General features: G+C 38.0%; 98 protein-coding genes and 1 riboswitch (1 of these 99 running past the window's edge). Of the genes, 42 read left to right on the top strand and 56 right to left on the bottom strand.

The window, feature by feature from the left end:
• The 4 genes from BUB45_RS07505 to BUB45_RS07490 all read right to left on the bottom strand — a co-directional run.
• On the bottom strand, positions 1-637 hold the start of the coding sequence (locus BUB45_RS07505) for an alanine/glycine:cation symporter family protein (RefSeq protein ID WP_425303961.1). The gene continues 776 nt to the left of window position 1, outside the view; 637 of the gene's 1,413 nt are visible here — the first part of the coding sequence; it begins with the start codon at positions 635-637; the stop codon falls past the left edge of the window.
• Between the two features lie 373 nt (positions 638-1,010).
• A complete protein-coding gene (locus BUB45_RS07500) occupies positions 1,011-1,535 on the bottom strand; it encodes an acyl-CoA thioesterase (RefSeq protein WP_170861727.1) in 525 nt (174 codons plus the stop codon).
• 189 nt (positions 1,536-1,724) lie between these two features.
• Complete coding sequence (gene cls / locus BUB45_RS07495) at positions 1,725-3,173, bottom strand: cardiolipin synthase (RefSeq protein ID WP_139300109.1); 1,449 nt, start codon at positions 3,171-3,173, stop codon at positions 1,725-1,727.
• Between the two features lie 278 nt (positions 3,174-3,451).
• Positions 3,452-3,631, bottom strand: a complete 180-nt coding sequence (locus BUB45_RS07490; RefSeq protein ID WP_073006896.1) for a hypothetical protein — start codon at positions 3,629-3,631, stop codon at positions 3,452-3,454.
• A 299-nt stretch (positions 3,632-3,930) separates the two neighbouring features.
• On the opposite strand from BUB45_RS07490, the gene rarD reads away from it, so the two are divergent.
• The 4 genes from rarD (at position 3,931) to BUB45_RS07470 (ending at position 9,236) form a co-directional block, all read left to right on the top strand.
• Entirely contained in the window at positions 3,931-4,842 is a 912-nt protein-coding gene (gene rarD / locus BUB45_RS07485) for an EamA family transporter RarD (protein WP_073006894.1), read from the top strand.
• A gap of 95 nt (positions 4,843-4,937) precedes the next feature.
• A riboswitch (SAM riboswitch) is annotated at positions 4,938-5,057 on the top strand.
• Between the two features lie 190 nt (positions 5,058-5,247).
• Positions 5,248-6,999 carry an O-acetylhomoserine aminocarboxypropyltransferase/cysteine synthase family protein gene (locus BUB45_RS07480; RefSeq protein WP_073006893.1) on the top strand — a complete coding sequence of 584 codons (1,752 nt, stop codon included), beginning with the start codon at positions 5,248-5,250 and terminating at the stop codon, positions 6,997-6,999.
• 759 nt (positions 7,000-7,758) lie between these two features.
• Positions 7,759-8,610 (top strand): SGNH/GDSL hydrolase family protein, encoded by an 852-nt coding sequence (locus BUB45_RS07475; RefSeq protein ID WP_073006891.1) that lies wholly within the window; start codon positions 7,759-7,761, stop codon positions 8,608-8,610.
• A gap of 5 nt (positions 8,611-8,615) precedes the next feature.
• Entirely contained in the window at positions 8,616-9,236 is a 621-nt protein-coding gene (locus tag BUB45_RS07470) for a YpmS family protein (RefSeq protein WP_073006889.1), read from the top strand.
• A gap of 107 nt (positions 9,237-9,343) precedes the next feature.
• Here the strand turns inward: BUB45_RS07470 and BUB45_RS07465 are convergent, their stop codons facing one another.
• A complete protein-coding gene (locus tag BUB45_RS07465; RefSeq protein ID WP_073006887.1) occupies positions 9,344-9,952 on the bottom strand; it encodes a hypothetical protein in 609 nt (202 codons plus the stop codon).
• 586 nt (positions 9,953-10,538) lie between these two features.
• On the opposite strand from BUB45_RS07465, the gene BUB45_RS07460 reads away from it, so the two are divergent.
• Positions 10,539-12,161 (top strand): ABC-F family ATP-binding cassette domain-containing protein, encoded by a 1,623-nt coding sequence (locus tag BUB45_RS07460; RefSeq protein WP_073006886.1) that lies wholly within the window; start codon positions 10,539-10,541, stop codon positions 12,159-12,161.
• A gap of 90 nt (positions 12,162-12,251) precedes the next feature.
• Here BUB45_RS07460 and BUB45_RS07455 read toward each other — a convergent pair whose 3' ends face one another.
• On the bottom strand, positions 12,252-13,199 hold the full coding sequence (locus BUB45_RS07455) for an L-threonine 3-dehydrogenase (RefSeq protein ID WP_073006884.1): 948 nt from the start codon (positions 13,197-13,199) through the stop codon (positions 12,252-12,254).
• 103 nt (positions 13,200-13,302) lie between these two features.
• Entirely contained in the window at positions 13,303-14,493 is a 1,191-nt protein-coding gene (locus BUB45_RS07450) for a glycine C-acetyltransferase (RefSeq protein WP_073006882.1), read from the bottom strand.
• Between the two features lie 485 nt (positions 14,494-14,978).
• On the opposite strand from BUB45_RS07450, the gene BUB45_RS20600 reads away from it, so the two are divergent.
• Positions 14,979-15,113, top strand: a complete 135-nt coding sequence (locus BUB45_RS20600; RefSeq protein WP_256359875.1) for a hypothetical protein — start codon at positions 14,979-14,981, stop codon at positions 15,111-15,113.
• Between the two features lie 121 nt (positions 15,114-15,234).
• Here BUB45_RS20600 and BUB45_RS07445 read toward each other — a convergent pair whose 3' ends face one another.
• From BUB45_RS07445 to BUB45_RS07410, 8 genes are all read right to left on the bottom strand, one after another.
• Positions 15,235-15,837 (bottom strand): response regulator transcription factor, encoded by a 603-nt coding sequence (locus BUB45_RS07445; protein ID WP_073006881.1) that lies wholly within the window; start codon positions 15,835-15,837, stop codon positions 15,235-15,237.
• Complete coding sequence (locus BUB45_RS07440; protein WP_244527684.1) at positions 15,830-16,978, bottom strand: sensor histidine kinase; 1,149 nt, start codon at positions 16,976-16,978, stop codon at positions 15,830-15,832. Before BUB45_RS07440 ends, BUB45_RS07445 begins: the two co-directional genes overlap by 8 nt.
• Positions 16,978-17,721, bottom strand: a complete 744-nt coding sequence (locus BUB45_RS07435; protein WP_073006879.1) for an ABC transporter permease — start codon at positions 17,719-17,721, stop codon at positions 16,978-16,980. Before BUB45_RS07435 ends, BUB45_RS07440 begins: the two co-directional genes overlap by 1 nt.
• Positions 17,718-18,617, bottom strand: coding sequence for an ABC transporter ATP-binding protein (locus BUB45_RS07430; protein WP_073006878.1), 900 nt, complete (start codon positions 18,615-18,617; stop codon positions 17,718-17,720). The genes BUB45_RS07435 and BUB45_RS07430 overlap by 4 nt, the downstream gene beginning before the upstream one ends.
• Positions 18,618-18,925: 308 nt before the next feature.
• A complete protein-coding gene (locus BUB45_RS07425) occupies positions 18,926-19,855 on the bottom strand; it encodes an ABC transporter permease (RefSeq protein ID WP_073006876.1) in 930 nt (309 codons plus the stop codon).
• On the bottom strand, positions 19,845-20,738 hold the full coding sequence (locus tag BUB45_RS07420) for an ABC transporter ATP-binding protein (RefSeq protein ID WP_073006874.1): 894 nt from the start codon (positions 20,736-20,738) through the stop codon (positions 19,845-19,847). Before BUB45_RS07420 ends, BUB45_RS07425 begins: the two co-directional genes overlap by 11 nt.
• Positions 20,739-22,056: 1,318 nt before the next feature.
• Positions 22,057-22,890, bottom strand: a complete 834-nt coding sequence (locus tag BUB45_RS07415; RefSeq protein WP_073006872.1) for a 3D domain-containing protein — start codon at positions 22,888-22,890, stop codon at positions 22,057-22,059.
• Between the two features lie 562 nt (positions 22,891-23,452).
• Complete coding sequence (locus BUB45_RS07410; protein ID WP_073006870.1) at positions 23,453-24,379, bottom strand: DUF1002 domain-containing protein; 927 nt, start codon at positions 24,377-24,379, stop codon at positions 23,453-23,455.
• Between the two features lie 287 nt (positions 24,380-24,666).
• Here BUB45_RS07410 and BUB45_RS07405 point away from each other — a divergent pair, with 287 nt between their 5' ends.
• The 3 genes from BUB45_RS07405 (at position 24,667) to BUB45_RS07395 (ending at position 27,832) form a co-directional block, all read left to right on the top strand.
• Positions 24,667-25,878 (top strand): MFS transporter, encoded by a 1,212-nt coding sequence (locus tag BUB45_RS07405; protein WP_116277604.1) that lies wholly within the window; start codon positions 24,667-24,669, stop codon positions 25,876-25,878.
• A gap of 269 nt (positions 25,879-26,147) precedes the next feature.
• Positions 26,148-27,509: an MATE family efflux transporter gene (locus BUB45_RS07400; RefSeq protein ID WP_073006867.1), complete on the top strand. Its 1,362-nt coding sequence runs from the start codon at positions 26,148-26,150 to the stop codon at positions 27,507-27,509.
• Between the two features lie 77 nt (positions 27,510-27,586).
• Complete coding sequence (locus BUB45_RS07395; RefSeq protein WP_073006865.1) at positions 27,587-27,832, top strand: YuzB family protein; 246 nt, start codon at positions 27,587-27,589, stop codon at positions 27,830-27,832.
• Between the two features lie 154 nt (positions 27,833-27,986).
• Here the strand turns inward: BUB45_RS07395 and BUB45_RS07390 are convergent, their stop codons facing one another.
• The 8 genes from BUB45_RS07390 to BUB45_RS07360 form a co-directional block, all read right to left on the bottom strand.
• Positions 27,987-28,367 carry a RidA family protein gene (locus BUB45_RS07390; protein ID WP_073006863.1) on the bottom strand — a complete coding sequence of 127 codons (381 nt, stop codon included), beginning with the start codon at positions 28,365-28,367 and terminating at the stop codon, positions 27,987-27,989.
• 39 nt (positions 28,368-28,406) lie between these two features.
• On the bottom strand, positions 28,407-29,015 hold the full coding sequence (locus tag BUB45_RS07385; RefSeq protein ID WP_244527683.1) for a lysozyme family protein: 609 nt from the start codon (positions 29,013-29,015) through the stop codon (positions 28,407-28,409).
• Between the two features lie 21 nt (positions 29,016-29,036).
• Entirely contained in the window at positions 29,037-29,459 is a 423-nt protein-coding gene (locus tag BUB45_RS07380) for a hypothetical protein (RefSeq protein ID WP_073006861.1), read from the bottom strand.
• 177 nt (positions 29,460-29,636) lie between these two features.
• Positions 29,637-29,795 (bottom strand): hypothetical protein, encoded by a 159-nt coding sequence (locus BUB45_RS19805; protein ID WP_170861726.1) that lies wholly within the window; start codon positions 29,793-29,795, stop codon positions 29,637-29,639.
• Between the two features lie 120 nt (positions 29,796-29,915).
• The gene (locus tag BUB45_RS07375; RefSeq protein WP_073006859.1) at positions 29,916-31,916 is read right to left on the bottom strand and encodes a TRAP transporter permease; all 2,001 of its coding nucleotides are present in this window, start codon (positions 31,914-31,916) and stop codon (positions 29,916-29,918) included.
• Complete coding sequence (locus BUB45_RS07370) at positions 31,909-32,445, bottom strand: DUF1850 domain-containing protein (protein ID WP_073006857.1); 537 nt, start codon at positions 32,443-32,445, stop codon at positions 31,909-31,911. Before BUB45_RS07370 ends, BUB45_RS07375 begins: the two co-directional genes overlap by 8 nt.
• Positions 32,446-32,651: 206 nt before the next feature.
• Positions 32,652-33,653: a TAXI family TRAP transporter solute-binding subunit gene (locus BUB45_RS07365; protein ID WP_073006855.1), complete on the bottom strand. Its 1,002-nt coding sequence runs from the start codon at positions 33,651-33,653 to the stop codon at positions 32,652-32,654.
• Between the two features lie 289 nt (positions 33,654-33,942).
• The gene (locus BUB45_RS07360; RefSeq protein ID WP_073006853.1) at positions 33,943-34,977 is read right to left on the bottom strand and encodes an NAD(P)H-dependent flavin oxidoreductase; all 1,035 of its coding nucleotides are present in this window, start codon (positions 34,975-34,977) and stop codon (positions 33,943-33,945) included.
• Positions 34,978-35,698: 721 nt separating this feature from the next.
• Between BUB45_RS07360 and BUB45_RS07355 the strand changes: the two genes are divergently transcribed.
• Positions 35,699-36,979, top strand: a complete 1,281-nt coding sequence (locus BUB45_RS07355) for a hypothetical protein (RefSeq protein ID WP_073006852.1) — start codon at positions 35,699-35,701, stop codon at positions 36,977-36,979.
• Positions 36,980-37,446: 467 nt separating this feature from the next.
• Here BUB45_RS07355 and BUB45_RS07350 read toward each other — a convergent pair whose 3' ends face one another.
• A complete protein-coding gene (locus BUB45_RS07350) occupies positions 37,447-40,611 on the bottom strand; it encodes a DEAD/DEAH box helicase (RefSeq protein ID WP_073006850.1) in 3,165 nt (1,054 codons plus the stop codon).
• Positions 40,612-40,894: 283 nt separating this feature from the next.
• On the opposite strand from BUB45_RS07350, the gene BUB45_RS07345 reads away from it, so the two are divergent.
• Positions 40,895-41,659: an ABC transporter ATP-binding protein gene (locus tag BUB45_RS07345; RefSeq protein ID WP_073006849.1), complete on the top strand. Its 765-nt coding sequence runs from the start codon at positions 40,895-40,897 to the stop codon at positions 41,657-41,659.
• 18 nt (positions 41,660-41,677) lie between these two features.
• Positions 41,678-43,546: an FtsX-like permease family protein gene (locus tag BUB45_RS07340; RefSeq protein WP_073006847.1), complete on the top strand. Its 1,869-nt coding sequence runs from the start codon at positions 41,678-41,680 to the stop codon at positions 43,544-43,546.
• Between the two features lie 430 nt (positions 43,547-43,976).
• Here BUB45_RS07340 and BUB45_RS07335 read toward each other — a convergent pair whose 3' ends face one another.
• Together BUB45_RS07335 and BUB45_RS07330 are read right to left on the bottom strand one after the other, a co-directional pair.
• Positions 43,977-45,170, bottom strand: a complete 1,194-nt coding sequence (locus tag BUB45_RS07335) for an MFS transporter (protein WP_073006845.1) — start codon at positions 45,168-45,170, stop codon at positions 43,977-43,979.
• A 442-nt stretch (positions 45,171-45,612) separates the two neighbouring features.
• Entirely contained in the window at positions 45,613-46,467 is an 855-nt protein-coding gene (locus tag BUB45_RS07330; protein ID WP_073006835.1) for a MurR/RpiR family transcriptional regulator, read from the bottom strand.
• Positions 46,468-46,844: 377 nt separating this feature from the next.
• Here BUB45_RS07330 and gnd point away from each other — a divergent pair, with 377 nt between their 5' ends.
• Both gnd and gntK read left to right on the top strand, forming a co-directional pair.
• Positions 46,845-47,744, top strand: a complete 900-nt coding sequence (gnd, locus tag BUB45_RS07325) for a phosphogluconate dehydrogenase (NAD(+)-dependent, decarboxylating) (RefSeq protein ID WP_073006833.1) — start codon at positions 46,845-46,847, stop codon at positions 47,742-47,744.
• Between the two features lie 139 nt (positions 47,745-47,883).
• Positions 47,884-49,437 carry a gluconokinase gene (gntK, locus tag BUB45_RS07320; protein WP_073006831.1) on the top strand — a complete coding sequence of 518 codons (1,554 nt, stop codon included), beginning with the start codon at positions 47,884-47,886 and terminating at the stop codon, positions 49,435-49,437.
• 293 nt (positions 49,438-49,730) lie between these two features.
• On the opposite strand, the gene BUB45_RS07315 is transcribed toward gntK, so the two are convergent.
• Positions 49,731-50,333, bottom strand: a complete 603-nt coding sequence (locus BUB45_RS07315) for a superoxide dismutase family protein (protein ID WP_073006820.1) — start codon at positions 50,331-50,333, stop codon at positions 49,731-49,733.
• Between the two features lie 216 nt (positions 50,334-50,549).
• On the opposite strand from BUB45_RS07315, the gene BUB45_RS07310 reads away from it, so the two are divergent.
• Positions 50,550-50,927 (top strand): PH domain-containing protein, encoded by a 378-nt coding sequence (locus tag BUB45_RS07310; RefSeq protein WP_073006819.1) that lies wholly within the window; start codon positions 50,550-50,552, stop codon positions 50,925-50,927.
• A gap of 268 nt (positions 50,928-51,195) precedes the next feature.
• Here BUB45_RS07310 and BUB45_RS07305 read toward each other — a convergent pair whose 3' ends face one another.
• The gene (locus tag BUB45_RS07305) at positions 51,196-51,441 is read right to left on the bottom strand and encodes a nucleoside triphosphate pyrophosphohydrolase (RefSeq protein ID WP_342068343.1); all 246 of its coding nucleotides are present in this window, start codon (positions 51,439-51,441) and stop codon (positions 51,196-51,198) included.
• Positions 51,442-51,629: 188 nt separating this feature from the next.
• Here BUB45_RS07305 and BUB45_RS20140 point away from each other — a divergent pair, with 188 nt between their 5' ends.
• A complete protein-coding gene (locus BUB45_RS20140) occupies positions 51,630-51,779 on the top strand; it encodes a hypothetical protein (RefSeq protein ID WP_176087306.1) in 150 nt (49 codons plus the stop codon).
• On the opposite strand, the gene BUB45_RS19800 is transcribed toward BUB45_RS20140, so the two are convergent.
• Positions 51,755-51,892 (bottom strand): nucleoside triphosphate pyrophosphohydrolase family protein, encoded by a 138-nt coding sequence (locus BUB45_RS19800; protein WP_170861725.1) that lies wholly within the window; start codon positions 51,890-51,892, stop codon positions 51,755-51,757. The two genes, BUB45_RS20140 and BUB45_RS19800, sit on opposite strands and share 25 nt — an antisense overlap.
• 228 nt (positions 51,893-52,120) lie before the next feature.
• Positions 52,121-52,627, bottom strand: coding sequence for a DoxX family protein (locus BUB45_RS07300; RefSeq protein WP_073006817.1), 507 nt, complete (start codon positions 52,625-52,627; stop codon positions 52,121-52,123).
• 549 nt (positions 52,628-53,176) lie between these two features.
• Here BUB45_RS07300 and BUB45_RS07295 point away from each other — a divergent pair.
• From BUB45_RS07295 to BUB45_RS07275, 5 genes are all read left to right on the top strand, one after another.
• The gene (locus tag BUB45_RS07295; RefSeq protein WP_073006816.1) at positions 53,177-53,881 is read left to right on the top strand and encodes a hypothetical protein; all 705 of its coding nucleotides are present in this window, start codon (positions 53,177-53,179) and stop codon (positions 53,879-53,881) included.
• Between the two features lie 61 nt (positions 53,882-53,942).
• A complete protein-coding gene (locus tag BUB45_RS07290) occupies positions 53,943-54,338 on the top strand; it encodes a GntR family transcriptional regulator (RefSeq protein WP_073006814.1) in 396 nt (131 codons plus the stop codon).
• Complete coding sequence (locus BUB45_RS07285; protein ID WP_073006813.1) at positions 54,335-55,189, top strand: ATP-binding cassette domain-containing protein; 855 nt, start codon at positions 54,335-54,337, stop codon at positions 55,187-55,189. Before BUB45_RS07290 ends, BUB45_RS07285 begins: the two co-directional genes overlap by 4 nt.
• A 274-nt stretch (positions 55,190-55,463) precedes the next feature.
• Positions 55,464-56,387: an ABC transporter ATP-binding protein gene (locus BUB45_RS07280; protein ID WP_073006811.1), complete on the top strand. Its 924-nt coding sequence runs from the start codon at positions 55,464-55,466 to the stop codon at positions 56,385-56,387.
• Positions 56,380-57,621 carry an ABC transporter permease gene (locus tag BUB45_RS07275; protein ID WP_073006801.1) on the top strand — a complete coding sequence of 414 codons (1,242 nt, stop codon included), beginning with the start codon at positions 56,380-56,382 and terminating at the stop codon, positions 57,619-57,621. Before BUB45_RS07280 ends, BUB45_RS07275 begins: the two co-directional genes overlap by 8 nt.
• 434 nt (positions 57,622-58,055) lie before the next feature.
• On the opposite strand, the gene BUB45_RS19795 is transcribed toward BUB45_RS07275, so the two are convergent.
• Complete coding sequence (locus BUB45_RS19795; protein ID WP_170861724.1) at positions 58,056-58,214, bottom strand: hypothetical protein; 159 nt, start codon at positions 58,212-58,214, stop codon at positions 58,056-58,058.
• Between the two features lie 22 nt (positions 58,215-58,236).
• Positions 58,237-58,542, bottom strand: coding sequence for a DUF4306 domain-containing protein (locus BUB45_RS07270; RefSeq protein ID WP_073006799.1), 306 nt, complete (start codon positions 58,540-58,542; stop codon positions 58,237-58,239).
• 310 nt (positions 58,543-58,852) lie between these two features.
• Between BUB45_RS07270 and BUB45_RS07265 the strand changes: the two genes are divergently transcribed.
• Both BUB45_RS07265 and BUB45_RS07260 read left to right on the top strand, forming a co-directional pair.
• Positions 58,853-59,383, top strand: coding sequence for a flavodoxin family protein (locus tag BUB45_RS07265; RefSeq protein WP_073006797.1), 531 nt, complete (start codon positions 58,853-58,855; stop codon positions 59,381-59,383).
• A gap of 834 nt (positions 59,384-60,217) precedes the next feature.
• Complete coding sequence (locus BUB45_RS07260) at positions 60,218-61,132, top strand: N-acetylmuramoyl-L-alanine amidase family protein (protein ID WP_073006795.1); 915 nt, start codon at positions 60,218-60,220, stop codon at positions 61,130-61,132.
• A gap of 122 nt (positions 61,133-61,254) precedes the next feature.
• Here BUB45_RS07260 and BUB45_RS07255 read toward each other — a convergent pair whose 3' ends face one another.
• The 5 genes from BUB45_RS07255 to BUB45_RS07235 all read right to left on the bottom strand — a co-directional run bounded on the left by BUB45_RS07255 (position 61,255) and on the right by BUB45_RS07235 (position 67,819).
• Entirely contained in the window at positions 61,255-62,289 is a 1,035-nt protein-coding gene (locus tag BUB45_RS07255; RefSeq protein ID WP_073006793.1) for a MerR family transcriptional regulator, read from the bottom strand.
• 253 nt (positions 62,290-62,542) lie between these two features.
• The gene (locus BUB45_RS07250) at positions 62,543-63,586 is read right to left on the bottom strand and encodes a ribonucleotide-diphosphate reductase subunit beta (RefSeq protein WP_073006792.1); all 1,044 of its coding nucleotides are present in this window, start codon (positions 63,584-63,586) and stop codon (positions 62,543-62,545) included.
• Positions 63,531-64,013 (bottom strand): flavodoxin, encoded by a 483-nt coding sequence (locus BUB45_RS07245; RefSeq protein ID WP_073006790.1) that lies wholly within the window; start codon positions 64,011-64,013, stop codon positions 63,531-63,533. The genes BUB45_RS07250 and BUB45_RS07245 overlap by 56 nt, the downstream gene beginning before the upstream one ends.
• Positions 63,998-66,229 (bottom strand): ribonucleoside-diphosphate reductase subunit alpha, encoded by a 2,232-nt coding sequence (locus BUB45_RS07240; protein WP_073006788.1) that lies wholly within the window; start codon positions 66,227-66,229, stop codon positions 63,998-64,000. The genes BUB45_RS07245 and BUB45_RS07240 overlap by 16 nt, the downstream gene beginning before the upstream one ends.
• 957 nt (positions 66,230-67,186) lie before the next feature.
• Positions 67,187-67,819, bottom strand: a complete 633-nt coding sequence (locus tag BUB45_RS07235) for a DUF421 domain-containing protein (protein WP_073006786.1) — start codon at positions 67,817-67,819, stop codon at positions 67,187-67,189.
• A gap of 170 nt (positions 67,820-67,989) precedes the next feature.
• On the opposite strand from BUB45_RS07235, the gene BUB45_RS07230 reads away from it, so the two are divergent.
• Both BUB45_RS07230 and fdhD read left to right on the top strand, forming a co-directional pair.
• A complete protein-coding gene (locus tag BUB45_RS07230) occupies positions 67,990-70,341 on the top strand; it encodes an FdhF/YdeP family oxidoreductase (RefSeq protein WP_073006785.1) in 2,352 nt (783 codons plus the stop codon).
• A gap of 184 nt (positions 70,342-70,525) precedes the next feature.
• Positions 70,526-71,329, top strand: coding sequence for a formate dehydrogenase accessory sulfurtransferase FdhD (gene fdhD, locus BUB45_RS07225; protein ID WP_073006783.1), 804 nt, complete (start codon positions 70,526-70,528; stop codon positions 71,327-71,329).
• 395 nt (positions 71,330-71,724) lie between these two features.
• Here the strand turns inward: fdhD and BUB45_RS07220 are convergent, their stop codons facing one another.
• A complete protein-coding gene (locus BUB45_RS07220; protein WP_073006781.1) occupies positions 71,725-73,770 on the bottom strand; it encodes a catalase in 2,046 nt (681 codons plus the stop codon).
• Positions 73,771-74,075: 305 nt separating this feature from the next.
• Here BUB45_RS07220 and BUB45_RS07215 point away from each other — a divergent pair, with 305 nt between their 5' ends.
• From BUB45_RS07215 to BUB45_RS07205, 3 genes are all read left to right on the top strand, one after another.
• Positions 74,076-74,468: a thiol-disulfide oxidoreductase DCC family protein gene (locus tag BUB45_RS07215; RefSeq protein ID WP_073006779.1), complete on the top strand. Its 393-nt coding sequence runs from the start codon at positions 74,076-74,078 to the stop codon at positions 74,466-74,468.
• Between the two features lie 237 nt (positions 74,469-74,705).
• Complete coding sequence (locus BUB45_RS07210; protein WP_073006778.1) at positions 74,706-75,731, top strand: serine hydrolase domain-containing protein; 1,026 nt, start codon at positions 74,706-74,708, stop codon at positions 75,729-75,731.
• 84 nt (positions 75,732-75,815) lie between these two features.
• The gene (locus BUB45_RS07205) at positions 75,816-77,621 is read left to right on the top strand and encodes a M3 family oligoendopeptidase (RefSeq protein WP_073006776.1); all 1,806 of its coding nucleotides are present in this window, start codon (positions 75,816-75,818) and stop codon (positions 77,619-77,621) included.
• A gap of 404 nt (positions 77,622-78,025) precedes the next feature.
• Here BUB45_RS07205 and rlmN read toward each other — a convergent pair whose 3' ends face one another.
• The 3 genes from rlmN to gltB all read right to left on the bottom strand — a co-directional run bounded on the left by rlmN (position 78,026) and on the right by gltB (position 85,741).
• Entirely contained in the window at positions 78,026-79,093 is a 1,068-nt protein-coding gene (gene rlmN / locus BUB45_RS07200; protein ID WP_073006774.1) for a dual-specificity RNA methyltransferase RlmN, read from the bottom strand.
• Between the two features lie 237 nt (positions 79,094-79,330).
• Complete coding sequence (locus BUB45_RS07195) at positions 79,331-80,818, bottom strand: glutamate synthase subunit beta (protein ID WP_073006772.1); 1,488 nt, start codon at positions 80,816-80,818, stop codon at positions 79,331-79,333.
• Positions 80,819-81,139: 321 nt separating this feature from the next.
• Positions 81,140-85,741, bottom strand: coding sequence for a glutamate synthase large subunit (gltB, locus tag BUB45_RS07190; protein ID WP_073006770.1), 4,602 nt, complete (start codon positions 85,739-85,741; stop codon positions 81,140-81,142).
• Positions 85,742-86,301: 560 nt separating this feature from the next.
• Between gltB and BUB45_RS07185 the strand changes: the two genes are divergently transcribed.
• Positions 86,302-87,333: an LLM class flavin-dependent oxidoreductase gene (locus tag BUB45_RS07185; RefSeq protein ID WP_073006769.1), complete on the top strand. Its 1,032-nt coding sequence runs from the start codon at positions 86,302-86,304 to the stop codon at positions 87,331-87,333.
• 362 nt (positions 87,334-87,695) lie between these two features.
• Here BUB45_RS07185 and BUB45_RS07180 read toward each other — a convergent pair whose 3' ends face one another.
• Entirely contained in the window at positions 87,696-88,184 is a 489-nt protein-coding gene (locus BUB45_RS07180; RefSeq protein ID WP_073006767.1) for a hypothetical protein, read from the bottom strand.
• A gap of 219 nt (positions 88,185-88,403) precedes the next feature.
• Positions 88,404-89,189, bottom strand: a complete 786-nt coding sequence (locus tag BUB45_RS07175) for an ion transporter (protein WP_073006766.1) — start codon at positions 89,187-89,189, stop codon at positions 88,404-88,406.
• Positions 89,190-89,912: 723 nt separating this feature from the next.
• On the opposite strand from BUB45_RS07175, the gene BUB45_RS07165 reads away from it, so the two are divergent.
• A complete protein-coding gene (locus tag BUB45_RS07165; RefSeq protein ID WP_073006762.1) occupies positions 89,913-90,443 on the top strand; it encodes a transposase in 531 nt (176 codons plus the stop codon).
• A gap of 276 nt (positions 90,444-90,719) precedes the next feature.
• Here BUB45_RS07165 and BUB45_RS07160 read toward each other — a convergent pair whose 3' ends face one another.
• Entirely contained in the window at positions 90,720-91,274 is a 555-nt protein-coding gene (locus BUB45_RS07160) for a transposase (protein WP_073006761.1), read from the bottom strand.
• Positions 91,275-91,459: 185 nt separating this feature from the next.
• Here BUB45_RS07160 and BUB45_RS07155 point away from each other — a divergent pair, with 185 nt between their 5' ends.
• From BUB45_RS07155 to BUB45_RS07145, 3 genes are all read left to right on the top strand, one after another.
• Complete coding sequence (locus BUB45_RS07155; RefSeq protein WP_073006759.1) at positions 91,460-91,777, top strand: hypothetical protein; 318 nt, start codon at positions 91,460-91,462, stop codon at positions 91,775-91,777.
• Between the two features lie 415 nt (positions 91,778-92,192).
• Entirely contained in the window at positions 92,193-92,441 is a 249-nt protein-coding gene (locus tag BUB45_RS07150) for a hypothetical protein (RefSeq protein WP_073006756.1), read from the top strand.
• A 51-nt stretch (positions 92,442-92,492) separates the two neighbouring features.
• On the top strand, positions 92,493-92,708 hold the full coding sequence (locus tag BUB45_RS07145; protein WP_244527680.1) for a protein rep: 216 nt from the start codon (positions 92,493-92,495) through the stop codon (positions 92,706-92,708).
• A 302-nt stretch (positions 92,709-93,010) separates the two neighbouring features.
• Here the strand turns inward: BUB45_RS07145 and wrbA are convergent, their stop codons facing one another.
• Entirely contained in the window at positions 93,011-93,613 is a 603-nt protein-coding gene (gene wrbA / locus BUB45_RS07140) for an NAD(P)H:quinone oxidoreductase (protein WP_073006754.1), read from the bottom strand.
• Between the two features lie 538 nt (positions 93,614-94,151).
• On the opposite strand from wrbA, the gene htpX reads away from it, so the two are divergent.
• Positions 94,152-95,027: a protease HtpX gene (htpX, locus tag BUB45_RS07135; protein ID WP_073006752.1), complete on the top strand. Its 876-nt coding sequence runs from the start codon at positions 94,152-94,154 to the stop codon at positions 95,025-95,027.
• Positions 95,028-95,164: 137 nt separating this feature from the next.
• On the opposite strand, the gene BUB45_RS07130 is transcribed toward htpX, so the two are convergent.
• From BUB45_RS07130 to BUB45_RS07115, 4 genes are all read right to left on the bottom strand, one after another.
• A complete protein-coding gene (locus BUB45_RS07130) occupies positions 95,165-95,749 on the bottom strand; it encodes a D-glycero-alpha-D-manno-heptose-1,7-bisphosphate 7-phosphatase (protein ID WP_073007180.1) in 585 nt (194 codons plus the stop codon).
• 287 nt (positions 95,750-96,036) lie between these two features.
• On the bottom strand, positions 96,037-97,551 hold the full coding sequence (locus tag BUB45_RS07125) for a succinyl-CoA:acetate CoA-transferase ScpC (protein ID WP_073006751.1): 1,515 nt from the start codon (positions 97,549-97,551) through the stop codon (positions 96,037-96,039).
• Positions 97,552-97,682: 131 nt separating this feature from the next.
• A complete protein-coding gene (locus tag BUB45_RS07120) occupies positions 97,683-98,327 on the bottom strand; it encodes a LytTR family DNA-binding domain-containing protein (RefSeq protein ID WP_073006749.1) in 645 nt (214 codons plus the stop codon).
• Positions 98,328-98,481: 154 nt separating this feature from the next.
• Entirely contained in the window at positions 98,482-98,949 is a 468-nt protein-coding gene (locus tag BUB45_RS07115) for a PaaI family thioesterase (protein WP_073006747.1), read from the bottom strand.
• A 246-nt stretch (positions 98,950-99,195) separates the two neighbouring features.
• Here BUB45_RS07115 and BUB45_RS07110 point away from each other — a divergent pair, with 246 nt between their 5' ends.
• A complete protein-coding gene (locus BUB45_RS07110; RefSeq protein ID WP_073006745.1) occupies positions 99,196-100,257 on the top strand; it encodes an NAD(P)/FAD-dependent oxidoreductase in 1,062 nt (353 codons plus the stop codon).
• A gap of 390 nt (positions 100,258-100,647) precedes the next feature.
• On the opposite strand, the gene BUB45_RS07105 is transcribed toward BUB45_RS07110, so the two are convergent.
• The 3 genes from BUB45_RS07105 to BUB45_RS07095 all read right to left on the bottom strand — a co-directional run bounded on the left by BUB45_RS07105 (position 100,648) and on the right by BUB45_RS07095 (position 103,501).
• Complete coding sequence (locus BUB45_RS07105) at positions 100,648-101,337, bottom strand: LrgB family protein (RefSeq protein ID WP_073006743.1); 690 nt, start codon at positions 101,335-101,337, stop codon at positions 100,648-100,650.
• A complete protein-coding gene (locus tag BUB45_RS07100) occupies positions 101,330-101,701 on the bottom strand; it encodes a CidA/LrgA family protein (protein WP_240458716.1) in 372 nt (123 codons plus the stop codon). The genes BUB45_RS07105 and BUB45_RS07100 overlap by 8 nt, the downstream gene beginning before the upstream one ends.
• Positions 101,702-102,235: 534 nt before the next feature.
• Positions 102,236-103,501: an argininosuccinate synthase gene (locus tag BUB45_RS07095; RefSeq protein WP_073006742.1), complete on the bottom strand. Its 1,266-nt coding sequence runs from the start codon at positions 103,499-103,501 to the stop codon at positions 102,236-102,238.
• Between the two features lie 590 nt (positions 103,502-104,091).
• Between BUB45_RS07095 and BUB45_RS07090 the strand changes: the two genes are divergently transcribed.
• The 3 genes from BUB45_RS07090 to BUB45_RS07080 are packed head-to-tail and all read left to right on the top strand — an operon-like array spanning position 104,092 to position 106,236.
• On the top strand, positions 104,092-104,784 hold the full coding sequence (locus BUB45_RS07090; RefSeq protein ID WP_073006740.1) for a DUF1538 domain-containing protein: 693 nt from the start codon (positions 104,092-104,094) through the stop codon (positions 104,782-104,784).
• On the top strand, positions 104,781-105,551 hold the full coding sequence (locus BUB45_RS07085; protein ID WP_073006738.1) for a DUF1538 domain-containing protein: 771 nt from the start codon (positions 104,781-104,783) through the stop codon (positions 105,549-105,551). Before BUB45_RS07090 ends, BUB45_RS07085 begins: the two co-directional genes overlap by 4 nt.
• The gene (locus BUB45_RS07080) at positions 105,511-106,236 is read left to right on the top strand and encodes a P-II family nitrogen regulator (protein WP_244527679.1); all 726 of its coding nucleotides are present in this window, start codon (positions 105,511-105,513) and stop codon (positions 106,234-106,236) included. The genes BUB45_RS07085 and BUB45_RS07080 overlap by 41 nt, the downstream gene beginning before the upstream one ends.
• 162 nt (positions 106,237-106,398) lie before the next feature.
• On the opposite strand, the gene BUB45_RS07075 is transcribed toward BUB45_RS07080, so the two are convergent.
• On the bottom strand, positions 106,399-107,085 hold the full coding sequence (locus BUB45_RS07075; RefSeq protein WP_244527678.1) for an endonuclease III domain-containing protein: 687 nt from the start codon (positions 107,083-107,085) through the stop codon (positions 106,399-106,401).
• A 266-nt stretch (positions 107,086-107,351) separates the two neighbouring features.
• Between BUB45_RS07075 and BUB45_RS07070 the strand changes: the two genes are divergently transcribed.
• From BUB45_RS07070 to pstB, 4 genes are all read left to right on the top strand, one after another.
• Positions 107,352-108,347, top strand: a complete 996-nt coding sequence (locus BUB45_RS07070) for a PstS family phosphate ABC transporter substrate-binding protein (protein ID WP_073006733.1) — start codon at positions 107,352-107,354, stop codon at positions 108,345-108,347.
• A 227-nt stretch (positions 108,348-108,574) separates the two neighbouring features.
• On the top strand, positions 108,575-109,480 hold the full coding sequence (pstC, locus tag BUB45_RS07065) for a phosphate ABC transporter permease subunit PstC (protein WP_399457255.1): 906 nt from the start codon (positions 108,575-108,577) through the stop codon (positions 109,478-109,480).
• Positions 109,481-110,365, top strand: coding sequence for a phosphate ABC transporter permease PstA (gene pstA / locus BUB45_RS07060; protein WP_073006730.1), 885 nt, complete (start codon positions 109,481-109,483; stop codon positions 110,363-110,365). It abuts the gene before it with no gap.
• 142 nt (positions 110,366-110,507) lie between these two features.
• Complete coding sequence (pstB, locus tag BUB45_RS07055; RefSeq protein WP_073006728.1) at positions 110,508-111,365, top strand: phosphate ABC transporter ATP-binding protein PstB; 858 nt, start codon at positions 110,508-110,510, stop codon at positions 111,363-111,365.
• A 154-nt stretch (positions 111,366-111,519) separates the two neighbouring features.
• Here pstB and BUB45_RS07050 read toward each other — a convergent pair whose 3' ends face one another.
• The 3 genes from BUB45_RS07050 to BUB45_RS20135 all read right to left on the bottom strand — a co-directional run bounded on the left by BUB45_RS07050 (position 111,520) and on the right by BUB45_RS20135 (position 115,185).
• The gene (locus BUB45_RS07050; RefSeq protein ID WP_084723568.1) at positions 111,520-113,238 is read right to left on the bottom strand and encodes a methyl-accepting chemotaxis protein; all 1,719 of its coding nucleotides are present in this window, start codon (positions 113,236-113,238) and stop codon (positions 111,520-111,522) included.
• A 586-nt stretch (positions 113,239-113,824) separates the two neighbouring features.
• A complete protein-coding gene (locus BUB45_RS07045) occupies positions 113,825-114,865 on the bottom strand; it encodes a zinc-dependent alcohol dehydrogenase family protein (RefSeq protein WP_073006727.1) in 1,041 nt (346 codons plus the stop codon).
• Between the two features lie 170 nt (positions 114,866-115,035).
• Positions 115,036-115,185, bottom strand: a complete 150-nt coding sequence (locus BUB45_RS20135; protein WP_212590750.1) for a hypothetical protein — start codon at positions 115,183-115,185, stop codon at positions 115,036-115,038.
• Positions 115,186-115,343 lie beyond the last annotated feature (158 nt).

Below are 115,343 nucleotides of genomic sequence, written 5' to 3'. Positions count from 1 at the left end.
TTACAGGTACGATGATTTGTGTTACATTCGCAATGCTCTTTAATCCACCAAAAATAACTATTGCAGTAAAAACAAATAAAATAATAGCAATAACTTCACTATCAATGGCAAATTGATTTTCAAACGCCAAACTAATAGTATTTGATTGAACAGAGTTAAACACCAATCCGTACGTAAACGTAATTGTAATCGCAAATAACACTGCAAGCCAACGACTTTTTAGTCCTTTTTCCATATAATATGCAGGTCCACCGCGATATTGATCTTCATGAGGAACTTTATATACTTGCGCTAATGTACTTTCTACAAAACCAGAGGCTGAACCAAGTAAAGCGATGATCCACATCCATAAAACCGCTCCCGGGCCTCCAGCTGCTATAGCTGCAGCTACGCCAGCCATGTTCCCAGTCCCCACTCTCGATGCTGCACTAATGGCAAAAGCTTGAAATGAAGAAGTCCCTTTTTTACCTGCAGCACTAATGGTTCGTTTATCTGCAATAACTCGAAACATCTCAGGTAAGTATCTGAATTGCACAAAACCTGTTTTAATCGTAAACCATAAGCCTAATCCAAGTAATACAGCAATTAACACGTAAGTCCATAAAACGTCGTTTACATCACTAATCAAGTTTTCCAAAAATAACACGATTAATTATTCCTCCTCTTGTTTATGATGTCATTTAACACATCATAAAACAACAAACTTTTTAAATAAATTGAAATATTCCCCTATGCATCTCCCCTTTAGAAAAACTTTGCTTATCGCCAACTCTTTTTGACAATATAGCTAATCTCCCCTTATTATTGGTTACTGCGCAAATTAAAACAGCCTGACTTAGCAGGCGGACGTCTTTGAAAAAGATTTCCTTTTACATATAAGGTTGTACATCGCATTACAGTCACCAAAAACAAATCTTTCATGAAATACTTCCGCCTAACCAAGCCAAAGAGTTGTAAAAAACCTTTTCCACCCAAAGGGTCTTCCATTTGCGTTATTGTATTATTTTACATTAATTTCTCGTTCGATTCCATGGGTAATCTGTGCCAAAAATTTCAGCAAATTCCTTTGCCTGCTTTCTCCGCTCTTTTCTATGTTTGGCCCGATCTGCTGCTGATGCATGCAATTTCTGTTCATGTTCCGACTCTGGAACAACACTTGGCACAGGTTTAGGTTTTCCTGTTTCGTCTATCGCTACAAATGTTAAAAAAGCAGTTGAACAAACCTGCCGCTGTCCCGTTCGTAAATCTTCCGTTACTGCTTTCACAAACACTTCCATCGACGTGTTGTGCGTCCAGGTAACGAAAGCTTCCACACAGATAGAATGTCCTTCTTTTACTGGCGCTAAAAAGTCAACCGAATCGGTAGAAGCTGTAACAACGGGCATACGGGCATGTCGTGATGCAGCTATAGCAGCAACATCATCCATATAAGCCATGAGCTTACCGCCAAATAACGTACCATACGTATTCGTATCTGGTGGCAACACATACGATGTTTTGACTGCCAAAGAATGTGTACAAGTTCTTTTTTCCACTTTACCCCTCCTTCTTATCATTTATCCGATACTTAGGGTGCTGTAAGACTCGCTTCAAAAATTGAAATATGGAGCTGGACAAGACTTCGTACAAGATAACAGCACGAAATCCTTTTTTCGTAAAAGACCTTTGGGTTCCGTATCATTGGGCTACAAACAATTAGCGATTCTACAGATGAAAGGCCTGCTTTATAATACTGGCGAAAGAAGTCGTGAAACAGACTCTTTAAATCGAATTCCTAACGACCGTTGACGGTATAAACCTTCTGTCATTTGTGTCGATAGCAACATGTCTTCTTCAAATTTCGATACTAATTGTTGCGTCAAATCATGATCATATAAAAAAGCGTTCACTTCAAAATTTAAGCGGAAGCTACGAACATCAATGTTCGCTGTGCCAACTGAAGCGATTTTACCATCTACTACGATGGTTTTCGCATGTAGAAAGCCATTTTGATAAATAAATATTTCTGCACCTGCTTCTAAAAGGTCTCCTATATGTGATAATGTTGCCCAATATACGAAAGGATGATCTGGTTTATTAGGAATCATAATTCGAACATTGACCCCAGACAATGAAGCAATTCGCAGTGCATCACGTAAGCTTTCATCAGGAATAAAATACGGCGTTTGAATATAAACATAGTCTTTTGCAGTCATGATCATTTTAATGTAGCCATTTTTTATTTGCTCCCAATCCGAATCAGGCCCACTGGAGACAATTTGTACACCAACATTACCGACTGGGTTAGCACTATAATAACGGTCTTCATATAAAATGTCGTTACGAGAAGCTTGGTTCCAATCTAATATAAAACGTGTTTGCATTTGGCGTACAGCATCTCCGAAAATACACAAATGCGTGTCACGCCAGTACCCAAATTTTTTATTCATCCCTAAATATTCATCACCAATATTAAAGCCACCAATATATCCTATTTTCCCGTCAATAATGGCCAATTTACGATGATTTCGATAATTTATTTTAAAATTAATTTTAGGTATCTTAGGAGGAAAAAATGCTTCTACTTCTACACCGGCATTAAGAAGTTTCTTTATATACTTTCGGCTTAAAGATCGTGACCCCATATCATCAAACAACATACGTACTTCTAGACCTTCTTTTGCTTTTTTTATTAACACATCAGCGATTCTTTGACCGAGCTGGTCACTACGAACAATATAATACAACAAATGAATATGATCTGTAGCCTGTTCTAAATCATTGATTAAGGCTTCAAATTTCTCCTTACCATCTGTAAAAATCTTCACTTCATTATTATGGGTAAAAATTGCATCGTCGTTGCGTAAGTGTAAATAATAGAGGTCTTCATATTGAGCAATGTCTTTGTTTTTAAATTCAAAAGTTCCTTCTTCAAGCGCACGCAACTGCGATTGCACCGCCGCTTTTACGCCTAATCTACTTTTTGTATCCCAAGTAAAAATACGTCTTCTGCTAATTGGTTTTCCAAAAATTAAATACAGGATGAACCCTACAATTGGGATAAACAATAGCACCATTAGCCAAGCCCAAGTTGAGGTTGGATCTTTTCGTTCAAGAAAGATAATAGAAATTCCTAAGGCAATATTTAATATTAAAATAAAGCTTAGCAAATAAGAAAATAGATCTATTTGCATTGCTTTCCCCCTTTCTCGAACCTTACTTCATTTTTTTGTACTCTCCCATAATACTATAGCATACCATGTTATTCATTTTTTATCTATTGTATTTAAAAATCCCCTTTTCATGTATAAGCAAAACATAGATTTACAAAAATTTACGACCAAAGCCCTTGTTTTACTTATAACCTTCATTTTAATGTTTTTCTACGGAAGACTTGGCTTGTCGCTAATTCCTATGGCGAAAAGACGCTATCGTTTTTTTATAAAGTAAAACAAAGGCTTGGGGCGCCCGGTTAGCAACGTAGCGAGTGGAACGAAGCAACGAAAGTTTTAGGAATCATGCTCTGCAACAGGAGTATGCCGGCGCCATCTGGCAAGCCCGTCTTCAGTCGCCTTCCTAATAAATACAAGCCCCCTGCTTCATAACCTGCATGAATGACTTCTGTTTCCAGTTTATGATTTCGTTTATTCATCTAATTACCTCCTTGTTTTATAGTACAAGTTTATCTAATGAAACTTTTTGCCCATCTTATATTCTAGTGGAATACGGACCATAATGAAATCGTTCTCTTTTGTTTTCACTTACTATTCTTGCTTTTCTTACAAAAGAGATTTAGAATAACTATATTATATTGACATCCATCTGGAGGGGCAGCATGCATTCTTTGTAATAAAGAAGCTTAACTTCACAGTGATCTCATCAGTATGTAAACGTGAATTTTCTTTTTTTATCTCTTACCTCCATATTATTTTACATGAAAGAAGGGAGAACATGTCCGTTACACAAGAGAAAACGGGTATCATACATACTTTAGGAGCTTATGCTTTATGGGGAGTTCTACCCATTTATTGGAAGTTACTAGAGACCGTTTCACCTGGCGAAACGCTGGCACATCGAATTATATGGTCGGCTATTTTTATGATTATTATTGTACTCAGTGTTGGGAAATGGCATGAATTGCTTCGCGAATGGAAGGCATTAATGCAAAACAGACGAAAATTCATAGGCGTTTTTATGGCAACTACTGTTATTAGTCTCAATTGGCTGACATTTATTTGGGCGGTGCACAATGATCATGTTATTCAAGCAAGTCTAGGATATTATATTAACCCTTTAATCAGTATTTTGCTCGGTATCCTTGTGCTGAAGGAATCTTTCACCTTTAGACAGACCATTTCCTTTATCATGGCAGCTATTGGCGTCCTTTATTTGACAATAAGTTATGGCGTATTTCCTTGGATATCTTTATTGCTAGCAACGAGCTTTGGATTGTACGGTTTGTTAAAGAAAAAGATAGATATTGGTCCTATGATTGGACTGACAATCGAAACAATGTTAATCTCTCCAATTGCTCTTCTATTCTTATGCTTTCTTCCTCAAAGCACTTTTCAATGGGGCACCATTCTGTCAACGACGAACATGCTACTAATAGGTGCTGGCGTAGTTACAGCAATACCCTTATTACTATTTGCAAGCGGAGCAAAACGAATTTCTTTATCCTTAGTCGGCTTTTTGCAATACCTTGCACCAACACTTATGTTGTTAATAGGAGTGTTTTTATATAATGAACCATTCACTTCTGCTCACTTCATCGCATTTTTATTCATATGGTTAGCACTGATTAACTATCTGTTAGCTAGTTACCAAAAGCCTACAAAAAAGCAATTTCAAAAAGCGAACTAACGCTTGATTAAAAACAATCAGTTAATCCGTTTAATAAAATGACCGTTGACAAATTCGTTCGAACCTTATATAATATTCAGTAATTTAAATAACATCTCTTATTATGAGTGGCGGAGGGAATAGGCCCTGTGAAGCCCGGCAACCTAAAAGCAAACATTTTTGCTTTTTACGGTGCTAAATCCTACAAACCTATTATAAGGTTTGGAAGATAAGAGGAGGACGGAATGCATATTTGAACCCTCTTCTTAGGAAGAGGGTTCTTTATTTTTGTTTTCATTTCTTCCTTGCCATCTACTTACTTCTAAATTTTTACCAAACAAAATACACACTATTTATTCTTGTACGCTTGTTTCTTTTAACGGAACAGAAGGCCCATTTCCACATTTAATTAAAGGAGGAAAAACAATGAGTCATTTTTTTACGCAAGATCCAGAAACTGCATTACTTCACGGTGGGCAAATACCCGATTCAGCAACAGGAGCTAGAGCAGTACCTATTTACCAAACAACTTCTTATGTATTTAACGATACAGAACACGCACAGAACTTATTCGGATTAAAAGAACCTGGAAATATATACTCCCGAATTGGTAATCCAACTGTAGATACGTTTGAACAACGTATTGCCCAACTAGAAGATGGTGTCGCTGCAGTAGCTACATCTTCTGGAATGGCCGCAATCACTTTCGCTATTTTAAATGTAGCAAGTGCTGGGGACGACATTATTACCGATAGCAATCTTTACGGTGGAACATACAATTTATTTGCTAATATACTTCCTCGTTATGGAATTCATGTAAAATTCGTAGATGGATCAAACCCAATTGAAGTAGAGGCTGCAATTACTGAGAAAACCAAAGCTATTTTTGGGGAAACAATCACAAATCCGAGCCTGCAAGTTTTTGATATTGAAACGATTGCAGCAATTGCACATGCACACCATATCCCTTTAATTATAGATAATACATTTGCCCCTTACCTCGTTAAACCATTCGCATGGGGAGCGGATATTATTGTCCATTCTGCAACGAAATGGATTGGTGGTCACGGAACAACGATTGGTGGGGTAGTTGTAGACGGAGGAAGGTTTGATTGGAATCACGATAAATTCCCAGGTTTCACCCAACCTGATGCAAGTTACAACGGCTTGCGCTTTACTGATGTTGGGCCTGCCGCTTTTGCTACAAAACTACGTGTACAATTAATTCGTGATATTGGAGCTTGTTTAAGCCCTCATAGCGCATTTTTGTTGCTTCAAGGGTTAGAAACGTTACATTTACGCATGCAACAACATACGAACAACGCACAAAAAATTGCTGCTTTTTTAACAGATCATCCAGCAATTGAATGGGTTAATTATCCTGGTTTGTCCAATCATCCTTCCTATCCATTAACAAAAAAATACTTTCGTGACGGTACTGCTGGGTCCATTATTACGTTCGGTATTCAAGGTGGAAGGGAAGCTGGAAGACAATTAATTGATCAAATTGAATTATGGTCGCATGTAGCAAATGTAGGTGATGCTAAATCGCTCATTATTCACCCTGCATCTACCACACATCAACAGCTGACAACGGAAGAATTAGCCGCAAGTGGGACAACAGAAGAAACCATTCGCTTATCGGTTGGCTTAGAGTCTGTTCATGACCTGCTCATTACTTTGGACAACGCAATAGCAAAGGCTACAGGGGAACAAGCAACCATCGCTATAGATGAAAAACAGGCTATCCATTGGCTACTTCATTCTCCTTTTTTAAGAGACGGTGGAAACGCGCGTAAAAAATGCCTTGCCGTTTACGGTTTAGAAACAGCAAATGAAACAGACCGAAATAAAGTCTTCCAATTACAAGCGTTCGGATTCGATATAGCTGTTGTGGGAAGTACGAACCTAACCTTCCCCTTACCACAGTATAAAGAATTATCGAACATTCCAGTAGTGGACGCTACTTGGTCTCTACAAGCTACACTACCAGCTACCCTGTTAGAACAGCTCGTAAATAAAGACTGTAAGCTCTTATGGGTGGCAAAAACAAAGGAAACAGCTGCTACAATAGACCATGCCAATGCAGCTGGCATTACTGTTATTACACAAAAGAACCCTTATGAAGAAGCGTTATTGCTTCGAAACAACGCTACGGAGGCACCTGTATTTGCATAACAACCATTATCTTTTTTATGGTCTAGGAAATTATAAAATTTTGCAGTTGTGGATAAACTTATTAAGTTATTTAACCACTTCCGGCTACAGCGCCCAGCAACTAGGCGACTTCACTCCATTGCCCTAAGATAAGTCATCATCGGTTCGTTCTAAATAGGAAGGCCGACTAAAGACGGGCTTGCCGGAGGGCGCCGGCATACTCCTGTTGCAGGAGCATGATTCCTAAAACTTTCGTTGATTCGCTCCACTCGCGACGTTGCTAACCGGGCGCCCAGAGCCTTTGTTCTAATAGGTTTAATTATTTGTAAACTTGGAAAAATTATAACTAACCTTCCCTTTCAGATCGCCTTGCAATTGAAGGCGATCTTTTTTACTATTAGATTTTTTTGGTTTATAGTATAAGAAAAACAAAGGCTTTCGCCATATGGCAAGCCAAGTTTTTCTAATGATAAAATGAATGGACGGTGTCCAAAATCGGCAAGCTAAGAAAGTAGGCAGTAGAAATAGATCCTTTAATGGATGCTGTTAGCTAACAACAGCGCGTGTTTTACAGCATTTTATAATCAGGATAAAATTCAAAATATTATCTTTCCTATCGTGTAAGCAAATGCTTGTAGTATACATATGCTGTATACTACAAACAACCAATATTTCATACACGTAATCATACAAACAAAGTCTTCATTAAGTTAGTATGGTTACCATAAAACTTTTAACAAGCCCAATATTTAAAACTAATCCACTTAGGTGTTGATAACGATGCAAATAAAGAAATTAATAACCGGAGTAACCCTCCTATTACTCATCGTAGGAGTCCCACTCTATATTTTTAACCATGAAACAGATCAAACAAATCTTGCTGAGGATGCAGTAACAACAGAAAAAACGCCCAGCATCAAAAAGCATGAGCAAAAACCATCGCCAAAGCTATTTATTCATAAAGAGCAACAGGTTACGAAGCATTTTTATCAATCAAGACATATTACGGCAATTGGTGATTCGTTGACACAAGGTGTTGGCGATGAAACAAAACAAGGAGGCTATGTCGGAGCCCTTGAACAAATAATGACCCAAGCAAACACAGAAGCTTCTTTTGATAATTTTGGTGTACGAGGCAATCGCTCAGACCAACTACTTAAAAGACTGCAGCAAGACGATATGATTGCTTCCATAAAGCAAGCGGACATTGTATTTATAACCATTGGCGCGAATGATGTGATGCGCGTGTTAAAAGAAAATATTACGAATCTCCAAATGGAGGCATTTGAAAAAGCCCGAGTAGACTATGAAAAACGACTTCATAAAATCTTAACCAACATCCGAACGGTAAATGCAGATACGAAAATTTACTTGCTCGGTTTTTACAACCCCTTTGGGCAGTATTTTAAGGACATCAAAGAACTGAAGCTCATTGCGGACAATTGGAATAAAACTGGTAAAGAGATAGTAACTACGTATGAAAACAGCTCCTTTATACCAATTAGTGATTTATTTTCAAACACAGATGAAAACTTGTTTGCAGAAGATAATTTTCATCCAAATCAGGTAGGCTATGAGCGGATTGCTGAACGTATATTTGAGGTGTTAAAGAATGAACAAGAAAGAGGATGAACTGCATGGGGAATAGAACGGAACATACCAAAAGTAAAAAGTGGAAAAGACTATTTATCGGGTTACTTTCCTTTAATATGATCTTGCTTTTTGTATTGCTCACACTTATTTTTTGGCCGGTTCCACAAGCCGAATACCCAGAAAAAGCTACGGAACAAATAGATGCAAATTCAGAATTTATTGTTCGTACGACTAAAAAGAATTTAAACGATTTGGCCAATACGTATATTGACCAATTACTTGCAGGCACCGATCATGAATATCATATTGAACTAGGAGATGACGTACACTTAATTGGTGAGTTACCTGTTTTTTCCTCAACCGTTCCATTATCTGTTCATTTAGAGCCTTTTGTACAAGAAAATGGAGATATTATTTTGAAACAGAAGTCCATTTCTATTGGCTTATTAAAACTACCGAACCAAAAAATTATGGAATATATGGATAAATACCTCCCGATGCCAGAATGGGTTACTGTTAATCCCAAAGAAGAAGAAATATACGTCGCCGTGACGGATATTGAGTTAAAAAGTAATTTTCAAATTGCCGTCGAACATATTGACTTGCAGGCAAATAATTTATCGTTTAAATTTCGTATACCATATCAAACATTAGGTATTAATTAAGCGAAGCTAGAATGGTCTAGCTTCGCTTATATCAGCTTGTGAAAATAGTATTAAAAAACTCGTAGGATGGGGAATAACCTCAATAAGAGTTCCCTCCTCGCTACGAGTTATTGTTCGTTCATATGAGAATAAATAATATATGATGACATAGCCTGCGCTTCTTCTTTTGAATCACACATTGCTGTTTTATTACGGTATGGATAGTCGCCGAGCCTTCCTTTGTAAATTAACTGCATCCCCTCATGACTTCTTATATCTTCAGGTGTCACAAAGCAAGTAGGCTTTTTAAGTTGAAAATGTTCGACATCTTTTAATACAGTTGCTACGAATTGCGAGCAGAAGAATGCACACTTTCGATTAATTTCTATTTGTAACAAGATGCCAATTAAACCGATAAAATTGTAACGGTAGCGATCTTTGTCACATTCGATTCGCTTAATATGCTGCAAGATTTGCTCACACTCTTCTTCAGATACGGTAAAACGATAGACTGCACAAGCTGCATTCTTTAAAAAATCACTATGAATATCTTCTTGAACAAACCCCCCAATAAAAGGATTTTTCGGTCGCTTCCGCCCAAAGCTATACAGTCTCTGCAAATCCTCATCAAACCCAATGGAAACGTGATTCAAGGACTGTTTTGTAAAGAAATGAATAGCTTTCGCTAAATTCGTTCCCGTATCTGTGAAGAGAAGATAAATGAATTTTCCCCCCAATACACATATCCCCTTCCATCTATGCTGTAAAAAGAGCTAAATTAAATAGGTTAGCATGTCTGTTTGTTAAGCACCCTATGTATTGACAAATTACTCCTGTCCTATAGATGATGTAACTTTCTTACATAGGGATTGCACTACTAATTACTCATTAAGGTTTTGGTATGATGCCCTAAAGGAAACAGCATGTAAGATTGTTAGTAAACCTTTTCAAATAGAATACAAACACCGTAAAAACGTATCCTTTTTAAAAGGCCCTTTTAAAGAACAATTCATCCCCCACCTTTCTTATACTATTACAAAAAAAACGTATTTGCACAAGTATGTTTTTAGGCAATAGAACACATAAGCTTGCCAATCTCATTAGAAAAGACGCAATTATGTATTCAGAAGAAGTTGATACATAAGTGTCAGGATGAAACAAAGGTCGCTCAACTTTATTTCATTTTTCAATTAAATACCCTGTTAAATTCTACCTTATATGTTATAAATTAATGTTATTCGTGAAACCAAACATTGACGAATTGCTTGAAATAACGTAAGCTAACGTTGATTACTTTTATTTTATTGGAGGAAATTAAACCGAATGATTAATGTATCGAATGTGAGTTTACGATATGGCGATAAAAAATTATTTGAAGATGTGAACTTAAAGTTTACTCCAGGTAATTGTTATGGATTAATTGGTGCAAATGGAGCTGGTAAGTCCACTTTCCTTAAGATATTGTCTGGTGAAATAGAGCCACAAACGGGCCATGTCTCCTTATCTCCAGGCGAACGCCTTGCTGTTCTAAAGCAGGATCATTTCGCTTACGAGGACTATAACGTTATCGACACGGTGCTTATGGGGCATGAAAAGCTGTACGCTGTGAAACAGGAAAAAGACGCTATTTATATGAAAGGCGATTTTACGGAAGAAGACGGCATGCGTGCTGCTGAACTAGAAGGCGAATTCGCTGAAATGAATGGCTGGGAAGCTGAATCGGATGCAGCTGTTCTATTAAAAGGACTTGGCATCGATGAGTCACACCATGATAAACAAATGGCTGAGCTACATGCAGACGAAAAAGTGAAAGTGTTACTTGCCCAAGCGCTATTTGGCAACCCGGATATTTTATTATTAGACGAGCCGACAAACGGGTTAGACATTCATGCCATTCAATGGCTAGAAGAATTTCTCATTCATTTTGAGAATACCGTCATTGTCGTTTCCCATGATCGCCACTTCTTAAATAAAGTATGTACACATATTGCAGATGTTGATTATGGAAAAATTGAAATTTATATCGGTAACTATGACTTTTGGTATGAATCTAGTCAGCTAGCAACGAAAATGGCACAGGAAGCAAACAAAAAGAAAGAAGAAAAGATTAAAGAGTTACAATCATTTATTGCACGCTTTAGCGCTAACGCTTCCAAATCCAAACAAGCAACATCAAGAAAGAAATTGTTAGACAGCATTACGCTGGATGATATAAAACCATCTTCAAGAAAATACCCATATATTGCCTTTACCCCAGAACGGGAAATTGGAAATGATTTACTAACTGTTCAAGGATTAACAAAAACCATTAATGGTGAAAAAGTATTAAATAATGTTAGTTTTACGATGAATAAAGATGACAAAATCGCGCTTGTTGGTGGCGATGATGTAGCAAAAACAACACTATTTAAGATTTTGGTGGGAGAAATGGAACCAGATGCAGGAACGTATAAATGGGGTGTCACTACTTCCCAATCTTACTTCCCAAAAGATAATAGTGCTTACTTCGAAAATAGTGACTTACCTTTAGTAGACTGGTTAAGACAATATTCACCAGAAGATGAAACAGAAACTTTCTTACGTGGCTTTTTAGGGAGAATGCTATTTTCCGGAGAACAAGCGTTGAAAAAAGCAAATGTTTTATCTGGAGGAGAAAAAGTACGCTGTATGCTATCCAAAATGATGTTGAGCAACGCCAACGTACTTCTTTTGGATGAGCCGACAAACCATCTTGATTTAGAATCCATTACTGCTTTAAATAATGGACTTATCAAATTTAAAGGTTCCATTTTATTTACATCTCATGACCATCAATTCATTCAAAGTATTGCCAATCGCCTCATTGAAATTACACCGAATGGTTTAATTGATAAAGAGATGAGCTATGATGAGTACGTACAAGATAAAGAATTGCAAGCGAAAATTGCTACTATGTACAACAAGTAGCCAAAGGAAAGAAATATTGTAGATAGAATGTAGTACGATAAGACGGTTAGAAAAACTTGGCTTGTCGCATAGCGATAAGCCAAGTTTTTTCTAATGTGCTTGTTTCTGTTTAATTTTACTTAACATATCCGTTGTCAGCTTGTCTAAATCATATTCTACTTTAAAGCCCCATTCGTCAATCGCACAGGTGGAATCTAAATTATTTGGCCAACTGTCTGCAATTGCTTGTCGAAACGGGTCCACATCGTATTTTAATGAGAAAGAAGGAATATGCTTTTGGATCGATGTAGCAAAGTCCTCCGGTGCTGCGGAGAAAGCTGAAATATTAAAGGCATTACGATGTTGTAGTTTATTTGTATCACATTCCATCAATTGGATAATGGCATGGATCGCATCTGGCATATACATCATATCCATATACGTACCCTTGCCTATATAGGACGTATAACTCCCCTTCTCTACAGCTTCATAATACATTTCAACAGCATAATCCGTCGTTCCACCGCCTGGTAATGTAACATGAGAAATTAAACCAGGGAAACGTACACCACGAGTATCCACTCCAAAACGAGTGTGGTAATAATCAGCTAACAGCTCGCCAGATACTTTATTCACTCCATACATTGTCGTCGGGCGTTGTAATGTGTCCTGTGGTGTGTTATCTTTCGGTGTTGTTGGACCAAAAGCTCCAATGGAACTTGGGGTGAAAAATTGCAAATCTAATTCCCGAGCTATTTCAAGCGCATTAACTAAACCGCCCATATTAATATCCCAAGCTAGCTTCGGATTTTCTTCCGCTTTAGCTGATAATAAAGCTGCCAAATGCATCATCGTATCTACTTGGTACTTTTTTGTAACGTCAGAAAGCTGCTTTGCATTTGTTACATCAACGACTTCAAACGGGCCTTCTGCAACACGTCCTTCCGCCTTGCGAATATCAGTCGCTATTACTTGATCCGTACCGTAAATGTCTCTTAACTTGATAACAAGCTCTGACCCTATTTGACCCAAAGCTCCGGTTACTAATATTTTTTTCATCCGTGAAATCCTCTCTAGTGCTATTCTTTCTTCTTAAAAAAACTTGGACTTACCGCCAAAATTTCATGGCGGTAGCCTTCGTTTTCTTATCTTTCCTATATTGTTAAATAACGCCAAGTTCCTTACCTACTTTTTCATATATCGCAATAGCCTTATCTAGCATTTCTTTCGTATGCGCGGCTGTTGGCATATTGCGTACACGACCTGTTCCTCGTGGTACAGTTGGGAAAACAATAGACTTCGCGTAGACGCCTTCTTCATTTAAGCGTCTGCTAAATGTTTGTGTCGCATTCTCATCACCAATAATACAAGGGGTAATTGGAGTTTCGCTATTACCAATATCAAAGCCTAGTTGCCTTAAGCCAGCTTTTAAATAATTTCCATTTTCCCATAACTTTTCATTTAGCTCCGTGCTTTCCATAAGGATTTCAACAGCTTTCGTACTTGCTGCCGCATCCGCAGGTGAAACAGCTGTGGAGAACAAGAACGGACGAGAACGAACTTTTAACCAATCAATAAGATTTGCTTTGCCTGCTACATACCCACCAATCACGCCGATTGCTTTCGACAATGTACCCATTTGGAAGTCTACTTTATCCTGCAATCCAAAATGTTTAACTGTGCCTGCTCCTTTACCAAGAACACCAGAACCGTGAGCATCATCCACATACGTAATCAGGTCGAATTCCTCGGCAATGTCAACAATTTCTGGAAGTTTTGCAATATCCCCATCCATCGAAAACACACCATCGGTAATGACCATGATTTTATTGTATTGACCAGATTCGACAGCTTCTTTCGCCTTTTTTCGCAAATCATCCATATCGGAATGATTAAAACGAATAATTTTCGCTCTAGACAAACGACATCCATCAATGATGGAAGCATGATTTAATTCATCCGATAAAATGGCATCATGTTTATCCATTACCGCAGATATAGCTGCCATATTACAGTTAAACCCAGATTGATAGGAAATAACCGCTTCCGTGCCTTTAAATGCTGCAAGCTTTTTCTCTAATTCAAGATGAAGATCGAGTGTTCCATTGATCGTACGTACAGCACCTGCACCAACACCATGTGAATCAACCGCTTGCTTGGCAACTTGCTTCAATCTATCATCTGTCGCTAATCCTAAATAGTTGTTTGACGAAAGGTTAATTAACGTCCTGCCACCAATTTTTATCTCTGGACCATTAGGACCTTGAACAGGATCAATTTCATTATACAAGCCCCGTTCTTTCAAATCAGCAATATTGTCATTTAAAAAAGAATTTAACGCTTTACTCGTCATCTTTTTGTCCTCCTTTTATGTAAGTTTGTGTTCGTTTATACTTCCTTAAACCCATCATCCACACTTTACCATTTCCTACGCATATGAATGCTTATTCCGCTACAGCAACATCGTCTAAACCTTGTTTTAAAAAAACTAGGCTATCGCCAAATCTGTATGGCGATGAAATTTTGCTTATACGATAAACCAATAGTTGAACAAATGGAGTAAAATGTTGCTACTATCGTTCCTATAAAGCAGAATCTTAGGGCAATTTATGCGCACGATAATCTTACTATTCCCTTTTCAGTTTAACATAAGTACAACAAAATGTTTAATCGTAAAAGGACTGTAAAAACTGGTCTTAGGATACAAAAATGTGGGATAAAACTTGCAACTTTGTAAGATTCACTTGTTAAAATGTCACCAAAAACAATGGCTACACAGTAGTAGGTTATTTATACTGAGTGTAGAAGTCATAGAAAGCATACGAGGAGGGAAGGATTATGAAGAAGTTATTGGTTGTTCTATGCGCCGTTCTTATTATTACTTTTGGAATAGTTGGATATATAGAAATAAACAGTAATTCGAATGAGATCATGAACGAAAACCCTAACAGCATAACAGTTCAAGAGAGCTGATCCAATTTCTTTCCGCGAGAAATGAATAATTAAAGTAAATGGTTCAGCCTACGACCCTTTAAAAATATCTTTTTTAAAAAGAAAAACGTCGTTTATTATGTTTAAGCTGGAAATACGCCGCTCAAATCCACCCCTTATTTCGAGCGATATCAACCGCTTCCAAACGATTTTTCGCTCCTAATTTTTGCATGATTTCAGACAAATAGTTACGAATCGTACCATAAGACAAATATAAAATATGTGTTAACTCTTTGGTCGTTTTTCCTTCCGCTACTAGTCGCAAAATTTCTTGTTCTCGATCACTTAAAGGGTTAGGATCGCACATGTAGTCGACCATGAGTTCTTGACTATACACTTTTTCACCATGCACTACTTTACGAATAGCTGCTGTTAGTTCTTCAATAGAACGATCCTTTAATAAATAACCATCTACGCCAGCTTTGACCGCTTTTTCAAAATAACCTGGTTTTGCAAATGTTGTTAAGACAATGATCCGTGGGCGTTGCTTTAGTTTATTTAACAACCTCGCTACCTCTAAACCACTTTTCCCTGGCATTTCAATATCCAACAAACAAACATCTGGTTGCTTTTCTTGGATAAGTGTCCATACCTCATCGCCATTCACTGCTTGGCCGATTACCTCCATATCCGCTTCTAAATTCAATAAAGAACCGATTGCACCTAACAACATTTTTTGATCTTCTGCTATTACAATTTTAAGCATGGATTTCCCCTTCTTTCTCTGGTTTTTCCACCTTGGGAACTTTCATTTCTACCGTTGTTCCGCTATTCTTACTTACAGATAGCGAGCCATCTACTAAGGCTAGTCTTTCTTTCATCCCTACAAGCCCATTCCCTTCCACGCTCTGATTATCTATACCAATGCCATTATCTTTCACTTGTATAATGATCGCTTGCTCTTCTTCTCGATAGAGCAACCAACATTTACTCGCTCGACTATGCTTAACAACGTTTGTTACTGCTTCTTTCAAACAAAGACTAAGCATATGCTCTGTGAGGGATGAATCAACATGCATTTGAAATGGAAAATTTATCTTTACGTTCATATTTGCTGCTTTTAATAGCTGTTCCGCTTGCACTACTTCTTCGGCTAACGTTTTCGTTTTCATATCCGTTACCAATTCTCGAACTTGATCGAGCGCTGATCTAGATGTGGTTTCAATTTCGCTCACTTCCTCTATGGCACGTTTAGCATCCTTCGTAATTAATCGTTCCACTAATTGGCTTTTTAATGTGATCAGTGACAGCGTATGGCCAAGCGTATCATGAAGGTCTTGCGCAATTCGTGTTCTTTCTTCTCGTTTAACCAACTCCTTGATTTTTGCATTTGCTTCATCTAACTCTTTTTCCAATTCCATATTTTTATTCATAGACCGAATTCCAAAAGGAGAAACTAGAATAACAATTAAAAATGGAATCATATAAAACTGCTCCTTCGAAAAGTCACCTGTAAATATCACGTGATACAAAATAGGAAGTGACAACGTTCCCATTAAAGCAAACCAAGCTGCTTGAAATTGTTTTTTATCCGCATACCAACCAATAAAATTAGCCGTGAAAAACCCAAGATATAGGAAATTATAATCGTAAACCATGCTCTGGTAACCAATGATGATCATTTGCAGACCAAGCCAAAAAGCAAATCGGCCCGTCCCTTCTTCATGATAAAGTTGACGGTAACTAATTAAAAACAGCAGTAAAAGCAAGTAACCAACTACTTGCTTTATTCCGTCTTCTTTCATAAGTAACGTTGCAGGTATGAATAAATAAATGAGAAATATATAAGGGAAAAATCCATACCTTTTTGGAAATAGTTCCCATTTGGTTTGTGCCGTCATATACATTACAGCCCTTCTTGCTTCCGTCTTATATAAACTGATAATACCATAAACAAACATAAAAACACGATAAGCATAAATATATTATTCCACGCTGGACTATTTCCACGAATAATTTCCCATGGTCCATTCGCATAATGATAAGAAGGTAACCATGTAGCAATATCTTGGAGAAGCGTAGGCATTGCATTTAGGGGCATCCACATGCCACCCAGTAATGCCAGTCCTAAAAATAAAATATTGCTTACGCCACTTGCTGTTTCCACTTTATTCATTGTCCCAACAAGTGTACCTAAAGCTAAAAAAACGAGTGAACCGAATAAAATCCATACACCACTAAGCACCCATTGCATAGCCATTAGCGACACATCGTTAAGGAGGGCACCTGCAAAAAATATAACCACGATGGATAAAATATGAATAACACTTTGCCCTACCATTTGGCTAATGATATAGACATATTCGGGTAATGGGGTTACTTTTAGAAACGTGATAAACCCTTGCTGTTTATCTTGCACAAGACGAATGCCTACGGTCATTACACTAGAGCCCATCACACTAAAAGCAGCCATCGACATTAAATAATGCGCTTCCCATAATGCTTGATCTGCAGCATTGTCATTAAATGTAAACACCTTCGTAAAAATAATATAAAAACAAACTGGTATAAGGAGCGACCAAAGTACATAATATGGGTTGCGAATGGCACGTTTTACTTCCGCAATACATGAATATAGGATTTTATTCATTTTTCTCTACTCCCTTGTACTAAAGTTTCAAATACATCATCCATACTGCCTTTATCTATTCGCAGATCATAGGCATTTGAAAAATGCTGCATAATATAGGAAATTAACGCATCGGTATTTTTTGTTTCTAAATAAATCCGTTCTTCACGTTCTTCTATTGCTAACACATCTGGCATATCAAGCTTTGCTCGATTTAATTTTCCATTTAAACGAAAAGAGACATATTGCCTCGATAATTGATGCTTTATCTCTTCGGTAGCTCTATCAGCAATTTTCTGTCCTTGATGTAGCAAAATAATTCGCTTTGCCGTATCGTCTGCTTCCTGAAGATAATGTGTAGAGAATAGGATTGTTTTTCCTCTTTCCGCCAGATGATGAATCGTTTTCCAAAATTTCGCTCTCGAAGTCGTATCCATCCCTGCTGTCGGTTCATCTAAAACGATGAAGTCTGGATCTCCTGCTAAACAAACAGCAAAGTTCACTCTTCTTCGTTGCCCTCCAGAAAGCTTTTCTACTTTTTTCGTCAAATCTGCATCAGCTAACCCAGTTAGCGCAATCATCTCAGAAAGGGCTAAAGGGTTTGGATAATAGGAGCGAAATAATTGCAACATTTCTTTCGTTTTTAAGCCATCCATCATTCTTACTTCTTGTAACATCACACCAATTCGCTCCCGAACGTGCATACTTTGTGGAGGTTGCTGAAAAACTTGCACCTTTCCTTTTGTCGGCTTTAATAAACCTAAAACAAGCGAAAGTGTTGTCGTCTTCCCCGCACCGTTTGGGCCTAGCATAGCAACGACTTCCCCTTTAGCGATAGAAAACGATACATTGCGTACCGCTTCTTTCTGCTTAAATGTTTTACTTAACTTGTGTGCATAAACAATCGTGTCTTCCATGAAATACCTCCTCGTATAGTATGTTTAGGCATTACTTTTTCGCCTTCTCAATCTGACTGATTCATCAGAATTGTATCTGCTAGCGCATCCGTTACTTTCCACTGGAGGCGGACGCCTTCCTCAGGGCTGCTTGAGCCTCCTGCCCCCAAAAAACGCTCGTTGCGGTATCAAAAGACTCCATGCTATTCCCGCTGGAGTCACCGCCCTCCGTTCCAAGTAACTTGTTTGAAAATCATGAATGAGTAAAGACCTTCAATAAAAGGTCAAATATCTTGGACGTTCCGTGATGTTCTTAAATGTTTTTTAGGTTAATGTCCATACCTTGAATGCTTGTTCCTAAACAGACGAACTAATTCGAATAACGATAATTTCTCTCTAACGTAAAAAGCATAACGATATATATTTACAACTCCTTTAAACAAAACCAGGAAATAACCAATCGAAACAAGTATTGCTATATAGGCAAATGGTGAAAATCCGTTTAACAGTACATAAAGTAAAATAAATATAGGCGATGCAATAGGTATAAAACTCATCCATGAAGCGATCGTTTGCCAAAGTTCCATGTTGTCTTTAGGGAGAAAAACAAACAAACCAAACAACAAAAAGTAAGGCGTCAATACCATTAAGGAAACCGGAAATGCATCGACCGCCTGTTTTGCTTTAATGGAAATGCCAAGCGCTAATAAACTGGAAGTAAATAGCATAACTAAAACAACGAAGATACAACCTACAATAAAACCGACTACTTCCCAATCAAGTATCGCTATGATAGGTTGAATCAAAGCTTCATAAACACTTATTGCGTATGGATTAAAAACAGAAAAAATACCAATGGCGATACATATAGCAGTGAAAGCACTTAACATCGTAACAAACATTAATGTAAAAGAAGTGAGCAACTTACCTACTAGATAATGGGATTCACTAACACTTGTGTTAATAATTTCTGTTACTTTACTATCGCGGTCATCAATGACGCTTTGCATCATAATGGACACGGTAGAAAACAAGAAGAAGATGACGATGAGAATAATAACATGAACCGCACCTAATGCCTTCGTGGCGTTCGCTATGCTTGTGACATCGATAGTAGGGAAATCGGGCTTAAAAATGACAATATACAATGCAGCAATACAAGCTATAATAAGATAAAACAAAAATCCAAATACGAGCGACTTATTAATAATTAGGGTCTTTATTGACAAATACGTGTAAGCTACATACTTATTGTTCAACCTTTTGCACCTCTCTGTTCACCCGTTTAAAAATAGCTTCCAGGCTCATCGGTTCTATAGTAAACCATTCGTTTTGTTCTAGCGGTATTTGATTAACAATCGCATTTACATCGCTTTTCTGCTTCAATTCAATAACATAGGTGCCGTTATCTGCTGAAAATGGATAACCGAGTTCTATAAGCATGTCTTTTTGCAAGCATGGGTTTTTAATCGTGCACAGATATCCGTAGCGACTGCGAATCGCTTCTATACATTCTTGGAAAACTACCTCCCCTTGCTTTAACAATAAAATGCGATCTGTCAATTGCTCCATACCTTTTATTAAATGGCTTGAGTACAACATCGTACTCCCTTGCTGTTTCATATACGTCATTGCATCGGTGAAGCGCTCTACATGCAGGGGATCTAATCCACTAAACGGTTCATCCAAAATAAGTAACTTCGGTTGATGAAGCACTGCAGTAATAAATTGCACTTTTTGCTGGTTGCCTTTTGATAAATTCGCTACAAGTTGGTGCTTATCATGTTGTAATTCAAAGTAATCGAGCCAAAAATGAATTTGAGGAACGAGCACTTGCTTCTTTTTCCCTTTTAGATACCCAAAAGCGAGTAACTGGGAATATACATCTGTTTTAGCATAGAGACCCCTTTCTTCTGGCAAATAGCCAACATCATTTTTTAAATGGAAGGGCGATTCGTGAACGACGATTTCTCCTTCATTTGGTTGATACATAGATAGTAATAATTTAAACAAGGTTGTTTTACCAGCTCCGTTATGACCAATTACGCCAAGCACTTCATTTTCCTTGATATTCATCGTGACGTCTTGCAATGCTCGTTTGTCTCCAAATGATTTAGAGATCGATTTTGCTTCTAGAAACATATTCCTCTCCCCTTGCATACACTTATTTTTAGAAAAACGTAACTTATCGCTAAGCTTTTATGGAAAAATGTGACCATCTTTTGTTTAAAGAACCATAGATATGGGAATGGGTTTACAAACGACTTGTTCTTTTTTTAGTCTACGGTATCCATAGAAAAATAAGTAGTATGCGTTGTCATTAATGCAACATGACAATTGTCACAACGATCATTTACCGTTAAAAATCTGCATCATGCATTGTCTCTTTAAATCAAAAATAAAACTACCACAGTCACAAACACTGCTGTAGAACAAAAGTAAAAAGCATTGAAATTAAGCTAAGTACGAAGACTATAACGGTGGAAATATATCAACGCTAAATAAAGCCAGCGCCTTTAGACGCTGACCGATAATTTACAATTATAAAAGTTGTTTAAATCACCCGTTGGACGGGAGTCATCCTTTATTTTTTTGCTATAATTATAACAATTATTATCAATAGCAACCCCATTAATGGATATATAAAGTATGATATAGACTGACCTTGATTAAAAAAATTGTGTTGATACTCAATATAATAACTGATAAGGAGATAACTACTACTAACATCTTTAAAAACTTCATCATTTTTCATCCCATTCTAATGAAATCATTGTGATTTTATCCAATAAGGATACATTTTTTTGGAAAATGGATTTCTTAAAACTTTAATTTTCACTCCTTTTCCTTTTGCATTATTATAACTTAAAACGGAGGTTACTTTACATCCGTACACTCGACATAATATGTCAAAGTTACTTTATCATATACAAATAACTAATAAAGGGCTAGTAAGACTATTTAATATCACCATTATTTATGAATATCTAACAATTACAACTTTTCTTTTACAACCTCTTTATTAAATAATCTTAAACCCATACAGTAATAAGTTAAACAGTATACACAGCATTCTTTATGTTTAATTGGAAAACAACAGGTAAAATAGGAGTTTGCGTTATTTGTTGATGAAGTGTTTCAAAAAATTCAACTTATCACTTATAGCCGATTTTTACGCAGATATGAACAAAGGCTCGGGGCGCCCAGTTAGCAACGTAGCGAGTGGAGCGAATTAACTGAGAAAAAGAAATCACGGTGAGGAACGAACCGATGATGACTTAGCTTAGGACAATGGAGTGAAGTGGCCTAGTTGCTGGGCGCTGGAGCCGGACATGGTTAAATAACTTAGTAAGTTTATCCAGCTAAAAAATTTTGTAAATTTCCTAGACCACGATAAAAATCGAGCAAGATGAACATCTCACTCGATTTAGCATTGGAATATTTATGTGTTAGAAATCTATTATTCTACAACTGTTACATTAACTGTTCTGACGCCCCAATTCATAGCATCGCCTTTATTTGGGACATGTACGTCAATTTTATTTCCTTTAATAGCACCACCAGTATCAGCAGCAGTTGCATAGCCATAGCCTTCTACATACACTTTGGAGCCTAATGGAATGACATTAGGATCAACCGCAATGACTTTTGCATTCGGATTATTATTTAAATTAACACCTGTTGCTGTTACACCAGAGCATCCATCACAACTTGCTGTATAAGCAGTTGCTGTTACAGAAAATGATTGACCTTGAGGCCTTTCCTGCTTTGTTTGCTCAGGCGCCTTTTGGCTCGTTGCTGGTTTGGAGGAAGCTGGTGTTGCTTGCTCCTCTTTTGCAGGTGCTTTCGTTTTTGTAACTGGTTGCTGTTCTTTTTGTGTTTGTTTTGGTTGTGCTTGTGTTTCTTCTTTTGCTGGCTTGTCATTGGAAACTGTTACGCCTTCTAACGTTAAATTCTGACCAACGACAATTAAATCGGAATCAAGATTATTCCATTCCTTAATATCTTCTACAGATACACCGTACTTATGACCGATCCCGCTTAGTGTATCTCCTTGTTGAATTTTATATTTCATTTTTGCTTGTTTATTTATAATAAGTGTTTGTTTTGGTTGAATGGTAGTCGTTTTTAATTCATTTACATCAACTAACTGTTCTACAGTTGTGTTGTATTCATTTGCAATATTCCAAAGGTTATCTCCTTGTTTCACGTCGTACTCTTCTGCTGATACTGTAGTAGCAGCAGTGCCAGCAATAATCATACCAGTAGCGAATGAAGCCACAATCTTTTTCATTCGTTTTCCCTCCTTAAATATCTGACATAGCCTATCCTAACACATGGGCTATAGCCGTGCAGTTACAGTACGTTTAAAAGTCCATTACAAGGATTACCGAAATAGGGTTGTTTTATTACAGTTGTAATGAATTTGATATAAAAGTACTATCAATCTACTATATTGTATTACGATAGTCATAGAAGCACACCTATGTAATATAACTTTTACAGCGTGAAGATAGTCAAAATCTATGAATGCCATAAACAATATGTCATTTTTTTGTACTTAAAACCACAAGCAAAACACACGCAGATAGGCAAATATCAGGGTCCGGGCTATACTTTAATGAATGAGAAAAAACCAGTTCCTCACCAGTCCATATGGGTGAAAACCATGTCGTTTCCCATATACTATAAGCTTAAAATTTTATCGTATTAGAAATACTTGGCTTAGCGCATATTCTTCGCAAATGCCTTTATTTTTCTTATACTATAAACCAAAAAAATCTTGTACTTTCTTATAGCACAAAAAAGCATACCCTTATGCATAAAGGTATGCTTGCCAATCTAATATATTCCTACTAACTAAATAACCCTTTAAAGAAGTTACTAATTGCTTCGAAAAGTTCACGGAAGAAGTTCCCGACCTTTTCCCAAAAACCTTCATCTAACCCAAGTTCATCTGCTTTATCTTTAATGGCAGATGTAATATCGTCTAATTGGTTTTTTACTTGGTCAAAATTAATGTTTAGGTCACGCATCTTATCAATTAAATCAATTAATAATTGACGGTCTTTATCACTTAACGTTATTTCCAATTTATCCATTTGCTCTTGAACAATTTGCTCCACTTCTTCTTTCGTTGCCGGGTTTTGTTCAGCAATTGTTTTTTTAATATCTGTAAGTAATTGACTAACTTTTTCCTGATTCATGCCTTCCTTATTCGCTAACTGTGTGGCTACGTCAAGCTCATCATTCGCTAACTCCATACGTTCTTTATCAAGCTGTTCTCCTTCAACGTCATACGCTTTGTAAATTCCTGTCAAAGCAGAGTGCCCACTCACCTTTACAGGAGAAGCAACGTCCACTGTCGCATTCTCGACGCCTGCAGTTAACAATGCATTTGCATACATTTCTTTGGTTACTTCTGTAATATTATCAGGAGTGACAATATTAATGGTTAGACCGTTTCCAGCTTCCTGACGCGTAATTTTTGCACTAGAATACATATTTGAATTTGGACTGCCATTAATATATTTTACTGCGTCTTGTCCAGACACATCATATTCATCCACTTGATCTTGGTCTTTAACATTTAATAAATTCTTCACTTCTGCTCGCTGGTTGTCAGAGAGTTGCGCTCCATATACGACGATAGGTGGACCTAATTTTTCATTAATACTACTCGTATCACTTGCTCCACTGTCAGCAGAAACAGATAGGTTCGTCCCAAGCATGAACACTGCGATTAGTGTAATGATGAGAAGTTTACTTATTTTTTTGGTCATCATTTCATTTCTCCCTTTATTTGTTCTTGCTATAGTTTATGTCTTCTATGAACTAAATATTATTATACCTGTTTTGCAAAAGAATGAATATCTTTTTACTACATTTACTACCACAGACCTATATACCTTCAACATCTACAATGGAACATATCACCATTCTATAGTGAGCAGATTCCTTTTCTTTTCTCTGTATTTGCGATAATATTTAGGGTGACGAAATATTTAACGGAAAGAAGGGTATTGCCATCATTGACAATCATCCTATAATAAAACGGAACTTAGCAATCATGTGGTTTGCTAATTTTTTTGTGGCTGGAAGTATGACAATGGTAATCCCATTTATTTCTTTGTACATTGACTCCATGGGAAACTTCTCTGACGCTTATGTCCAGAATTGGTCAGGCTGGACTTTTGCGATCACCTTTGTCACCGCGTTTATCTTTTCGCCAATTTGGGGAAGGATTGGTGATAAATACGGACGGAAAAAGTTGCTTATCTTCTCTGCAACAGGAATGGGGCTATCTATATTTTTAATGGGTTTCGCTACTTCCGTATGGCAACTATTCTTACTCCGCCTATTGATGGGTGTCGCTACAGGTTTTATTCCTATGTCCCAAGCATTTATTTCCACGCAGACGCCAAAGCACATCGCTGGAAAAGTACTTGGAACACTACAAACTGGTAGCATTACAGGAACATTAATGGGCCCCCTTTTAGGAGGAACACTTGCTGATGCATTTGGCTATGCTAATACATTTAAATGGGTATCCATCACTATTTTCTTTTCGGCCGTCATTGTGTTCTTTGGCGTGAAAGAAATAAAAGCAAATCTCGCTGATGGGGAAAGAGACGAAAAATCATATACAAGAAAGCAAGTCCTTCAGCATATCGTTTCTCGCCCAGTCTTACTCATTGTCATGCTAATCTCAGCTTTAGTTCAAATCGCTCACTTTAGCGTACAACCAATCCTTTCCTTGTTTGTTCAAGAAATTCACGGACCAGCAAGTATTGCTTTTTTCTCTGGAGTAGCATTCTCTGCGGCTGGACTTGGTAACCTACTCATGTCAAGAAGGCTTGGCAGACTAGGGGACAAAATTGGTTATATTAAAGTGCTCATCGCATTATTATTTATGGCCGGAATTGTTTATCTACCTGGAGCTTGGGTAACCAATATATGGCAACTCGTAATTTTACGCTTTTTACTTGGTATTGCCATAGGTGGAATTATCCCTGTACGTATCGCCTATATTAGACAAACTGCCCCGCTATCCATGCAAGGAGAAGTGCTCGGCTACAATACGAGCCTACGCTTTTTAGGCAATATTATCGGTCCAGCGTTAGGCGGCGTAATTGCTGGATTTTTCGGGTTTTCTGCAGTATTTCTGTTCACGAGCATACTGCTATTAGTTAGCGGAGCTATCATGCTCTATTTTTGGTATAAACACGAATACGCTTCTAAACATCCACAAGCTCACTCCTTATTTGCGAAAAGAGGGTAACCGAGAACAATGAGTTCTCGGTTTTTTACTCTATAAAAAAGGATAAAATCTTAGGGCTTATCGTAAAAGACATCGTCCTTCGCCATAAAGATTGGACGATTAAGCTAAATTTTTCTACTAGTAGAAAATGGTTTTTTTCCATCAAAAGTCTTACCATTCCTTTTAAGCAGGAGTTCTTGACAATCATGCAAACAAGGCTTCTTCTTGCTTCCATTTCCTCCTAAAAGGAGATAAACTAACTCTATGATTGATTAGAAAGTTGGGATCCCATGGCTTCAGAAAAAGTGAAAAGGCTCACATTGTTTGGGTTAACATGGCCGATATTTATTGAAATTTTCCTACATATGTTAATGGGAAATGCGGATACATTAATGTTAAGTCAGTATTCCGACAAGGCTGTTGCAGCTGTTGGTGTCTCTAACCAAGTGCTGTCGGTAGTCATTGTCATGTTTGGCTTTGTAGCACAAGGAGCAGCCATTCTAATTGCGCAAAACCTCGGTGCTAGAAACAACCAACAGGCTGGAGAGATTTCTGTTTTATCTATTAATCTAAACCTGTTATTCTCTCTATTTTTAAGCGTCGTGTTATTTTTCGGTGCACAATATATTCTTCACTTCATGGATCTCCCTCAAGAAATCATGAGCGAGGCATCCGGATACATGCAAATTGTGGGCGGGCTTATCTTTATACAAGCATTAATTATGACGCTAGGTGCTATTTTACGTAGCTACGGATATACGAAAGATACGATGAATGTCACCATCGGCATGAATATATTGAATGTCATTGGAAATTATTTTGTCATTTTTGGACCATTCGGATTTCCTGTTTTAGGAGTAGAAGGGGTTGCCTACTCTACTGCGATTAGCCGTTTTTTAGGTGTTATTGTCCTATTTTACTTATTTCTAAAACGAAACCAAGGGGAAATTCAAGTAGCATACTTTTTCCGTTTTCCGAAAAGCTATGTAAAACGGTTATTGCAAATTGGCATTCCATCTGCAGGTGAACAAATCTCTTATAACGCCAGCCAAATGGTAATTACTTATTTTGTAGCCCAGCTTGGCACAATTGCAATAACGACGAAGGTTTATGCGCAAAATATTATGATGTTTATTTTCTTATTTTCCATCGCTATTGGTCAAGGCACACAAATTTTAGTTGGACATTTAGTTGGCGCAGGAGACATAGAAGCAGCATATAAGCGTGTCATGAAAAGCCTAAAAATATCCATTGTTATTTCCTTATCAATGGCTACGGTTGTATATTTTTACTCCAGTCCGTTACTAGGGATTTTTACAGATGATACGACGATATTGGAAACAGGGGCAGGATTATTGCTAATGACAGTTGTACTGGAACCTGGAAGAGCATTTAATTTAATCATGATCAGCTCTTTACGAGCAGCTGGCGATGTAAAGTTTCCAGTTTATATTGGCGTTGCTGTGATGTGGGGCATTGGTGTTACTTTTGCATGGTTCTTCGCTATTTATTTAAATTTGGGTCTTATTGGTATTTGGATTTCCTTTATTGCTGATGAATGGATGCGAGGACTATTTATGTTAAGACGTTGGCGAAACCGTAATTGGGTATCCATGAGTTTTGTAAAATCTGAAACGAAATCACATCATTGATTTCTTCGTGAATCTATGCTACAACTAACAAAGCACCTCCTTATGAGGAAATTAAAATAAGAAAGAAAGTGATAGCAATGGGTATTGTCGTAGTCGAAGTCTGTGACGGAAATGCAATCACTTCTATCCATATAGAGGAAATCTTAGAAAAAGAATTTCCTGAAGTAGCTGTACTCATGAATGATTGTCTATCTTTTTGCGGATTATGCAGAGTAAAACCATATGCACTTGTTAACAATCGACGCATTTTCGGAAACACGCCAGAAGAATGCTTAGAGAAAATAAGAACGGCCATTAAAGAAGAGCTAGCTGTATATGAATAACAGCTAGCTCTTCTTTATTCTGCAAAGCTAAACTCCATATAAACATGGTTTATCGCCAAAACTTTATGGCAAGGTCCATCGTCTTGCTAACACTCCCCGTCCTAAAAGTTTTAAAGAAGTCAAATTGTTATATGTATGTTTTCAGCGTTCACTTTTACGCTTTTAGATGGATAATAACATCCATTTCAACGAGCGCGTCTTTTGGTAATTTGCCCACTTCCATTGTTGATCTTGCCGGATATGGCTCTTGTAAATAGCCTCCATATATTTCATTGACGGTAGCAAAATTTTGCATTGATTGTAAATAAATGCAAAATTTAACTGCTTTAGCTAAATCTGTTCCCGCCTCTTGTAAAATAGCTTGAATATTTTCTAAAACTTGTTTTGTCTGCTCATGGATCCCTTCTGCCATCTCCCCTGTTTCTGGATTAATCCCAATTTGCCCAGATACATAAAGGAAATCACCTGCTACAATAGCCTGTGAGTATGGACCTAACGCAGCGGGTGCCTTTTCTGTATGAATTGCTTTATTCATTTGAATCTCCTCCTTCATTTCATCATACCATAGAAAAATTTACTCTTGCTTTAATTTATCTTTATATGCCATCACAGATTTAACATAATAAATATCGCCATAGCAAGCATCAAGTTCTTGCGCCCCGTCACGTAAACAGCGGTATTTCTCTTTGTCAGGATCTGCTGCATACATTTTTTGCGAAAATTGAATGGCTGCTTCTTGCGAAAAGTCATCCCCTTGCTCGCGAATATAATCGACGAATCCTTTTCCAAAATTGTACGATTGGATAGCCGTTAATACATCGCCACCTGCTGCTTTCAATGTTTGTGAAAAATAATAGACTCCTTGCTTAATAGATACTTCCGGATCTTGAATACATCCACGTTCTCCGCAATAACTTTCTGATGATTGCATTGGGTCATCCCCTTGCCCGCTAGACTCTTGCATCATCATAGCGAGAAGCGTATCAACATGCTCTTCCACTTCATATTTTTTAGCATACTTTACTACTAAAGGGCGGTAATCTAAAACTTGTTCACTAATTATCGGACCTACCTGTGAATCAGGTTGTGTTAACATAAAACGTTGAAAGAACAATGATATACCGATAAATAAAAGGAATAAGCCGACTCCTACAAACACCGTTCGTTTAACTGCTTTTGACAATCTCCTGTTGTTCATCATCATCTAGTCCTTTACTATCTTTGTTATTAGGAAGCCTGTCACCCATCCAAATACTACGTGCCCGATAACCCAAAGCAAAAACGAGGTTCCGTCAAGTAAGTCTGGTGTACGTTCAGAAAAGCTTGTCGTTACATAAATCACAGCACCTATGAAACTACTAAGCAACATATAGGTGAACAGGTTTTGTTGGTGCCCAATCTGTGTTAAGGCTACATAAATCACTGGTACTAGAATTACCGAAACAATCATATGCAGCATAAATTCACCAAATTCATTTAACGGCAAGTCTTTTAGTATTGGGATATAATCGACGTTGAGTAATAAAGTGTACACACGTTTGGATGTCATCTGCTCCGTTAGCTTTAAAAAAACACCTAGAACGACACCAGAGATACACCCAATCCATATTAATTTTATTTGTCTCATTGCTTAAACCCCTTGGAAATTATGTTCCACCCTTATTTTTCATTTGTTTTGCTGGCCAATTTTAATTGCGCTAGATAAATATCTATCTATTATTCTAAAACAAAAATCTATGATGTGAAAGTCACACTGTTTTGCAGCCTCTTCACATTACCTTTATTACTTATTGCAAACAACGTTTCAAAGCTTTAACACAGGGATAGAACGAATAGACTTCGTGGCAATTCGTATCGTCTTGTCATTTGCCTGTCGTGCAATAGCGTTACAATTATGGTCAAACTGGTCTAAATGAAGAACTAATCTCAGCTGTGATTTTAAATGAGAACCTTGCTTGTGCAATTTACTCCCCCGCTTTCATTATCCTCACTACAATAAACGAGCACCATGTCACCTTTACAACAAAAGAGCAACTCGTCGTTCCACAACCCTATTTAATCGTCTTTATAGTAACAACTTCCCTTACCCACTTGCCGTTTTTTCCATCTTCTCTCCCAATCCTTTGGAACGATTCATATACAACTGGATAGCTAACATAACGATAAAGGCAGCCAACCCATATACATCCGTATTTCCTTCTGGATAAATTAATAACAGCCCGATTGCTATTGTTAAAATACGTACAGACCAGTGAAGCTTTACATACCAAAAACCAATCAAACCGGCGCCAATTGCGATCATACCCGTAATGGCTGTAAATAATATCCAACCGACCTCACCAATCGATGTATCAATCATTAAGAGTTCTGGCTGTAATACAAACATATAAGGAATAATAAAAGCAGCAATAGCCAGTTTAGCAGCATTTATCCCCGTGCGAATTGGTTCACCACCTGAGATACCCGTAGCTGCAAAAGCAGCGAGCGCAACTGGTGGGGTAATATCAGCTACAATACCGAAATAAAACACAAACATATGCCCCGCAAGTAGTGGAATAGCTACATCTAAATGATCATTTAAGGCTAAAATAGCTGGTAGAGCTATCGTGGATGTAATAATATAATTCGCTGTCGTAGGCGAACCCATCCCTAGAATGATCGACGTAATCATGGTGAAAAATAACGTTAACAATAATTGCATATCCGCCGATGTAGCTATTGCACCAGCAATATCTACCAAACTATTTCCTAATTTTAATCCTAGGCCTGTCTTTGTCACAACACCTACAATAATCCCGGCGCACGCTGTAGCTGCAGCTACACCTAAAGCGGTACGAGCACCTGACGTTAGAGCGGTAATGAATTTACGTGGTGTTATACGCGTTTCCTTCATAAATAAACTAACAACGATCGTAATCCCAACGCCATAGAGCGCTGTTCGCTCAATGCTAACTCCTTCAAATAGTAGCCAAACAATCGCTATGATCGGTAGAAGTAAGTGAATTTTTTTAAGCACTTCTTTCTTAGGTGGGATTTGATCTTTTGGTAACCCGTACAAACCCATTCGTTTTGCTTCTAAATGAGTCATAATCCAAATTCCCGAAAAATATAAAATAGCTGGAATTAACGCTGCTTGGGCAATTTGCCAATAGCCTACCCCAGCAAATTCAATCATTAAAAACGCTGCGGCGCCCATAATTGGAGGCATAATTTGTCCACCTGTGGACGAAGCAGCTTCAACAGCACCAGCAAAATTTGGTTTATACCCTAGTCTTTTCATCATTGGTATAGTATATGAACCCGTCGTAACCGTATTTGCTACAGAACTTCCCGATATCGTTCCATTTAAGGCACTGGAAAAAATGGCTACCTTCGCTGGTCCTCCAGTCCGTTTTCCGGCAAGCGAGATAGCTAAATCGTTAAAATAATTACCAACCCCTGTTTGGACTAAAAAAGCCCCAAACAATAAAAAGAGGAAAATATAAGTAGAGGAAACTTGCAATGGTGTACCTAAAATCCCTTCTGTTGTAAAAAACATAGTGTCGATAAGCTGTTCCAAACTTAACCCCTGATGCGCCAACATACCAGGCATTTGCCTACCAAATAGCGCATAAATTAAAAACAGACTAGCTATAACAGTAATGGGTAGCCCTACTGCCCTTCTTGTTGCTTCCATTACGAGTAAAATCGCAGCTCCCCCAACAATCATTTGTACTTCTGTAATACCGCCAATTTGCTGTACAAGTGTTTCATAATATACAGGCCAGTATCCACAAACAATAATAGATAATACGACCAAAATATAATCATACCAAGCAACCCGAGACTTGATTCCTGTTCTTCTAGCTGGAAATAATAGAAATATTAAGGAGAGTGCAAACCCTAAGTGAACAGTTCGTTGAATGTAGGCTGTTTTTTGCCCAAATGCCCCTGTGTATAATTGAAAAATGGAAAACGCCAGCAAGCCAAAAAAAACAATTCCTGCAGCTACACCTGCAAGCTTACGCGTATTCGCCTCTGTATCGTATTTTTTCAGTAATGCTTCTTGTTCTTGTTTCGTTAGCTGATCTTTTTTATCACTCATGTACTCTCACTCCTTTCAAGTATTGCCATAGCGTGACTTTATCCATTTTCACTGTAAACCAGGCTCCTGGTTGCACATAATCATTTAAATAAACTTGATATTGTGCGTTGTTTCCCCAAACGAGTCTATTTTCAGACACAACCTTTCCATTCCGAAGTTTAATTTGATCAAACGTTTGATTTATGTTTTTTATATGATATTTGCCATCTTCATACGTAAATGCTTCCCCTTCCTGCGCATTAGCTGGCATACCAATAGCGAATTCTTCATAGATTATTTCCGTTTGCTGTATGGTGTTCTTATGTGTAACTTCATATTTTTCTACGACATCCGTTAAATGAATAGAATGCGTAAAAATATGTTGAAAGGTATCTCCCTCATCCAAAGGAAGAAACATGGCTATTTGCTCTGTATTTTCTTTATAAAAAATAAGTGCCGTTTTAAAAGGGAAAAAAAAGGCAATTAAGTAGGACAAACTAAGAATTATAATGGTTATAAAACACCATTGTTTTCGGTTTAAAGCACTCATATGATATTCACCTAATTTTTATTTAAATTGCTACGAGGCTTTATTATTACATTTTTCCTATAGCAATAGAAAAATCAATTGACTATTCTCAACGCATTCACAGCGAAAAAGTGCTGTCTTGTTCCTTTTCTATCATCTAGAAACCAGAAGAACCGGCAGCAAAATTCGGCAAACGCATTTTACTGCCGGTGCTATCTCACACAAACCTATTCAGAAGCAGATATTCCTGCTTCATCAAAGTATTTTTTAGCTCCTGGATGTAAATCAATTCCAATACCATCAAGCGCTGATTCTTTAGTTATAAACTCACCCTTGTCATGAGCGATTTTGTCTGTATTTTCATAAATGGCTTTTGTAACATCGTAAACCACATCTTCAGAAAGACTATCTGTTACAGCAAGCATTGCTAAAACGGCTACCGTCTGAACATCTTCTTCTAAGCCATATGTTCCTGCTTTGACCGTGTCACTTGCATAGTATGGATATTTTTCTACTAAGGCATCTATTTTATCTTGAGCTACTGGAACAATGTTCACATCTACTTGAGCTTTTAACCCTTCAACAGCCCCAGTCGGCGTTCCTGCTGTTATAAAAGCTGCATCAATATTTCCATCTTGAATGCCACCTGTAGACTCTCCAAAATCAAGATTTTGTTCTTCAATATCATCCATTGACATACCATGAACTTCTAAAATCTGCTCCGCATTGACAAATGTTCCGGATCCAGGTGCACCAACAGATACTGCTTTTCCGGCTAAGTCCTCGACAGAATTAATCCCTGAATCCTTGGTCGTTACAATTTGAATAGTTTCTGGATAAAGAGAGCCGATTGCTTGCACGTTATCAACAGGCTCGCCTTCAAATGAATTAATCCCTTCAATAGCATTTGAAATTACATCTGTCTGAACAAATGCTAGTTGAGCATCGCCGTCTCTTAAAGCAGCTACATTATCCGCAGAAGCATTGGATGATTGAGGATCTGTTTGAATTCCCGTCTCATCCTTTATCATTGTTGCCATTTCTCCACCTAAAGGATAATATGTGCCACTTGTGCCTCCAGTAAGCAAGCTTAAAAATTCTGGTTTTTCTCCACCTCCGTTATCCCCTTCATTTGCATCATTTTTGTCACTTTCCCCTCCACATGCAGTTAGTAATAATGCAAAGATAAATAAGGTAACCGTTAACAAAATCCACTTTGTACGTTTCACACATACTCCCCCTTATAAACTTTTGTATAAAATATATTTTAACTTTTTATACAATTTATTGTCAAACTATTAGCAATAGAACTAATAAAAGTAAAATTAACTTTTAAGTTTCGTTATAAAAAATAGATGGGAACGATAAAAACTCCCGACATTTTAAAAATGCGGGAGCAAGAAACAATCTATTCTGTTCTATCTTCACTAGTTCGGTTGAATAAACAACACGGATTTTCCAAACTTTTAGGACAAAAGCCAGAGTTTCTCTTATACAATGAACCGTAAATGTTTTACTTTAGAGCAAAGAAACTAAAATATCTTTTACGGTTTCTTCTTGGTTCAATTGACCAACGCCTTGCCCAGCCCATAATGACTGATAAGCGGCATTATTTTGTTCTTTAGCCGCTTTTCGTATATCCTTTGTACACGCATTTTGAATCGGAAACGGCAATGCTTTCATTTGTTTTTTCTTTAACTCTCTAGTAAATGTGTTGGCAACTCCTCTTGCTGGTCTACCAGAGAAAAAGGTAGTAATCACCGTGTCCTCTCCACTAGCAGCAAGAAGAGCTGCTTTATAGGAAGGCGCTGTCCCAGCTTCTTTCGCTAGAAGAAAACGGGTGCCAATCTGCACTGCTTCCGCTCCCATTTTAAATAGTCCCTCTACTTGTTCTTTACTAACAATTCCACCAGTAGCAACAACCGGGAGTTTTACGTGTTGTTTTATAGAGCTTAGCAAAGCAACTAAGCCAATATTACACCCCTCTGGATAGTCGGTAATTTGAAATGTGCCTCGATGTCCACCAGCTTCACTTCCTTGGGCAACAATAATATCGTATCCAGCCTCTTCTAACTGTTTTGCTTCTTTCACATTTGTTGCCATTCCCAATAACGTAACTCGATTCGTTTTCAATTTCATAACTTGTTCGTCTGAAAGCATACCAAATGCAGTACTTATCATGGGAATTTTTTCTTCAAGCAAAACCTCCATATGTTCCTCTAAGTAATCATCTACTTGAACTTGACTGCTTCCAGATTCTATTCCTAAACGTTTTCGAAACACATCTAAAGCTGATTGCATTGGCTCTAAGTCATTTGATGTAGCTTGTAAATTCGTTGCAAATAAATTGACAGCAAACGGTTGCTTCGTTAATTGTTTAACTTGCTGAATCGCCCTTTGCAATGCCACTGGAGTCATATAGCCTGCCCCTATCGTCCCCAGTCCACCTTCGTTAGCCACGGTTGCAACAAGCTCAGGGGTGGTAATTCCGCCAGCCATTCCTGCTTGTATGATCGGCAACTTTACTTTCGTCTTTTCTAAAAAACGATTCACACCTATCTCTCTCCCTTAGAATACCTTTTTATTCGAAAACTTGGCTTGCACTATATCAAGCATACTATAGTGCTCCAATTCTTGCACCATAGTTATGGACAACAAAGTCTCGGGGCGCCCGGTTAGCAACGAGCGAGTGAAACGAATCAACGAAAGGTTTAGGAATCATGCTCCTGCAACAGGAGTATGCCGGCTCCCTCCGGCAAGCCCGTCTTTAGTCCTTCCTATTTAGAACGAACCGATGATGACTTAGCTTAGGGCAATGGAGTGAAGTCGCCTAGTTGCTGGACGCTGGAGTCGGACGTGGCCTTTATAATTTCCTAGACAATTAGAAAAACTTTGCTTGTAGCCAAGTCTTATGGCGAATACTATAAACCATTACATTTTTATACTTTTCTATCTTGTAAGAAAAACTGATCTCCACCAAGCCTCCATTGCAATAGCCTTTGCTTTGCTTAGCTTTTACGCTAAACATAGATATATCAGCTAATCCCCTACACGAAATATGGTAATTCCAAAAATATTCCATTTTATTTAGGGAATTTTCTTGACAATTATTAGAAAATTCAATACCATATGACTATTACCTATTATTTTTACAACACACATCCATCTTTGACTAGCTCATAAGAACTCCTCACCCATTCACTTTAATACACTAGCGTAAATTAGTTCCACACCTATGATTAGGATGATTATAACGGAAACAGGAGCGATAAGAATGAAGATGAAAATAGCGGTATTTAGCCCAAGAGCAATGCTAGACCGAGTTAAAAAGGTAGTACCTGTCGATAAAGAACTTGATTTTATGTTCTTTCCTTATGTCAGTTTGAAAGAAATGATCCACTTAGTTGAAAAGGCGTATGTTTGTGATATTTTCTTTTTCACGGAACAAGTTTCCTATTTGTATGTAAAAAGTAAAGTTGAAAAGAAGGAACCTCCTTGTATCCATCTTCCTCTAGATGAATACATGCTCTTAACAACATTATGTTTGTTGAAAAAGAATAACGAACAAGTTTGGAAGCGCATTTCTATAGATGTTTGCAATGATAAACCCGTCTATAAAGTGTTTTCAGAATTACATTTGCAAGACAATGATATCTATTTATTACAAACGAAGGAATCCATGTTACATCATTTGCAACCCATTATTGATTATCACGAGAAGCTATGGGAAGAGGGAAAAATAGATTATGTCGTGACATCATTTGAAGAAGTAAAAGATACGTTAAAACAAAAAAATATCCCTGTTCAAAAGATGCACACACCTACATTAAATATGGAAATGGCTATGGAGGAAGTAAAACAAGTAGTAAAACTTCAAGATTATCAAGCGAATACGACCCAAGTTGTCATAGGGTATATTCAGTTAAAGTCAAAAGAAGCCAAAGTACAATCCTTTGACAGTAACGAACAATTAAAAAAAATTATTCATGAATTTGCCCAAGAAAATCATGCATGTGTCATTACAAATAAACATAATCATATGATGTTATTCGGAACAAATGCTTTGCTAGCGTACATAAGACAGCATTACCGTGACTTTCCTTTACTCCATGTCATTGAACGACGGTCACAACTCCCTGTCGCTATTGCGTTTGGTATCGGGCTGACAGCAAACACCGCAAAGGAGAATGCAAAAGCAGCTTTAGAAGCTTGTTTGGATACACAGGAGAGTAAATGTTTTTTAGTAAATGAAAACAAAGTGATGATTGGCCCTATAGGTGAGACGAAAACATTTGATACATCAAAACTATATCAAGCACTGATTCATAAAGCGCGATTAAACAATGAAATTTCTTATAATTTCATCCAATTCATAACATTACGCAATAACGAACCGTTCTCTTCCAATGATTTCGCTTCGCATTATCAAGTTACGAAACGAAGTGCTGAGCGTACAATTAATAAACTTTTATCAGGCAAAGTGATCAAAGTAGCTGGAGAGGAAAAACCGTATGTAAGAGGGAGACCAAGAAAACTTTTCAATTTGAACATATAAACGAATAAGGAATGCACCCAAAAATTGATGCATCTAGCGCTTCCTTTTGGGTGCGTGATAATGGGAAAGTTTAAACAAACGACATCCACCGATAGTAAAAATGCTCTTATGTGATGTGCCATTTTTGACATGATGATCTACCCTAAAACAAACGCTCGGGGCGCCCATTTAGCAACGTAGCGAGTGGAACGAATTAACGAAAACTTTAGGGAGCATACTCCTGCAACAGGAGTATGCCGGCGCCCTCCGGCAAGCCCGTCTTTAGTCGGCCTTTCTATTTCGTACGAACCGATGATGACTTAGCTTAGGGCAATGGAGTCAAGTCGCCTAATTGCTGGGCGCTGGAGCCGGACGGATCCCAAGCATCAAGTTTTATGCTTTCTTATTCATTTAAGAAAAACTTGGCTCTGCAAACAAGCCAAGTTTTTCTAACCTTTCTTTCTAGAGAGATTATCTTCTCTACCAGATTATATATTTAAAAGATCACGAACATCATCTTCATTTAAGCTAGAGAACATGGCATCACCTGGCTGAATGACTTGATCAATTAATTCGCGTTTTTTCTGCTGTAACTCATATATTTTCTCTTCAATGGTTCCTTCCGTAATTAAACGAATCACCTGCACGACATTTTTTTGCCCAAAACGATGCGCCCGACCAGTAGCCTGATCCTCTACTGCCGGATTCCACCATAAATCATACAAAATAACCGTATCTGCACCGGTTAAATTCAAACCAGTACCGCCAGCTTTTAAGGAAATTAAAAACACATCGTTTTCCCCATTATTAAACCGTTCACTCATTTCTACTCTTTCCTGTGACGGTGTTTGTCCATGTAAATAAAAATAGCCAATTTGCTCTTTCTCTAACTCATCCTTAATAATCTCATGCATGGATGTAAACTGAGAGAAGATCAACATCCGTTTGCCGCTTTCCTTTGCATTCCGGACCGTTTCCATTAACTGCTCTAGCTTGCCTGAGTCTCCTTCATAATTTTCAATAAACAACGATGGATGACAGCAAATCTGTCGTAAGCGCGTAAGACCAGCTAAAATTTTCATCCGACTTTTTTGAAAGCCATTTTCACTCATGGATTGCACCGCTTCTTGTTGCAACTGACGATGGTAGCCAATATATAAATCCTTTTGCTGCTTTGTCAATTCCGAGCTATGCACTGTTTCAATTTTTTCCGGGAGTTCATGCAGAACATCCCCCTTCAACCGTCGTAAAATAAACGGTCTTGTCATTAGCGCGATTTTCTCATAAGGGAGCTGTTTAAACGTTTTATGATTTGGCATTAAGCCCGGTAGAATCACTTGAAATATAGCCCATAATTCATCAATAGAATTTTCAATTGGTGTACCACTTAACGCAAAACGACGTCCTGCTTGCAGGCTGCGAATTGCCTTGGATGTTTTTGTTGCGTAGTTTTTAATATATTGTGCTTCATCAAGAATGAGTGTTTGAAAACGGATTTCTTTATACAGCTCTACATCCTGCCGAGCTGTAGCATAAGACGTAATCCAAACGTCCATCTGCTTTGAATCAGCAAACTTCTGTTTCCGTTCTTGTGGTGTACCTGTTAAAATAGCCACCTGCAAGTCAGGAGCAAATTTAGCAAATTCATTTTTCCAGTTATATACGACAGAAGATGGAGCAATAATTAGATGCGGCTGTTTGCTTGGCTCTGATGCAATGTATGCAATACTTTGTAGCGTCTTTCCCAGTCCCATATCATCTGCTAAGATTCCCCCTAGATGATATTCACTTAACGACTTAAACCATTGGTAACCAGCCTCTTGATAATTTCTCAGCTCTGCTTGAAGCTTATCGGGAAGTGGATACACTTGCTCTTCCGGTGATTTTAAATGATGCAACAGCTTGCGGAATGAGCGATCATAATTTTTATCGGTTTGTAAAAGCTCATCAATTTGTACGCCACGATAGACGGGTACTTGCATATTTCCATCTTTGATAGCAGCTTTATCGATATCCATATCCTCAAAAAACTGTTGCACAGATAAAAATGTATCATTCTCCAAAGAGACCAATGCTCCACTATCTAGACGGTAATACCGTTTCTTTTCGACAACAGCGGATAGAATCTGCTTAATTTCCGACTCTTCAACACCTTCAATATCAAACCCAATATCTAATAAGTTGGAAGCATGATCTACTTCTACATTCGCATAGGCTGTAGGCTCCTGTTCTACGATCAAGTTACGAATATCCGATGTTAAAAACAATTCTACATACTCATCTAACTTTGGAATGGTATAATAAATGAAATCATACATCGCTTCTTCATCATTTATAGGAATATAAAGTTCTTTACCGTTATAGTGAAAATCTGCATATTCAATGAGTTGCATAATTTGCTGTTCTTTTTCCACATCACGAATAATAATAACTTCATTCGCTTCCCGTTTGCCAAAGGGATCTATTTGTTCAGACCCATAATGGTATTCCAATTTCCCGGCTATAAAAGCTTCCTTCACTTCTAAATAGAGCTTTGCTTCCAGTGGATATTGTACAATGTCTTTAGCAACATTCTCCGCTATCGAAACGTTACCTACCTTTTGCAACGATGGAATAACCGTAGACACAAATTCATCCGCTTGATTTTTGGCAACAGGTAACCGCCAATGATGATTTTGAAAGCGCTGAAGCTGATTCATGATAGGGGCTTGATATTCACTAGGGATATAAAATACGCCATCGGCAAACAACAGATCATAGTAAGGAAGAAAGAATACATCATGTAGTGGGTCCATTTTCAATAATAATTCATCTCGATTATGCGCTGACAAAGAAAAGTCAAACGGCATGACCTCTTTTTCCACAGTTACAGTGGAGTACGTTTCCTTCATCGTCTCTACAAAGAAAGATCGTGATACGAGTTTCTCCAGCAACATTTTCGCCTCTAGTGGAGGGATAATGATATACCGTTTGCTATCTTTATAGAAAAAACGATCATCCGTACGGTAAATACGCTCATTCTGCAAAATAGCATGTAACTGAACAAGAATATCCATATCTGCTTGGGCAAAACAATGCAGTTCCGGAACATAAGAAAAACGCTTCGTTAGTGGGTATTCCCTTTTTTCCATAATATGTTCTAACATAGAAGCAGCATCTTTGATGATATAACACCGTTTTTCACCAATTTTCAATTCCAATTGCAATTGGTCCTGATTATCTAATTTGCAAATATACTCCACTTTGAGTTCAACTTGACTCGGTGCGGGTGCTTTCATTTGCTCTGTTGGCGGAAGACTATTTAATGCAGCCATAAAGTTTTGCGTTAAACGATAGTTATAGGCTGAAAATTGATCTGCAGGATCATGCTTTTGATTAACAATTTTAATTAATACCGCAGCGATATGCTTACACGTACCATACGTATCAAATGCGGGACAATTACAATACGTACCTATTGAGCCGTTGGCAAAATTTTTCGCGTGAATTTCAACGGCATATTTCTCCGTGCCTTCTACGATCGCTGACCATTCTTGATGATTCCTATCAAATAATGGATCACTGACACGGCCTAGCTTGTAATATTTCAAACCTCGTTTATATATGGCGGATGGAAATAAGCTTTCCACATTAATATCACGAATTGTTTTCAAAATAAAGATACCTTCCTTTGCCAATTCTTATGTTTCTATTGTTAGAAAAACTTGGCTTGCTGCCAAGTTTCCTAACGGAAGCCTTCGTTTTTCTTATCCTATAATCCACAAAACCTTATACTTTCCTATAGTATAAACAAATTCACCCTGTTTTTAAAATAATCTTCCTTCTTTATGAAGCTTTACTTACAAAAATGTAAGCTGGTTGAAAGGAAGTTCGATACCTATATTTTCCATTCAACGGTAAGCTAATGATAGAAAATATATTGTTGGAGGTAGAACGATGGCACAATCTGTCTTACAAGTAAACCATTTAAATAAAGTATATGGAAAAAGGAAAGAAACACAATATCACGCCTTAAAGAATATTTCATTTGCCATGAAACAGGGTGAATTTGTTGGTATTATGGGGGCTTCTGGCGCCGGAAAAACGACACTGTTAAACGTAATCTCTACTTTGGATCAAGCATCTAGTGGCTCTGTAAAAATTGCCGGAACAGATATTACGAATATGAAACAGAATCAATTAGCCGATTTTCGTTCGCAACAGCTTGGCTTTATTTTTCAGGATTTTAATCTATTAGAAAATCTGACTGTTTATGAAAATATTGCTTTACCTTTATCTTTACAAGGAGTTGCGGTGAAAAACATTAAACCAAGCGTACTAAAAGTGGCAAAAAATCTCGGGATTGAGGAAATTCTCCCGAAATATCCTGTAACCATATCCGGAGGGCAAAAGCAAAGGGTCGCGGCAGCTCGCGCGCTTGTACATGAACCTGCCCTCATTCTTGCAGACGAGCCTACGGGCGCATTGGATTCGAAAAACGCAAAAAGCTTAATGGAAACATTCGTTCATATGAATGAAAATCTCGGTACATCCATTATGCTCGTAACGCATGATCCTTTAAGCGCAAGTTATTGTCAGCGTATCTTATTCATTCAAGATGGTCAGCTATATAAAGAAATACATCGTACTCATAAACGGAATGAATTCCATCAAGCTATTCTTGATGTCCTTTCTGAAATTAACAAACCAAATGAATGGTAATAGAAAGAAGATGATCTCATGTTAGTTAAATTATCTCTATCCAGTATGCGAAAAATGTTTAAAGACTATTTAGTATTATTATTTGGATTAACGATTTCCATTGCGATTTTTTATATGTTTCAAACATTAGCTCAAAATGAAGCTTTTGTGGAAGCAAATAAAATGATTAGTGCAACCATGTTTGTATTCCATGTTGGAACATTTATTCTTGGGTTTATTACGATTTTTTATATTTTTTATGCCACCTCGTTTATTCAAACATTGCGACAAAAGGAAATGGCGATGTATCTAACATTAGGGGCAAAGAAAAGTAAAATTACGCAACTCATGTTTATGGAGACGCTGTTTATCGGAATCGTTTCGTTAGTCATTGGTATCATCATCGGCATGGGGTTAACAGCAGTTATTGCTGATGTACTTATGGATATGCTTGATTTCTCAGCAGAAGCCACGGGGTTTAAAGCGATTTATACTTCTTCGATCATTACAACTGTTATCTTTTATATCATTTTGTTTTTATTAACATCCATTGTCAATGCTTGGCAAATTGGCAAGAAAAAGGTGCTTGATTTATTACAAGCGAACAAACAAGAAGACGTTATTAAAACAAGCGGTTTGAAAACTTTTTTTGGTGTGTTAGTTTCGATTATTTTAATGGTGATTGGCTACTACACCATGATTCATATTGCTAAATTTCAACATTTCGGAGTTATCCTAGCTACCATCACGATCGTGCCAGGGACATACTTCATCTTTATTTCGTTTTTGCCATACTTTGTGAAAAAATTAAAACAAAACCGCATGTTAAATGAAACAGGCATTAACTCATTTACACTAGGGCAATTACGATTTCGAATGCTTAACTTAACCAAAGTGTTAGGAACAGTAGCCATGTTAATTGCACTTGGTTTAGGTGCGATGACAGCTGGACTTTCGTTCTATCATAATATAGAACTTCAAGCCTCTAGCTTTCAAGCAAATGATGCAGCAATCTATGAACCAACCAAGGAAGATATAGACACCATCGAGGCCATGGACGTCAGTGAAAAAAATACGTACGAGTATAAATTGACGAATGACGGGGTGTTCTTTCTTAAAGACAGTCTGTTAGAGAAACCACCTCTAGTTCCTCATTTCGATAGATCAATGGAAGCTATATCTGATATTCAAATAAAACGCGTGGAAGAAAAACTACCTGCTTCTCTGTATACAATGGATGGCACAGAAGGGGAAGAACTTCCAGATAAATGGTTGAACGCTATCTCTCTAGAATTAAATGCAAGCTATACGATGTTTGGCGAGAGAACGGTTTATGTCGTTGATCAAAGTCATTATGAGAACGTAGATGCAAAAGAAAAACAGGTCATAGTAACGAAAACAGACGACTTTTCCAAGCATGTGTCTTCATTCAAGCAACTGGAAGAAAGACAACAAGAAGTAGCAGAAAGTTACGTAGGTAAACCTGTGGATAATGTGGGTGGAAAATATAATAATTACGTTAGTTTAAAAAGTTTTTCCAGCGGCACCGTCTTTATGGGAATTTTCCTCGGAATTGCCTTTTTAATGATGATGGCGAGTGTGCTTATGTTTAAACTGCTATCAAGTGCCGGAGCAGATATCGAGCGCTATCACATGTTACGTAAAATTGGTGTACGTCAGTCATTATTACAACGATCCATTTATCGAGAATTATTTCTACTATTTTTGTTCCCAGCCATTATTGGGCTTGTTCATGTCTTAATCGGTATGCAAATGTTCTCTTTTATCTTAGTAGAGCCATATACAAAAGTATGGCTACCAATTAGTATTTTCTTAGTTATCTATGGTTTATATTACGTGATTACAGTCCAATTATATAAACGGATTGTTTTACCAAAACATCATTAAATGAAGAACAAAGGCTCGGGGCGCCCGGGTAGCAACGCAGCGAGTGGAACGAATCTACTGAAGTTTTAGGAATCATGCTCCTGCAATAGGAGTATGCCGGCGCCCTTCGGCAAGTCCGTCTGTAGCCGTCCCTCCTATTTAGCACGAACCGATGATGACTTAGCGTAGGGCAATGGAATGAAGTCGCCTAGTTGCTGGCGCTTGGGCCGGACGTGGTTAAATAACTTAGTAAGTTTATGCACAGCTGCTAAATTTTATAATTTCCTAGACCAATTTAATAAGGAACCCAGCCTCAAACCAGCTTGGTTCCTTTTTGAGATAGGATGATGAAGTTGAAAAAAATCCATCCGTGGGAATTTAGTCCAAACAAATCGTTTCATACACGAAAGGTATGAGCTAAAGGTCCTGATCGTATGGGGATTAGATTTGCCTAACGCACATCTTCCTTACGACGTACAGCAATGAATACGAGATACAAATACAATAACATGGATAGTAATACCGATCCTGCAGCTACAACATAAATAACACCATAGTTAAATAAGAAGGCGATTTGCCCGAAGATAATGGCTCCCATACCAACACCTAAATCAAAAAAGGAGAAAAACGTGGCATTCGCCATTCCTTTTCGATTTCCGGGAGCTTTTTCAACCGCCCATGCTTGTAAGGCAGGTTGAATCATTCCGAAGCCAAGCCCATATAAACTAGCTGCAATAAGCATCATCGTTGTATTAGGAAGCCAAGCCAATAATAGCATAGCACCAAAAATAAGCACTGTCCCAGGGAGAAAAACAAATAAATGCCCTTTCTGATCATAAATTTTCCCGGCAAATGTACGGGAAATCATGAGGAAAACAGCATACATTAAAAAATAGCCTTCAATCCCAGCAACTTCCTGTTCTGCAGCATGTAAAGGAAGGAAGGTTGCAATTCCTCCAAACGTAAATGTTACAAAAAACAGTAATAACGACGGATGAATAGCCGTTTTCTCAAAAATATCAAACTTCAAAGCTACTGTTTTATGGTGGGATTGCTCTACTTTTTTATATTTAATTTTACTAGATAGAACTAATGCAACAAGTCCAGCGGAAGCACATATGAGAAAAAAGCTAGAAAAGCTAATTTGACCAACAAGCGCTAGACCTAAAGATGGGCCAAAAGCTAATGCTAAATTACCAGCTAATCCGAAATAGCCCATCCCTTCTCCACGACGCGAGGGAGGTATTAGATCTGTTGCAATGGTTCCAGTAGCTGTCGTTGAAAAGCCCCATCCTACCCCTTGTACGATGCGGAGTAATAGTAGTAGGGCAATACTGGAAACGAGCGCAAACGAACCAACAGATACAACAAAGATAAGTAATCCGAACATATATACAAATTGTCTACCTTTTGACTCCAATGCATGCCCTGCATAGGGTCGCATTACCAATGCTGAAAATGTAAATATTCCAACAATAATACCGATCAATTGATCACTACCACCAAGTTCTTTTACAAATAAAGGTAACGTAGGTAGCGTCATCTGAAATCCTAAAAATATACAAAAATTAGCGAGACAGATAAGGATAAAGTCACGTGTCCATATTTTTTCTTGTTTTTTCTCTGCCATAGGTTGTGCTGGCATACATCGCTCTCCTTTCTAAGCTGTCCGACCTTTTTCTTCGATACTCGAAATATATTATACAGAAGTAAAGAAAGAAAGCAATCTATTCCGCTTAGAAAGTTTTTATCCAGTTACTTTTCACCTAGAACTGATCGCTTTTGTATCAATGCATCTCGCTTATATACGCCATAAAATCAGCAATAGAGTGACATTGTGCTGGTGGTTTCGCTCATTCTCCTTGGAAATTCGCTCACCCTCTTCCAAATTCCGCTCATACCTACTATAATTTCGCGCGCTTTCTTCCGAAGATCCCTCATCTTACTCGAAAAGTCGCTCACTCTCCTCCGAAATTCGCTCGCCTCTACCTGAATTTCGCTCCATCTTGTCAAATTCCCGCTTATACCTGCTAAAAATTCGCCTGCTATCTTCCTAAAGTCACTCACATCAGGAAACGCACATCATCTTATAAACGTTTTAAAGCAATTGCCTTTCGCATATCTTGTAGTGCCTGTTGAGCGGATTCTCCTTTGGCAAGCATTACATTTGTATATAATGCGTCAATTATTGTCAGCTCTGCGATTCGTGACGATAATGCTTCAGGTCGAAATTCTGTCTCATCTGAGACGGTATAAAGTAAAATATCTGCTTGCTTGCTCAATGTGGATTTAGCAAAGTTTGTTATTGCAATAATCGTGACATTTTTATCCCTTAAAACATGTAGTATATCCATAATATCTTTGGTAGAACCAGAGTGGGAAATAATAACAGCCACATCTTTAGCACTTAATTGTGATGCTGCCATTAGCTGCATATGCGCATCCAAATTTGCGTGCACTTGCATGCCGCTACGAAGAAATTTATGATAAGCGTCGATGGATACAATGGCTGACCCACCTATCCCAAAAAACTCTACTTTTTCAGCTACAATTAATGCTGCAACAGCATCATATAAGGCTTTTTGATCCATTACTTTTAACGTATCCTCTAGTGTATTCATATTTGAACGAAAAACTTTTTCACTAACCGTTCCTACGTCATCGCCAGCTCGGATTTTTTCGTGAATATCTGTGACGGGTGTCGCCATTTCAGCAGCAAGTGCAATTTTTAAAGCTTGGTACCCTTTAAAACCCACGCGCTGACAAAAACGAAACACCGTTGAATCCGCAACCTCCAATTCATCTGCAATTTGATTAATAGTATGATGAATAATTGCTTTCGGATGTTGCAAAATATAATCAGCTATTTTCTTCTCTTTCTCACTTAACCGGCTATAATTGCTACGAATACGCGCTAAACCGTGTTGATTGACTTGATCCATATTTTGTTCTCCTTTTATTATTTCACAGCAAGATTTTTATACTATTTCGTTTTCTTAAACTATTATACACGAAAAAAAATTCCGCGATAATTGTTGTATACGAAAAAAAATTTGATATAATGAATGCAAGTCGATGAATTATTTACTGCTAAAAAACTTGGTTTATCGGCAAATCTTATGGGAGAACGTTGTCTTCATAGCAAAAACGTGCTTGCAAATTTGTATATGGACTCCCTCATGCAAGCCGTGGTGGCCTTTTATACTATAAAGACGAACGTGCATATTTTATCGTGTGATTTTTATACTTTCCCATCAAGCAATAATTATTATGTTCAAAATTTAACAAAATGATATTAATTCAACTCGAGGTGACGGAAATGAATATTGGTATGATTGGCTTAGGAAAAATGGGATATAATTTAGCACTTAATTTACTCGACCATCAACATAATGTACTTGGCTTTGACACGAACGAAGCACAAAGAACTTCCATCACACATGCAAATTACGAAGCTACATCCTCCATCGAACATCTTGTAGAACAATTACCTAGTCCGCGTATTATATGGTTAATGGTTCCAGCTGGAGAAGTGACAGAAAATGTCGTACAAAAAATGACAACATTACTTGATACGGGTGATATTTTAATTGATGGCGGTAACTCCAACTATAAAGATACATGTAAACGCAAAGAAATGTTAGACGATAAAGGTATCTTCTTCTTTGATTGCGGTACGAGTGGAGGAACAGATGGCGCTAGAAACGGCGCTTGTACGATGATAGGTGGAGATGCTGAAGCATTTAAACAAATTGAACCACTATTTAAAGATATTTCCACAGAAAACGGCTACTTATACACTGGGGAAGCAGGCAGTGGTCATTTCTTAAAAATGGTTCACAATGGAATGGAATATGGTATGATGCAAGCCATCGCAGAAGGATTTGATATTCTTCATAAAAGTGAATTTGACTATGACTACGAAAAAGTGGCTAAGGTATTTAACCATGGTTCGGTCATTCGTTCTTGGTTAATGGAACTAACACAACAAGCATTCTCCAAAGATGCTCAATTGGATCAAATACGTGGTATTATGCAATCTTCCGGTGAAGGAAAATGGACGGTGGAAACAGCTCTAGATTACCAAGTAGCGGCACCAGTTATTGCGCTTTCCTTAATGATGCGTTATCGATCTCTTGAAGATGATACGTTTACAGGCAAAGTGGTAGCAGCACTACGGAATGAATTTGGCGGTCACGATGTGATTAAAAACGACTAGTTTACGTAGGGAAGCATAAACCGTAAAACCAAGCTTCCCTTTTTTGCATATACAATAAACGAGTAAGATCTTACAAATACATGATTTCCACCATACATCTGGTAAAATAAAGGTATACGTAGTGCAAGGAGGAATAAGGATGACTGCATCAGCTTATTATTTAGGCGTCGATATTGGAACTACAAGTACAAAAGCGGTTTTGTTTACAAAGAATGGAAAAGCAATTAGCAAAAGTGCCGTACATTACCCGTTACATACACCAAATCCTTTAGTAGCCGAACAAGACCCTAACGAGATTTTCCAAGCTGTGGTAACAACAATTAAAGAAGCCATGCAAACAAGTAAGATTCACCCAAAAGCTTTAAAATTTGTCGCTTTTAGTTCTGCCATGCATAGTTTGATAGCTGTAGATGAGGTAGGAAATTTATTAACAAATAGCATTACTTGGGCGGACACAAGAAGTGCTCCATATGCTAAAGAGATAAACGATAAGAAAAACGGGCATGAAATCTATTTAAGAACAGGAACGCCGGTACATCCCATGTCGCCGTTAGCCAAACTATTATGGTTACGAACAGAAGAACCAGCACTGTTCCAACGAGCGCATAAATTCATCTCGATTAAAGAATATATATTTTCTCGTTTATTCCATTCCTATGTAATTGACTACTCCATTGCTTCGGCAACCGGTTTATTGAACCTAGAAGCATTAGATTGGGATGAGGAAGCATTACAAGTAGCAGGGATAACCCCAGAAAACCTGTCCACCCTCGTGCCTACTACCAAGACATTTACTGGTGTAGACGAAGTTATTTGTAAAGAAATGGGAATAGACGTAAACACGCCGTTTCTCATCGGAGCAAGTGATGGTGTGCTTTCCAATCTCGGTGTCAACGCAATTGAATCTGGCGTTACTGCGGTTACGATTGGAACAAGCGGTGCGATACGTACAGTCACCGACAAACCAAAAACAGATCCATTGGGTAGAACTTTTTGCTATGCATTAACAGAAAAGCATTGGGTTGTTGGCGGACCCGTTAATAATGGCGGAATGATTCTACGTTGGGTACGAGATGAACTTGCAGCTTCTGAAGTAGAAACAGCCAAACGATTAGGTATGGACCCCTATGATGTACTAACGAAAATGGCAGAAGGTGTAGCACCAGGTTCTGACGGGCTTTTATTTCACCCATTTATGACGGGAGAACGTGCACCACTTTGGGATGCTAATGCACGTGCTTCTTTCTTCGGGTTAAGCATTCATCATCAAAAGCAACATATGGTACGCGCCGTACTAGAGGGTGTTATGTTTAACTTACGTACCGTTTTACTTGCAGTCACTGCATTGACAGGAGAGCCAAAACAAATCCAAGCGACGGGTGGCTTTGCTCGATCAGCCATGTGGCGTCAACTAATGGCCGATGTCTTCCATAAACCTGTTGTCGTACCAGAAAGCTATGAAAGTTCTTGCCTCGGCGCAATCGTATTAGGCATGTACGCTACAGGTGAGATTAATGACTTTTCAGTTGTTTCCGAAATGATTGGCGCTACACATACCCATCAACCAAATGAAGCTGCAAGTGCTGTTTACGAAGAGCTACTTCCGCTTTTCACCCGTCTACCTCAAGTTTTGAAAGCAGAGTATGAAAATATTGCGAATTTCCAACGCAAGCATGTAAACAATGCAGAATAAAGACTTGTATTGTCCACGGTTAGCAACGTGACGACTGGAACGAAGCAACGAAAGTTTTAGGAACCATGCCCCTTGCCGGCGCCCTCCGGCAAGCCCGTCTTTAGTCGGCCTTCCTATATTTAGAGCGAACCGATGGTGACTAATCGTAGGGCAATGGAGTGAAGTCGCCTAGTTGCTGGGCGCTTGCGCCGGACGTGGCTAAATAACTTAGTTAGATTATCCACAGCTGCAAAATCTTTTTATAATTTCCTAGACCATAAAATAATCGCGCTATAATCGCTCGCCTGTCCTTTTCATTCCCCTTCTTGAATCACACCACAAGCAATGCGTTCTCCTGCATTCCCTGCAGGCTGTGACTTGTAATCATCTTCATCCGAATGAATGACAAGGGCTGTTCCATCCTCTTTTAGTAATGAATTTGGCTTTCCTTTTTCAAGCGTAACCATTTCAGCTAATGTGTCAGCTTGCACAGTACCATCTTCCTTCACTTCAACGTTAGGCAAATCACCTGCATGCGGACCATCCTCAACATTTCCATGACTCACGTTTGTGGGATTGAAATGCCCACCAGCAGAACTAAAATCAGGTCCTTCGCATGCACCTGTCTCATGGATATGAAAACCATGCTTTCCAGGTATGAAATTTTGTCCTGATAATTGAATACGTACGCCATCTTCTTCCTGCATTAATGTTGCTGTAGCTACTTCCCGTTGTTTGCGATCCTTTAATGAAACAAAAATTTGCTTTGAAGTATCTTCCTCCATATCGCCAGCTGTTTCTACTGATTCGTTGGACTGTTGTTTTTCTTTTGTTTGGTCTTCATCTGTTGTATTACAAGCTGATAAACTGATAATACATATCATGGTAAACAAAATCAAAATGGTCTTTTTATTCATCTTTCTACCCCTTTCCATTTTTTATCAGCTTGCTCGATTCTGGAAATCTTTAAACGTGTGTTTCCTTCCATTATAGGAAATACTCATGTACAATGTAGATATATGTTCAATTTGAATGCAAACACCTTTTGAATAATGCATATATTTTGTTGTCATTGGATTAAACATACGCTTTAATATCTGATTTTTTAATTTATTCACAAGGAGGAATATTAAATGGGATTGTTTGATGGTATGATGGGTAATGCATCGGAAATGGACACAAAAAAAGCAGAGGAAGAAATAAGTGATCTATTATCTACAGGAGAGAATGTGGAGCACGCATATAAACTAATCCGCGACATGATGTTATTTACCAATAAACGACTAATTCTTCTTGATAAGCAAGGCGTTACTGGAAAGAAAATGGAATACCATTCTATTCCTTACAAAAACATTACGCACTTCTCCATTGAAACAGCTGGAACATTTGATTTAGATGCAGAACTTAAGCTATGGGTTTCTGGTAGCTCTGAACCGATTCAAAAAACATTCAATAAGCAACTCAATATTTATAACGTACAGTCCGTTTTAGCTAATTATGTATGTAACTAAAGCAAATCTAGTAAAATCGTAAAACTCCCATCTGTATGAATGTTTCCTACAGATAAATAAATTTATGCTGAGATTGTCGGCTAAATGTATACGAGTTGACGAATCACACAATGCGTTCTTTAAGTCGGGAAGTTCCTATCACGCAAACATTTCCAGCGTGGGGGACTCTCCCCCCACTTACTATTGTGAAATAAAAGATGCTTTGAGAAACTTAGCCTGTCGCCACATTCCTGATCGGTTCGTTATGATTATTCTTAAACTAAAAATTTTAAATATCATCTTTTCTACAGTGTAAAAACACGCGCCTATCAAAACCTCCCCTCTCTTCACACTTCTCCTTACGTAAAGTTTCAACTGTTTGTAACGATGCTCCATGCGTTTTTGCTAATGCGTGAATGACTTCTAACAGATCAGCTAATTCCTCTAGCGCTGAAGCATCATCGGCAGCCTGTAAATATTCATCCCATTCTTCTAGCATTTTTTTCTTTAACGTTTTTAGCCAAGAAGTCTCCATCTTCAAGCGTGTGAAGGGTGAAATCCCAGCGGTAAGGTGGAGATGAATTGGCTTTCGGTCAAGTACGTCTTTAGACGTGCTAATTGACCGAACGCATGTTACCATAAGAGCATGAAGTGTTCTTTGAAAACTGGATATATGAGGTTGCATGGAGAAACTAATAATGCGAAAACCAAGCGAATCCTTCCATGCGTAAAATATCCAAGGTACGAAAGAAACTCCGATTCGTCGGACATCTAGGGCAGGAACTTCCCGAAGTAACGCTCATGGAGACGAAAGGTTGCTTTCGTCGTGGAAATGAGAAGCTCCCACTTCAAGCGAAGCTAAGTGGTGAGTAGTTCACTTCAACCAGGTATTCTTCCGTATGAAGTGTTGTTGTAATTGCCTTTTGCCCCTTACTTTCAATTATTTCTGGAATTTTATCACGAACAAGTTTATGAAATTTTGGCATACTTACCCCTCCGTACTTTGTGTAGAAAAGCTTTATATATAGAATAGCACGGTAAAATATTTCCTTCTACGATTTTGGCGACCCCTTTAACAATAACTTTAGAAAACTTGCTGATTTATGGCTAAGCCATTCGTTTAACTCTTACTATCAACCGTGTTTTATCGTGCAAAAAACACCATCTTACAGCTATCGTCTAGCTGTAAGATGGTGTTATGATTTGTTGTACCATTAAGCAACCTTTAGAGTTTCTCTTTCTTTTTTAGTAAAAAAACCTTTTACATATGGAATAACCCATCTATCTAAACCAAATCTGCCAGCATTGTAACCAGCAACTAACAAGAATACCGTAAGTAATACCATTTGCGCATTCGTACTAACTGTGCCGCTAAACAAGAAAGCAAAGTTCATTGTAATACCCATCAATGCGGAAAAGTTGGTGAATATGCCTAATATAAGTGCGATACCTACTAACAATTCCCCCCACATAACGAGGAAAGTAAATATGTCTGCATTTGGCAAGGCTACTTTTTCTAAAAATACTGCCCACCAGCCTTGTACTGCTGGATGCTCTCCTCCAGCACTTGCAATTGCCCCTTGCAAATATCCTGAAGCGTCAAATTGACCGCCCGTAATTTTACCATAGCCAGCAACAAGCCATTCATAACCAATATAAATACGAATAAGTGCTAAAATACCTGCGGCTATACTACTTCTTCGGATAAAATTCATGATCATGTGTACCATCTCCCTTTTTGTTCATCATTTCACAATTTGTTGTAGTATTTCTTTACTACATTTAGAGTATACCATACATGCTTTTATTTACGGGTTTATTGTTCAATATTTCACAATATAGTCATATTTTAGTTTATACGAAACATTATTACTTGACTTTTTTTCGTCACATTCTATCAAACGATGTGTACCAAGTTTTTGATACCTTCGCCAATCGTAGTTGTATATTACCTGCACACCTTCTATGTTCTGACCGCTTTGCTATTAACAGTATTATCTTCATGGGTTTTATTCGCTCCATGAATGTATACTTCCATTTATAATTAATGCATATTGACAATATTTGCTCGTTTTTTCATTTCCTAAACTTGCCTCTCTACAGTTTCCGTTCAAGCTAAAGTTTCTATCTTACCTATTTATCCCACATCCACAATCACGTATATTTTGCACCTTCCTTTCACGCAGTCCCTTGACATCCTCTTATGACCTGCAGTACTGTTTATATTAACATATACAGTATAACAGTTTAGTTTTTAGGGGGTTGTTTATATGCAAAAATGGAAGCAAGCTTGGCAAATTGCTAAGTTGGAATTAAGTGTTTCTACGAAGAAGATTGCATTTGGTTGTTTAATCATACTTGGTTTCTTCCCTTATGCCATATCCTATTTTCAGCATTATCTCGAAAATAGCGTTATAATTTATGACTTATTTTTTATTCTTTTCTTTATTTTAGGTATTAATGTTGGAAATCCAAATTATTGGCATTCAAAACAAGCCAATGTCCATTCTCTTTTGATGATGCAATTACCATTACCAATTAAACAGGAAATCTTCATTAAAAGTCGCTTCATTATTCATTTTTGTTTCTCTTTTCCAGTACAAATTGCGTTTCTAATTATCTTTTATGTTGCATCACCTATTGCTCAATTATTATCCATTCCTGCTTACATCGCGTTTGCAATCATTTGGTTATCTGTCAATCTTTATATAGGGACACTTACACCAATCAATGAAGTATATCCAGCAAATTGGTTGTTCACAGCAGCTATGACTTTTATTTTGCTTTTCATTTTCCTATTTATATTATCTGTATCTCACCTCATCTTTGACTATGGTGTTGTGGAATTATCCATCATTATTGCTGAAAACTGGCCGGTACTCAGTTCCGTGGTGTCACTCATTATTGGCTTTACAGCTGTTAAAGCGCATCAGCTATATATGAAACAAATTATGAATAAGCGGGATTATTTCTAATAGAGGTCTTCACAAGATCTATACGATGTATCCCTAATGCTAGCAGAAAGGAGCTGGTTTTGTGGAATTACCTATTTATCTTTCCAAAACATCTCGAGAACCAATTTATCATCAAATCGAAAACCAAATGAAAACGCTCATTGCTAGCGGACAACTTACAAAAGGAATGCCACTTCCATCCATTCGCGCGCTGGCAAAGGACTTAGAAACGAGCGTTATTACAATTCGTCGTGCGTATCAAAATTTAGAATATCAAGGCTTTATTCAAACAACGCAAGGGAAAGGGACGTTTGTTGCTGACATAGACCATGATATGAAGCAGCAAATGAAAGTTGCTGAAGTATACCAAGCAATGGAAGCAGCTGTTGAAATTGCCTTTAAATATGATTATACAGCCGAACAACTAAAAAAAATGTGCTTAGAAGTCATTCATAAAAAAGGAGGAAACCAAACATGACATCGCTTCTCAAGATAATGGATGTAGAAAAAAACGTAGACACCTTACACCTAGGACCGATTCACTTAACGATAGAACCTGGAACGATAACAACAATGGTCGGAGCGAACGGGGCTGGAAAAAGCACACTGTTTAAACTCATTATGAATTTAGTGAAACGCGATACAGGTAGCATTCAACTATTGGATATAGAAACAAACGGTTCGGATGAAAGCTGGAAACAACATATTACGTACCAAGCACAAACTGTCATTGGATGGGAACCTTTTACTGGAACCAAATTAAAAGACTTTATTTCCTCTCTATATCCGCATTGGAATGAAGCGCTATTTCAGAAGATAGTAGACTTATTGCAAATTCCATTAGATGAACGATTTGCAAAACTATCCCAAGGAAACCAACAAAAACTCCAGCTAGCACTTGCTTTACCAAGAAATACACCATTGTTGCTTCTCGATGAACCCACTTCTTTCTTGGATATTCCGGCAAAGCAGAAGCTAATGAATTTACTAGTAGAATGGATGGAGCAAGGAGACCGCGCTATCTTCATGACCAGTCATCAATCCGCTGACATTATGAAACTTTCTGATTATATAGTCGTATTAAGGAATGGAAAGCTGATGAACAAATTTGAAAAAGAATCATTGATTCATAGACACCGCCGATATTGGATTAGCGAACAGCTTCCAGAGGAAGGTATTCCAGGGGAGATCGGTCGCTCAACACGCTATCTTGTCTCAAACGCTCCAGAACAAACGGAATCTTTCTTACAACAAGAGCAAATTACTTGGACACAACAGGAATCTCTAGATTTGGAAGAAATTCTTACACAGCTTATAGAAAGGAGATAAAACACCTACGAAGACTTTCTATTTTTTGTGCTTGCCTATAAGTTTACGTCATAAGTTAAACTATAATTGCCAGATGATGTAGGATTGAAACAGCTTGTAAATCAAATTCACCCTAGAGCACAAACTGACATAAAAAATTTCGTCACACTATATGACCTAAGCACCCTTATGAAACAGGCTTAGATGCTATTATCTCCGTCGTAAAACCTACAATAGTTGTAGCAGGAGCCTTACAGAATGGATTAAATAATGAAGAAAAAGGAAGGAGACAACAATTTTAACCGTTGAAAATTTAAACAAAGCTTTTAAAGACAAACAAGTCATTGACAATATTTCTTTTGACGTACACCAAGGTGAAATTATGGCAATTCTCGGCCCGAATGGTGCTGGAAAATCAACTACCATTCGTAACATTATGGGTATTTTATATCCTGATGCAGGAAAGATTACCTTTTCCAATTATACAGATAACTCGATACCACGACATAAAATCGGTTACTTACCAGAGGAGCGTGGGTTATATAAAAATGTCAAGGTAATGGATATTCTACTCTATTTAGCTGAATTAAAAGACTACCCGCTAGATCAAGCAAAACAACGAGCTTTAGATTATTTAAAGAAGTTTGACTTAGAAGGGAAGGAAAAAGTGAATGTCGATGAGCTATCGAAAGGGATGGGACAAAAGGTGCAATTTATTGCATCCATTCTTCACGAGCCCGAATTACTCATTCTTGATGAACCATTTTCTGGGTTAGATCCTGTAAGTCAAGAATTATTTAAACAGGAAATTCGCCAGCTTGCCGATAACGGCACAGCTATCCTACTATCCTCTCATCAAATGAATCTTGTCGAAGAAATGGCAGATCGCCTATTTTTGATACATCGGGGGAAAAAAGTAATTTACGGACATATGGATGAAGTAAAAAAAGAGTTTGCCAACTTTAAATGCACGATTCATGGTACAAATAAAAAAGAAGAACTTGAACAGTTACCACGTGTACAACGCGTAGAACAAGAAAATGCGCATAGTATTGTCTACTTATATAAAGATATTGATCCAGTGCAATGGCTCAAGCAGCTTCCTGATACATTAGATGTGCAAGAGCTACGGTTAGATCGCATTTCACTACATGAAATTTTTATCGATATTGCAACAGGTAAACAGCTCATGCAGGAAGTCGGTGAAGCATATGCGTAATTCATTGAAAGTGGCTAAATGGGAGATCAAACGAAACCTCCGCAACAAGACTTTTATTATTGGAATGTTTTTAACGCCCCTCTTCATTATTGGATTTATGTTCTTAGGTGAACTGATTGGCGGTGACGATGAAGAAACAGAGATGACGACCGTATTTATTCATGATGAACTAGGAGTTTTTTCCGAAATAGAGCAGACGGTTGCAGCAAGTAATTTATCGTGGCAAGTCATGCAAACGGATGTAACGGAAGAAGAAGCCAATAAGGAAGTTAAAAATACAGAACAGACAGCCTACTTATTTATCGACGAGGAAAGTTTAACAAAAGGAACTATCCCTGCTTACACTTCGGAGGAAATGGATGCTTCTTTTATGAATCAAGCCCAAATATTATCCTCCCCTATTCAAGCGTGGCAACTAAAGGAACTTGGCTTGTCCAATGATCAATTAGCGGTTGTCTCCCGTGGTATTCAGATAGCAGACGTTTCAGCTAATGATGAAACCGATACAAAAGATGCCAAGGAAACAGCTGAAGAATCTGAAATAGCTTCATTAGAGCGCATTGTACCTGGGGCATTTGCTGGTTTTATTATGCTATCCATCGTATTTACTGGCATGGCAATTTTTCAAAGCGCTTCACAAGAGAAAAAAGATAAGATTGCGGAAATTATTCTATCTTCACTTACACCGAATGATCTCATGCAAGGAAAAATTATTGGCTATTTTGTTTTAGGCATTGTGCAGTCTATTGTCTCTTTAGTCATCGTCCTTCCTGTTTTATCATGGCGATTGGACATTGCGTTTTTAGATTATTTGTTCGTTCCAGAATTAGCTTTATACCTCATGATTGCCATTTCCGGCTATCTATTGTTTGCTTCTATTTTTGTCGGCGTCGGCGCAACGATGACCGATATGACGACAGCAGGGAATTTCCAAGGTATGGTGATGATGCTTCCGTTTTTGCCGTTTATCTTTATCGGACCTGTTCTTAGTGACCCAAGTGGCTTTATGGCTCAACTTGGTACGTACATTCCTTTCACGGCGCCAGGTGTTCTCTTACTTCGCTTAAGCAACTTAGAAGAATGGCCTTGGCTCGAAATTATCATTTCACTCGCTATTTTAATCATTAGTATTTGGATTTTCGTAAAACTTGCTGGAAAAATATTCAAAGTAGGCATATTAATGTACGGTAAAAATGCTACTCCAGGAGAAATTTGGAAATGGATCAGAATGTAACAGAGAAGTAGTTCGACAAGAAAGAATGAAAGTAACTTGACCCTATCGATCATTGTAAAACATGTACACTTTTGCGGGGAAATCGTATGAGTGAAAGTCCCGCAGAAGAGCATTTCTTCTTCGTAGGAAGTGCAAAACTATACGAGCGGCAAAAATCGTATTTTAGCATAGTGATGTTGTGGGGGCTTGCACAGTTGGAAAAACGTAACTTTTAAATGTTTATATACGACAGTTGGCTATACATCCTTACTAGTAAGCTTAATCTTATAAACACACCCGTTTTCGCCAAATATATATGACGAAAACGGGTGTGTTTTTTCAAAAAAATCTCTGCAAGTACTCCTTCATAATATATAGCTATTTTCCCATGAGGGCTTAGTAAGTTTCTTATACATAACCGGTATTTCCCTATCATACTCATACAAATTACTACTTTAATACCACCAAGATTTAAATAATCCCGCCATTAATTTACCTAACCATTTAAGTGGTAAAATAATGAGTTCAACAAAACTTAGTAGAAAGTCAATAATCCAGAACCACCACCCACCTTCGTTCTCTTGGCGTTTAGATGTACGACGTTTTTTCTTCAATTACATCCCCCCTCCATATCCTTTAAAATAACGTATTTCCATTTTTGCGCTTACGTATCACTTTGCGAACGAAATACGTACAAAAACCAATTACACCAGAAGCAGACAACAAAAATGTAATACTTCTAACTGGATACATTTTAAACGCATATATCCATTTATCAATAACATAAATATCACGTGGGTCTTGTACAGATTCTGGGGTTAAAACAGTTTGTTCCTGCCAATTTGGATCTAGAACTACATAAGACCCAGACCAATATGTTAGGAAACAAGTATATACAGATATAAAAAGTACTATTAAAAAAAGAATGACCGTCTTTTTCATGATGGCTCCACCTATGCCTTCTATATGTTACACAACCTCGCCTAGGGTTTATTCACTAAGCCAAACCAGATTTTCCTGCTTATTTCCATGCACGACTTGCTATCCATGACACAAAACAGAGTGGCAATTTATCTATTGTTTAATACGAACAACCTCACAAAAAGGTTCCCCTTATTTTATTATAGTAAGACATACAAATATTCATGCAAAATCATCTTAGCAAGTTACTTCTAAACACTCATCTTTAGAATACAATTTTACAAGGTACTATTTACTAAACTGGCATTTTCATTCAAGGAGGAAGAACAACATGAGTATAGTAGTCTATCATGGTTCAACAAGGACAAATGGGAATACAGAATTTTTAACCCATCACGCTATCCCTCAAGACACAGCAACACATATTTATTTGCGCGACTACAACATGGAACCGATTGTAGATAAGCGACACGCAACAGAAGGATTTCCCCACATACAGGATGACCATTTATTTTTAATTGACCAACTATTAAAACACGAGACCATCGTTTTCGCTACCCCTATTTATTGGTATGGCATGTCCGGACCACTAAAAACATTCATTGATCGTTGGTCGCAAATTTTACGAGATCCCAATTACCCGCATTTTCGCCAAACGTTAAAAGATAAAAAAGTATACCTTATTCTTGTTGGTGGCGATCAACCACATATAAAAGGATTGCCCCTCGTTCAACAATTTCAGTATATTTGCCAGTTTTTTGGCATGACTTTAGAAAACTATGTAATCGGTCAATCACGTAAACCAGGAGAAATGGTTAATAATAAGCAAGCCCTTCAAGCAGCCTCTCAATTATTCGATTAATCCTATTTTACAGCTCCACTTATATTACAACTGTAGTCTTTGTATACACTTACTTATAAGAATTTTGATAGAAAAGGACGCTCTCTAAGTAAAAAGGGGATGCACGTATATGCTGAGACTCTTTTATACGTATCTCTTATAATTTCTCAATTGGTAACAGCTGCAGAAATTGCAGCTGTTTTCTTTTACACTACAGAAAAAAAGATTTCGCTATAAAGACTTATCGATATGCCAAGTCTTTCTAACGAAATAAGCCGTATGTACTATTTCCCTTCCCTACCCTATTAAATCTGCTAAAAGCTTATCTCTTTCTAGTAAAAAGGAATCATTTTTTAATCCATCGTTTTAAATCTATTATTCTGGTTATACTATTAAAAAGCTCGTAAAATTACTTTAAACTTAAGATAACCGTGCCGATAAAAAAGTATAACCGAATACTTATTATAAAGTGTATTCGACACAATAAAATGGGTATTTACTACCACCCTTCTATGGTACAATGGATGAGGCGTTGCTATAACATTAAAAAACTTGATTTATAACCCTGAAAATTATCCTTACCGATCATACACAAAGTAACGCAAAATTTGTTGCCGGATAAAAGGTATCTTTCTAAATGTTTAATGCTTGTTTAATCTATTATTCTACTATCTATATTTGTTACCTTTATTAATACGTTGTTCCTTATCAATGAACATAGCACCAATCGTTTCAGTATTATTTTTTAAATATAGCTTTTATCTCGTATTCTATCAGCTGCCCCCAAAAGCAACTGTTTCAATACGAATTTATATAAAGCAAAATTTTATCTTATTGAAGGAGGCCGTGCTTAATTTGAAAAACATCTATTATGCACTAACATCTTTAGCAATTGTGCTAACTTCTCTATTTTTGCTGCCTAATACTAGCCATGCAGCTAATGGGGATGTGTATGACGTTGGACAAGCTATATTAAATGTGCGAAGCAGCCCATCTATAGACTCGGAAATTGTTGGGCAATTACAAGCTGGTGACCAATTAGTCGAATTCGGTGAACAACACGGCTGGGTACAGACTTACTTTGGTGGAAAAGAAGCATGGGTTGCTAAACATTATTTGATTCCTGTTAAACACGATAAACCTGTACAGGTACAAGTACAAGCAACGCCCAATGAAGGAAGCAGTTCTTCTCAAGTGCAGCCACAAGCTCAAACCAGCAATGCAAGTCACTCTTTAAATGGATACAATATCATGTTAGACCCTGGACACGGTGGTTACGATCCTGGTTCTATTGGAATAAACGGTGTACGAGAGAAATTTTTAACACTTGAAACTTCCAAGCAAATTGCAGAACAATTACGAGCAGCTGGTGCAAATGTGTTATTAACTCGGTCAAGTGACTCGTATGTTTCTTTAGGTGATCGTATTCGAATTAGTGATGCTTATACCACCCATGCATTTATTAGTGTTCATTATAATGCATTTCCGAACTCTAGTGCAGACGGCATAAATACATTCTATTATTCTTCCAAAGATCAAAAACTAGCAGAGCATGTGCACCAAGGTCTTGCTTCTGCTGTCACATTGCGTGATAGAGGAATGGTGCCAAATAACTATTATGTATTAAGGAATAATCATGCTCCTTCTATATTATTAGAGCTAGGATTTCTTACTAATTATAACGATTTTGCTACCATTCGTTCTAACAGTTTTCAACATCAAGTTGCCAACGGAATTACGAATGGGTTAAAAAATTATTTTGCCAACTAAAAGTAATAAGCTGCCTCTGATGTAGGCAGCTTATTACTGTATAACGTTGCTACGATGCCAATGTGCCTTTATAATCCGTTTGATAATGTTGTCATTATACCCCAAAGTTTACTCCTTTTCACCTATTTGAATGCGTAAACCATACTTAATATCGGATTAAAAATATGCGTTTTAACATGGTAATCATGTTCCTGTAGCCAATTTACTAGGGTAGCACCATTTGCATAAAACTCATCCTCAATCGCATGAATAGCCTCCGCATTCCCACTTTCTTTTAAATATTGCATTACTTCGCCGCGATGCGCGTCATCTTGAAACATTAAGTCTACAATACAGATAGCACCGTTTGGTCGTAGAACTCGATCCATTTCAGCTAATGCAAGCAGTTTTTGTTCATCTGTAATATGATGTAACGCATAACTGGAGACAATTCCATCAACTTGCTGATCTACCATTGGCAAAGCCAAAAAATGGCCTTTACGCACTTCAATTTCTGCGTGCTTTTGCTTACATGCCTGCAACATGTTATCCGATTGGTCTACACCAATAATATGAACTCCTTTCGCTAAAAATTTAGCCCCTAAATTTCCTGTGCCAATACCAATATCTAAACAAGTTTGTCCTGTTTCTAGAGGCATTGTATCAACCACTTTCTCCAAGGCCGTTTCATAGTCTTGATGGACATTAAATCGGTAACCACTCATTTTTAGACTTTGATCATAATCTGAAGCTTGCGCATCAAAATCCCATTTGTCCTGCCAAGATTGGCGCAAATGTTTTAGCTTTCTTAAATGCTTTGATAGAGCAATTAAATCTTTAATAGAAATCAACGGATCGTTATTTCCTTCTAACAACTGATCTAGCGTGTGAATCATATCTTTCATTTCTAACCATTTTTCAAAAAGCACAGCACGTTGCAAATTCAAATAATCATGGATACGGTCTTGTTTTTGATCATCAAGTAACTGTTTTATTTCTTTAATACCAACGCCAAATTCACGTAATGCTAATATCGTACTAATCCTTACTACTTCCTCATCAGTAAATGTTCGGTATTGATTCGCTTGTTTACTAGGCGATAGGAGACCCTTTTCCTCATAAAATCGAATGGTTCTTGCAGTTGTGTTTAGCCGCTTGGCAACTTCTTGAATATACATGGCTTATCCCTCCTACTTTTATCATAAACGTTTCCGTTACGTGAATGTAAAGGGTTTTTTATACTATAGAAAACGTCAAAATAGAGGTAGGAATAGTATAATAATATTTTCCAAAGGCAAACGTGAGCCGATAGAGTTCATGCAACTTTCTAATCAGTTATATACAAAAAACAAAAACACAGGCAGTTAAAAAGGGAAGGTCCACCTCTTATAGCTGCCTGTGCTTGTATTCCTATCTATTTAGTTACCAAGCTTATAAATCATCAAAACCATTCAAATCGCTTGTTTTCGTATATTGTCTAGATTTCTGTTCAAAGAAATCTGTTTTCGTGCCATCAAAGTTATCTACGTAGGCGCGAATCCACTTCATCGGATTTTCGGTATAATCTGGATATACATCATGTAATCCCATCATACGAAGCATTTTGTTTGCACGATATTTAATGTATCCAGCCATTTCGTCAAGGTCAATTCCTTCTACATTGCCAAGCACGTAATTGGACCATTCAATTTCCAATTCAACCGATTCTTGAAAATGATCGTATACCCATTGGATAAAAGTATCGTTATTATATGCTGGATTTTCCGCAAGCGTAGCACGAAATAGTTCAGATATGAAGCGACCGTGCTCAAGCTCATCGCGATTAATATAACTAATCATGGTTGACGTGCCAACCATTTTATTATGGCGTGCCAAATTATAGAAAAACGCAAACCCAGAATAAAAGAACATACCTTCTAAGAGAGCTGTATATACTAATGTCTTTAAAATATTTTCGATCGTCGGCTCTTCCACAAAAGCGTTATACTGCTTCGTTAGATTCTCGTTTCGCTTCAACAAAACTGCATCCGTTCTTCCGAGTTGAAAAGACTTATTCTGCTCATCTAACGAGACAACGGAAGACAACACGTAAGAATAGCTTTCATTATGCACTGCTTCCTGCTGTGCAATGACCGCCATAATGGATTGCACAGATGGATCTGTTGCGTACAAAGAAATGAGTAAAGCCGTTCGTGTTTGCGGTGCATCTAACGTAGATAACAAACCAATAATTTTTAAATACGCGTCCTGTTCTTCTGCTGTCAATGAAGGGAATTGCTTAATATCACTTTGCATATTTACTTCATCCGCTTGCCAATAATTTCCTACTAACCGTTTATACATTTTATACCAGTGTGGATAAGCAATATCATTCCAATTTAAGATACCACTGGATTGCCCTCCAAATACACCTGTGGACTTATTTGGATTTAATGGTTCTAACGTCTTTGCTTTTTCCAGCATGATTTTTGCCATGGTCTAATACTCCTTCCACCCAGTCCTTTACAAATTGTTCTTGCTTACCTCTTGGCGACTGTTCTATTTTCAGTCCACGCCAAGGGCTATGATAAAAATTGACCAACTTATCAACAGCGTGACAAAATAAATCATCGCCCCCAAATTGTGTATCACCTGTACCAAATATAGCAACATTGTCCGGCTTATATCCAACTTCTAGAATAAAGTCCTTTACTTCATCCGGTGTGCTTCCCCGATCCCAAGTAAATGTACCTAAGAACATAATATCGTACGAAGCCGGGTCGACGGGCGGGTCAATCCCAATACGATGAACCGCCGTCTCCACTCCTTTGATTTGTAAGTTTTCTTGGATAAGTGTTGCAACTTCTTGAGTATTACCGCTGTAGGTCAAGTAAGCAATCAACGTTCTCAACTTTGACACCATTCACATTCTTCGACTTCATTGGACGTAGAGCGTACATAATACGTTGTTTTTAACCCTTCCTGCCATGCTTGCAAATGTAAATTAAGCAAAATAGATGCTCGAATCGTATTTGGTACATAGAAGTTGAAGGAGAGACTTTGATCAATATGCTTCTGTCTAGCAGCGTTTTGTTTCACAGACCAGCGTTGATCTACAATGTATGCAGAGCGACGATATACATCATATGTCTTGTGCGTTAAGTCTGGTGCTGTAACTGGAATTTTAAAGTCTTTCTTTTCTTCGTAATAAAATGTTTTAAAAATCGGATCAATACTAGCTGTAGACCCAGCGATCATTGCTGTTGTTGAGTTCGGTGCCACTGCCATTAAATAACCGTTTCGAATACCATGCTGTTTAACGTCTTCTTTTAAAGCAAGCCAATCTGTTTTGTCATAGCCTTTTTGCTCAAAGTATTCACCTGAACTCCACTTACTACCTGCAAATGCTGGGTAACTGCCTTTTTCTTTACTTAATTCCATACTTGCCTGAATGGTAAGAAAAGCAATACGTTCATACAATTCGTCTGCATAGTCCACTGCTTCTTCCGTTTCCCACTTTATATTGTTACGAGCTAACAGGTGATGCCAGCCAAACGTTCCTAAACCAATAGCGCGGTACTTTTTATTCGTTAGTTGAGCTTGCATAATCGGCAATGTGTTATTATCAATAACGTTATCTAGCATGCGTACTTGAATTTTAATTAACCGATCTAGAATTTCATCTGGTACAGCTTTTCCAAGGTTGATCGAACTTAAATTACAGACGACATAATCCCCAGATTTATATTTCTTTACAATGGTATTTTCGTTTTCCAAAAATTCTTCTACAAATTCAGAAGGCGATTGATTTTGCGTAATTTCCGTACAAAGGTTGGAGCAATAAATCAATCCTTGGTGACTATTACTATTTTGTCGATTCACTTCATCACGATAAAACATAAATGGTGTACCTGATTCTAATTGTGATTTCATAACGCGCTTCATAATATCAATAGCTGGAATTTCACGTTTTGACAATTGTTCGGAGTTTACGCACTCCATATATTTTTGTCGAAAAGTTCCATCCCCTTTTTCTTCGTCATAGAAATCTTCTAATGAATACCCCATCACTTGTCGCACTTCATGGGGGTCAAATAGATACCAATTACCACGTTTTTCTACTTGTTCCATAAAAAGATCAGGTAAGGTAACACCTGTGAAAATATCGTGTGCCCGCATACGCTCATCACCATTATTTAATTTCAAGTCAAGAAACGCCTCTATATCACGGTGCCAAACATCTAAATAAACAGCAATTGCACCTTTTCTCGTTCCTAATTGATCGACATTTACCGCTGTATTATTCAATTGTTTAATCCATGGTACAACACCACTTGACATCCCTTTAAATCCTTTAATGGAACTTCCACGGCTGCGGATTTTCCCCATATACACACCGATTCCACCACCATTTTTAGACAACTTGGCAATATCGGTATTACTATCATAAATGGATTGAAGGCTATCATCGACGGTATCAATAAAACAACTAGAGAGCTGACCATGCGTTTTTCCAGCATTAGCAAGGGTCGGTGTTGCGACTGTCATATATAAGTTACTTAGTGCCCAATAAGCTTCTAACACATGCTCTGTCCGCTTTGCTTTATCTTCATATTGCATAAGCGTCATGGCAATAACCATCCAACGTTCCTGCGGTAGCTCAAACACCTTTTTATCGTGATCTGTTGCTAAATAACGTGTCGCTAATGTATGAAGCCCTAAGTAGGTGAAGTACAAGTCTCTTGCAGGATCGATTTGTTCGGCAAAGTAATCAATTTCCGCTTTTGAATACTTTTCTAACAAATTATTTTCATAAATATTTTCATCCGTCAGCATGGTAATTAATTCATAAAAATCCCCATATTTACCATCATCGTAATGGCGATTGCGGCGGGCTTGATGGTAAAGCTGCTGTAAATAAATTCGGCTCGCTACATAGGTCCAATCAGGAGCAGATTCATCAATATTCTCCAATGCGATTTGAACAAGAATATCTAAAGCTTTGTCGATCGGAGTATCTTCCTGAATCGTTTTAAACGCCTTCTCCTTATAAGCTTTCGTTTCAACAGCTAGCCCCTGTTGCGCAAGATCAATGATTTCTACAAGTCTATCTCTTGTAGTAGCGATGTCGATGATCATTTATAATCCTCCCTCAATATAATTAAACCCTTTGAAGGGTTATAATATATGGCTATCACTATTTACGAACAGTAAATAGGCATTAGAAAACTCGGCAATTATGCCAAGCTTGTCTTTTATATGTTCATTTAACACTCGTTATGTACTTTACAATACTAGCGAATGCTTCATCGTGCTATCGTACATTCAAGCGTCTTAATTTTCTAATAATAACAGCCTTAACTCAAAACAAAACACAATATATAGTATGTGTAAAGGTTGTTTATTACGATATATTGTGTTTACAAGCTTAGCATATTAATTAGCATATTGCAATCTATTATTGCTAAATAAAATCTTGCACATGTTCTTAAAGGCTGGATAATCAGCGTAAAAAACAAATAGAAAAACACCAAATTTTATTTTACAAATTTGCAAGGAAATAATGCGTTAATAGATGAATAGTAGAAAGTACATCTTCTATCAGTAGAATTTTTCTATCATTGCCACTGATGATGAATAGCCCAAAGATATACGCTTACGAAAAGGAGTGTCTTGGTGCCATATATCATCATATAAGAACTTTTTCCATGACCTATTTTCATTTCCCCAAAAACACACAAATTATATTATATACTTTTTTAACACGAAATAAAACGGTTTGTTATTAAAGTTATTAAAACTTAACGTATCGCCAACATACTGCTGAAAAAAAGCTGTTTTTTCACTCTATCAAGTAAACTTCCATCACTAACGGTATCCCTGAGCGAAATACTCCTAACCGAGGTGACAACGTATTTTAAGAGCTGGAGAAGCTATTTCCCTCCATTCAGGGATGAAAGATTAGCATCATGATAACCTTCCTATTATGGAAGAAATTACTTGTGGCTTATATTTTTGTCCAAATCCAATGTCCATTACTGAACTAAACTTATAAAGACTATTCCCTATGAAGCGTTATTTTAACCACTATCTCTTTTAATCAAATTGATGAGGAGGAGTTGTATTACTATCATGCCCCTTATCAGCTACTTCTTGAAATAAATTGGACGGGGATTGAAACTTTTCACCAGCCCCACCCCCCAGCGTTCTGCGTTGCGCTAACTGCTGTTGGACGTTTTTGATCTCTGTATAAAGTTGTTGTACATCTCCTTTTGTCGCTGGTTGTGCTTCCTGCTTTAGTTCATATCCAATTTGCCCGTTTGCTTCTAACGTTGCCCATTCCACATCATCTATTCGCGATATATTTTTCTGTCGAAAATTCATTTCTAGCTGATCTGTTGTTAGACGTAATTTTTTTAGTTGGTCATATTGAATGACACCATTGTGAATGAGGACTTTTGATTTCCCTGTTATAATTCCTTCAAAGGAATCTGATTTAATTTGTGCGAACTCTATTACAATTAATGTCAATACAAGAACGGTACCTACACCAAGTGTTGTCCATATATTTTTGCCAGCTAATGGCTGAATCAATAAAGAACCTATACCAATCATAATAACCGTTTGCGCCAATGTCATTTGGGATATTGATTTTCTACCAGCAAGCCTTAGCAGCAAGGTTCCCCCAATGATAATCAGCACAGCTTTCCAAATCCATGACCATTCCATCTACTTTACCTCCATTTTAGTTTCTATGATTAGTGTTTAGAAAAAGAGAAATTTTATGCGCAATACTACGACCTTCAATGAATAAATAGATAGCTAAATTGAATTGTATCCGCTTTCATGATAGGATGAAACCAAGTAAAATCAACTGTAGATTATTGGAGGGGGAAATCATGGGGAAAACAAAGCATACTGGCCCAATAAAGTTGTCCAAAAAGCCTGACCCATCGCTTTGGGTAAGCAAGGTTCCATTTGGTTTAGGAAAAGTAAAACCGCATCATATTCGCGACACAATGAAGGTTGCTTGGGAAAATAAAGACAGACTTCCTTATGCCACTCGCATTCTTACACAAGGAGTATGCGACGGTTGCGCACTTGGCGTACAAGGCCTCAAAGATCAAACGTTAACTGGACCACATCTTTGCACGACACGTTTAAACGTGCTTCGTTTAAATACGATGCCAGCTATAAACAAAGCTATCTTGCATGCTGATATAGATGAATTGCGAAAAATGAACAGCACAGAACTACGTCAGCTCGGCCGTATCCCTTACCCACTTATTCGCAAGCCAGATGATCAAAAGTTTCAACGTATTTCCTGGAACGAAGCACTAGACTATATTGCTGAAAAAATGCGTGCTCTTCATCCAAAACAGTTTTCCTTTTACTCCACCTCACGTGGCATTACGAATGAAACCTATTATGTACTCGGAAAAGTCGCTCGGTTTCTTGGAACGAATAATATTGATAATGCATCTAGGATATGCCACTCGCCATCTAAAACAGCATTGACTCGTTCTGTAGGGGTTGGCGCCTCAACATGCAATTATAAAGATTGGATTGGTACAGATGTTTTACTGTTTTGGGGTTCTGTGGCAGCAAATAACCAACCCGTTTCTACCAAATATATGTATGCCGCTAAAAAGCACGGAACAAAGATCATTGTTATCAACCCTTATCACGAACCATCCATGGACGAATATTGGATCCCTTCTATTGGAGAGTCCGCTTTATTTGGAACGAAAATAGCCGATGATGTTTATCAAGTAAATATTGGTGGTGATATTGCCTTTATGCATGGCATGATGAAGCATTGGTTTGCAATGGAGAAGGAAAAGCCCGGATCGGCGTTGGACCACGCTTTTATTCAGGCACATGTCAATGGTTTGGACGCTTTACAAAGAAAGGTAGAAGCTCATACGTGGAAACAATTAGAGCAATCGTCCGGCATCTCTAAACAAAGAATGATAGAATTAGCAACGCTCCTAGCAAATTCAAAATCAGCTGTGTTTGTCTGGTCTATGGGGCTGACCCAACATCGTTTTGGGACCGATAACATCTCACAAGTTGCCAATCTAGCTTTGTTACGCGGGTTTCTTGGACGTGAACATTGCGGCTTAATGCCTATAAGAGGACATTCTGGTGTGCAAGGCTCTGGTGAAATGGGAGCAGACCCCTTCTCTTTACCAGGAGGAAGCATGAATGATGAGCAACGGGAACGTGTAGAAAAAGTATGGAATTTTGATATTCCCACTTGGCAAGGAGACATTGTCGGCGAATCTCTAGAGCACGCTCACTTACCAAAGGAACATGAACGAAAATTAAAGCTCTACTATATGTCGGGAGGAAATTTTCTTGAAACAATGCCAAATCCTGGTTATATTCAATCATGCTTAGAACAAATTGAACTTCGAGTACATCAAGATATTATCTTCAATACGTCTACACTTGTAGATGCAAAGGAAGCAGTCATCGTTTTGCCAGCGATGACACGCTATGAACAACCTGGAGGCGGGACATCTACCTCTACAGAAAGAATGGTCTATTTCTCCCCAGAAATTAAAGGACCACGTATTGAAGAAGCTCGTTCTGAATGGGAGGTTTATATGGATGTAGCAAAGCGAGTAAGACCTGAAGTAAAAGACATCATTCATTTCAAAGACGCACGTGCGATCCGTGAAGAAATCGCCAAAGCCGCCCCGAATTATGATGGCATTCAGCATTTAAATGACAAAGGCGATCTTTTCCAATGGGGAGGAGCTTGGCTCTGTGAAGATGGCGTTTGCCCAACTCCAGATGGCAAGGGAAACCTTATCGCCATGGATATTCCGGAATTAAGAAAACCAGAGGGACATTTTTACGTGACGACGCGTCGAGGAAAACAGTTCAACTCGATGATTTATAGTGAAACCGATCCATTTAACAATGCACACCGAGATGATATTTTAGTGAATAAACACGATGCAGATACACTTGATATTCAAGACGGAGAAAACGTAGTTGTTTATAACCAGTACGGCTTATATGCTGGCCGCGCTAAATTCGCCCCTGTCAAAACGGGCAATCTAGAAGTGCATTGGCCAGAAGGGAATGTCCTTATTCCAAAAGGCATCTACGAACAATATGCAGGTATCCCCGAATATAATACAGCAGTCATTTTAGAAAAAGCAGTTACGTATTATGCACAAAAAGATGTAAAGTATGCAGAAAAGCGTGTAGAGGAGTTGGAAATAGATAGTCATTAGAAAGGATACGGCTGTCGCCAAGTCTCCATAACAAAACCCTTTCTCTTGTTTATACAATACAGCATCGTGCTTGAAGACTTGACTGTAATACGACAAGTTCCATCCCCATACGGACTTGGAGATAGCCTTTTTTCCATGAGCCAGGTCATATCGTACTTCATATTTGGGATAAAGGGGAAATTATATGTCTGATAATTTAGCAGATTGGGAGATTATTCGTGTTCATGACGGAGCCGCTACAAAAGAGTTAACATCCGTGGCGGAGGAATATCCGATCACGATTATGATTAACGGTGAAGAATTCGCTACCATGGTTTGCTCTCCAGAACACGTCGAGGAACTGATCGTCGGCTTTCTTGCTTCAGAAGGAGTGATTTTGCAATATCATGCCATCCAACGTATGAATGTAGATGTAAAAGCAGGATTTGCTTACTTGGAAATCGACAAACTTCCTGATATGTATCAATTCGATCATTCCAAACGTGTTATTGGCTCTTGTTGCGGGAAAAGTCGGCAATTTTATTTTAAAAATGATGTTAAAACAGCTAAAACGATAATGTCCAACCTACGCATCTCTTGTAAGCAATGTTTACAACTTATGGAACAATTACAACAAGCTTCCATGCAGTTTCACCAAACAGGTGGCGTGCATAATGCAGCTTTAGCTTCTGTTAACGGTGTCGAACTCGTTCGTACAGACATTGGTCGCCATAATGCGCTTGATAAGTTGTACGGTCATATGTTAATGAACCATTTGAACATAAACGATAAAGTTATTGTATTCAGTGGGCGCATCTCTTCTGAGGTGTTATTAAAAATTTCCAAAATGCGTGTGAGTATCCTTATATCTAAGTCCGCCCCTACTAAACTTGCTTTACAGTTAGCCGAAGACTTAGGGATTACAGTCATTGGCTTTGCTAGAAAAGGATCTATGAATGTGTATACACACAACAGCCGCGTAGAGGAACTCATCTACACGCAGAAATAATAAGTGTAGATGACGCCACGTTATTGAATAGATGAATGACGTCATCACCAAAGACAAAAAGCTCGGGGCGCCCGTTTAGCAACATAGCGAGTGGAAAGCATTAATAAAATATAAAAGAATTACACCACTAAAACAGGGGGTGCCAACGTCGGGCGGAAAGCCGGTTTCTAATCGGCCTTCCTCATAGTGACGAACCGATGATGACTTAGCTTAGGGCAATAAAGGAAGTCGCCTCGTTGCTGGGCGCTGGAGCCAGACGTGCCTTTCTTATCTTTTAAAAAAACAGTAGCAATGATAAAACGCTACTGTTTTTTATTGGTTGAAGATGTAGCAACTTATGGTCATTGTGAACTTCAGCAACTTTTCATGAAACTCAAGCGAAATTATAATAAACTTTATACTTGAACCTCTCTATCCCAGAACCGATGTTTTGCCACTGCATTGCTAAATGTATCCACAAAGTTGTCCACATCAGACGCCTTAATCACACCTTTTGCCTGATGTATACGACAATCTTCTATTAAAGAAACCCCGTCACTACCTGCACCTATTGGCTTAAAGTGGTGGAATGCTTCTTGAATAAAATGCGTCGCTTGTTGGTAGAAGCGGTCACTCATTTGTTTACTTCCAGCTACATAAACCGCATCAAAAAGGACAGAATCTACGGTTAAAAAGCTAGCATTTGCTTCAACGGTGTTGCCATCTTCCCCAACAACCGCCCCACGCTTATTCGCAACTACGAAAGGACGAATTCCTTGTTTTTTCAATCCATGTATAACCGAAATTACACTGTCGGTATGAAAGCCATTATCTAAAAGAACAGCTACATTTCGTGTTACTGCTGTTTTCGTTGTGTTTTCTTGACTGAGAGCAGGCGAAACTTTACTTACCGGCGAACCACCTTCTTTTGGAGCGGTAACACCAATGTTTGCAGCAATTTCTTGTACCATCTCTAAACTAACATGGGCAAACATATTTATTACTTGTTGTTGCACTTCTTTCCTTTCTACCTTTCCTAATTCAAAGCTGAAAGCGTCTATAATATGTTGTTTTTCTATCTCACTCATACTATTCCAAAACAGAGCAGCTTGAGAAAAATGATCCTTGAAGCTTTCACTTCTTGCACGAATCTTTCTACCTTCCACTTTTTCTTGGTAGTGCTCATATCCGCCTTCTTCTGGGGAAACAGGGTATGGCGTGTTTTCCGCTAACGCGTTTTTATGATAACTCACTTGCCCTACATTAATCGTATGCCTACCGTAGCCGTCCCGTTGATTATTGTGGAACGGGCAAACGGGGCGATTAATTGGTAGCTCATGAAAATTAGGCCCTCCGAGTCGAATTAATTGTGTATCGGTATAGGAGAATAATCGCCCTTGTAATAAAGGATCATTCGTAAAATCAATACCAGGTACTACATGACCGGGGTGAAACGCTACTTGCTCCGTCTCTGCAAAAACATTATCTACATTTCGATTTAAGGTCATTTTGCCAATGATTTTAACTGGAACTTCCTCTTCTGGCCAAATTTTAGTTGGGTCTAATATATCGTAATCAAATGCATTGGCGTCTTCTTCTGAAATTAGTTGCACACCTAACTCAAATTCAGGATAAGCTCCGCTTTCAATCGCCTCATACAAATCTTGACGATGAAAATCTGGATTTTTCCCATTTATTTTTTGTGCTTCATCCCAAACCGTTGAATGAACGCCTAGCTTTGGCTTCCAATGAAATTTCACAAACGTAGCTTCTCCCATCTCATTTACAAACCGAAATGTGTGCACACCAAACCCTTCCATCATGCGAAAACTACGTGGAATGGCTCGATCTGACATTTGCCACATCACCATATGTGCTGTTTCTTGATTATTGGCTACAAAATCCCAGAAGGTATCATGGGCGGATGCAGCTTGGGGGATGCCGTTATGCGGTTCGGGTTTAACAGCATGAATTAAATCAGGGAATTTAATAGCATCTTGAATAAAAAAAACCGGCATATTATTTCCCACTAAATCATAATTTCCTTCTTCCGTATAAAATTTCGTAGCAAATCCTCTTACATCGCGAGCTAGTTCTCCAGACCCTTTTGATCCAGCAACGGTTGAAAATCTTACAAATACGGGTGTCTGTTTCCCTTTTTCTTTTAAGAAATCGGCTTTTGTGTATTGTTCCATTGATTCATACACTTCAAAAACACCATGTGCTGCATATCCTCTTGCATGTACCACCCGTTCAGGTATACGCTCATGATCAAAATGGGTCATTTTTTCCCGAAAATGAAAGTCTTCCATAATGGTCGGTCCACGTACTCCGGCTTTTAATGAGAACTCATCCTCGGATACGTTTAATCCTTGATTCGTGGTCATCTTTTTCCCTTTATCATCAACACGGTAAGCATCTAATTGTTCTTGCTTTGTTTGACCTTGTTTATGGTCTGACATACTTATGCCCTCCTCCATTCGTTTGGTATACTTTTCAATATGCTTGTAGAGAGACTGTTCCCGTATAAAAATCAAATAAAACGAAAAATGTTACTTCTTCATGTTATATTAGACATAACTAGTCGCATACAGTCAGTGAATGTTAGAATGAAACAACAATCTTTAAACGGAGTCTTTATACAATAAACTTGATTTTGGGTTTATCGTATAAGAAACTACGGCTTCCGCCTAAAGATTTGGTAACCTTAATAGAGCAAGGTGTGAAACAAATTGTTTACAACCGAACCAAAGGAGGTCGAGGTACGATGAGCAAAAAAATCATTCTCTTTGACGGTGTCTGTCATTTCTGTGATCAAAGCGTGCAATTTATTTTACAACGCGATAAACAAGAACAATTTTTATTCGCTTCCTTACAAGGCGATGCCGGTCAGAAATTGGTACAAAAATATAACATTCCTAATGATTTAAGCAGTTTAATATTGATTGATAACAATAAGTACTACAATAAATCAACAGCTGCACTACGTATTTGCAGAGAGTTATCAGGCGGTTGGAAATTCCTATATGCATTTATTGTTCTACCTAAGCCCATTCGCGACTTCTTTTACGATCGCATTGCTAATAACCGCTATCGTTGGTTTGGAAAAAAAGATAGCTGCGAACTTCCACCACCACATGTTAGAAAACGATTTCTGTAGTAAATCAGGGGATCATTGCACAAGATGTAACTACCATGTGTGGATGACGTGCAAAGTATTTAGTTTGAAAATTTATAATTGCATTGCTTGCCTGTGAATATTCCATTACAATATACGTAACGTTCCAATATAGGGGAGGCGGGTCTTTTGCATTATATTATGGTGTGAGCATCCTAAATTGAATTCTTTTTAAATAGCAAAGCTTAAAAAACGAAAAAGAATTCAGGAGGATTTATAATGAATAAACAAAACAAAGGGTATCACTTAGAAAAAGTGCAAAAGGAACTGCAATTTTCAGGGTCCTTTTATGCTCGAAAAGGCAACGAAATCTTACAAGGAAGCAATGGCTTTCGAAATTATGCAGAAAAAATAAATAACCAATTAAATACTAGGTTTTCGATTGCTTCAGGCAGTAAACTATTCACATCTATTGCCATTTGCAAATTAGTGGAGACTGGTGAAATTTCCTTTACGTCTAGATTAAAGGACTGTCTTGATATGGATTTCCCACATGTAAATGACCAAGTGACGATTCATCATTTGCTAACGCATACATCAGGATTTCCTGACTATTTTGATGAAGATACTATAGATGATTATGAAGCACTTTGGCATTCTCGACCGATGTACCGCATTCGTTCACCTAAAGATTTTTTACCTTTGTTTCAGCATGAACCAATGCAAGCAACTGTTAATAGTTCATTTCAATATAACAATTCTGGTTATATATTACTCGGTCTCATTGTTGAACAGATTGCTACATGTAGTTTTTCTACTTACATCGAGGAGCAAATTTTTCATAAAGCTGGTATGAAAAAATCTGGATACTTTGAATTAGACCGCTTACCGGAAAACACGGCTCTTGGCTACATAGAGGAGCCAGTAGGAACTTGGAAAACAAATATTTATTCCTTACCAGCAAAAGGCGGCCCAGATGGGGGAGCTTATGTAACAGCAGAAGATATGGTTTTATGTTGGCAAGCTTTGACAGACTATCAACTTTTGTCGAAAGAGATGACGCAATTATTTTTAAAACCACGTGAGGTCGTTAGCGCGGAACAAAATATATACTATGGTTACTGTGGCTATATGGAATTAGATGATCAAAATGAAATAGTTAAGTATATTCAGATGGGATATGACCCAGGAGTAAATTTCCGTGCTGTTCATTATCCCACCACAAAAGCTTCTGTTGTAGTTTGCTCCAACACATCAGAAGGAGCCTATGAACTTCTGAAAGAAATAGAAAACATGTTAACATAAATATTTAAGAAGGTGGGCAGGCACGGAACCCACCTTCTCTTTATTAAGTATATAATTTGTTTTAAATGGATGGGGGCAAAAACGATGAAAGACATCATGTATCAAGAATCATGGAATTTAGATACGATTTTTCCTGGTGAGAGCCAATCGAATCAGTTAAAAAAGCACCTTGATGATTTAGAAGACAACATCAAACAATTCGTGAACAAATTAAAGCATGTCACGATGCAAATAGATGTCCATGATGCAATCATATTGGAAGATGTATGTAAGGATATAAGTATCGTTCGTACGCATTTGTCGCACGCCCAATCTTTTATAACATGCCTACTAGCGCAAAATCCACAAGACAATAAAGCCACTTCTCTCCAAGTTAGAGTGGCCGCTATTAGTAGCAGTTATGAATTAGCTATTGAAATGACCCAACACATTCTGGTTACGATTAACGATGATTTATGGGAATCGTTCATGCACACGAAAGAATTAAGCAACTATAGCTTCCAATTAAATAAATGGAGAAATAAAGGGCAACTGGAGGACATGGACAACATCGGGGAACTACTAGCCAATTTAAAAGTAGACGGCTACCATGGTTGGGGACAAATGTATGACATGCTTATAAATGATATCAAAGTACCTATGACAATAAAAGGGGAAATGGTTCAAATGTCAGTAGGACAAGCAATCAATTTAAGGTCCCACTCCTGTGAAGAAGTGCGAAAAGAAGCACATAAAACACTACAACATATTTGGTCTTTAAAACAAGATCTGTTCGCCAAACTCCTTAATCATATCATCGGCTTTCGCATAAAAGTTGACAGGCATAAAGGCGTGAACAACTTTCTAGAGATTCCTTTACTGGATAACCACATGAAGGAAGAAACTCTAACTACGATGTGGGAGGCGGTGGAAAAACATAAGCAACCATTCAAAAAATACTTAAATAAAAAAGCAGTCATGTTTGGAGAGGAGAAGCTCCATTATTATAATTTTTGGGCTCCCCTGCCCCAAACACAAAGCCAATTGAACTATGAAGATGCCGTTATTTTTGTGATTCAGCACCTTGGAAAGTTTGGACCCGAGCTAGAAAATTTTTGCCGCAAATCTTTTGAAAAGGGATGGGTCGAGTCACAAAATCGTCCCAATAAAAAACACGCTGCATTTTGTGCAAGCTTTCCTCTTACGAAAGAATCGAGAGTATTCCTAACTTATGATGGCACCATAGGAAGTGTATTAACAATGGCACATGAACTAGGTCACGCATTTCATAATGATGCAATGAAAAATATGAACGGGATAAATAAGCAATATCCATTAAGTATCGCGGAAACAGCATCCACCTTTGCAGAAATGATCATGCTAGATGCTGCCATTGAAAGCGCAAATTCCGATAAAGAACGACTCATTTTACTAGATGAAAAAATAAAGCGTAGTGTCATGAACTTTATGAATATCCATGCTAGATTTTTATTTGAAAAACGAATTCACTTGGAACGAGAAAATGGTTATATTTCCTCTGCACAGTTAAACGACTTTATGGAAGAAGCGATAAATGAAAGTTACCAAGGATCCATTACGGATATTCCTACACATATGTGGATTTGGGCACCTCACTTTTATAAAACAAAAGCTCCCTTCTATAACTTCCCATATACGTTTGGATATTTGCTCTCTCTTCATATATACGCTAAAGCAAAACATGAAGGGAAAGGTTTTGAAAAAAAATACCTCGCTTTACTTCGTGATTCGGGCAGCTTTACAGTAGAAGATTTAATAAAGAAGCATTTAGGTGAAGATGTTACATCCGAAAAGTTTTGGGAACAAGGACTGGAATTATGTATAAAAGATGTAGAACAATTTATCCGATTGTCTGAAATTTACAAGGAGTAACCAAATAGTACATGTAGGAAATCTCCCTTATCTTTTTAGAAAAGCTTGTTTTATCACCGAATTTCATGATGGAAGAATCGTTTTTCTTATATAAAGCAGCACAAAGGCTCGGGGCGCCCGGTTAGCAACGTAGCGAGTGGAGCTATAATCAACGAAAGTTTTAGGAATCATGCTCCTGTAACAGGAGTATGCCGGCGCCCTCCGGCAATCCTGTCTTTAGTCGGCCTTCCTATTTAGCACGAACCGATGATGACTTATCTTAGGGCAATGGAGTGAAGTCGCCTAGTTGCTGGGCGCTGGATCCGGACGTGGTTAAATAACTTAGGAAGTTTATCTAGCTGCAAAATTTTATAATTTCCTAGACCAAAACAAAGGAGCCTAAGCTTTTTGCTTAGCTCCTTTGTTTATTTTGCTGTTTCTTTTTTGATTTGTTTACTTCTTAATTGACCACAAGCCGCATCAATATCCGCTCCATTTTCCCAACGTACGCCACAATGAATACCTTGATCCTTTAATGTTTCAAAAAACGCTTGAATGGTTTCCGAATCACTACGTTGATAATGACTGTGCTCGTCTACCGGATTGTAAGGAATCAAATTCACATAGGCTAATTTACGGTGATTCTTCAATAAATTAGCCAACTGTATCGCTTCTTCCTTATGATCATTAACATCTTTCAGCATAATATATTCATACGTAATACGACGATTCGTCTTTTCCAAATAGTAATCAACAGACTTCATCAGCTTTTCAATAGGAAACGCCTTATTAATCTTCATAATACTGCGGCGCAATTCATTGTTTGGTGCATGAAGGGAAATCGCTAAATTTACTTGCACACCTGTATCGGCAAATTGATAAATTTTATGAGCGAGCCCGCTTGTCGATACGGTAATATGTCTAGCTCCAATGTTTAAACCTTTATCATCATTGACAACATATATGAAATCCATCAAATGCGTAAAATTATCCAACGGTTCACCGATACCCATGACAACAATATGGCTTACTCTTTCATCTTTTTCCCGCGTATCTAAATGCTTTTGCACCATCATAATCTGTTCGACGATTTCCCCACTTGTTAAGTCGCGGCTTTTGCTTAATAACCCACTTGCACAGAAGCTACAGCCAATATTACAGCCTACCTGCGTAGTTACACAAACAGATAAACCATAATTAAACCGCATTAACACCGTTTCAATTAAGTTACCATCTGCTAAACGAAACAAAAATTTAATCGTGCCGTCTTTTGATTCCTGCTTTATTTCTTCTTCTAACGTTCCTAGTACAAAATGCTCTTCCAACAGCGCGATCGTCTGTTTGTTCACATTTTTCATGTCCGAAAATTGATGAATACGTTTCTTATACAGCCAGTTCCACACCTGATCGACACGAAATCGTTGCTGCCCATGTTCCATTAGCCAATCCTTCAGCTGTTCATATGTTAATCCATAAATGGATGATTTACTCATGCATTTACCCTCATTTCTAGATAATCTCATTTCCAGAGTATCCGATCTTCCGTCTTTCATCATAATAATGATTCACCATATTATCTTACTTCATGATAGAATTTGTTGCAAATCTCTACGTTTGTACTTTTAGTGTTTATAACATCTTTTCCTGAAAACGAGGGTAAATAGCACATTTAATGAAGAAGGAGATTCCCCTTTATAGATAACCAAACTGAAGAACTCCTCTACATTTTATTAAGGCAACATCGTTTCTCCCATTAAGTAACGATCACATTCTCTTGCTACACCACGTCCTTCGTTAATTGCCCAAACAATGAGACTCTGCCCACGGCGCATATCTCCTGCGGCAAACACACCTTCTATATTCGTCCGATAATCATCATGCGCTGCGGCTACAGTGGTTTTTTCTGTTGTTTGTACACCTATTTGCTCAAGTAAGCTTTGCTCTGGACCTTTAAAACCAATGGCGATAAGAACTAAATCTGCCGGCCAAACTTTTTCTGTTCCTGGGATTTCTTCACGAATTTTATTTCCTTCTGCATCATAGCGAAGTTTCACACCAACCGTATGAATCTCTTTCACATGACCTTTGTCATCGCCGACAAACCTTTTCGTCATAACCGCATAGGCTCTCGGATCCTTACCAAAAACGCTAGCAGCTTCTTTATGTCCATATTCTACACGATGTATTTTAGGATATTGTGGCCATGGATTTGTGGCACTATCACGTGTAAGTCCTTTTTTATCATAAATATCAAATTGTGTAAGACTTTTACAATGATGACGTACTGCTGTTGCCAAGCAATCGGTTCCTGTATCACCACCCCCAATAACGATGACATCTTTGTCACGTGCAGAGATATAATTTTCATCCTGTAAATTGGAATCTAATAAACTTTTTGTGTTCGCATGAAGAAAGTCCATCGCCCGATAAATACCTTTCAGCTTACTTCCCTCTACTTGAATATTCCTGTGCACTGTGGCACCCCCACAAAGGATGATGGCATCGAATGTACTGTTTAATTCCTCATATGTCAAGTCTTTACCTATCTCCGTATTGGTAACAAAGGTGATACCCTCTTGTTTTAAAATATTTACACGTCGCATGACAATATCATACGAGAGCTTCATTTCTGGAATTCCATATGTGAGCAGGCCGCCAATTCGATCATCACGTTCAAACACCGTCACGAGATGCCCTGCTTTATTTAACTGTGCAGCAGCAGCTAAACCTGCTGGGCCTGAACCTACAACAGCAACTTTTTTCCCTGTTCGCTCCGTTGGTATATTTGGCACTACCCATCCTTCTGCAAAACCTTTTTCAATAATGGAACGCTCTATTGTTCGAATTGCCACAGGTGGCTCATTAATTCCTAGCACACAAGCTCCTTCACAAGGGGCGGGGCAAGCAATACCAGTGAATTCAGGAAAATTATTTTGCTCATGTTCACGCGCTAACGCTTCCTGCCATCGTCCTTCATAAACCAATTCGTTCCATTCGGGAATGAAATGATATACAGGGCAACCGGAAGTAACGCCCTCTATTTCCATACCTACATGGCATGTTGGCACGCCACAGTCCATACAGCGCGCACCTTGCTTTTGCACTTCTGTTTCACTTAAAGGAATAGTGTAATCGAACCAGTCTTTCGTCCGTTCTTTTGCATCTCGCCCATGTCTCGTTTGTCTTGCATATTCCATAAATCCAGTCTGTTTCCCCATCAAAACCCTCCTTCTATAGTATGTTTAGACATTACTTTTCCGTCCTAAAAATGGTCTGTGCTAGTGGCACCTGTTACTTTCCAATGCAGGTAGAGTGGATACTTAAGCCTTTCCCACTGGAGTATCTAATTAGTTTGGCGTTCATGCATTCGTAAGGATCTTCAATAATATGTCACATGCAATTAGACATATAGATCTACAAACAGTAGGGAGAGTTATTCCAGTTATCCCCACTGGTTTTTATACGTATTATCTCCCGCTTGACTTGTACAACGCAATACGCCAATTTTTTAACTGAGGTTTATATTTCGGATAAAAAATTTAATGCAGAACACCTACTGGTTTTTCCACTTTCTCTCCTTGCTTACTTGCTTGAAACGCAGCCATTTCTGCATCAAATTTGCTATATCCTTGATCTTTTAAAGCTTGAATTTTTTCTTGCATTTGCACATAAGCAATAGGAACAACTTTCACAAATTGATGTACATATTTATCCCAATAGTTTAAAATACGCTCCGCATGACTACTATTCGTTGCTGTGACATGCTGTTTTATTAATTGCGCGAGCTGACCAATCTCTCGCTCGTCCGTTAACGATTGTATGGCAACTAACTCACCATTTATATGAGAACGAAATGTTCCTTCTTCATCTAGTACATAAGCCGTTCCACCAGACATACCAGCTGCAAAATTTCGTCCTGTCTTACCAAGAACGACTACGGTTCCACCAGTCATATATTCACAACCATGATCACCGACACCTTCAACAACTAAAGTAGCACCGCTATTTCTAACAGCAAACCGTTCACCAGCAATACCACGAATAAAAGCTTCTCCACGAGATGCGCCGTAAAACGCTACGTTTCCAATAATCGTGTTCTTTTCGGGAGCAAAGGTAACAATTGGGTCAGGATGCACAACTAGTTTACCGCCAGATAACCCTTTTCCAACAAAATCATTGGCATCTCCAATTAACCGCAAAGTCATACCTGGTGGAATAAAAGCACCAAAGCTTTGTCCAGCAGATCCACAAAAATTCAGTTTAATGGTATCCTCGGGTAAACCTTCTTCTCCGTAACGCCGCGTCACTTCGCTTCCTAATAAAGTACCCGTCACTCGGTTTATATTCCGAATAGCTGTTGTGAATTCGACGGGCTGCTTGTGTTCCAAAGCCTCGCGACAATTTGGAATTAACTCCTGGAAATCCAATGTTTTTTCAATGCCATGCTGTTGGTCCATCGTTGCATAGCGCCCTACGGGGTCTGGTACATCTGGCTGATAAAGAAGCGCTGATAAATCAATCCCTTTTGCCTTCCAATGCGCAATACTTTCGTTGACTTCTAAAACATCCGTTCTACCGATCATTTCATTAATGGTTCGAAAGCCTAAAGATGCCATCATTTCACGTGTTTCCTGGGCAATAAACGTCATGAAATTGACGACGTGGTCAGGATCTCCCGTAAATTTCTTCCGTAACTCTGGATTTTGGGTTGCTATACCGACTGGACAAGTATCTAAGTGACAAACCCGCATCATCACACAACCAAGCGCCACTAAGGGTGCTGTGGAAAACCCAAATTCCTCTGCTCCTAACAGACTAGCGATGACAACGTCTCGTCCTGTCATCATCTTTCCATCTGTTTCGACAACAATTCGGTCTCTTAGTCCGTTTAATAATAATGTTTGATGCGTCTCTGCTAGACCAATTTCCCATGGTAGTCCAGTGTGCTTCACACTCGTTCTTGGAGCAGCACCTGTACCACCATCATAACCACTAATTAATACAAGGTCAGCACGCCCTTTAGCAACACCAGCAGCAATTGTTCCAACCCCCACCGCGGAAACAAGTTTCACGCTAATACGGGCGTTTGGGTTTGCATTTTTTAAATTGTAAATAAGTTCCGCCAAATCTTCAATGGAATAAATGTCGTGATGTGGAGGCGGGGAAATAAGTTCAACCCCTGGAGTAGATCCGCGAACTTCTGCCACCCATGGATATACCTTATTTGCTGGCAGTTGTCCTCCTTCTCCAGGCTTTGCCCCTTGTGCAACCTTAATTTGAATTTCATCTGCATGGACAAGATAATGGCTGTTAACACCAAACCTTCCTGAAGCAACTTGTTTAATTGCACTGCGTCGTAAGTCGCCGTTGGCATCACGGGTAAAGCGATCAGGGGATTCGCCACCTTCTCCACTATTACTCCGCCCTCCTATCCGGTTCATAGCAATTGCTAACGTTTCATGCGCTTCTTTACTAATCGAACCAAATGACATAGCGCCTGTCTTAAATCTCGCACATATGGAGGCAACAGATTCTACTTCTTCTACTGGGATTGACTTGCGTTTTTTAAAGGTTAACAACCCACGTAACGATTGCAAATTCTTTCTTTCGTCGGTCAATAGCTTTGAATACTCCTGAAACAATTCATAATTTCCAGTACGACAAGCATGCTGCAAAGTATGAATCGTTTGAGGATTATATTGATGGCCCTCCCCATCTTTGCGGTATTGATATTCATCCCCTGATTCCAGAGTGCTATTTCCCCCACGCGTCGGGTTAAATGCTCGCTCATGTCGCATACACGTTTCTTGTTCAATTATATCCAACCCAATTCCACCCAATCTGGACGCTGTGTGTGTAAAATAGTTGTCAATAACGGATTTATTTATGCCAATTGCTTCAAAAATTTGCGCCCCACGATAACTTTGAATCGTTGAAATTCCCATTTTCGATAGCACTTTAATAATTCCATTTGTCACGGATTGGTTATATGTTTGAATTGCCTTCTCCGCTGAAAATGCAGTAATTTCCTCCGCTGTAACCATTGCTTCTATCGTTTGGTGGGCCAAATAAGGGGTAATCGCTTCAGCACCATAGCCAAGCAATGTAGCAAAATGATGCACTTCTCGCGCTTCCCCTGTTTCAACTAATAAGCTAATCTTTGTTCGCATCCCTTTGCGAATAAAATGATGATGCAATCCTGACACAGCTAATAGAGCAGGAATGGCTGCCTTATGCTGATTAATGCCACGATCTGACAAAATTATCAGTACCGCCCCGTTTTCTACTGCTTGGTCAGCTACTGCAAACAGCTGCTGTAGTGCTGTTTCTAGCTTATTTTCTGTTGCATGTACACGAAAATGAATAGACAATGTGGTCGCCTTTAGCCCTTCTAACTGTTGATAACGTATTTTATCTAATTCCTTACACGTTAGAATAGGGGTTTGTAATCGTATTTGCCGACAGCTATCTGCTGTTGGTCGCACTAGATTCCCTTCTGCTCCAATACTCGTTTCTGTCATAGTAATTAATTTCTCCCGAATAGCGTCGATTGGTGGATTGGTCACTTGGGCAAAAAGTTGTTTAAAATAGTTGTATAATAATTGAGGTTTTTTCGATAATACGGCTAGTGGCGAATCATATCCCATCGAGCCAATCGGGTCTTTCCCGTCCTTCACCAAAGGTTTTATTATTTTTTGTAAATCCTCTCTTGTGTAACCAAAAGCTTGCTGTTGCATGAACAAATCGGCTTCTTCTCTTCCTGATTGTTCTGGAACATCTGGGATATCTTCAAGTGCTACTTTATTTTGTAACCATGCTTTATAAGGCTGTTCCGTAGCAGCTTGTAACTTAATATCATCATCTGGAACAATAATCCCTTTCTCCAAATCCACTAATAACATGCGACCTGGCTCGAGTCGCCGTTTATAAAGAATATCATCGGCAAAAATATCTAATGCGCCTACCTCAGAACCAAGCACAATCATACCGTCTTTCGTAACATAATACCGAGCAGGGCGCAAACCATTACGATCTAAACAAGCTCCTATTTGTCTACCATCGGAAAAGACAAGCGCTGCTGGCCCATCCCAAGGCTCCATGAATGAACTGTGGTAATCATAAAAATCGCGCCGTTCCGCACGCATCGTCGTATCATTTGCCCATGATTCAGGTATCATCATCATGGCAGTATGTGCTAAAGACCTTCCTGATAAATGCAAAAATTCAAACGTATTATCGAATATTGATGAATCACTGCCATCGTAATCAATAACGGGAAGTATCTTTTGCATATCTACTTCGGAAAAATAAGGAGAAGAACATAATTTTTCTCGTGCTCGCATCCAATTGACATTGCCGCGTAATGTATTAAATTCGCCATTATGAATCGTGTATCGATTTGGGTGGGATCTTTTCCAGCTTGGGAAAGTATTCGTGCTAAATCTGGAATGTACTAAAGCAAGTGCTGATTTAAAATCTGGGTGGTTTAAATCAATATAAAATGCATCTAACTGTTCAGGGATAAGCATCCCCTTATAAACAATGGTCGTTGTTGAGAGACTACAAATATACACATCGTCAAGCTCAGCATGAATCGTTACGGCTTGTTCCATTCGTTTACGAATCACATATAATTTGCGTTCAAAAGCTTGTTGATCTTGTATATCTGTTGCTTTTTGAATGAAGATTTGCCGTATGGTCGGCTTTTTCTGCATTGCCAATTCACCTATAAATGATTCATTCGTCGGTACAGGTCTCCAACCAAGAAAATGCTGACCTTCTTCACGTATAATCTGTTCAAACATGGCTTTTGTTTGCAAACGAATTTCATGATCCTGAGGAAGAAAGAGCATTCCTACACCGTACTCCCCTTGAGCAGGGAGTTCTATCCCTTCTTTGGCACATTGTTTTTGAAAGAAGCGATCTGGTATTTGTGTTAAAATTCCCGCCCCATCACCAGTACTCGTATCGGCAGATTGACCGCCTCTGTGTTCCATATTACACAATAGATTGATGGCATTTTGCACAATATTATGTGTTTTCTTTCCGTTAATATTGGCAATCATTCCAATGCCACAGGCTTCATGTTCAAAGTCAGGATGATACAATCCTTGCGCTTTCGGGAAATCCTTTTTTGTCATTCAACTATCCCCTTCCTTGACATCTGTTATGTCTGTTTATTTTTTGATGATTTTGAAAAATTACCTTGCATTCGTTGCCTACTTTTTAAAAGACTCGCTTAAAATGAAAGCTATCATTTTTGTATAAATAACACACCTGCAAGTGCTTTTCATTGCAGGTGGTGGTTCTCCCAATGCGACGAACCACAGTGGTTTCTTATACGGTAGGCGATATGCCTTTTTCCTAAGGCGAAAAAAGTGTAGTATTACTATATCACAAACGAACGTTTAACTCAAAATTCTGATAAATTATTTTCATGCAAATTGATTTAATTTTACTTATTGAAAACGCTGTCATGTCAATCTTTATAAATTTACCATGCATGATGAATGCATGAGGTTAAGCGCTTTTTCCACCATACCATGATAGATTTCTATTATATAAAATATTTTTTACGAAAGCTATTCTTTAATTCTGCTAGCAAGTAGTAAGCTGCATCAATAATCGTCGTGCTATAAGCCGATCATTGGACGGTAAGCAGAAAAAAACTTATCATTGCTTATTAAGAAGAATGAAGGGAATGGTATCATTGTCTAAACAAAAAACCTTTCATCGCATTCCACTATCGGTGTTAGATTTAGCTCCGGTAAATGAAGGTAGTAATCCAAGGGAATCTTTTCAACATAGTGTGGAATTAGCAAAGCATGTAGAAGCGCTCGGATTTAACCGTTATTGGTTAGCGGAGCATCATAATATGCCTGGTATCGCGAGTTCAGCAACCTCTGTCCTAATCGGACATATTGCCGAAAAAACGAACCATATTCGGGTGGGTGCAGGCGGGGTTATGTTGCCGAATCATGCGACACTCGTCATTGCTGAACAGTTTGGCACGTTAGAGTCGCTTTACCCAGGTAGAATCGATCTAGGTCTAGGGCGCGCCCCTGGAACAGACCAAGCAACGTCATATGCTTTGCGCAGAACGTTAAACATGCGGGTGGAAGATTTTCCGATGCAAGTAAATGAATTACAGGACTATTTTGCCAAAGAACCAATATCTAAAGTGAAAGCTGTGCCTGGTCAAGGTTTGAATATTCCTATTTGGCTATTAGGCTCCAGTGACTTTAGCGCCAGATTAGCTGCACAAAAGGGGTTGCCTTTCTCGTTTGCTAGTCACTTTGCTCCTGCATATACCATACCAGCTTTACGACTATACAGGGAGCAATTCCAAGCATCGGAACAACTTCAAAAGCCTCATGCCATGGTAGGTGTAAACGTTATTGCGGCAGATACAGATGAAAAAGCAAATTATATTGCTACCTCGTTGCAACAACAGTTCTTGCATTTACGTCGTGGGCAACCGACAAAACTTAAAGCACCAATAGAAAACGTAGAAGCACATTTCTCTGCATTCGAATTGCAAGCTATTAAGCAAACGCTTGATCCGACAACAACCATTATTGGTAGCAAAGAAACCGTGAAGCAAGGATTAGAGCATTTCTTGGAAAAAACAGAAGCGGATGAAATGATTATTAGTTCACAAATCTATCATTTAGAGGATCGCTTGCGTTCCTTTGAAATAATTAGCGAATTAATGGACGAAGCAAATAACTAACGACACGGAAAGAGCGATCCAGCAACATGCTTGGATCGCTCTTTCCATAAGATAAAAAAGTATAAACATGGTTGCTATGTGGGTACCGATTTAACCGAATAGCCACGTCCGACTCCATCGCCCAGCAACTAGGAGACTACACGAATCGCGCTAAGCTAAGTCATCAGCAGTTCGTGCTAAATAGGGAAGCCGACTAATAAAAGGACTTGAGCTTGTCATAAGGCGTCTGCAAACCCATGATTTCGTGTCGTTTCGTTCCACTCGCTACGTTGTTGACGGTGCAAAAAAGAATAGCTAGGCATTTTGTAATTGCTTTAAAAAGCCTAGCTCATATTTGTTTATTGACAATTATATCTTTTCCTTTAGCTTGGAACTATTTTTTCTTTTTCATCATCAGCAATTATATCAATAATTTTACCTACAACAAAAAAGAAAAAAACAAAAGAAAAAGCAATTAATGTAGAACCTAATATAGTAGCGTCTAATCTATCAGAAATGAGGGTAAACACGTTCATATAAATAACAAATATAATAATAAATTTTATCCATTCTATAAAATTTGAAGGACTTATATCTTCCAAAGAATTTATTTTTTTATTTTTTCTATCTATGAAAACAACAATTTCACTTAAACCTAAAACCAATGCATTTAGAAGTAAAAATCCAAAGAAGTACCATACATTATGCCAAAAACTAGAAAAATAATGAAACTCAATAAAAGGTAAATATGAAAGCAAATATATAACACCAAAAGAAATAAAAATAAACATAGAAACAATAAACGAAAGAATAACAAGAAACACAATAACGGCAACAGTCATACCAATAAAGTTTTCCGTCTTAGTAAACATGATAACCCCCTTATTTTTTTGAATAATTAGAATTAAGCACTTACTGAGCTACAACCATAAGATGGTTCTCTCCCAAAAAGATTAAGAGATCATTTTATGCACTACATATAGTATTTAAATTTTTATAAAAACAACCACATACAGGTTTTTGAAATTGTTATTTTTTAAATCAAAGAAGTGGAACAATTGCCCCCACTTCTTCCCAAACCTATGTTTAGTTTAATCCTTTTGCTTACGTAATAGTTGTTTAATTTCTGCCAGCTCTTTTTGTAATTCTGCGAGCTTTATATCCGTAGGTGAAGGTGATTCTTCCCTATTTGCTTCTTCCACATTGTTTACCACAACACCGACAAATAAGTTTACAATAACGAAAGCACCAATTAAAATGAACGTCACAAAATACCACCAAGAAGATGGGTCTTCTGCTAAAATAGGTCGCATCACCCCACTTGCCCAAGATTCTAAAGTAATAACTTGAAACAAAGTTAACAGTGATTGATGCAAGGTGCCAAAATATTCTGGCGCGATAGAATGGTAGAGTAATGTTCCGATTACGCCATACACATAGAAAAATAATCCTAATAACAGTAAAATTGTTCCCATTGATGGAATGGTTAATAACAAGGCGTTAACCATTTTGCGCAATGAAGGAATAATGGAAATCGCACGTAACACGCGAAGAACTCGCAAAATCCTTAGTACTGTTACATAGGAGCCTACTAGTAGATGCCCACTTAGTACAATGACAAAATCAAAAACACTCCAAGGATCTTTAAAAAAAGCTTTGATAGAAGTGCTTCCAATTAAACGTATAACAATTTCCACGGTAAATATCCACAGCAAGATTGCATCAATGACCATAAGCCAATGCCCGTATGTATTCGCAATCTGCGGATACGTTTCTAGCCCTATTAATATAGCATTTATAATAATTAAGCTAATGATGATATTCATAAATACTGGGCTGTTTGAAAGAGCCGAGCATCTTTGTTGTATCGCTGTCATATGCTACCACGTTCCCCCCATTATGTTCTGTTGTCATTTTACCTATTTTATGTGGATTTGTCACTTATCAACAGCGAACATCAAACTTCAATCTTTTTGAGAGCTAAGCTTATGAAATTAATACTATATATATAAAAGGGAAACAACATTAATAGTCCAATAGCAAAAAAACCTGATATCGGGTTAGGAGAGTCGCCTTCATTTATTATTGGGAATAGAGAAGCAGTGATATAAGTAAATAATATAAAATACGGAACCCAAAGGATCATTGTCCAAAAATTTGCTTTTCGATTCTTCAACCATTTCTTTGTTAGAATGAGTATCAAAATTGTACCAACTATAAATTCAATGATGATTACGACAGCAGTAATTGTATTTATTGTCGCTATCTTGCAACCTGTAAGCCGATTTATTCGATAGACGTTTCCAATAAGTTGAATGGGAATAAGTGCTATACACGCATATATAATACTGACTAGATTCAACTTTATAAAATATTTCATATAACTCTCCTTTCAAAGAAAATGAAACACCATAAATCCAATTATAATTGATTACAAAAACATATCCTAGATTATTCATAGTTGAATCCAAAACCCTTAAGAAACACCGTCAATTCAATATATAATTAGTAAGTTGTAATTCACTAAATAAGTGAAAAGGAGCCCAACCTTTGATATTGTATAAGTGACCAAACAAACACTAATCAAGGAGGACTCCATAATGAAAAGTGTAACGGAAAAGTCACTTAACTTCAACAAAATGATCAAGGTTAATTTTGATGGTGGAAATCTAACTTCAGACGCAGGATTATTATTGTATAAGGAATTTGATGAAAAGATTGGGCTAAGTCAGTCTATTCAAGCAACCTTTCAGGCAAATGATTCGGTTCACCACCGGAAGCATTCCAATGATGAGGTCGTTATTCAAAAGATTTACCAACACATTACGGGTTATCATACGGATGATCATGCCGACGAATTAAAGCATGAACCGATGTTTACCACTATACTTAAAAAAGACCAATTAGCTTCCCAGCCTACGCTGTCACGCTTGAACCAGAAATTTGATAAGGAGACAATGAAACAGCTTCAACAGGTTAACCAAACATTGAATGAACGTATTCAAGCCATTAAACCAAGTGATCATTTTGTTTTTGATTTAGATTCAAACTATGTCCAATATGGGATTCGCCAGCTTTATGTCGAAAAGTTGCATCTGGGTCGGATGGGTTTTGAAGAATCTGGGAAGTGAGTTTGCCACCTTCTACAGGCTTAACGTTACCATCTTTTGTGGCAACCGCCTGTTCTTTCAACAGACGTGTAAGATGTTCAAAACTACGGAAATTTTCCACACCAGCACAATCTTTCACCAACATATATAAATCATGTGCTTGTTGAATGAGATGTTCTAGCTTGGATTTTTCTTCTGTTGTTTTCGTTTGATAGATCGTTTTATTTTGGTGCCCCTTTTCAAGGTATGCCAAATAGGATTCGGGGATTTCCCAATCCGTTTTATTTGTTATCTCTCTTACCATATTGCGAATGACAGTATAATATAAATGAGTTCTATACGTGTCATGTTTTTACAAGAACTATTTATCAGACTGGAGTCCATTCGTGCTTTGGACTTGTTTAAACCGAGATACACGGCCATATTCTCAGCTAAATCTTCCATTTCTTGTTGGAAAAGACTTTCACCTGTTTGAAGCTCGTATTCCACGAGGCGTGCTCTGAAATTAGATAATGTATTAACACAAAGACGGTCATCGTTATCGTTTGCATCCAACCCCAATGCATACTGGTAGCGGTAATCAAAATACAGCGAACCAATCAGTTCTTCATCAGAAAGAGCATGTTCCATTTTAAGAATAAGTAGTCCTACCAATACGTTTACAGGCTTATTCGGGCGACTCGCTTTGTCGCTATAAAGAACAGAAAAGCGCTCTTCATTAATTTGCGAGAAGATAAAACGATAGAAGTCATCTGCCCAGCTTTTTTGTAACATGTCCATTACATAGCCTGGAAAGGATTGATCCTGATCAAATAGTGTTTTTTGTACGTCCTTCTTACCGTGCTTAAACATAATCCAAAACCTCCAACATCATTGTTCTATTTCAAATATAACGGATTTTTTCATCTGTTTGGGCGTTTTTTGACCTTTTTGGGTGAGAACCATTTTCTTTTAAAATAACAAGTGTTTTAAAAATTTCAATTACTCTTTTATCAATATTTGATATTATGATATAAAAGTATAAGGGGTGAGTTTTAATGTCTTCTTCTGATACAGATCATTTGGGTATTTGTAATATATATGCTCAAGATTCTTGGCACATGGAGTCATTTATTATTGGGAATAAAGAAGGTTTACTCGAGTTAAAAAACGCAATTGATGAAGCTTTAAATAATAAAATTGGAGAAGCAGAACTTTTCCCATCAGATTTTGAAGGATATACAACTTATGTTGCTTTAGTAGAAGATGAAGAAAAGTTTGCTAAACTATGTATGCCTTATACAAATGAACAAGGTGTAGGTAAAGAGGAATATTCCATACATCCTATCGATGTAATAAAGGAATTAAAAAAATAACAACATTTGATAAATAAATATGAAGGTCAAAACGCACACTGGGAAACAGTCTTAGTAATGCGGTTATTATGCCCGCAGGAGGAAAAAGAATTGCCTCAAATGATCCTAAAACCATTATCTAGGAACATCAAGGAACGTCTAAGGTATTTGACATATTATTTAAGGTCTTTACACATTCATGAATTCCAAACCAAATACTTGGAACGGAAGGCGGCGACTCCAGCGGGGAAAGCATGAGTCTTGAGACCCCACGGCGAACGGTTTTTGTGAGCGTGGAGGGCTCAAGACATGCCCGCGGAAAGCGTACGCCTGTAGCGAAAAGTAACGGGTGCACTAGCAGAACAATTTTTATGAATGACTCAAGATTGAGAAGGCGAAAGTTATGCCTAAACATACTATACAAGGAGGGTATATGATGAAAAAAACATATATAGGTGGAATTTTAATTTTAGTTAGTGCTATTATTTATGGTTCAATGCTAATTTCGGCTTCTATTTATTCAGAAACCTTAACTACAGAGGGTGTTGGTTGGGATTCGGAATATGGTATTTTTGGAACTGCTTTAAAAGAAATTGGAAATACACCTATTATAATATCTATTTTATCGGGAATTTTAGGTGTTATATTTATTGTTCTATCGTTAAGAATAAAAGGGGAAAATTAATAGTAGTTTTTGCGTTTTGAGCGAAGCGAAAAAATATGTGAATCAAAACCAATGGAATTGAATTCTGGCGAGGCGATGAAATTGGATTATGACCCTAACGTGAAAACACAGATTATAAAGCAAAAAAATGAACAAAAGTCGGACATACAGTCTGGGATTAATGAAACTGCAAAGTATCCAGTAAAAGATACGGATTTCATGACTGATGATGAAGGAAAGAATTTAATAAGTTTATCTGATTTAGAAGAAGGTGATTTATACCGATAACGATGAAAAAGCTGGTGAGTATCAAAATTGTACCAACTATAAATTCAATGATGATTACGACAGCAGTAATTGTATTTATTGTCGCTATCTTCCAACCTGTAAGCCGATTTATTCGATAGACGTTTCCAATAAGTTGAATGGGAATAAGTGCTATAAACGCATATATAATACTGACTAGATTCAACTTTATAAAATGTATCATATACTTTCCTATAGTGTAAAAAAACGACTGACCCAATAAAGAATGGATCAGTCGTAAAAACAGGAGTATAGCATCTGTTTAAACAGCGGCTTTTTTTACCTTATGCTTTCATTTTTTTAGCTACATCAATGGTACGTCTTGCTTGATGCTTCACAGCTTCTTCAACATCTTCTACCATTTTTCCGTCTTGTCCTTGTGTTACGCTAACACCATACGGATTTCCGCCTGATGTAAAAGCAACTTCATTTGTATATCCGGGTGGTACAATGATTGCTCCCCAGTGCATCATCGATGTATATAAAGATAAAACGGTCGCTTCGTGCCCACCATGCGGGTTAGAAGCAGAAGCCATTGCACTTACAACTTTATTAGCTGTTTTACCAGCTGCCCAAAGGCCACCTTGCATATCTACAAATTGCTTCATCTGTGAAGCGACATTACCAAACCGCGTTGGTGTAGAGAAAATAATGGCGTCTGCCCATTCAATGTCGTCTGAAGTAGCTTCAGGTATATTTTTTGTTTCCTCAACATGAGATTGCCATGCCGGATTAGCTGCAATTGCCTCTTTTGGTGCAAGCTCTGGAACCTTTACAAGTCTTACTTCTGCACCTGCTTCACTTGCTGCTTCTTTTGCCCAGTTTGCTAGTTGATAATTAATTCCTGTAGAACTGTAATAAATGACTACTAATTTTACTTTTTCCATAATATTGTCTCCTTTATTTTTCTTGCTAGATTGGATAGAAGTTTTATCAAAATAGAGAAATATGATCCTTATCTAGTTCTAAACTTTCCATTCTTGCTGCAATTTATTACAAAGCAACGTAGTTATTGTATCCCTATTTTTTATGGTAAGCGTACATACGGAACGTCTACTAAATACTTCCTATTAAACAAGGAACAGATAGAAGATAAAAACACTCGCCTATATTAAAGGTTCACTTTATAACTAGGTTACTTTATGTAACTAAAATACCCTAATCAAATACGTTTGTCAAATAAACGATCTTTATGACAAAAGTCGTCGTTCTCTGAAAGCATTTAATACTTATGTAAAAACTTACATAGGGGCTAGTAGCTTTATCATAACGGAGGGCGATTCACGCTCTGCACGATAGCTGGTGGCTTTCCTATAACACAAAAGTTTTACTTACTATTTGTTGTTACCTTTAAAAAAACAATTTATAATAGCATTGTGACAAGTGTCAAAAACATTAATCTCATAAAAAAAGGGAGCATCATCGATGGGAAAAAGAATTTTCTATTTTTTATTAACGAACGTTTTAGTGCTGTTAACAATTAGTATTATTTTTATGCTAATACCTGGAACATGGAATTATATTGGTGAGAATGGGCAATTACAACTCGGTACATTACTCATTTTCAGTGCCATTATTGGTTTCACAGGATCTTTTATCTCATTAGGGTTGTCTCGTTGGATGGCCAAAAAAATGATGGGTGTACAGGTACTAGATCCTAATGGCAATTTGAACACGCAAGAGCGACAAATTGTGGATAAAGTACATCGTCTATCGCGTGCTGCCGGATTAATGCACATGCCTGAAGTAGGGATTTATCAAGCAAAAGAAGTAAATGCGTTTGCTACAGGGCCTACTAAGAAACGGTCACTTGTTGCTGTATCGAGTGGTTTATTACAGGAAATGGATGAAGACGCTATTGAAGGGGTTATTGCCCATGAAGTTGCACACATTGCCAATGGCGATATGGTAACAATGACATTACTGCAAGGGGTTGTAAATACTTTTGTCGTCTTCCTTGCGCGCATCGCAGCTTTCATTGTGACTCGTTTTGTAAAAGAAGAAATAGCGCCTATTGTACATTTTCTAGCGATTATCTTCTTCCAGATCATCTTTTCTGCACTGGGTAGTCTCCTTGTATTTGCTTATTCCAGACACAGAGAATTTCATGCTGATAAAGGCGGAGCTGATTTAGCAGGAAAAGATAAAATGCGCCATTCATTAGAAGCATTAAAGCTATATTCCAACCGTGTACGTCAGGAAGAACAAGCAATTGCTACATTAAAAATTAACGGTAATAAGAAAGCGTCTATATTTTCCACACACCCAAGCTTAGATGAAAGAATTTCTCGTTTATCTTAAACTAAGTGCGTCTGAGAACTCGCACCAATCATGCGATTCTTGTATTGAAATGTGTTAAACGAAAACGCAAGGCAACCTCGATCCCTGATAAATGAGGTTGCCTCTTTTTATACATGCTTAAAAAGGTTTGATGTGTTTTACTTTTTCAATTCATTCCGTGCAGAACTTGCCTTTTTTCCTTTATATCTGACCTGAAATCCAGTTAAATAAGTAGCAACATAGGATAAATCGGGAAAAACCATATCCGCATCTCGCATATCCTCTTCTCTTCCCCCGACAAGTATGGAAGTTACACCAGCTTTTTTCCCCGTTTCCATATCAACATGGCGATCGCCAATCATATAACTCGTAGGTAAATCAATCTGATACTTCTTAGCTAATCGTTCAATCATCGTCGGATGTGGCTTTCTGCAAGCACATCCCGCATGTGGTTTATGCGGACAATACGCAACAGCGTCAATTACAGCACCGTGAATTGCCAATTCTTCTGTCATTCTTTGATGAACGTTCGTTAAGTCCTTCTCCGTCATATAACCTAAGCCAATACCACCCTGATTGGTTACAACAAATACAGCATAATCGAGCATGTTAAACTGTTTTATTGCTTCTCCAACACCAGGCAACAGGAAAAAATCTTTTGGCTGATTAACAAACGTAACACGATCTGACAACACGTCATTAATAACACCGTCACGGTCAAGAAACACTGCTGATGATTGCATATTTTCACCTCCATGTAGTAAAGCTTCCATCATAGACGACTTATATTTCCTATGACAACGATAGGACCTAAATTTTAAGAACTACTTCCATCACTTAACTGCGCTTTACAAAACGCAAATGGCTGCACTTCACCCGCTTAGTCAAATCTATATGCAAAAGTTTAAAAATTAATATTCCATACCTTCTTAATTAAACGCAAATAAAAAGCTTCATCTCTCTCATAAAGAAATGAAGCTTGTAATTATATTATTTCGAACCCCTTTGTTTTCATGCGCTTATTGAAAAATTATTTTTGTTCAATGAGTTCACGCATCGTCCCATTTTTCGCAAAATTAATATGCCAACTAAACGCTTTTTCCAAATTATGCGGTGTCTGTCCCCCACTTTGTAAAGCGTCTCTGTAGTATTCCCATAATTGCTCTTTATACATTGGATGTGCGCAATGTTCAATAATTAATGGAACCCTCTCTCGCGGAGCTAAACCTCTTAAATCTGCATAACCTTGCTCCGTAACAAGTACATCCACATCATGCTCTGTATGATCTACATGCGATACAAAAGGCACAACACTAGAAATATCGCCTGCTTTTGCAATGGACTTGGTTACAAAAATGGCTAACCTTGCATTTCTAGCAAAATCACCAGAGCCACCAATTCCGTTCATCATCTTCGTTCCACATACATGTGTTGAATTTACATTTCCGTATATATCAGCTTCCAAAGCCGTATTAATTGCAATAATACCTAGACGACGAATAATTTCCGGATGATTGGAAATTTCTTGCGGACGCATAATGATTTTATCACGGTAGGCATCAAACCTGCTAAAAACATCCTGCATTTTTTGCTCTGATAATGTTATGGAGCAACAAGAAGCAACGCTTACTTTTCCAGCATCTATTAAATCAAATACAGCATCCTGCAACACTTCCGAATACACTTCTAAATTTTTAAATTCCGACTGGAGCATACCGTGAAGCACCGCATTTGCAACGGAACCAATTCCTGATTGTAAAGGTGCCAATTGTTCTGTTAAACGCCCCTCGGCAATTTCTTTTCGTAAAAAATCCAGTAAATGACTAGCCATTATTTCTGTTTCATGATCTGGCTGTACAATCGTTGATGGAGAATCTGGCTGGTTTGTAAATACAATTCCTCGAACCTTCTCTATATCAATCGGAATACCGATTGTTCCAATCCGATCTGCAACTTTTTGGAGCGGTATAGGCTCTCGTTCCCCCTGTTGATTCGGACTATATAAATCATGCACGCCTTCCAATAATGGTGATTGTGACGTATTGATTTCTATGATTATTGACTTTGCATGTTCCGCAAAGACAAGCGAATTTCCAATCGAAGTAGTTGGTATGAACTGCCCGTCATCCGTTATAGAAATCGCTTCCAAAATGGCGTAATCCACCTTTTCTAACACATTTGCCCTTACCATTTCCGCTGTATGTGAAAGATGATGATCAACGAATAAATGTTCCCCGGCATTTATTTTTTTTCGCATCGTCGGATCAGCCTGAAATGGCAAGCGTTTATGAATAATACCTGCATCTGCCATCATTTTGTCAATATCAGAGCCTAAAGAGGCGCCTGTAAACACATTGACTTTCAGTTTTTCACCCGCTTCCGCTCGTTGAATAAGCGCTGTCGGCACAGCTTTTACATCCCCTGCCCGGGTAAAGCCGCTTAAGCCTAGCGTCATACCATCTTGAATCCAAGATGCTGCTTCTTCCGCAGTCACTACTCGATCATGTAAACGAGCATCGCCGATTCTATCCAATTTCATCCCCATCCCTAGACCCCTTTCCATTTTATTAAGAATATACAATCTATTTTATATGAAGCGCTTTCTTATTTGTGGATCTATGACAGAAATAGATAGATTCGGATTAAAGCAGCATATATATGGTTTAAAACACAGACCTAAAAGCCTAATAATTTTCGGAAATAACTGGAATACGATTGACTAACAGGAAGTTGATCCCCGTTATCCATAGCTAACAAAAAAGTAGAATGTGTATCAGGATAGATATGTGTAATATGGTTTACGTTCACAATAAATGACCGATGACACCGGATAAAATATTCCCTCGGTAACATATATTCAAATTCCTGAAGTGCTTTTCGATGTATACCTGTAAATTGTTTCGTAACCACCCATGTCTTCCTTTCCTTTACTTCCAAATAAAGGACATCATGAAACGAAAGCGGCTTCCAACCATCTGATGTCTTCACTGTAATAACGGACTTACCTTCTGTTAGGGCTGGGTAAATCGCCATTACACAACCTTCTAGTTCATTATTATAGTGAAATGGCACAGCCATTCCATGGTAAGGAACACCGTATATTTGCCGATCAATAAACTCGGATACCTTTTGTTCGGAGACAATTGCTTTATCTGCTAGCGTTCCTTCCTTAATCGGATCACCGGGACGAATTTTCAAATCAACTCGTAAGCTTGGACGATAGTAGATGTACTCTGTCGTCGAAGTAACAGCGATAGAAACTTCATCAGAAAACAACTCCCCAATTACATCCAATAAAGAACTCGTCGTAAGTCGTTGCATTTTTCTAGATACCCCTTTGCGAAGTCATTCATTGTTTCGATTCGTTACAGCTAGTTTATGGCAAAAGTTAATTTATATTATGAAAGCTTTTGTCTATCAAACGCTGCGTAGAAATAAAGAAATGGTTCCCACCTATGCGTCGTGACGGTTTTTATCATGTAAATGTTTCTGGCATAACTACTGTGACTACTTCCGCCTTGGCACAACAAATTTTATCCGCATAAACTTCTGTCATAACTTTAAACTTTTTCGGATGGATTTCCTCTACTATACCAATTGCTTTCAGTGGCGTACCATGTGGCGTTGGTTTCAAAAAATCTACATGCAACGAAGCAGTAACAAAGCGAGGTGGCTCTGCCCCATCCCCAATGACATGCCCATTTTTTTTATGCAACGCCATGGAAGCAGATCCAGTACCGTGACAGTCAATTAATGAAGCAAGTAAGCCCCCATATACAAACCCCGGAATCGCCGTATGTTCTTTACGGGGAGTATATGTAGTTACCGTTTGTTCGCCATCCCAAACTGTTTTTAATTGTAGCCCATATTCATTAAGTCTTCCGCACCCATAGCACCAAGCATAATCTTCGGGATAAATATCTTGAATTGCCTGTTCCTCCATTTCATCCCCTCCTTTCTGCCTAGTATATCACAGCTTCATATAGTAACTAGAAATTTAGAATATTTTTTAAAAATTACTAATTTTAAAACATAAACTTATATGTTTTCTAGTGATGACATTGGTTATAATGTTCGCTAGAATAAGCATAGAAGGGGTTGTTGAAATAAATTTTCTTCGTTAAAATAATAAGTTGGAGCTATGTTTCATAATCATTCAAAAGAAAATGTAGAGATGGGGTTTTGTGGCATGAAAAAACTAGTCATATTAGGTGGGGGATATGGCGGTCTGAAAGCGCTATTAGGTTTACTTGACCATCAGCTGCCAGAAGATGTAGAAATTACCCTTGTCGATAGGAATCCTTATCATTCTGTGAAAACAGAATTTTATACAATTGCAGCTGGGACGTCTGCAGATAAAGACGTGCGCCTCCATTTTCCTGACGATGAACGTGTTCGTTATGTGTATGGAGAAATAGAAAAAGTGGATACATCCAATGCAACAATTACTTTCTCCAATAAAAGTGAGGTTATCGATTATAATTACCTTATCATCGGATTAGGTTGTGAAGATAATTATCATGGTATTGAAGGCGCCAAACAGTTCACGCATAGTGTACAGACATTTTCTAATGCAAGAAAAACAGGGGTTGCTGTTTGTGATTTAAAAGCATATGGGAAGGTGTCTATTGTAGGTGCTGGATTAAGTGGTATCGAAGTAGCCTCAGAAATTAGAGAGAGCAGACCTGACTTAAATATTCGTTTACTTGATCGTGGTGCAACGGTATTAAAAGCATTCGATCCTAAAATTCAACAATATGTAGCGGAATGGTTTGTTGCAAATGACGTTGACGTACTACATCATGCAAATGTAGAGTATGTCGAAAAAGATGGCGTTTGCAATAATGGTGTTTGCTATGTAAATGACGTTACTATTTGGACAGCCGGCGTGAGACCAAATTATTTAGTACGCGAGCTTCCATTTGCTAAAGATGAGCAAGAAAAAATTATTGTCAATGAGTATTTCCAAGTTCCAGAGAATACAAATATTTACGTAGTAGGTGACTGCGCTTCTTCCGACTTTTCACCGAGCGGTCAGCTTGCTGGTCAACAAGGCGAACGCGTAGCGGAAGTGTTATTAGCTGTATTGCAAGGAAAACAACCGAAGAAACCAAAAGAAATTAGATTAAAAGGAACCTTAGGATCACTTGGAAAATCAGATGGCTTTGGCAATATGATGCAGAAACCATTGACTGGTCTATTACCGCGTATTGCAAAATCAGGTGTACTTTGGTTAAGTAAGCGGCACTAATTTACTAGATGATAGAACTACAATGAGTTTTTTTAGTTTATAGATGTGGCAACTAAGGAGTATTAGAAGAACTTAACTTTTAGCCAAGTCTATGGTGAGAGCTGTAGTTTTTCTATACGATAAACCTTTTAAGCTTTTTACTTTCCGATAGTAGAACAAAGGAGCAAGCCCGTCTTTAGTCGACCTTCCTATTTAGTACAAACCGATGATATCTTATCGTAGGGCAATTCGTGAAGTCGCCTACTTGCTGGGCACTTGCGCCGGGCGTGGCTAAATAACTTAGTAATTTTATCCACAGCTACAAATTTTTTAATTTCCCAGACCATAAAAAAACGGGGAGAGATCCCTCCCCGTTGATCAATTAACCTTACACAAAGTCCAATTTCATTGTTACATCATGAGCTGTACGAGACTTGGTGTGATAATAGACACTACTACAGCACTAATCACCATAGAGATGGTACTGACTGCTCCTTCTAATTGGCTTACCTCCATGGAAGTAGCTGTACCAATGGCATGAGAAGCACTCCCCATGCCTACACCTCTTCCTAAATAATGGTTGACTTGAAATAAGCGAAATACATAATGGTGCATAAGTACACCTCCAATACCAGCAATCATAACAAATATAGCAGCAAGTGGCATTACTCCACCAATCGTATCCGTTACAGCCATAGCCACAGGTGTTGTTACTGATTTTGGCGTTAACGAATATACGATCGCGGACTCAAACCCTGCCCACTGGGCAAGCAATAGACCTGTAGTTATTCCAACAACTCCGCCTAGTAGCGTACCTGCTAATATAGGAGCAGCTACCTGCTTTAATGTATCTTTATATTTATATAATGGATAAGCAAGCGCAACTACTGCAGGTCCGAGTAATTCATTAATCCATTTTCCCCCAACCATATACGTCTCATAAGGGATACGAAAAATGATTAGAACACTGATGATGAGAATAGTGGCTACCAAAACAGGGGCAGTTAAAGAATACCTCCAAGTTCTGTGTATCCTTATAGCAAGATGATAAATGAAAAACGTTCCAATAATAGCTGAGATAGCAATTACAAACTCACTCATGTTCCCATCCCTTTCTACGCATTAGCCACTGACTAAAAAAGCCTGAACCGCCCATTACTAACATGGTGCTCACTAAGACAATCAAGATTAATAAAGCACCTTTTCCTAAAAACAAATCATAGTAATCTATAATTCCTACTGTAACAGGAATAAAAAAAAAGGCTAAATTAGCAACAATGTAATTGGCACCTTCTTCAATCCACGAGACTCGAATCAGTTTCGTACTTAATAATATAAACAATACCATCATCCCAATCACACTTCCTGGGATAAATAAATGTAACGTGCGTTGTATCCAGTTACCAAATTGAAAAATGATATACAGTAAAACAATATGCACGATCATTTTTCCTACTTTTTCCACGTTTCCTTCCTCCTTGCGATTTTAAAACGAATACCCTATATTATAGCAGTATTTTTTTATCGTTGGTAAGTGAATAGCCTTCTATAACGCAAAAAATTTACGGTAAGCGCTGTAAAAAGTAAAATTTAATGAAATCTTTGCAGTTCATCTTCAAACAGTAGCGTTTTTCTTTTTCTCCTGCTTAAACTTGTTAGCTCACATCTCCAACTTTTGAAATGGAAGACTTACAACACCTCTGAAACAAAGGCGCAAGCACCCGGTTAGCAACGTAGCGAGTGGAGCGTGTTAACTGAGATAAAGGAGTGACGGTGAGGAACGAACCGATGATGACTTAGCTTAGGGCAATGGAGTGAAGTCGCCTAGTTGCTGGGCACTGGAGCCGACGTGGTTAAATAACTTAATAAGTTTATCCACAGCTGCAAAATTTTGTAATTTCCTAGACCGGAAACAAAATTGCCAAGGCAACATTTTCTGCCTTGGCAATGCATCCTATTTCATTTTTAGTTAGAGATTAGAATTTTTGTGGAACGTCTTTTATAGCAGTAAATTTTCTTTTTCTTTCACGTCTAAAATTGCTTCTTTAACGGATTCTTCTACAGAACGATGCGTTTGATTAACGGTTGCATGAACTTTTGTCGGAAGCCCCCATAATTTAATAAACCCTAGTGCTGCTTCATGATCAAACGAATCTTCGGCATTATATGTTGCCAAATCAAAATCGTATAATGATTGTTTCGATTTTCTACCTACTACTTGTGCCTGCCCCTTATACAGCTTCACCTTTACGATGCCTGAAACATCCTTCTGTGTTTCTGTAATAAATGCTATTAAAGCTTTCGTCAAAGGTGAATACCAAAGACCATCATATACCACTTGTGCTAGTTTTTGCTCCATGAGCGGTTTAAATTGAGCTACCTCTCTCGTTAGCGTCAACGCCTCCAACTCTTGATGTGCAGCAATTAACGTAACTGCTGCTGGCGCTTCGTATATCTCGCGTGATTTAATACCAACAAGGCGGTTCTCTACATGATCAATTCTACCAACTCCATGCTTTCCTGCAACTTGATTTAATTGTAAAATAAGTGCTTCTAATGATAATTTTTCTCCGTCAATAGCGACAGGTTTTCCTTGTTCAAAAGCAATTTCCACAATCTGCGGCTTATCAGGTGCTTCTTCTGGATCTGTTGTTAAATCATACGCTTCTTTCGGCGCTTCCGCCCATGGGTCTTCTAAAATACCGCATTCATTACTTCGCCCCCAAAGATTTTGGTCTATACTAAACGGATTATCTAAATCAATGGGTACGGGGATTTGATGTTCTTTCGCATAAGCAATTTCTTCTTCTCTTGACATTGCCCATTCCCTTACAGGTGCGACAATGTCTAAACTAGGATCTAACGCCGTAAAGGCAACGTCAAACCGTACTTGATCATTTCCTTTTCCTGTACATCCATGCGCAACTGCAACAGCGCCTTCTTCTTTTGCAATATGAACTAAAATCTTAGCAATAAGCGGGCGTGACAAAGCAGATATTAACGGATATTTTCCTTCATATAATAAATTCGACTGCAATGCTGGAAGGACAAATTCATTTGCAAACAAAGCTTTAGCATCAATGACATACGATTTCACAGCGCCTACTTGTAACGCTTTATTTTTAATAAACTCAAGGTCTTTCCCTTCCCCGACATCAAGGGCAACAGCTATTACATCATAATTGTATTTATCCTGTAGCCAGCGGACAGCTACAGATGTATCTAACCCTCCAGAATAAGCTAAAACAATCTTCTCTTTCCCCAAAACGGTCACTCCTTTTATAATCTATTATTGTAATATTATGCACTATAACGAATAAATATTCAATAGCGATTTACGTTTATTATGAAATACTTTTACAATTACGATACATTCTTATTTTTCCTAGTTCATGATGATGGTATAATTTATATATAATAGAAAAATCTTAATAGACGAAAGCTATAAACCTTACATTTTTCACTTCCTAATAATGTAAAATAAACGCTTTTATTCCCACGAATAACCTTAGCAAAGATTGGCTTACTGCTAAGTCTTTATGGTAAAATCTATTTTTTTCGCATACGATAAATTCTATTCATTCCTATAGTGGAACACAGGGATGTTGGACGGTTATCTACCCATTTCAACTAGTATTTAAGCGAAGTCTTACAGCACCATCAATCGGGCTTTCATATAAAAACCCCACTGGACAACATTTCTTTCCTTAAGGATTAGACATTCAATACGAATCACGTACATAGTTAGTATACTTTTGTATTCAAATCACCTGTATTACCTAGATCACTAGTCGTTAAAAAGCATACATGTAAACGTCCACACCAATACAGATCCACTCATGAAGGAGGAAGTTAATGGACAATATAAAAGAGACGATTGTTGAGGTTGTTCAGTCAATTCTACCGATTACAATCGTAATTACCCTTCTACAGTTCACACTCATATGGTTGCCTATAGAGACATTCATACAATTTTTAATTGGGGCTTTCATGGTAGGAATAGGATTGATTCTTTTTCTATTAGGCGTTAATATTGGCATGCTTCCTGTTGGTGAAATGATTGGCTCTGCCTTATCAAAAACAAAAATGGTATGGCTCATTCTCTTTTTTGGAGTTTTATTAGGCAGTGTCGTTACGATTGCTGAGCCTGATGTGCGTGTTTTATCTACACAGGTGGACCAAGTTTCGAACGGAGAAATTTCTAAAACAGTTCTTATCCTAGCAGTAGCGTTAGGTGTAGGTATATTTGTCGGTTTATCACTTATGCGGATTATTTTTTCCATACCTATTACATATATCCTTGCTGGCGGTTACGGACTTATATTTATTTTAGCGGCTTTTACCCCTTCTAGCTTTGTACCAATTTCCTTCGACGCTGGTGGCGTTACAACTGGCCCATTAACGGTACCGTTTATTATGGCGCTCGGAGTGGGGGTCGCATCTGTTTTACGAGGAAGGTCAGCATCTCAGGACGGCTTTGGTCTCATTGCTTTAGCTTCTCTTGGCCCTATTCTTTCGGTGTTAATTTTAGGAGTGATTTACGGATGAATATAAAAATCTTTCAAGGGTTTGGACAAACAATGAGTGAAGTCGCCGTCGCGCTTTTGCCGTTAATTGTATTATTTGCTATCTTTCAATTGTTTTTCTTAAAACTCGGCGTGCGTAAATTACTAGATATTACGTTAGGGATTATACTAACATTTCTCGGACTTTCTTTTTTCCTTCAAGGCGTTCATATTGGATTTTTACCGATTGGGGAAGAATTCGGAAAGAGTCTCGGCTCCATTGATCATACATGGATTTTGATCCCGATTGGCTTTGTGCTCGGCTTTTTTGCCACGTATGCCGAGCCAGCAGTACGTGTACTCATTCAACAAGTAGAAAAAGCTTCTAGTGGATACATACCTGAGAAGGTCCTACTCTATACGGTTTCTATTGGGGTTGGCTTATCTGTTGCTTTGTCCATGGTTCGTATTCTTGCTGGTTTCTCGATTTGGTTTTTTATCTTGCCTGGTTATATTCTGGCGCTAGTTATGGTAAAATACGCATCGAAAACATTTACATCGATTGCATTTGATTCCGGAGGGGTTGCTACAGGCCCAATGACTGCAACATTTATTCTAGCTATGTTTGTTGGGATTGCTTCCGTTACTGAGGGGCGAGATCCTTTGCTTGATGGGTTTGGTATGGTTGCGCTTGTAGCTTTAGCTCCTATTTTATCTGTTCTCACATTAGGTATCTTATATAGCAGAAAGGAGAAGGAGCAGTATGTCCATGAAGAAGCCGAAACAAAAACTCATCGTTACGATCGTTAAAAAAGAACAAGCGAAGAAGGTCATACGTGCTTCCAAGGAAGCTGGAGCCCGCGGCGGAACAACTCTATTCGGAAGAGGTTATCGAACAAATGAGAAAGAACGGTTTCTCGGCATTCCCATTGAACGAGAAAGGGAAATCATTCTAACTCTCGTTGAAGAAGAAATTTATCCCGAGGTTATGCAGGCAATTATTGATTCCGTCCATTTAAACAAACCAAGACAAGGGATTGGATTTGTCATTGACACAAAGAAAATTACCGGTACACAGCATCTATTGGGATTAGAAGACAATGATAATGAACCGCACGAAGGAGATGTGGAGCTAAAAATGGAAGAAAAAATCATGTATGATCTAATTATTACCATTGTCAATAAAGGAAATAGTGAAAAAGTAGTCGACGCCTCTAAAAAAGCTGGCGCTGAAGGTGGAACCATTCTAAACGGACGAGGAACTGGCATTCATGAAAAAGCAAAGCTGTTTAATATTCTCATTGAACCAGAGAAAGAAGTCGTCCTTACTTTAATTAGTAAAGATAAGACAAACGCTGTTTTAAAAGCGATAGAAGAAGAAGCAGAATTAAATACAGCCGGCAAAGGGATTGCTTTTGTCATTGATGTTGACCAAACAATTGGTATTAATCATGTGTTGAATCAAATGGTTAACGAAAAATTGTATGGTAAATAAAAAATGAGCGGGGGATCTATGTCTCCCCCACTCATTGTTAGTACCGCTAAAGCATTATCTAAAAGCCTCTGTAGATAAACTTGGCTTATCGCCAAATCTTTAAGGCGAAAAACACCGTCGTTTTGCTTATACTATAAACAAGTGGGTGAAAAGGCTTTCTAACTACACACCTCTTCGCTCACATTCGTCAACCAACGGACAGCCTGAACAAATCGGCTTCATTTTACAATGCTCTTTCGCATGCTGCACGATTAGAGCATGAAATTCCTTAAAGCCCTCTGTATCTAATACGCATTCCGTCTCCACCTGAAGCCGAAACACTTGCTCCTTTTCCGGCATGTCCAAACCAAATCGAGCAAAAATCCTACGAGCATAAGCATCAACAACAAAAACAGGACGTTGAAATGCGTAAAGTAATAAGACATTAGCTGTTTCGGCGCCAATACCATGTATACTTAATAACTCCGCTCGCAACGTTTCTGTTTCTACATGTCGCAAATGAGCAAGTTGATAATCATATTTTTTATACCAATGAAGAAAAGCTTTTATTCGCTTTGCCTTTTGTCTATAAAAACCACTTGAACGAATTGCTACCTCTAATTCTTCCATGGGCAACGCTTCTAATTGCTCTGGTGATAAATAAGGGGTGAGCTGACACAACGCCTTCTCTACATTACTCCAATTTGTTCGCTGAACAAGAATTGCTCCTATCATCATTTCAAACACCGTATCCGCAGGCCACCATCCTTGCGAGCCGTAACAATGATACAATTTATTATATATTTGCTGGGTCGCCCCCATAACCAAGCTCTCCACTTTATTTTTACATTTCGTTAATAAATCTTTCATATAGAGGAAAATAGTTTTTTTACACTGGCGCATTCCTTACATTCTTTCCTACTTAAAGCTTGGTATATCAAGCTACGTTAACCTTTCTCTGTTTTTATACAGATTCCTCTATATCTCTTTTTACGTTCAAAAAAACAGGAATTCCACAAAAATTTACAAAACCTTTACATTCATAACATACTCTTTTAACACTTGCCTACTATACTAGCAAATGAGAGGGATAAACCTCAACTTTATATTTACTCAAAATAGGGGAGGCAATTTTGATGAAGTTCAAGAAGTATCTTATGTTCCTTCTAATCGCTGCTCTTGCAGTAGTAATTGCAGCATGTGGATCGGATTCTGAAGGAGATAACAAAGACAATAACGAAGAGGAATCATCTGAAAATACTGGCTCAGAAGGTGATAGTGAATCTGAAAAAGTAGAAGGCAGCGTCGTAATTGATGGATCTGGAACGGTTTTTCCTTTAATGGCTAAACTTGCTGAAGAATACATGGGAGAAAAACCAGATGTATCTGTTGAAGTTAGCCGTGCTGGTACAAGTGCAGGATTCGAAAAATTCCTAGCTGAAGATGGAACAGACTTTAACGATGCTTCTCGTGTAATTAAAGACGAAGAGAAAGCGAAAGCTGAAGAACTTGGAATGGAAATCAAAGAATTAAAAGTAGCTTTAGACGGTTTGACAATTGTTACTCACCCTGACAACGATTGGGCGACAGAATTAACGGAAGATCAAGTCAAAGGGATTTTCCTTGGAGAATATACAAACTGGTCAGATGTAAACCCTGAGTGGCCAGAAGAAAAGATTCAAACTTATGGACCAAACGAAAACCACGGAACATACGAGTTTTTCTATGAAAATATTTTAGAAGAACAAGATCTAGTAAGTGATATTAACTTACAACAAGATTACTCAACACTTGTAACACTTGTAGCTGAAGATAAAAACGCCATTGGGTTCTTCGGTTTTGGATACTATGACAACAACAAAGATAAAGTACAAGCTGTAAGCATTGACTTTGGTGATGGTGCTGTAGAGCCATCTCTAGACACGATTGCTGAAGATGGTGACTATGCTGGCTATACTCGCCCAGTATTTACTTACTTGAACGTTGATAATGCAAAAGAAAAGCCGCAAGTACTTGATTATGCTTTATATATTATGAACAACGTAAATGAATTTGCTGGAGAAACTGGCTTTGCGCCAATTCCTGAAGAAGAAGCAAAAACTTTAGTAAGTGAATTAGAAGCACTAAAATAATGCACGACAACCATAAGGAGAGATAACATTTCTCCTTATGGTTTCGCTCTTAATCTCACAAGACTGTCATAATAAAAACATCTATCCAATTAAACCATTATTTGACTACCTGAAGATGAGGGCAATGTACGCTCTCATCTTCTTGTGAGTTTTTGCTCTAGAAAGGGGGCCCCCTAATGGCACTGGACAACAAGATAGACAATCAAGACAAACCAAGTATTCAAGACATGATTGCGAAGAAGAAAAACGGGAAAAACCTAACAAGCATAACAGAAAAGGTCATTCCTGTCCTCCTATTCTTGATTGCAGCAGTTTCTATCTTCACGACCATTGGAATTGTTTATACATTATTAATAGAAACGATTGAATTTTTTAAACGTGTTCCCGTTATGGATTTCTTTACAGGAACCGCCTTAAAACCTTTAAGTCAAAACCCAGAATTTGGTGTACTACCACTTATTAACGGCACCATCATTTCTTCTATTATTGCCATGCTCGTTGCTGGACCAATTGGTATTATGACAGCTGTTTTCTTAAGTGAATATGCCTCAGAACGAGTAAGAAGAACATTAAAACCAATGTTAGAAATTCTTGCTGGAATTCCTACCATCGTTTATGGTTTCTTTGCCTTTACATTTGTTACACCGCTTATTCGTGAGGTTTTTCCAAGTGTAGAAGCGACAAATATTTTAAGCCCTGGACTCGTCATGGGTGTCATGATTATTCCTATGATTGCATCACTCTCAGAAGATGCGATGACATCTGTTCCCAACGCTATGCGTGAAGGTGCGCTCGCATTAGGAGCAACAAAGTTAGAAGTTACTTTTCGCGTCGTCATTCCTGCTGCGCTTTCTGGAATTATTGCATCCTTTGTCCTTGGTATTTCACGTGCGATTGGCGAAACAATGATTGTAACCATAGCTAGCGGAAGTTCGAAAAACTTCACCTTCGATATTACACAATCTATGCAAACAATGACTGCATATATTGTCGAAGTTTCTGGCGGTGAAGCGCCAGCTGGATCAACGATTTATTTCAGCTTATACGCAGTTGCTATGACGTTATTTGTATTCACACTGCTTATGAACCTACTTGCAAGATATGTCTCTCGTAAGTTCAGGGAGGAATATTAAATGAAATATGTCGATACGAATCAAGTCCAAAAAAACATGAACAGTCGTCTGATTAAAAACAATATCCTTAAATCTGTATTTTTTCTCGCAACAATTTTTGGCTTAATTGTTTTAGCTGTATTAATTTTTCGTGTCATCATGCAAGGTGCCAGCTGGATTAATATGGATTTTTTAACGAATAAGTTATCTACTTCCCCTGATCGCGCTGGTATTATGGGGGCTATCTTAGGAACATTTTGGCTCATGCTCGTCGTCATTCCAGTTACGCTAATACTTGGCGTTGGGACAGCTATCTATTTGGAATTGTATGCAAAAAAAGGACGCTTTCAAGGTTTTATTCAAACAAACATCGCTAATTTAGCCGGTGTTCCATCCATTGTTTATGGAATTCTCGGAATGACTATCTTTGTCCGTGCCCTTGATTTCGGAAACGTCGTATTGGCTGGTGGACTAACCATGTCATTACTTGTCCTTCCGATTATCATCGTCGCTTCACAAGAATCCATTCGATCCGTACCGCAACACTTAAGTGAAGCATCTTATGGCATGGGAGCTACGAAATGGCAAACGGTTAAAAATATCATTCTCCCTGCAGCATTACCCGGTATTTTAACAGGGTCGATATTGTCTTTATCTCGAGCAATTGGCGAAACAGCACCGCTTGTTGTTATCGGTATACCTGCTTTACTTATCCCTTTCCCGGGTGGAATTATGGATAAATTCACGGTACTCCCAATGCAAATTTATTATTGGACGATTGACTCTTCTTTAGTTGAAGAATATGCCAACTTAGCTGCGGCAACGATTATTATTTTGCTCGTATTACTGTTTCTGTTAAATGCAACAGCAATTTTTATCCGCAATAAGTTCCAAAAGCGTTTTTAGAAAAACTTGGCTTGTCTCCAAGTCTTATGGCAAAAGCCTTTCTTTTTCTTATTCTTTCCTATCGTGTTAAAAAGCTCGGTTTTCATGATGCTTACGAATCCTAAAATTTTATACTTTTTAGTAGTAAAAAGGAGTGAATGAAATGGCTACGTTAACGAAGCCCAATATCAAAGTGAAGCGACAAGTAATTTCAGAAGAAGAAGCCACTTCAGAGGTAGCAGCGACAACGAAACAGAACGTGCATAAAAAAACTGTGTACGATACGAAAGATTTAAACTTATGGTATGGCGATACACATGCACTAAAAGACATTAATTTGTCTATTTACGAGAAAGAAGTAACGGCAATTATTGGTCCATCTGGGTGTGGAAAGTCTACGTATTTAAAAACATTAAACCGTATGGTAGAACTTGTACCAAGCGTTAAAACTTCTGGTGTCATTACGTATAAAGATAAGAGCATTTTAGATAAATCATTTAAAGTAGAGGATTTACGTACAAAAGTTGGCATGGTATTTCAAAAACCAAATCCTTTTCCTAAATCCATCTATGAAAATATTGCCTATGGGCCAAAAATCCATGGTATTCGCAACAAAAAAATCCTTGATGAAATTGTAGAAAAAAGCTTACGTGGTGCTTCCATTTGGGATGAAGTAAAAGACCGTTTAAAAGAAAATGCCTATGGTCTCTCTGGCGGGCAGCAACAACGAATTTGTATTGCTCGTTGTTTAGCGATTGAACCTGATGTTATCTTAATGGATGAGCCGACTTCAGCACTTGACCCAAAATCTACGCTACGTGTAGAAGAGCTCATTCAAGAGTTGAAGAAAGATTATTCTATTGTTATTGTTACTCATAACATGCAGCAGGCTGCACGTATTTCCGACCGCACAGCATTTTTCCTAAATGGTGAAGTCGTGGAATATGATGAAACAGATAAAATCTTTACGAACCCATCAGACAACAGAACGGAAGACTATATTTCCGGTCGCTTTGGTTAAAATGAAGGAAAAATGGCTTCTTCCATCATTGGGGGCTTTCATCTTCACCGATTATAGTAGTTTTTCTTATACTATAAACCTTTAAACATTTTATACTTCCCTATAGTGCAAAAAGAAAAAATCCTGTTCCGAAATGGATCAGGATTTTTACGTTTTATTCAATATGAAATTGTTTTGTATGTTGTGAGAGGTCTTCGGCTATAGCTGTTAAACGCTCCCCTACTTCTTGGTTTGTTTTCAATTGTGTTATTTGTGCATCACTCGTGGTAAGCATTTGCTCTGCACTTGCCAGATTTTCTTGGGCTACAGAAGCATAGTTGAGCGTTGCCTGCTCTAGTTGCGGTAATACAGACCCTACTGCTTGTACTTCTTCTTTCATCCTATGAAATTGGTTTCCAACCTGTTCAATTTCATACAGTAAGTTATCAAATGATGTTTTTGCTGCTTTTGACATGGATAATGTTGCATTCGTTTTCGTAAGCATATGATCAAATTCCTTCACAGCAGATGACGTATTCTCTTCCATACGATTGATGGTAGTCGTTATCTCCACAGCCGCCTCAGAAGACTGCTCTGCTAGCTTACGAACTTCTTTAGCAACAACAGTGAACCCTTTTCCAGATTCTCCTGCACGAGCTGCTTCAATACCTGCATTTAATGCCAATAATTTCGTCTGCTCAGCAATCTTTTGAATGATATCTACTAATTTTGTAATTGCTTTAGAATTATTACGAACATGATGTATCGTGTTTGTCAATTGGGTAAAATCGACCTCGTAGGAAATAATGGTATCCATTAACTTCTTAATCTGCTGTTCGCCCGTTTCTGCCGATTTGTTCATCGCTTGTGAGCTTTGATACGATTGTTCCATTTGTGCTATTGTCCGTTCCACATTTTCCTTCATATCATGGAAACGCGTCATACTTTCTTCTGAGCTTGCCGCCGTCTGATCAGCACCATCCTTAACGACGTGAATGGCTTGCTTTAATTGCTCACCAGAATGTAAACTTTCTGCAGCTGACGCTTGTAATTCTAATCCAGCTTCATTTAAATCATTCGTTGTTTCTTTCATATTTTTAAGCAAATTGCGCATAAAATGAATCATTGTCGTATAACTCTTATGTAGCGAAATGAACTCTGGCAACGTCGTTTGCAACTGCTTCGGTTCTTTCATTTCCCCCGAACGTACCTCTCGCATCGTTTCTCGTAATACACTAAGTGGTTTTGTTAAGCTACGGACAAACAAGGCAATGACAATACTGGCAATAACGGCACTAATCAGACTTATAATCATTGTATCCATAGCCATTCCTTTTACTGGCCCCATATACGAAGAAGTAGGGACAACCAACACATATAATCCTTTTACCTCTTTCATTTCTTGAAACGTTAACGTATATTGTTTTCCGTCAATGGTCTTATGTAATAGACCATCCTTTTGTTCTACTAATTCATTTACCAATGCATTCGATATTGGCGGAAGCTCTCCCTCACTTTCCTGAAGGGGAACAACTTTTCCAGACTGTACGTAAAAATATTCTGACGGTATCCCTTCTTTAGCTAGCTTATTTTTTTGCTCTCTAACATTTGCATTCAATTGCTGATGAAAATACGTATCATCACTGACATACAAAAATTTTAGATTCTCTGCAATGTAACCCATTAATTCGGTTTCACGTTCTAGTCGATTTTCAATTGCTGATGTGGTCATTTTCTTTGCTTGTATGTATGAACTAACACCTACAGCCATGACAGAAAGAAGTAATAACACAATAAACAGGATGAGTAATCTGCTCCACAAGCTAAATTTTGTTTGCATACTTTTTGTAAATGAAAAAAAACGCGTGAACCAAATTGGTTTCTGTATACGCAACGAAAATCCCCCTACTTTATACCTATTTTACTTCATTATAGCAACCAAATGTTAATTGAATGTAAAAAATTGGTGACATTTGGGGGAAAATGTCGCCTTATTGTCTTTTTTGAAAGATAACTCCATTCATAAAGAAATAGACATTATACAGAAGTTTAGCTAATTCTCTGTAGATACGTTTATCTATTGTACACAGCCTTTTAACACCACTTGGCTTTTTAATCATGTAAACGAATGGTATATAGTCCTATAAAGATGCCACTCTTGTAAGTATGATTTGAAGAACAAAGGCTCGGGACGCCAGCTTACCAACGTAGTGAGTGGAACGAATCAACGAAAGTTGTAGGAAATGTTCCTGCAACAGGAGTATGCCGGCGCCCTCCGGAAGCCCGTTTTTAGTCGGCCTTCCTATTTAGAACGAACCGATGATGAAGCTTAGAGCAATGGAGTGAAATCGCCTAGTTGTTGGCGCTGGGGCCGGACGGGGCTCATTTGGTTATTTGGTTACGCCATAGCACCATCAAATTTTATACTTTATTATCTATTGAAAAAGGCCAAGCAAGTCGCTTGACCCTTTTCTATCCATTTATTCATTGGAAATAATTAATTTTAATGCTTCTGTTTTCGCTGAATTCTCAAATACTTCATATGCTTTTAACATCTCGTCAAACGTAAAACGATGTGTTATCAGTTTTGCTGGCTGTAATTTATTTGATTGCACCGTTTTTAACAGCATTGGCGTAGTGCTCGTGCTTACTAAACCTGTCGTTAAACGAATGTTTTTAATCCACAATTTTTCAAGATGGAAATCAACAGCTTCACCGTGCACTCCTAATACTGGGATGGCACCTCCAGGTTTAATAATTTGTTGGCAGATTTCAAACGTAGCGGGTATACCTACAACTTCCATTGCCACATCTACACCTTTTCCATCTGTTAAATCCATAATTTTTTCTACTGCTTTTCCATCTGAGCTATTAACCGTTTTTGTAGCGCCAAATTTCTTAGCAACTTCCAGACGATGATCGTCTAAATCCACCATAATAATTTCTGCTGGCGAATAAAATTGCGCAGTAAGCAAAGCTGCCATACCGACTGGGCCAGCTCCGATAATTACTACAGTTTGTCCAGGCTGTACCTGCCCGTAAAGTACACCAATTTCAAATCCAGTCGGAAGGATATCACTTAACATGACTAACGCTTCTTCATCTGCACCATCAGGAATATGATATAAGCTATTATCTGCATGCGGAATACGTACATATTCAGCTTGCGTTCCATCAATGAGGTGACCTAAAATCCAGCCTCCATCTTCACAATGCGCATAAAGCGCGCGCTTACAATTTTCACATTTCCCACAAGAAGTGACACAAGAGATAATAACTTTATCCCCTTTTTTAAAGTTTTTCACACCTTCGCCAACTTCTTCAACAACACCTACACCTTCATGTCCCAAAATTCTACCTTCTGTTACCGCTGGAACATCACCTTTTAAGATATGCAAATCTGTACCACAAATCGTTGTTTTCGACACTCTAATTAATGCGTCTGTTGCTTTGTCTACCTTTGGCTTTGGTTTGTCGATAAAATCTTTCTTTCCTGGCCCAAAATAAGTAAGTGCTTTCATTTTATGCCTTCCTCCTTTTTGGTGAAGTTTTTCACAATTAAATTGTAAGCCATTATGTCGTTATTTGCAATAATATTTCGATACTTCATATAATAAGAGAAGTTCGTTTCCTTCATCTCTCTCTTCAACTTTGTGTTGGTGAAAGTCAGGGCTTTTAGTACCATAGTGAACTACTCCCCACTTAGCTTCGCTTGAAGTGGGAGCTTCTCATTTCCACGACGAAAGCAACCTTTCGTCTCCATGAGCGTTACTTCGGGAAGTTCCTGCCCTAGATGTCCGACGAATCGGAGTTTCTTTCGTACCTTGGATATTTTACACATGGAAGGATTCGCTTGGTTTTCGCATTATTAGTTTCTCCATGCAACCTCATATATCCAGTTTTCAAAGAACACTTCATGCTCTTATGGTAACATGCGTTCGGTCAATTAGCACGTCTAAAGACGTACTTGACCGAAAGCCAATTCATCTCCACCTTACC

Origin of the sequence: Virgibacillus chiguensis (genome assembly GCF_900129865.1) — a bacterium.
GTDB classification, from domain to species: Bacteria; Bacillota; Bacilli; order Bacillales; family Amphibacillaceae; genus Virgibacillus; species Virgibacillus chiguensis.
Note: the sequence above shows the minus strand (reverse complement) of the source record. Positions and strands in the feature narration are given on the sequence as shown.

Bases quoted from the DNA above. Each gene is read 5' to 3' on its own strand.
- cls (WP_139300109.1), bottom strand. From the start codon at position 3,173: ATGCAAATAGATCTATTTTCTTATTTGCTAAGCTTTATTTTAATATTA.
- BUB45_RS07490 (WP_073006896.1), bottom strand. From the start codon at position 3,631: ATGAATAAACGAAATCATAAACTGGAAACAGAAGTCATTCATGCAGGT.
- rarD (WP_073006894.1), top strand. From the start codon at position 3,931: ATGTCCGTTACACAAGAGAAAACGGGTATCATACATACTTTAGGAGCT.
- BUB45_RS07480 (WP_073006893.1), top strand. From the start codon at position 5,248: ATGAGTCATTTTTTTACGCAAGATCCAGAAACTGCATTACTTCACGGT.
- BUB45_RS07475 (WP_073006891.1), top strand. From the start codon at position 7,759: ATGCAAATAAAGAAATTAATAACCGGAGTAACCCTCCTATTACTCATC.
- BUB45_RS07470 (WP_073006889.1), top strand. From the start codon at position 8,616: ATGGGGAATAGAACGGAACATACCAAAAGTAAAAAGTGGAAAAGACTA.
- BUB45_RS07460 (WP_073006886.1), top strand. From the start codon at position 10,539: ATGATTAATGTATCGAATGTGAGTTTACGATATGGCGATAAAAAATTA.
- BUB45_RS07455 (WP_073006884.1), bottom strand. From the start codon at position 13,199: ATGAAAAAAATATTAGTAACCGGAGCTTTGGGTCAAATAGGGTCAGAG.
- BUB45_RS07450 (WP_073006882.1), bottom strand. From the start codon at position 14,493: ATGACGAGTAAAGCGTTAAATTCTTTTTTAAATGACAATATTGCTGAT.
- BUB45_RS20600 (WP_256359875.1), top strand. From the start codon at position 14,979: ATGAAGAAGTTATTGGTTGTTCTATGCGCCGTTCTTATTATTACTTTT.
- BUB45_RS07445 (WP_073006881.1), bottom strand. From the start codon at position 15,837: ATGCTTAAAATTGTAATAGCAGAAGATCAAAAAATGTTGTTAGGTGCA.
- BUB45_RS07440 (WP_244527684.1), bottom strand. From the start codon at position 16,978: ATGTATATGACGGCACAAACCAAATGGGAACTATTTCCAAAAAGGTAT.
- BUB45_RS07435 (WP_073006879.1), bottom strand. From the start codon at position 17,721: ATGAATAAAATCCTATATTCATGTATTGCGGAAGTAAAACGTGCCATT.
- BUB45_RS07430 (WP_073006878.1), bottom strand. From the start codon at position 18,617: ATGGAAGACACGATTGTTTATGCACACAAGTTAAGTAAAACATTTAAG.
- BUB45_RS07420 (WP_073006874.1), bottom strand. From the start codon at position 20,738: ATGTTTCTAGAAGCAAAATCGATCTCTAAATCATTTGGAGACAAACGA.
- BUB45_RS07415 (WP_073006872.1), bottom strand. From the start codon at position 22,890: ATGAAAAAGATTGTGGCTTCATTCGCTACTGGTATGATTATTGCTGGC.
- BUB45_RS07410 (WP_073006870.1), bottom strand. From the start codon at position 24,379: ATGACCAAAAAAATAAGTAAACTTCTCATCATTACACTAATCGCAGTG.
- BUB45_RS07405 (WP_116277604.1), top strand. From the start codon at position 24,667: ATGTGGTTTGCTAATTTTTTTGTGGCTGGAAGTATGACAATGGTAATC.
- BUB45_RS07400 (WP_073006867.1), top strand. From the start codon at position 26,148: ATGGCTTCAGAAAAAGTGAAAAGGCTCACATTGTTTGGGTTAACATGG.
- BUB45_RS07395 (WP_073006865.1), top strand. From the start codon at position 27,587: ATGGGTATTGTCGTAGTCGAAGTCTGTGACGGAAATGCAATCACTTCT.
- BUB45_RS07390 (WP_073006863.1), bottom strand. From the start codon at position 28,367: ATGAATAAAGCAATTCATACAGAAAAGGCACCCGCTGCGTTAGGTCCA.
- BUB45_RS07380 (WP_073006861.1), bottom strand. From the start codon at position 29,459: ATGAGACAAATAAAATTAATATGGATTGGGTGTATCTCTGGTGTCGTT.
- BUB45_RS07375 (WP_073006859.1), bottom strand. From the start codon at position 31,916: ATGAGTGATAAAAAAGATCAGCTAACGAAACAAGAACAAGAAGCATTA.
- BUB45_RS07370 (WP_073006857.1), bottom strand. From the start codon at position 32,445: ATGAGTGCTTTAAACCGAAAACAATGGTGTTTTATAACCATTATAATT.
- BUB45_RS07355 (WP_073006852.1), top strand. From the start codon at position 35,699: ATGAAGATGAAAATAGCGGTATTTAGCCCAAGAGCAATGCTAGACCGA.
- BUB45_RS07345 (WP_073006849.1), top strand. From the start codon at position 40,895: ATGGCACAATCTGTCTTACAAGTAAACCATTTAAATAAAGTATATGGA.
- BUB45_RS07340 (WP_073006847.1), top strand. From the start codon at position 41,678: ATGTTAGTTAAATTATCTCTATCCAGTATGCGAAAAATGTTTAAAGAC.
- BUB45_RS07335 (WP_073006845.1), bottom strand. From the start codon at position 45,170: ATGCCAGCACAACCTATGGCAGAGAAAAAACAAGAAAAAATATGGACA.
- BUB45_RS07330 (WP_073006835.1), bottom strand. From the start codon at position 46,467: ATGGATCAAGTCAATCAACACGGTTTAGCGCGTATTCGTAGCAATTAT.
- gnd (WP_073006833.1), top strand. From the start codon at position 46,845: ATGAATATTGGTATGATTGGCTTAGGAAAAATGGGATATAATTTAGCA.
- gntK (WP_073006831.1), top strand. From the start codon at position 47,884: ATGACTGCATCAGCTTATTATTTAGGCGTCGATATTGGAACTACAAGT.
- BUB45_RS07315 (WP_073006820.1), bottom strand. From the start codon at position 50,333: ATGAATAAAAAGACCATTTTGATTTTGTTTACCATGATATGTATTATC.
- BUB45_RS07310 (WP_073006819.1), top strand. From the start codon at position 50,550: ATGGGATTGTTTGATGGTATGATGGGTAATGCATCGGAAATGGACACA.
- BUB45_RS07305 (WP_342068343.1), bottom strand. From the start codon at position 51,441: ATGGAGACTTCTTGGCTAAAAACGTTAAAGAAAAAAATGCTAGAAGAA.
- BUB45_RS20140 (WP_176087306.1), top strand. From the start codon at position 51,630: ATGCGTAAAATATCCAAGGTACGAAAGAAACTCCGATTCGTCGGACAT.
- BUB45_RS19800 (WP_170861725.1), bottom strand. From the start codon at position 51,892: ATGCCAAAATTTCATAAACTTGTTCGTGATAAAATTCCAGAAATAATT.
- BUB45_RS07300 (WP_073006817.1), bottom strand. From the start codon at position 52,627: ATGATCATGAATTTTATCCGAAGAAGTAGTATAGCCGCAGGTATTTTA.
- BUB45_RS07295 (WP_073006816.1), top strand. From the start codon at position 53,177: ATGCAAAAATGGAAGCAAGCTTGGCAAATTGCTAAGTTGGAATTAAGT.
- BUB45_RS07285 (WP_073006813.1), top strand. From the start codon at position 54,335: ATGACATCGCTTCTCAAGATAATGGATGTAGAAAAAAACGTAGACACC.
- BUB45_RS07275 (WP_073006801.1), top strand. From the start codon at position 56,380: ATGCGTAATTCATTGAAAGTGGCTAAATGGGAGATCAAACGAAACCTC.
- BUB45_RS07270 (WP_073006799.1), bottom strand. From the start codon at position 58,542: ATGAAAAAGACGGTCATTCTTTTTTTAATAGTACTTTTTATATCTGTA.
- BUB45_RS07265 (WP_073006797.1), top strand. From the start codon at position 58,853: ATGAGTATAGTAGTCTATCATGGTTCAACAAGGACAAATGGGAATACA.
- BUB45_RS07255 (WP_073006793.1), bottom strand. From the start codon at position 62,289: ATGTATATTCAAGAAGTTGCCAAGCGGCTAAACACAACTGCAAGAACC.
- BUB45_RS07250 (WP_073006792.1), bottom strand. From the start codon at position 63,586: ATGGCAAAAATCATGCTGGAAAAAGCAAAGACGTTAGAACCATTAAAT.
- BUB45_RS07245 (WP_073006790.1), bottom strand. From the start codon at position 64,013: ATGGTGTCAAAGTTGAGAACGTTGATTGCTTACTTGACCTACAGCGGT.
- BUB45_RS07240 (WP_073006788.1), bottom strand. From the start codon at position 66,229: ATGATCATCGACATCGCTACTACAAGAGATAGACTTGTAGAAATCATT.
- BUB45_RS07235 (WP_073006786.1), bottom strand. From the start codon at position 67,819: ATGGAATGGTCATGGATTTGGAAAGCTGTGCTGATTATCATTGGGGGA.
- BUB45_RS07230 (WP_073006785.1), top strand. From the start codon at position 67,990: ATGGGGAAAACAAAGCATACTGGCCCAATAAAGTTGTCCAAAAAGCCT.
- fdhD (WP_073006783.1), top strand. From the start codon at position 70,526: ATGTCTGATAATTTAGCAGATTGGGAGATTATTCGTGTTCATGACGGA.
- BUB45_RS07220 (WP_073006781.1), bottom strand. From the start codon at position 73,770: ATGTCAGACCATAAACAAGGTCAAACAAAGCAAGAACAATTAGATGCT.
- BUB45_RS07215 (WP_073006779.1), top strand. From the start codon at position 74,076: ATGAGCAAAAAAATCATTCTCTTTGACGGTGTCTGTCATTTCTGTGAT.
- BUB45_RS07210 (WP_073006778.1), top strand. From the start codon at position 74,706: ATGAATAAACAAAACAAAGGGTATCACTTAGAAAAAGTGCAAAAGGAA.
- BUB45_RS07205 (WP_073006776.1), top strand. From the start codon at position 75,816: ATGAAAGACATCATGTATCAAGAATCATGGAATTTAGATACGATTTTT.
- rlmN (WP_073006774.1), bottom strand. From the start codon at position 79,093: ATGAGTAAATCATCCATTTATGGATTAACATATGAACAGCTGAAGGAT.
- BUB45_RS07195 (WP_073006772.1), bottom strand. From the start codon at position 80,818: ATGGGGAAACAGACTGGATTTATGGAATATGCAAGACAAACGAGACAT.
- gltB (WP_073006770.1), bottom strand. From the start codon at position 85,741: ATGACAAAAAAGGATTTCCCGAAAGCGCAAGGATTGTATCATCCTGAC.
- BUB45_RS07185 (WP_073006769.1), top strand. From the start codon at position 86,302: ATGGTATCATTGTCTAAACAAAAAACCTTTCATCGCATTCCACTATCG.
- BUB45_RS07180 (WP_073006767.1), bottom strand. From the start codon at position 88,184: ATGTTTACTAAGACGGAAAACTTTATTGGTATGACTGTTGCCGTTATT.
- BUB45_RS07175 (WP_073006766.1), bottom strand. From the start codon at position 89,189: ATGACAGCGATACAACAAAGATGCTCGGCTCTTTCAAACAGCCCAGTA.
- BUB45_RS07165 (WP_073006762.1), top strand. From the start codon at position 89,913: ATGAAAAGTGTAACGGAAAAGTCACTTAACTTCAACAAAATGATCAAG.
- BUB45_RS07160 (WP_073006761.1), bottom strand. From the start codon at position 91,274: ATGTTTAAGCACGGTAAGAAGGACGTACAAAAAACACTATTTGATCAG.
- BUB45_RS07155 (WP_073006759.1), top strand. From the start codon at position 91,460: ATGTCTTCTTCTGATACAGATCATTTGGGTATTTGTAATATATATGCT.
- BUB45_RS07150 (WP_073006756.1), top strand. From the start codon at position 92,193: ATGAAAAAAACATATATAGGTGGAATTTTAATTTTAGTTAGTGCTATT.
- BUB45_RS07145 (WP_244527680.1), top strand. From the start codon at position 92,493: ATGGAATTGAATTCTGGCGAGGCGATGAAATTGGATTATGACCCTAAC.
- wrbA (WP_073006754.1), bottom strand. From the start codon at position 93,613: ATGGAAAAAGTAAAATTAGTAGTCATTTATTACAGTTCTACAGGAATT.
- htpX (WP_073006752.1), top strand. From the start codon at position 94,152: ATGGGAAAAAGAATTTTCTATTTTTTATTAACGAACGTTTTAGTGCTG.
- BUB45_RS07130 (WP_073007180.1), bottom strand. From the start codon at position 95,749: ATGCAATCATCAGCAGTGTTTCTTGACCGTGACGGTGTTATTAATGAC.
- BUB45_RS07125 (WP_073006751.1), bottom strand. From the start codon at position 97,551: ATGGGGATGAAATTGGATAGAATCGGCGATGCTCGTTTACATGATCGA.
- BUB45_RS07120 (WP_073006749.1), bottom strand. From the start codon at position 98,327: ATGCAACGACTTACGACGAGTTCTTTATTGGATGTAATTGGGGAGTTG.
- BUB45_RS07115 (WP_073006747.1), bottom strand. From the start codon at position 98,949: ATGGAGGAACAGGCAATTCAAGATATTTATCCCGAAGATTATGCTTGG.
- BUB45_RS07110 (WP_073006745.1), top strand. From the start codon at position 99,196: ATGAAAAAACTAGTCATATTAGGTGGGGGATATGGCGGTCTGAAAGCG.
- BUB45_RS07105 (WP_073006743.1), bottom strand. From the start codon at position 101,337: ATGAGTGAGTTTGTAATTGCTATCTCAGCTATTATTGGAACGTTTTTC.
- BUB45_RS07090 (WP_073006740.1), top strand. From the start codon at position 104,092: ATGGACAATATAAAAGAGACGATTGTTGAGGTTGTTCAGTCAATTCTA.
- BUB45_RS07085 (WP_073006738.1), top strand. From the start codon at position 104,781: ATGAATATAAAAATCTTTCAAGGGTTTGGACAAACAATGAGTGAAGTC.
- BUB45_RS07080 (WP_244527679.1), top strand. From the start codon at position 105,511: ATGAAGAAGCCGAAACAAAAACTCATCGTTACGATCGTTAAAAAAGAA.
- BUB45_RS07075 (WP_244527678.1), bottom strand. From the start codon at position 107,085: ATGAAAGATTTATTAACGAAATGTAAAAATAAAGTGGAGAGCTTGGTT.
- BUB45_RS07070 (WP_073006733.1), top strand. From the start codon at position 107,352: ATGAAGTTCAAGAAGTATCTTATGTTCCTTCTAATCGCTGCTCTTGCA.
- pstC (WP_399457255.1), top strand. From the start codon at position 108,575: ATGATTGCGAAGAAGAAAAACGGGAAAAACCTAACAAGCATAACAGAA.
- pstA (WP_073006730.1), top strand. From the start codon at position 109,481: ATGAAATATGTCGATACGAATCAAGTCCAAAAAAACATGAACAGTCGT.
- pstB (WP_073006728.1), top strand. From the start codon at position 110,508: ATGGCTACGTTAACGAAGCCCAATATCAAAGTGAAGCGACAAGTAATT.
- BUB45_RS07045 (WP_073006727.1), bottom strand. From the start codon at position 114,865: ATGAAAGCACTTACTTATTTTGGGCCAGGAAAGAAAGATTTTATCGAC.
- BUB45_RS20135 (WP_212590750.1), bottom strand. From the start codon at position 115,185: ATGTGTAAAATATCCAAGGTACGAAAGAAACTCCGATTCGTCGGACAT.